Raw genomic sequence first — 115,343 nt, 5'->3', positions numbered from 1 at the left:
TGTGGATTGCGATGATTTTAGATGAGTGGTTGCGTGGCATCATCATGCTATATCGCTGGAAGTCCCGCATTTGGGTAACCAAATCCTTCGTCCACGAAAAAGCTTCATAGAATGTAATAGGGTATCGCCGCTGCTCCTTTACGCAAATGACTTCGCTTTCCGCGGGACGGTGTTTGAGCCTCCTCGGCTTCGCCTGAGGGGTCTCAATCTACCGTTACTCCCCCGCTGGAGTCTCCGCCATTTGCTCCAATCCACAGCTAGAATTTACGTTAAAGAAAGGTTATTTGTACTTCAGTAACGTCGGTTAAATAGCTTTTTGACTAAGGTAAATGAAGTCACCTAGTTGATTGAAGTGGAAGGCGCGCAGACGCCCGCGGGAGGAAGGGACAGGTGAGACCCCGGAAGGCGAAGCCTGAGGAGGCTCACGGACCGCCCGCAGGCAAGCGAAGCGCCTGGAACGGAAATCAACAAAGTTAAATACAATCTTATCTTCTTTGAAGTCCTCCAATTTGAGGGCTTTTTTTCGTTTAAGCAACCCCCTTTTTTCCTTATGTTAGATTTCCTTACAAACTAGTAAGCGCTTTCGACTGAATTTTTTGATAATTCCTATTGCGCAGCGCATAAATATAGAATATGATATAAAACATAACTAAAGATGTTAGGAAACATAACATTAACTTAAAGGAGAGATACCAATGAAAAAAGTGGAAGCTATTGTTAGACCCGAAACCTTCCGTGCTCTTCGCGAAAAGCTAGAAGAAGTCGGAATCAACGGTTTAACCGTCTCAGAAGTAGCAGGTTGCGGACAGCAAAAAGGTCAACAGGGTCTTTTTAGAGGAAACACTTTTGAAATTAAGCTTTTGCCTAAGGTCAAGGTGGAAATGGTTGTCGAATCTGAATACGTAGATGAAATTGTCCAAATCATTCAAGAAGTATGCTCGACCAACACAGTAGGCGACGGAAAGATTTTTATTTATCCTGTGGAAGATGCCATCCGGATCCGCACAGGAGAAAACGGAAAGCTTGCCATCATTTAATTTCAATAAGAAAGGATGATAATTATGAAAAAGAAAATAGGATCACTGGTTACAGGCGGATTATTGATCAGTTCTACAGCACATGCACAAGCACCTACGGTTGAAGGTTTAAGCGTCTCTCTTGATATGGTTTGGATTATGGTAGCAGCACTATTAGTATTTTTTATGCACGCAGGATTCGCAATGGTCGAATCAGGATTTACCCGTTCTAAAAATGCACTGAATATCCTAATGAAGAACTTCCTCACCATATCCATCGCCTCCATTCTATATTTAGCAATAGGTTATGCTCTAATGTTCGGCAGTTCAATCGGAGGATTCACCGGACTTGACGGCTTTTTTCTTACAGGACACGAAGATCAAATCGGTTTCTTCGTTTTCCAAGCAATGTTCGCGGCAACTTGCGCCACTATCATCTCCGGGGCTGTCGCAGAACGCATGAAGCTATCTAGTTATATTCTTTTAACCGTTGCCATGACAGCACTTATCTATCCGATTGTTGGTCACTGGGTTTGGGGTGGCGGATGGTTATCAGAGCTAGGATTTACTGATTTCGCAGGCTCTACAGTCGTTCATCTTACCGGTGCACTTGGTGCAATTGTTGCGGTTAAGTTTTTAGGAGCACGTCTTGGAAAATACTCAAACGGCAAAGTTAATGTTATCTCCGGACACAATATCCCACTTGGGGCACTTGGTGTATTCATCTTATGGTTTGGTTGGTTTGGATTTAATGGCGGTAGCACGTTAGCTGCAGATCCAGCCCTTATTCCACATGTCATAACAACCACTTTATTATCTGCATCTGCTGGTGTGCTGGCCTCTGCATTCTATACGCAATTCCGTTATCAGCGCATTGATGCTTCCTTAACCTTGAACGGTGCATTAGCTGGGTTAGTTGGTATCACAGCAGGAACAGGGGATGTATCTCCAATTGGAGCCATCATTATTGGTTTGGTTTCAGGGGTTCTTCTAGTAGAGGCAGTTACATTCATCGATCGTAAAGCAAAAATCGACGACCCGGTTGGTGCCATTGCGGTTCATGGCGTATGCGGTATTTGGGGAACACTTGCTGTAGGTTTATTCTCCACTTCAACGGGATTATTTTACGGAGGCGGAGTATCCCAGTTAGGCATTCAAGCAGTAGGTATCCTGGCAGTTACGGCATGGACAATCGGTTCTGTTGGCTTATTCTTATTCATTGTTACCCGCTTTACTAGCATTCGTGTTACGAAGGAAGAAGAGATTTCAGGGCTTGATTTTGCAGAACACGGTTCTTCTGCTTATGAGCTTAGAGAGTCGGTCTTCTCCGATAATAGTTCAGCACCAGAATTCGGAACTGGTTTAGTTCATCGTCTGAACAATTTAGGCGGAACTACACAAAAACGTAAAGCGAAGGAAGTTTAAACTTCTCCCTCTTCGCCTATCATGATTAATAGCTAGAAAAAGCGATTCATGGCTAAGCCCACTGAATCGCTTTTTCATGTATACAAAACCTATACAATCATTAAACTATAATGCTATAATTCCTCCTAGAGGTGATATTGTTGAAGATTAACATGTGGGAAAAATTGATTGTCCGTTTTTTTATCGTTTGGTACATATGCGGGGTCGTGTTATTGACGTTTGATCTTTTGCCTCCTTGGCTGGAATGGGCAAATGTCGTTTTTCTTGTCACCGCCGGAACCCTGGGAGCGATATATCTCATTAAAAATTACCGTGTTATCGGGATTTTCTTTACCATTCTCGTCTTTTTTGTCGCAATGGCTGCGGAACACTTTGGAGTGAAATATGGATTCCTTTTTGGAGACTATTATTATAATTCCTATTTTGGGCCGAAGTTATTTGATGTGCCGATTACAATTGGTTTTGCATGGGTATTGGTCATTTCCACGTCACATGTGCTGGCAAATAGAGTTATTCCACATGCATCTATTCTAACAAAGGCCATTCTTGCTTCTTTTGCTACTGTGGTATTGGATTTAATCATTGATCCTGTTGCGTTTATAGCAAAGGAGTATTGGATTTGGGAAGGTACAAGCTTTTATTACGACATTCCCATGTTTAACTTTTACAGTTGGTTTGGACTTTCTTTACTGTTTCATCTTGTCATTTTATTCTGTTCGAAAAATATTTCTTCAAAGGAAAATCACTACTGGGAGAGGAATATGTATGTATTGTACGGATTAATGATTGGAATGTTCTGTATGATTGCACTAACAGCAGAACTTTACCTGGCGTTGACTGTAACCATTATTCCTACCCTTTTATTATACTTGGCTACACTGAAATCAAAGGAGTTCCTACATGATTCCAGCAAAAAAAAGCAAACAGTTTGATTATTTTTTTCACCAGTTTAATAAACGTTTTCTTCGATTTCATTTTAAAGGTATCTATTATTCCATGGGTGAGCGTGCAAGCCTCCCCCCGTCTCCTGCCTTGTATATTGTCAATCATAGTACATGGTGGGACGCTTTGGTGGTCTTTCATTTAAATCAGGTTATCACCAAACAGGAGAGCTATGTTATGATGCACGAAAAAGGAATTCGCGAGTTCCCATTCTTTCGTAAAATTGGTGCATTTTCGGTGAACAGAGACAATCCCAAAGACATTGTCCGATCTATGAATTATGCAAAAGACCGATTAAAAGACGATAAAACCCTGTGGCTTTTTCCACAAGGAGACGAGCGACACCTTGAAATTCGTCCTCTTGGTTTCCTGCCAGGAGCCATCCACATCACTAAAAACACAGATATTCCAATAGTTCCTGTATGCCTATACTATACTTTCACTGGTGAACGCAAGCCCGAAGTTTATATCAAACTAGAAGAACCTATCTATTATTCTCAACTGGAGGGGGATTCATCAAAAGCGAAAAATCAATCCTTAGAGGATCACTATACCCTACTCTTAGATAGCGTAAAGCAAGATGTAATACAACAAACAACAAGCCATTATCAATCTATACTATAATGGTGGAAATCGAAGGAGGAAAACAGTATGGGATCATTTACTATCTTGCTTTCTGGCGGGCTATTATTGTCTTTCCTCTGGATTATTATCAATGGATTGTTTTACCCTGCCTATCCAAAACCCAAGAAATCCACCACACCACCGCTTGTTTCCATTCTGGTACCAATGCGCGATGAAGAACGAAACGTCCTCCAGATAATTGAAAATTTCAAGAAACTCACATACCCAAATTTAGAATTTATCTTATTGGATGATCATTCTTCTGACTGCACCTATTCTTTGGCAGTAAATTCCACTAAAAAGGATAGCCGGTTCTCTATTATGCAAGGAGCTCCTTTAAAAAAGGGCTGGGCAGGAAAAGTTCATGCCTGCTATCAACTTTCCCATGCAGCGAACGGAGATTATTTGTTATTTTTAGATGCGGATGCACGACTAAAAAAGAATACCATTGAAAGCATGCTTCCTTTTTTCCAGAATGAAAAAGTCGGGTTGGTAACTGGTTTTCCACGGTTTCCGGTTACAAGTTGGCTAAGTAAGCTAGTGGTACCTATGCAACATTTTGTGATCTGGCTTCACCTTCCCCTTGGATTAGCTAATTACACCTCCTACAAGCCAGCCAGTGCCGCTCACGGAGCGTTCATGTTTTTTGAAAGAAGCGCTTATGATTTTGTAGAAGGTCATTTTTCCGTAAAATCTAGCATCGTAGAAGATGTTCATCTCGCAAGGGTGATGAAAGAGCATGGATTTCAAGTAAAACTAATAAACGCCACTCCTTATGTTACCTGTCATATGTATGAAACTAATCAAGAGGTGTGGAATGGCTTTTTGAAAAATATTTATATTGGCATTGGAAAGTCTCCACTAATAGCAATGGGGTTAACCTTGTTTTACAGCTTGTTTTATATTGCTCCTCTTTTCTTGGCCCTTCTATCTCCTCTATATGGAGTTTGGTTTTTGGTGCCTCTACTATTAGTCTGGATGCAAAAGCTTTATATAGATCTTCGCACAGGACAGCTTGCATATTTATTTCTTTTCATGCCATTAAGCGCTTTGGCGTTCTTGGTCATTCTGCACGCTTCCATGTGGAAATCTTGGAGAAAACAACATTATATTTGGAAGGGTCGTGCCTATAAATGAAAAATGTCGTTGTCATAGGCGGAGGCCTTGGTGGTTTGTCTGCTGCAATCAGCCTCGCGAACAAGGGTTTTAAAGTTACATTATTAGAAAAGAACAACCACTTAGGTGGAAAGCTGATGCCCGTTCAATTAGGAGGGGCATCTTTTGATTTTGGACCAAATACGATTACAATGCCAGATGTATTCAGGGAAGTTATCTCTCAAACAGGGGAAAATCCTGATACGTACTTTGAATTTATTAAACTCTCCTCACATACTCGTAATTTTTCATCAGATGGAACTGTATTTGACTTCAGTTCTGATCAAGAGAAAATGATAGACCAGCTTGCAAAGCTTGACCCGGTTGGGGCTAAAAATTACCCTTCCTATTTGGAGGAAGTCACACGCTTGTATCAGATGGGAGAAAGTCAGTTTTTCCGGAGGACCTTTACTTCAACCACAGATTATCTCTCTCCAAGTTTAGGCTTTTCTTTCAGCAAGGTGCGGCCATTACAGTCCTTGCATCGTTTTCACAGGAAGTATTTTACTAACCCTTTTGTTATCCAAGCCCTTGACCGCTATGCCACCTATATCGGCTCTTCTCCCTTTGTCTCCCCTGCAACTTTTGGCTTGATCGCTTATTTGGAGCTTGTGGAAGGGGTCTACTATACAAAAGGCGGTAACACAAAAATTGCTGAAGGATTCGAGAAACTTGCAAAAAAGCTTGGAGTGTTAATCCATACTAATTGCAAGGTTACCAGTATTGAAGTAACAAACAAACAAGCTGTTTCCGTGTCAACAGAAACTGGAGAACAGTTCCCTGCCGATACGATTGTGATGAATGCAGATTTACTTGTGGCTTATCCTGAACTTGTCCGGGAAGTAGACAGGCCGCATTTTTCAGATAAAAAGGCGGCAACATTCGAGCCTTCCATCTCTGCCTATGTGGTCCTTGCAGAAATGAAGAAGAGGCATTCACAACTTTTACATCATACTGTCTATTTTTCGAGTAATTACGAACAAGAGTTCACGAGTCTATTTCAGGACAAGGCGTATGCAAGTGACCCTACCATCTATTTGAGTAATTCTTCTTTTACAGAAAAGGAGAAAAGTCCAAATGGAGACAACCTGTTCCTATTGGTGAATGCACCGGCGATATCTCCTCATAATGAGAATGCTAAGGACTATAAGGAAGTTATTTATGAAACATTAGCAAAAAGAGGGTTATCGCTGAAGGAGAATATGCTATCTGAAAAGGTGATTACGCCAAAAGATATACAAATGACCTTTGGCGCTCATAAAGGTGCTTTATACGGGATGGCCTCTAACCGAAAAACAGATGCGTTCTTCCGCCCAAGAAACAAATCCGCAGATATTGCCAATCTTTACTTTGTCGGCGGCTCCACCCACCCGGGTGGAGGTTCGCCGATGGTAACCTTATCAGGCCTTAATGTCGCAAATGCAATAAGTAAGGCGAATAAGAAAAACAGTAATTTGTTTAGTGTATAACATTAGTATATGTTTAACCGCCGCTGTTACTTTCCGCAAATGGCTTCGCTTTCCTCGAGACGGTGCTTGAGCCTCCTTTCTGCGCTGTGGGGTCTCAAGCTACCGTTACTCCCCCACTGGAGACTCCGCCATTTGCTCCAATCCACAGCTAGAGATTTTGTAAAAGTATTGTTATTGGTTTATCAGTAACTCATTCGGTTTCTTTTTTTGCCCTTGAGTTGAATGAAATCAACCGAACTATATATTTTTTAATCCATTAAATAAAACCACAGCCCATTGGACTGTGGTTTTTAAATTTGCGATATGATTTGCTGCTTTTCTTCACTTGTAACATAGTGCTTCGTCTTGAATACTGAATAGCCCTTTTTACGGATTGATCCTAATATCGCACGATACAAGTACGCCGCTCCCTTTACAGGAGTTCTCGAATGCATCGGATACAGATGAATCGTACTTAATGCCTGTTCATAAAGACTTTCTGCTTTGTTCGCCATCTCTTCCCACACCGATATGAACTTGTTATTCACGATATTCTGATGCAAATCATCCAATGAGTAGCCGACCTTTTCCAACTTTTCAATAGGAATGTAGATTCTATCACGTTCAAGGTCTTCTCCAATATCCCGAAGAATATTAGTTATCTGCATCGCCTGCCCAAGCGCAATAGCATCTTCACGCAATGCATCTTTTTTCTTTGGAGCAAGAATCGGAAGGAGCATCAATCCAACAGTACTTGCTACATGATAGGAATAGTGTAAAACTTCTTCTTCAGTAAAGTATAACTTCTTGTATAAGTCCATTTCTTGGCCAACGATCATGTCATGAAAGGATTGGACATCCATTTCGTATCTATTGAACACATCCTGAAGAGCTAACCACATTGGATCTTGGGACGGCAATTCGCCCTCTAGAAAATCAGCAAACATCCCTTTGAATGCAAACAGCTCTTCTTTTGGATTCACTCCTTCATCCACTATATCGTCCACTTGTCGGCAAAACGCATAAACAGCCCAGACTGCCTGCTTCTTCTCTTTCGGCAGGAGCATAAATGCTTTATAGAATGTTTTGGAATGTTCTTTAATTATGGATTCACAATGATGATATGCTTTCATTAAGTCGTTCATTGAGATTCACATCCTTTGCAGATGAATGATGGGCAAAATCATGAATAATCTGATTTGCTGCAAGCTTAGCGCTTTGCATAACAATTGGAATGCCACCGCCTGGGTGTATAGATGCACCCGTTGCATAAACATTGTCGAGAGTAGAAGACGGTTTAGCCTGAGGGCGGAATACACCAGACTGAAAAAGATTCGGGGCAATACCAAAGCTGCCACCTTGAAACAGTCCTTCGCGCTCGGCATCATTAGGTGTTCTTACTTCCATCCATTCCATTCTTTTTGTCAATTCGGGAAAAGCTCTATGTTCAATACTTTTGATCATTCTATTAACAAATGACTGTTCCTTACTCCAATCAATGTGACTGCCCGATGGAACTGGTATTAGGACATAAAGAACACTTTTTCCATCTGGTGCCAACGTGGAATCGATTACGCTTGGATTAAAGGTGTAAAATGAAGGATCTGTTGGGACTTTTTTGTGTTGAAACACTTCTTTCATATGCTGCTCGAAGTTTCCACCCATGAAAAATTGGTGAACATCCGAATCCTGAAACTTTCCGTCCAATCCGAAATATAGTAATACACAACCTGAGGAAGGTTCATAGTTTTTCTGAACGTCGAAGTGTTCAGCCGAGGCAGGAAAATCACCATTCCAAACAAGTCCATCCACTTTGATTGTCTCACCATTAACACTAATGGATGTAACGCGGCCATTTTTCTTTTGAATCTTTTCTACCTTATTGGATAAATGCAACGGAATTTCGTTGGCTTTCAACGTTTCCACTAGCACATCAACAAGAGAAGCATAGCCTCCCTTTACATAATGGATGCCATGTTCATGCTCACTGTAAGGAATTAAACTATACATCGCAGGTGCCGTTTGAGGATTTCCACCAATATATAATGTTTGGAGGGAATACGCTTCCCGGAGACGTTCGTCGTTGAAATAGGATCCTGCGAATTTTTTGGTTGAATGATAAGCTTTTAATCTCAGCAATGTTTTAAGATTTTTCCCCGTCCAGAAATCTCGTTTTCGCGTGAACGATTTCTCTAGAAAGGAAGCCTTCCCGACTTCAAAGCTCTTCTTCATATCTGTCATATATCGCTTGAAGCCTTCTTCTTCTCCGGGAAATTGCTTTGATAGCTCCAGCAGTTGTGTATTTTCATCTTTATACTTTGTGTATTTCTTTCCATCTTTGAAATGAATGCTATAAAGCGTGTCAAGGCCAAGTAGATCCCAAGCATCCTCAGACACCCCTGCTTCTGCTAAAATTTCTTTGAGCATATCGGGCAGCAGAACGATAGTTGGACCTTGATCGATCCGGTACCCTTCCCTTTCGACAAAAGCAAGCCTACCTCCTGCTTGTTTTTCTTTCTCATATAAACTAACTTGAAATCCTTGTTTCTTTAGTAGAAGGGCTGTAATCATTCCACCAATACCTGCGCCTGCTATCGCAATATGTTTATTCATTGAGCCTTCTCCAATCTTTGCGCTTGAAAGCTTTTTTGAGCATGTGTTTCACGCTTTTCACGCAATAGTCTGGTCGTAATTCTCGCTGATTCGAGGATGGTCGGTAATCCGCTGCCTGGATGTGTCCCCCCGCCGACAAGCCAACAGTTTTCAAGTTCTTCAAATTTATTATGTGGGCGCAAGACCATCATTTGTGTCAGTTGGTGACCAAGGTTGAATGTGGCACCTTTATAAACAAGTACTTCTTTTTCCCAATCAGAGGGAGTAATGATTTTTTCCACTTCTATGTGATTCTTCAACCCTTTAAATCCACTCTTCTTCTCAAGTGTCTCAAAGACTAATTCTCTGAACTTATCTTTATTCTCCTGCCAATCTATCTCACTAAAGTTGTTAGGAACAGGGGCAAGAATATAAAGAGCTGATTTTCCCTTTGGAGCCAATGTAGGGTCTGTTACGGAAGCATTTTGTACATAGATAGATGGGTCACTTGATAGTTTTTTTGTTTTGGTGATTTCTTCTACATTCTTTTTGTAGTCTTCTGCAAAAACAATGCTATGGTGTGGAAGATCATACTTTGTGTCCAGTCCAAGGTAGATCATGAAAGTGGAGCAAGAGTACTTTTTCTTTTCAAGCTTTCTTTTGCTGTATTTTTGTAATACATTGTCATCCACTAAATTGGTCATCACATGGGCAAAATCGCCGTTAACGACCACTTCATCTGCTTCCACTTTTGACCCATTTTCTAGAATGACACCTTTCACTTTGCGGCCTTCTAGCCAAAGTTTTTTAACACCCGTACCAAGGTTAATGGTCCCACCATATTCCTTGACCACTTTTGCCATGCTTTCGGAAAGCTGGTTGACCCCTCCAATAGGATGATAGATTCCATATGCATGCTCCATCCAGGACAGGATAGAAAAAGCACCAGGACATTCCCACGGGGACATTCCTAAATATTTGGATTGAAAAGTAAAGGCAAGCTTAAGTTGTTCTTCTCGAAAATATTTACTCAATTGATCATACAAACTGCTGCCAAGGCTGAGCTGCGGCAATGCCTTAATTACTTTCCACTGAAAATAATGATAGAACCGATCCATTTTCCCCTGAAGAATGGGAGTAAGGGCGTCCATGCGTTTCTCCGTCTCGAACATAAATCGTTCGTACCCTTCTCCATCCCCAGGAAAATACCGTTCAATAGTTTCTTTCATTTTTTCCTTATTACGAGTTACCATAAAAGATTTATCAGGGAATACCAGTTCATACATGTCTTTTAATTCTTTCATATCCATATAGTCATGCATATTTCGTCCAGATTCCTCAAAAATCTCCTCTGCAATCTGAGGCATACTTAAAAAGGTTGGCCCCATATCGAAGGTGAAATCCCCTAATTTGATGGCAGAGTTTCTCCCTCCAACATAAGGTTGTTTTTCCATTACGTTCACTTCATAGCCATTTGCCGAGAGCATCATGGCAGCCGCTAAGCCACCTGGTCCTGCACCAACCACTATTACTTTTTTACTCATTTTTAGTACGCCTCCTCCATCCAAACAAACCGCTCATTAATTAAACAAATATTATACAAACATTATACATAATCGCAATTACTCTTACAATAAATAATACTCTCTCTATGTAAAAACGGGCTGAACCGGCATTTGGATGAAGATTTTTTTCGTAAACTGTAACAGAAATATGAGGCTTGTACACACTAACATGGAAATAAAAACTCCTATTCAGGAGCTTTTATCTCTTTAATTCATTAAAGAACTTCTACACTTTAATCAAAACACATTTGATCATACTTAGCAATTTATTCCTTTATTGTTACACCATAATGAGTAAACCATACATGAATTTGTGCGAGGTGGGCTAACAATTGGGGTCCTGTCATCAACTGACCGAACCAAGGTACTTGAAAGGCTTTACCTTCTGAAGAAACGATGTCTTGCAGCTTCTTCTTATCCATAAATTCAAGTATCGGACTATGTGAATCTTCCAGAATTTCTTCCAGCCAGTTTCTTACCAATTTCGTATAAACTGGATGATGGGTCTTTGGATAAGGACTCTTTTTCCTGTAAAGCACTTCATCTGGAAGTATTCCTTCTAAAGCTTTTCTCAAGATTCCCTTTTCCCTGTTGCCGTGCATTTTCATTTCCCAAGGGATATTCCAGACATACTCCACCAGACGGTGATCAGCAAAGGGAACACGGACCTCCAAGCTTGCCCCCATACTCATCCTGTCCTTGCGATCTAATAATGTTGTCATAAACCAAATCATATTTAAATAGAACAATTCTCGTCTTCTGGCTTCAATTAAACTTTCCCCTTCTAATCTAGGTGTTTCCGCTACAGTTTCTTCAAACTTGGAAGTGATATATTCATCTAGTTTCAGTTTTCTTCTCCATTCAGGTCGAAGCAGTTCCATTCTGGCTTGTGTGGACCGCATCCAAGGAAAATTACTTGATGCAAGGTCTTCTGGTCGGTGGAACCACGGGTATCCCCCAAAAATTTCATCTGCACATTCCCCAGAGAGACTAACTACATAATTCTGTTTGATTTCTCTGCAAAACCATAATAAAGAGGAGTCTATATCCGCCATACCTGGTTGGTCCCTTACTAGCACCGCTTCTTTTAGGTAGGCTGCAAGATTAGTTTGTGAAATAATGGATCGATGATGAACGGTACCAAAGGTTTCCGTCATTTTTCTTATCCACTTTTCATCGGAGTTCGGTTGGAATTCATTTGCTTTAAAATACTTATCATTTTCTTCATAATCAATCGAATACGTATTTAGTGGCGGCTTTCCTTCACTTTTAAAAGCATTTGCAGCAATTGCCGTAATCGCACTAGAATCCAAACCTCCGGAAAGGAATGTGCATACCGGCACATCTGATACTAGTTGTCTTGTCACAGCATCCGTGAACAAATAGCGCACTTTCTCCACCGTTTCCTCGAAACTATCGGTATGCGGCCTGCTCTCCACATTCCAGTATCGCTTGATTTTCAGCCCTTCCCTTTTACTAACTATCATTAAATGGGCTGGCCGGAGCTCCTTGATATCATGGAAAAGTCCATGACCGGGTGAACGAGAAGGTCCAAGTCCAAAAATTTCTGCCAATCCATCATACCCGACTGCACTCGAGACTTCCGGATGGGCCAGCAGTGCCTTTAGTTCGGATCCAAAGAGCAACGTCCCTTTGCCTTGATGGTAAAATAATGGTTTAACACCAAGTCTGTCCCTTGCAATGAATACTTTTTCTTCCTCTTCATCCCAAATAGCAAAAGCAAAAATGCCATTTAAATGATGTACACACTCTTCTTTCCATTCCATATAGGCTGTCAGCAAAACTTCTGTGTCAGAATGCCCTCTAAAGCTATAGCCTCTCTTTATCAATTCTTTTCGAATATCTTCTGTATTATAAAGCTCACCATTATAGCAGATCGTATAAGTATTCTCTGCTTTATTCCTTGTCATTGGCTGCTTCCCGCCTTCAAGGTCAACCACAGCCAGACGTTTATGGCCAAATCCCACATGACGGTCCATCCAAATATTTGTGTCATCCGGTCCACGCAACGATAAAGTTTCCGCCATTTTTTTTACTGTATCTTTCTGATCTTTGATATCTTTCTTCCAATCTATCCATCCAGCAATACCGCACATATTGTCCATCCACTCCTTTTGCTTCAAGCAAACTACGGGTGTTCTATACTATGCCGGGAGTGCTTATACCATGAATTCAAGAAACACTTTCACTTTTTTTCCTTGTTCGTCCTCCTCCCAATAATCCTTTGAAAAGTGGGTAAAGTAATAAAAAAAGCATCTAGTTTAAAGGCAACCCAACTAGGGAAGAATGGCAGACACAAAGGTTTACCCCTACAAAACTTGTTGACTACTGGAGGAAACGACTGTGAATCTTCAAAAAAGGAAAAACATTATTTACGAACAGAAACGCTCCTATACATGCGGAACAATTGAAAATATAAACGAACAATGGATTTTCTTTGAAGCGGAGGACGATGAAGCATTTCTTTTGGAGGAGATTTCGGAAGAAGGTATTGAAATTCTCTTTTCAAACGAATGGGTACCTGGAGTGTTATTAGAAACAGGTCAGGTTGTGTTACATACCAAGCATTTATATGAATTAAACAATGGAGATGCCGTGCGAGTCCGGAAAAGGCTTCCACAACCTTATATGGAGTGGCTTGAAGAATTGTCGGAGGAAGCGTTCACCAAGTTCACCACTCTGTTGAACAACTCAAATATTTCTATCTATGATTGTATCTATTGCTATAACACGATGCAGTTCATGGATCATATTAAAGAGCCGTCCGGGGTAAATTTCCTCGTTTATGATAATGAAACCTTTATCTGTTCCGTTCAGCACCACTTTTCGAGAGGAAAATCAGTTACCGACCGTTTCGAATACACTCTACAAACCGGAAAAAGATACATGTTTACAAATATGGAACGCAGAAAAGCAGAATGAACGAATAATAACTATATTTGATGAGTTAGCCGCCGCTGTTCCTTTCCGCAAATGGCTTCGCTTTCCGCGGGACGGTGTGTGAGCCTCCTCGCAACGCTTCAGGGGTCTCAAGCTACCGTTACTCCACAGCTGGAGTCTCCGCCATTTGCTCCAATCCACAGCTGGAAATCAAGTAAACGATACGATAATGCTTATTCTGTTAAATTGGTTAGATGCCTTTCATATAACTTTGTGTATCATTTTCCTGCAATGAAGACAAAGTCAAAAGAAAATTTTACATCAGATTGTCTTCATCCTACATATGATAGCAATCTCAACACAAAATCCCCTATAAGATTGTCTTCATCACATCTATGAAGACAATCTTAACGAAAATTAGATTGCCAAATTGTCTTCATTAACCCCATCTTTGATATTTGAAAGTACCTTAGTTGATTGTAGTGGAAGCCGCGCAGAAGCCCAAGAGAGGAAGGGACAGTGGAGACTAATGAAGTAGGCCACTGAGAAAAATAATTTTTTATGCTAGTAAAGTTTTATAGCTGTGTATGGAAGCAAAAGGCGAAGACTCCTGAGGGAGATAGCGCTAGGTGGGGACCCCGCAGGCTTGCCGAGGAGGCTCCAGCAGCGCCCCTAGGAAAGCGAAGCCATTTGCGGAAATACACAGCGGTGTTAAATAATATGGAAAATTACATACTTCTTCAGTGGCCTACACCTAGTGAGGCGCACGGACCGCCCGCAGGCAAGCGAAGCGCCTGGAACGGAAATCAACGGGTATATAAGAAAAAAACGCGATTCATATTAAAATCGCATTTTTTCATGTGTCATACCAAACTAGGTTGACTATCACTCATATACTTCTCAAATTCTCTCTGTTCCTTGGGTTTAGAAAGATAATACCCTTGTGCAACATCACACGTTAACTGCCTAAGGATACTTAGTTGCTCCTCGGTCTCAATCCCCTCTGCAATAACATTCAAGTTAAGTCCTTTGCCCATAGTGATGATGGCATGAACAATGGCAAGGTCTTTTGACTCAGCACGCAAATTTTTGATAAACGATCGATCAATTTTCAAATTATTAATAGGAAGATCTCGCAAATAACTTAAAGAAGAATAACCTGTTCCAAAATCGTCCACGGAGATTTTCACCCCCAAGCCCTGCAACTCTTTCATCACCTCTATACTATAGCAGGCATTCTTTAGCATGGCACTTTCCGTCAATTCCAAATGCAGGTGACGTGCAGAAAGTCCAGAAGTTGTTAGCGCATGTTTCACCTCTGATACAAAGCTTGGTTGCTGAAACTGTTGTGCAGCAACGTTTACAGAAATATTCAGCTCTTGATAACCCTTAACCTGTTGCCAGTTTTTTGTATGTACACAAGCAGTTTCTAGCACCCAGCCCCCAATCTCTGTAATTAACCCTGTTTCTTCAGCAAGTGGTATGAAATCAGCAGGTGGTACAAGTCCAAGCTTCGGATGATTCCATCGTATTAGGGCTTCCGCTCCAATAACGGCTTTTGAATCTATATCAATAAACGGTTGATAACATAGGAAGAATTCATTTTTCTCAAGCGCTTTACGGAGATAGCTTTCCAATTCAATTCGGTATAATGCCTGACTATTCATTTCATCGGAATAAAACTTTATTTTATTTCCGCCAAGCTTTTTCGCTTGATTCATTGCTGCATCTGCATTTTTTAATAAACTCTCTGCAGCAATCCCGTCATTCGGGTACAAACTAACTCCAATACTTGCTGTCACATAAAATTCTTTTTCTAGATATTTAATAGGTTGTTTAATGGTGATCAAAATGGACTTTGCCATACTAATCACCTCGTCTATACTCTCAAAACCCGTATAGGACAATGAAAACTTATCTCCGCCAAATCGGGCAAAGTAACAATTCGCAGGTAACAAGGCAGAAATCCTTTCAATTTCCCACTTTAGCAATTCATCTCCCACACGATGACCCAGGCTGTCATTAATCAATTTAAAACGGTCAAAATCAATAAATAGTACTGCTAATTTTTCTTTACTTTTCTTCGACTCTTCCAACTTTACTTTTAAACTTTCATGGAAATTCTGTCTATTAGGCAAAGCTGTGGCAGGATCATAGTAAGCCAGATAAGCCACTTTTTCTTCCGCTTTTTTTTGCGCCGTGATATCTCTCCCTATTCCGAAAACTCCTGTTCGAACTCCATCTATGACGATGGGAATATGTTTAATGAGATAGGTTTTTTCTTCTCCATCCCTCTCAACCAATTCGATTTCATAGTTCTGTTCGACACCATTTAACGCTTGGAAAAAATGATTGGCCACTCTTTCAATGTCTTTTGCTTTTAAGAAGTTCAGGGCACTTTTTCGGATAATCTGACTTTCTGTAAATCCAAATGCCTCTTTAAATCTTGGGTTCACACTTATAATTCTACCGAATAAATCTACAGAAAAAACAATGTCACTATTGTGTTCAAAGAGTGATTGATATTGTTGGTAAGAACTTTTCATGATCCGGTTTAGTTTAACTATATCTCTAGCACTTGTTTTTTCGGGGTTATATGGTATGTTTCCTTCTGTTTTCATAAGTATATACTCCTATATATTCTTCATCTTTTTACAAAACAAGTGTATTTTTTACAATTTATTCACTTATTTTACTTTATCATAGAAAACCAGAGAATACATGACTATCACAAAAACATTTACAAAAACATAAAAAAGCTTGAATCCCTTGTTAGATAGAGATTCAAGCTTTTTAATTTATAGATTACATCCCCATTGGTAGACTGAAACCTAAGTGGAGAATGTAAGCCAATACCACAACGAAAAGAACCCAAACCACAACGGTGGACTTTCCTTTTCTTGTGCGGACTGCAATCATTTCCATTAAACCGATTACGACAATGCCAAGTACCATTTTCAATACATATTGTCCGTTGGTGATCCATGCCCATCCGAGCTGCAAGCCTGTGACAACAATCAAGATGTAGAACACTCTAAGAACCATTGCTGTTATTTTAGCACCTTTTTCTTTTCCTGCTTTTGTTAAAAAGAGTACTACGACAAACAGAATAAGTGCAATTGCCCATGTTGAAATATGCGCGTGTGTCATCTCTACTAACCTCCTTCAATTCACTCAAAACTACTAGTATCATACCATAGAGTCAGAAAAAAACTAAGTAAATTACCTTTATATAAGATTTTGAATATTAACAATGATATAATACCTTTGTAAACCATTACATTCAATAATGGAGGTACTTCATTTATGACTACTAAAACACACGATATCATCAGTATGACAGAAAAATTTGGCGCCAATAACTATCACCCGCTTCCAATTGTGATTTCCAAAGCACAAGGAGTATGGGTAGAAGATCCGGAAGGCAATAAATACATGGATATGTTAAGTGCCTATTCCGCAGTCAACCAAGGGCACCGTCACCCCAAAATCATCCAGGCGTTAAAAGATCAAGCAGATAAAATCACCTTGACGTCCCGCGCTTTCCACAATGACCAACTCGGTGCTTGGTATGAAAAAATGGCTAGATTAACGAAGAAAAATATGGTGTTACCGATGAATACAGGAGCAGAAGCGGTAGAAACTGCCGTTAAAGCTGTTCGTCGCTGGGCTTATGATGTAAAAGGTGTTCCAGTTAACCAGGCAGAAATCATTGTATGTGAAGATAATTTTCACGGACGTACTATGACGGCTGTATCCATGTCCTCCAGTGAAGAGTATCAACAAGGTTTCGGTCCGATGCTCCCTGGTATCAAGGTGATTCCTTATGGCAGCATCGAAGCACTTAAGGGTGCCATCACACCAAACACTGCGGCATTCATCTTTGAACCTATTCAAGGGGAAGCAGGCATCAATATACCAGCTGAAGGGTTCCTCTCAGAAGCTTATGAAATTTGTAAAGCAAACAACGTACTTTATGTGGCAGATGAAATCCAAGCTGGCTTAGGACGCTCTGGAAAACTATTTGCTTGTGATTGGGAAAATGTTGAGCCTGACATGTACATATTAGGTAAAGCACTTGGAGGAGGAGTATTCCCTATTTCCTGCGTGGCAGCAAACAAGGATATCCTAGGTGTATTCAACCCAGGATCCCACGGCTCCACGTTTGGAGGAAATCCGCTAGCATGTGCGGTTTCCATGGCATCATTGGAAGTATTGGAAGAAGAAAAATTAGTAGAGCGTTCTTATGACTTAGGGAACTATATGATGGAAGAATTACGCACCATCAAAAACCCTATCATCAAAGAAGTTCGCGGCCGTGGACTCTTTATCGGAGTAGAGTTGACGGAAGCTGCCCGCCCTTATTGTGAAAAGCTAAAAGAAGAAGGCTTGTTATGTAAAGAAACACATGAAACGGTCATCCGTTTTGCACCGCCACTCGTAATCTCCAAAGAAGATTTAGATTGGGCGATTGAAAAAGTGAAACAAGTACTATCATAAACAAAAAGCTTCCTGCTAGAATGCACTAAATCTAGCAGGAGGCTTTTTTTGCTTGACTAACAGTATTCTAATTGATTGTATTTCTCAGCGTACCGATTTTCTCTATGGACACTTCTACTACGTCTCCCTCCGTTAAAAAACGCGGTGGATCAAATCCTTTCCCTACACCAGCGGGAGTTCCGGTCGCAATAATATCTCCCGGCTCTAAAGTCATCCCCTTAGAAATAGTTGATATTATTTCCGGAATAGAAAAAATCATTAGTTCTGTCGTAGCAAATTGACGGACTTCCCCGTTCACCAATGTTTTAACCTTTAAGTTTTGTGGATCATCTATCGCTGATTTATGTACAATTACTGGTCCCATTGGACACGTTCCATCCAGACTTTTACCAAGAAAGAATTGTTTATGACGCTTTTGCAAATCTCTAGCCGTTACATCATTTACAATTGTGTAGCCAAAGATATAATCCATTGCATCATCTAAAGCTATACACTTTCCGACTTTACCTATTACAATTGCTAATTCTCCTTCATAGTCCAATTGATTTGTTACACCTTCGTGTATAGGAATGATTTCTTCGTGGCCAATTACAGTAGTGGGAGCTTTTGTAAATATCATTATATGCTCCGGGATATCTTCTGCACTGCCCATCTCAAGTACATGTTCCCGATAGTTTTTACCGACACAAAAAATGTTCTTTCGAGGCCTTTGAACTGGCGCAAGAAGCTTGACTTCTTTCATAGGGATAAAATAATCCTTGGAATTTCGTTGTGTGAATACCCAGTCTCGGAGGCGAGCAACAGTACGGACAAAATCCTCACCCTTTTCTATCCCTTCCAAAAGAGTAGAGGGCCAAATATCTATCTCTCCTTTAACTTCATGTGCTTTTAGAAGATCGATGACATATAGTTGTGCTTCGTCTGTTAGTCCAATTCTAACTTCCCCATTGAATTCCATAGATAATAAATGCACTGGCTCATTCATCCTTCCCTCAATAAGTATGTTGATTATGTAGTAATTTGTTATATTATGACTTGTTTTATCGAAGTGCTTTTTTTCTTGTAAAAGCCGTGCCATAATAAGGACAACCGCTTGCGTTACTTAATCTTATTATAATGGAGTAGAAGCAAATGTTAGCCTTAAAAATTGAATTAAAACGTCAGCAAATGATTCATTGCGCAAAAGAATACGGATTTACTGCATCTCAAACTGTGAAATGCAGCCAAGAACTTGATATTCTGTTAAACAAGCAGGCGCAACAACAAATTAGCTTATCGAATAGCCAAAATAAATATTCCTTTGCACAATGACAAAGATGTGAGCATTTGCTCACATCTTTTTAAATTTAGGCTTATTACCGTAAGTACCCGCTCTCCATAACCACTCCAACGGTCCATAATAGAAATTAGCCACCCAGACTCTGCTAATAATGATTTGGAAAATATAAATACCAAAAACGAGCCATAGACCATAAAATGGAGTGAATGACCCATATAACCCTAGTCCGTAGCTGTAGAAGATGAAAGAACAAACAACGGATTGAAACAAGTAATTGGATAAACTCATTTTTCCAACGTACTGAAATGGGGACAATAATTTTAAACCAACCCCTGTTCTGCTAGCTAACACAATAGATAAGAAGTAAACCACTGCACTTGCAGGGCCGCCTAAACTGTCCTGCAGGTATTCTGTCGTGTAATTCTGTGCCGTGTAATATGGAAGCAACTTAAATATCAATGCCATCACAAATGTTGCTATCCAAAGCTTTTTCATCCATGCGAGGTTTTCCTCCACATTTTCCAACCACTTGGATTTTGCTGCTGCCGCCCCAAACAGGAACATAGGCAAAACCGACAAAACAATAAAAAAGAAGTTCGCGATATTTACAAATGACCAGTCGGCAATCCTCTGTTTTGTTATCTCCATAAATGTTCCATTGGCATATACCTGTAATGATTGTGCAGCATTTGCCTCAAATGTGGAGTAGAGATCTGTATCCCCCATCGTTAACGTCACGACAAGCATTAACAATGACATTAGGGCTGTCGGAATGACAATAAGAAGAAGCCCCGTCCACACCATCGCTTTCGAGGACATTTTCCTCATAAATAATAATAGAAACCCACATAAAGCATATGTAATGAGTATGTCGCCATGCCAGATCAAAAATGCATGTATGAAGCCTATTACCAATAATACAACCAATCTTCTAGAAAAGTATTTTGGTACAGAGAGATTCTTCTCTGCAACTCTAGTTGTGAAAATAATAAAGCCATACCCGAATAAAAACGAGAAAAGGGTATAAAAGCTTGCTTGGGCAATGATATCCACCCCATTCATCACTAAAATATCCCGTGTTTCCGTCCAATAGGTTTTTATGTTCACATAAAGCATTGGAGAAAAAAATGATGGCATGTTCACTAGAAAAATGCCTAATATGGCAATGCCTCTTATTATATCTAAAGCTACAATTCTCTCTTTTTCTTGTATGGGTGCTGCTTGCATCCAGATTCCTCCCTTTCGTACTTTCCTAGTGAATATTATAGCTCTTTTTCCTTTATATTCCTATCGTCAAATCCTCTTTCGCTTTTAGTTTACACTCACCATACCGGGCTAATGTCATAAGATATATCATAAGCGCACAGTAAAGGAGTTAACGTTTATGCCAGCAATCGTCGGAGCTGTAAATGTTAACAGCATCGGTAACTCCGGAATTTTTCATATCGGAGACGTGTTTCAGATGTCGCCGGTCAGTTCTGCGAAAACATTCGCTGGAGCAGGAAGTTTTAATACCGGAGACAATATCTCTATAAGCAACAACAACAGTCAGACCAACACTTATGATCAAGATGTTAATGATCAACCTGTTGCTTTAAATATGTAAAGCGAAATCTAATAGGAGGGGGCACGTATGGCATCCAATTTTTTTATTAATCAAAGTATCGTCATCCACCATTTGAAAATAGGAGGTATATCGAACTCCTCCGTTTTTCAAATCGGCAGTGCAGGGGTAATTAAATCTTTATCTAACTTGTACAACACCGGAAACTTTACTGGTCCGGCACCTGTAAGCAGCGCCGAGATTGCACAAGAACAGCAAGAAGGAACACCTCCGAGTGCATCAGAAATATTTGTACCTTTAACAGGGTCAAGATAATTAACATTCTGGGCATTCACCCATTTTCAATGTTTGCATAAAGTATTAGAGATGATTCTTGACTCTTAATTAGCAACCAATGAAAGGGGTGGTCGGATGTACAATAACTATCAGTATTTTTATCAATCGCAGCAACAGATCCAGCAACTTCAACAAGTGGTAGAAAACCAGACAAAACAGATTTCCACCCTCGAGGAACTGGTGAAACTTATGCAGCAGGAAATCACCCAATTAAAAGAAAAACCAAGTATGAATATCGAACGAATTGAGTATAAATTTGATCAACTTAAGGTGGAAACGTTGGAAGGCACATTGAATATTGGGTTGACACCAGGGTCCGCAGGTGAGATTGAAGATTTCGTCGTAACCCAAAACAACCTAGAAGTACCCGTTCCTAAGCGAAACCAGAATTTAGCTCAAGGTATTGAAGCAGACCTGCGGGAATATCTCAAGAAAAACGGAAAAGCAAAAATTGACCAGATAGCGAAACAGCAAGGCCGGACGCTTGAGAAACACTATCATGATTTCATGATCCAAGATGTAAACAATCAGCTGGCTTCACGTGTGAATCACACTTTAAATACGATAACAGCAGAAGCTGTCCAAAAGGGCTACAATGATGAAAAAATTAAGGAGATAGCCATTCAACAGCTTCAAGGGGATATGGATAAGGCTTTCGCTGTCTTTATTCAAACTCTTCCTCAAAAAAAATAGATGCGTGGTGTTAAGAGATGAATTTTCAAGTGACAAACCATAACTTGCAAGTGAATAATGTGGATATACTAGGGGTTTCTTCTTCTTCTATTTTCCTAGTGGGGGACACTCAGAATATTTGTCTATCATCGTATTTTGATACTCCTCCGGAAGCATTGGTAATCGGACCATTTGTACCACTTACAACGGAATAGCGTATGAGAATTTCTAAAGTAAACGAGATTAATTTGCACTCTTTGTCCTTCAGCTCTTATTTTCATATTGGGGATTCGTATTATATTAATGCTAAATCAAGGGCTCTCGCTGTAAAAAGAGAGTTTCCCAGATTCTATGGTAATGAGGGGAACTTCTCTGAATACCCTATTTTTTCAATGCAGTCCCCGACTCCTGTTTTAACAGAGCGGGTAAATATGTCTGTAAATAATGTAAACCCAAACATTTGTGTGAATCATATTAAGATTAAAGGGGTCTCTTCTTCCTCGGTCTTGCAAATCGGTTCATCTCAGACAATTTGCGCGGAAGCAAAGGTTAAACATACAAGGCAACTACTCGGGCCAGAGGTTCATAAAGCAATGGGAATACCAGATATACCAGAAAAGAGCGAGGATGATTAGATTTTCAGTTCCTTCACCTTTTAAGTGAGGCTTCATATAGTATAAGTATCATAAAAACATGGGTGCGCTCACCCAAAAACAAAAAGGATGTTCTACATGCCAGCTATCGTAGGTCCGGTTGCCATCAACAGTGTAGGCGGAGGCATCATCAATTTCGGGGATTCCTTCTATATCTCCCCTAAATCGGCCTCCAAAACCTCAGCAGGATCCGGTGGATTTAACACCGGCAACTTCGTCATCACCAACAACGGTCTATCCGCCACCAACACCATCGACCCTGACGTCAATGACCAGGATATCGTGGCGAATAGTTAACAAAGAAAAAAAGGGGTCAAAAAAGGGGTCAGACCCCTCTAGGAGTTTCTCCTCCGACCTCGAAATACCACAAAACCCGTGCCAACGCAAGTGACACGGGTTTTGGTTTTTCTGTTAGGTTTAGCGTTTTTGCTTTCGTTCGTTTGACTTACGTGTGAGTGGTATTTTGGTAGATGGCTGCTTTTGGATCCATTTGATGAAGGAGGCAATCTTTGGGTCATCCTTCAGGAGAAGAACTGTATTCAGACGGATGGCCAGTTCTTCGTTTGTGTATAGGGCGTGTATTTGTTTATGACATGGAATACAAAGATTAGCCGTCGGCAGGAAGGTTCCTCCCATTTCCTTTGGAGTCAGGTGATGAACCGTTATTTCCACCTCTTCCCTTTCGCAAAGCTCACAGGTACCTATGTCCTGCTTTTTCTTCTTTCCCATCTCAAATACACCCCCACCATTCAAATATAATATCCATATACCCTTACACATTACTTACAATAAAAAATCATAAATTCTCCAACGTCACAACAGAACCTTTTCCGGAAGATTGAGCAGGTGTTACTACCAACCGTCTCGGCAAACGGGCCCTTAGCTCTTGTACGTGGGAAATGACCCCTACTGCCAGATGGTTGGACTGAAGCTTCTCCAGTGCCGTAACTACAGCATCAAGCAGCTCAGAATCAAGCGTTCCAAAGCCCTCATCAAGGAAGAAGAACTGCAATGGATATTCTCCTCTTAACTGAATTTGAGCAGAAAGGGACAATGCAAGTGCCAAGGAAGTAAGGAATGTTTCTCCTCCAGATAAAGTGGAGACAGGCCTTCTCACGCCACCATTGGCATCATCACGGATAATGAAGCCGCCATTTGAGTCCATTTCCAATGCGTATCGCTGACGGGTAAGCTGTCCCAATCTTTCTGAAGCATCTCTGCTTATTTGGTGCAACTGCTCTTCCGCCAAGTATTCAACAAAGCTGTTTCCTTTAAAGATACTCTGCAGCTTTTGATATGCTTGAGTCTCTTCCGAGAGCTTAGTCTTCTTTTCCTCGAGAACCCTAAACCGTTCATTACGATCTTTTAGAGAAAGAAGATTTTGTTGAAGCGCACTTTTTCTTTCAATTTCTTCACGCAGTTCCTTGCGGGCAAACAATAACTGTTCTTGAGTTTTTTCCCATTCCTCTTCTTCCAACATTTCTGTGCCAATCAAGGTACCCAAACGAGAGAGGTCCTTTTCAATGGCCTTTCTTTCTTCCCAGTACTGTTCTATTTGATCTTTCCATATCTCTTTTGAGTCTATATGAACAATTGCTGACTCTACAGCATCCGTCGATGTGAATACGGATTTTTCCAGCCCATGTTTCCATTTTTCCTGGAAGAGTGCAAGCCGTGTTTCCGTTTCCTTTACCATCTGTTCACTGTGTGAAGCAGCTTTTTCCCTTTCTTGAGCATGCTGCTGGGATTCAATCCACTTTTGGTAGTTTTCTCTTTCTTGCCTGTTTAGGTTTTCCACATCTAATTCAACACGCTTCAGTTCATCTTTGATATTATTCTCTCCAACGATGGACTTTATTTCTTCTTGCGTATCTTTTATCCGATTCTGGACCTGCTCTAGTTGCAATTCCTCTTGGTAAATAGTCTTTTCAATTTCTCTTTTCTTTTCTAGTGCTTCTTTTAATTCTCTCTCTTTTGATTCAATAAAATCCACACTCGTATTTATTCTTTCCTGCAGGTCCAAACGTTTCTTATCCAATTCTCTGGCAGCTTGGTAGGTGGTTTCGATTTCTTCAATTTTTTCTTGTTGGAAATCTTTCTCCCACTTGTTTTTCTTTTCTACCAAATCCTGTTTTGTATCTTCTAGACGCTTTACCCATTCTTCAAGTTGTTCCGTATAGCTTGATGCAAGTTTTGCTGTTTCTTTAAAGGTCCCTGACCACGTTTGAAGGTAGCTATCCACCTTCTCTTTCTTTTCTTGCAACTGAATGAGATCTTGAATGAAAGCTTTTTGTTCTGTTGCAATTCTATGGTGTTTTTCAGCAAGCAGCACCGCTGTATCCTTCGATTCGTTTAGTTCCTTGTCCCACAGATCCCATTTTTCCAATGATTCCTTCGGTGTAGGCAAGTCTTTTGCCCCTTCAAGATCACGATGAAGTTCTGTAGCTATTTGCTCTAATTTAAATTTAATTTTCAGGTTTTCCTGTTTTTGCAACGTAATGGCAGAAGGCAGTTTTCCTATTCCTGTTTCCTCTTTGGTGCTTGCTATTTCCCTATGAGCTTGATGAGAAGCAAGACCGGGATGCTCTGTGGAACCGCAAACTGGACATGCATCTCCGTCTTCAAGGGATTTGGCCAACTCCAATGCAAGTTGATGGATTTTAGCATCATCCACAAGCTTTTGTTCCGCTGCTAAAAACTGTTCAATCTGTCTTTCGAGCCAATCCAGCTGTTGTGCCATTTCGCAAGCATGATCGTAATGATTCTCTGTACGTTGAAAAATTTCTAAAAGGGTTTCTTTCCCCTTATTCAAATTTTCTTCCGCTTTTTGGTTCTCCCCTTGAAACGAAGCGATTTTGCTTTCCAGCGTTTGTACTTCTGCTCCATGTTCCTTCATTTTTTTCTCCATGAGCAGTATCTCTTGTTTCTTATCAAATGCTTTTTGAAGGAATTCTAGTCGGGCAGGTGTTAGCGCAAGGGAGGCAAGCTCTTCTTTTATGGTCTTTTGCTTGTTTACTGCCTTGGTATACAGATCCTTCGCTTTTTCTTCTTGGGTTTGTAGTGTTGAAAATAATTCTTTATTAGATAATAGAGAACGTTTTAGTTCTTCCATTTTTGGCTTATGGGCAGTCAATCCTTCTTCCAGGTTTCTCGCACGTTCTAATTTTTCTTTCTTTGCGAGCAGCACAGGTAATTCTGCTTCTTTCTTCCCCCTTGTTGCTTCATACATTTTCAAGGACTTGTCCAACGATTCTTTTGCAGATGCATCGGCTGTTTGGTTTACTTTATTTCTTTGCTTCCACTCTAATAATGCTTTTTCTACTTCTTTCAAGTCTTCCAATAAAGGTTTTAAGCTCTCAGCTTGTATCGCCAATTTATAGGAATTTTCAAGCTCCTTAATAGAAGCCTCTTGCAATAAGAAAGATTGAAGCTTTTTTTCTACCTCAGCCTTTTCTAGTTGCCTTTCCCATTGCTTCTTTTTTTGCTCAAATGCATGTTCCATTTCTTGAAGTGCTTTTTCTGACCTTTTCACTAGGGCTTCTACTTCTTTGAAGGCTTTTTCCGCTTCTTTTACCGCTTCATCTGAAGCCTCGCCTAACCCTAACTGCTCGGCATGTATTTCTCCCAAGAGTCTTGTCTTTTCTTGTAGCTCTTCCTTTATTTTTCGGGAAAGCTGGTCACCGTATTTTTCTAACTGGAAAAGGCGTTGCAGCATTTGTCTTCTGTCCGCGCCTTTAAGTGATAGAAATTCCGCAAATTTACCTTGTGGCAACACAACGGCTCTGGTGAAATCATCAATCGTTAACCCGAGTATTTCTTGAATGGCCTGGTTCACTTCACTTGCCTTATCTGCAATAACGATATGCTCGCTTTCCTTTACTTCTGTCAATCTCGATATTCCCGATTTCACGCGGATATCATCTGTCCGTTTAAAGGTCCGTTCCACTTTAAATCGTTGCTTTCCCTTTGCATTTTCCAGTTCAAATAAAAAGGAAACTTCCAACTGATTTTCTGCATGATTCATAATTCCTTGCGTATTATTGGAGGCACGCTCTACTTTACCGTACAATGCAAGCGTCATCCCATCCAATATGGAGGACTTCCCACTTCCAGTAGGTCCAAAGATCCCAAACACGCCACCTTCACAAAGCGATTCAAAGTCAATTACTTGTTTTTCCCGGAAGCTATGGAGCCCTCCGATCGTCAATGTGATTGGTTTCATACTTGTTCCTCCTTCAACGTGTCATCCTGCAATAAGGAGAGAAATAACCGGACTAATTCTTCCTCTGGTTTGGCGCCTCCTGATTGTTTTTCATAAAACCTTACAAACAGTTCTTCAATGGGAACACTGTCCATCTTCACCGCTTTTCGATCCTCGACCATTTCCGGAAAAATAGGACGGATATGGAGGATGCCATCGTGATGTTTTCGGATGCGGTGAATTTCTTCCATAGATAATGCATTGGTGACATGAATTTCAAGATCTACCCATGCATTACTGTCTTTCTTTTCTTCAAGCCAACTATACACTTGTTGGACTCCTTCTGTTGCCTTCCATTTCACAAGTGGCTTTCCGCTAGAAAGATAGATTTCTTTTGTTTCTACTTCTTCACCAGGCTTAGCGTCTATAATGGTTACACTTTTCGTATATCCAGCTTCTGAAAAGCTATAAGCAAGCGGTGAGCCTGAGTATCTGGCTGCCGTTTTGGCCCGCTTGATGGTTTGAGGACGGTGTAAATGGCCCAGGGCAACATATTGCGCTTGATGCGGCAAACTTTCTGCTGCCACCGTAAATGCTCCGCCTACTTCAATTGGGCGTTCAGAATCGGTGGAATTTCCACCCGCAACAAAAAGATGGCTCATGGCGATATTCACAGAGGACTCGGTAAACTGCTCACACATCTTATCAAAAAACTGGCGAATTCTTGCATCATAATGATCCCTTATCACTTTCTCTTCGAACTCTTCGGAAAGCACTTCGTTTAACCTGGACTCTGAAGGGTATGGCAAAGAAGCTAGCTTCAACGTTTCTTCTGTCGTGGGGACATAGATGCTCTGAACGTCCATGGTGGGGTATCCTAGCAGGGAGATATTCTGTGAGCTTGCAAGAGGTCTTGATGCTGAAAGACGGTCTGGATTATCATGGTTCCCCGCAATAACAGCAACCGGCCTTTTCCCATTGTTTGATAGCTGTTGTAGCGACTCATAAAAAAGCACTTCCGCCTGAGCAGGGGGATTCACGGTATCATAGACATCTCCTGCCATCAGAACCACATCTACTTTTTCTTCTTTTACAATGTGCAGAAGTTCTTCCAAAAATTGTGCCTGCTCTGGCAAACGGCTTCTTCCTTCTAATGTTTTGCCCAAGTGCCAGTCGGCAGTATGAAGTATGCGCATCTTCTTTCTTCCCTTCCATGAAAGTGGCTCAAGTAACAAAATTTTCATCTGACATTTGTTACCTGAGCCGCTCTTTATATTAATCCATCTTTACCAAGTGATTTCCATCAAAGAAATATAAATATTTCTCCTTTAGTTCTTTCTTCCAAATACCTTCAACAGCCCTTGCATATAGAGCCACTTGGTCCTTATAACGATTCCGAAGCACTGGTTCCGCCTCTTCAAATCCTTTAGAGAAGCGACCTGTGATGGTATCCGTTTTGTAATCAATTAATACTAGCCCTTCCTCATCTTCTAAAAGGCAATCAATAACACCCTGCACCAAAATGGTTTCTTCTTTTATATCCATCTGCTCAAAAAACTCATTTTCTTGCAAGGCAAAACTGAATGGGACCTCCCGGTGAACATGTTGCGCCTCTAGCATCCGCTTCCCGATAGGAGTGCTAAAGAAAGATACAATCGCATCAAAGTCGATGACGTTTGCCTGTTCAGCAGTAATCAGTTCTTTTTGAACCATCTCCATAACTTGCGCTTGTACATTTTCTCTATCGATGGTTCTTGCCGAAAGATCTAAATTCTGCATCACTGCGTGCATCGCTGTCCCGATTTCTGATGGAGACAGTTTTTTCTTCTGCAAGAACGCCGGACGATCAAGGAAATACTTTCTTTCTGTTTGAACAAGCGTGTTATCTGCATATGGATCCTGCTGTTCTCGCATTCTTTTTATCTCGGAAACAGATTGCTTAGAGCGATGATTACTCGCTTCCCTATATGGATAGCTCCAAGTAAGCTGTTCTATCACTCTCGCTTTATACGGACTTTCAATGTCGACCTGTTCGCCACGCTTCACCTTATTTAAAAGAAGGTTTTCTGTTTCTTTTTCAGTTTCTATTCCTTGCAATAACTGTTCCACATTGGTGACAGATATCTTCCATGCAGTAGGATGATTGGCGATGTCCTCTTGGTTAACCGCAGTCGAACTATCTCCTCTCAAAGCTTCAGCATCCTTATGCCGAACAAGTGAAGGACCAACCCAGTCCATATACGATTTCGCGCCTGCTCTTACATAATCGGGTAACAGCCAGTTTTCATGTGAGACGTGTTCACTCCATAGCAATCGAGATTTTTCAAAGTCCTTTAACGTTCCGACTAGATATAATTTCTCTTTGGCTCTCGTGAGAGCAACGTATAACACACGCATTTCCTCTGCTATCAGCTGTGCCTTTGCTTTTCGCTTCAAAGCCAGCTGCAAGATTGTGGGATAGGTAATTCGCAGTTTTGCATTTACATATTTAGAACCAAATCCAAGCTCTTTATCGAGCAAATAACTATTGTTAAGGTCCATCATATTGAACTGTCTGGACAATCCTGCAACAAAGACGATTGGAAACTCAAGTCCTTTACTGGAGTGAATAGTCATCAGCCTGACAACATCCTCTTGCTCCCCAAGCGCTCTTGCAGCACCCAGGTCTTCTCCTCGCTCTTGCATCCTTTCAATAAAACGCAAGAAGCGGAACAAGCCACGAAATGAAGTAGATTCATATTGTCTGGCGCGGTCATACAGTGCTCTTAAGTTCGCCTGCCGTTGCTTACCGCCCGGCATCCCTCCGACAAAATCAAAGAAATGGGTGTCCTGATAGATTTGCCAGATTAATTCGGACAACGCACCCTCACGTGCAGCTGTACGCCATGATTGAAGCATCTGATAAAACAACCGGATCTTTTTCGCCAATTCTTGTTCTTCCATAGTGTCTGGTGTCTTGTCTATAAATGTCATTAACGCTTCATAATAAGAACCTCTTTTTTGCTGAATGCGGATGATCGCCAAATCATTGGAATCAAGCCCGACAATCGGTGACCTCAATACAGAAGCAAGTGGAACATCTTGATATGGGTTATCGATGATCTTCAATAACGATAGAAGAATCGCGACTTCTGTTGCCTCGAAATATCCTGTGCTTAAGTTTGCATATAACGGAAGGCCTTCTTGCTTGAATTCCTCCATGAACTGAGGAGCCCATGGCATGGAACGCATCAGGATAACAAAATCCCTGTAGGTGACAGGACGCATCATTTTTCTGTCCTTATCATAGATTTCATACCCTGACTGAATAAGATGTTTTATTTTCTGAGCTATCATCTTCGCTTCGACTTGTGCTGTCTCCAGTTCCACTTTATCAAACCCTGTGGAATTTCCTGCAGTATCCTCAAGTTCCTGTGGTTCCTCATCTTCCGAGACTGATGTACTGCGATCTATCAACAACAATTCCGATTCACGGTCTTTTGCATCTGGATAATAGGCTGCACCAAACTTTAACTCCGCATCGTCGTCATAATCGATCTCCCCAACGGTTTCTCCCATGATTTGTTTAAAGATAAAGTTGGTGGCATCAAGCACTTCTGGACGCGACCGGAAATTTTTATTCAAATCAATACGAAGGCCAGACTCTTTGCCTTTCGTATCAAACCGTTTGTATTTGCTTAAAAATAGAAATGGTTCCGCTAATCGGAATCTGTAAATGGATTGCTTGACGTCCCCTACCATAAACATGTTTCCAGATTCTTCGCTTTCCTTCGTAACTAGCTTAAGGATCGCTTCCTGGACCATATTTGTATCCTGATATTCATCCACCATCACTTCTTTAAAAGTAGACTGATAGCGTAGGGCTGCTTCTGATCGTTCTACTTTTCCTTCGTTAAGGGTGGTAAGAACATTTAAACAAAGATGCTCTAAGTCGGAAAAGTCCACCAACCCTTTATCTTGCTTCATCAAGCTGAATTCCACACCATACCGTTTAACAAGGTCGACAAGGGTCCCCATCACAGGGGCAAGCTCCTTGAGATCTTTTAGGAATGACTCCGGACGTCTTGAGAACAATTCATCTTTGATCCCTTGTACCATTGCTTTTGCATCATTACGGACCTTGGTCCATCTTTCAATCAGCTCTTTATCGTATTCATCCCCGCGGCATGTTTTTGCTCTGGAAAAATCGAGTTCTTGCATGGCTGCATACAAGTCTTCCCACGAAGTATTGAGTGCCGCTTGGAGTCTGTGAAGTTGAGCCCAGTCTTGCTCGATATTTTCAGCACGAGGAGCTGGTCCGCCTGGCTCAAGCGTGAGCTTCATCGCCTTTTCCAACAAACTTTCCGCCCCGAGGAATTGCAGCTTCATTTCTCGCTTTAATGTCGAAATGAAAGGCAAGTCATCTATAGAAAATGTGCTTGTCGACTGATAGAACGTTACAATTTCATCCAGCCACTTGTCGGGGTTTGGGTTGGCTCTTGAAAACTCATGAAGATCAAGCACAAGGTTTTGCAAAGCTCCATCAGAACGATCATTGGTATACCGATCTACTAGTTCGAAAAATAAATCGTTGTCCTCTTTCCCGTACTCTTCTTCAAAGACGCCTTCAAGAACTTCCTCCTGCATTAACTGGATTTCCGTTGTATCGGCAATACGAAAACTAGGATCAATATCGATCAAATAATAGTATTTCCTTACCACTTCAAGGCAAAAGGAGTGAATCGTAGAGATGGATGCTCTGTTCAGTAAGCTCAGCTGTCGGCGCAAATGGAGCGATGCCGGCTTTTTCTCTAACTGTTTTTCCAATGCTTCGCCGATTCTGTGGCGCATTTCTGCAGCTGAGGCATTGGTAAAAGTTACGACAAGCAGTCTGTCCACATCTACATGCTCCTCGACAATCTTATGAATCATCCGCTCAACAAGAACGGCTGTTTTACCTGAACCGGCTGCTGCAGCAACAAGTATATCTCTCCCAGAGGCGACAATCGCTTTCCACTGATCATCTGTCCACTGGGCATCAGTTGGTTTTGGAAGAAGCTCCATGCTCATCATTCCCCTCTCCCTTCTATCTTCGTTTTCATCGAGGAAATGACCTCATTTTTAGGTATCGTCGGCAACACTCTATAGTCATTCTCATCAAGAGATGTATCGAACTGACAAAACGATTTATACGAACAAAACGTGCAAGGCGTTTGATTCTTCAGTTTGTAAGGAGAAATGCTTGTTTCCCCTTCTGATATCTTCATGCCAATTTCCTCAAATGTCTTTCTTACATACGTTCTGAGCTGCGTGAATTCTTCTTCACTTGCAATGGATGAGTTCGCTTGAAATCCGCCATTCTTCTTCAGTGCAGCAGATACTATTTTGGAATGTCCGGTCTCGAGCGTCTGATCCATCAGCTTCACAGATTCTTCATCACCTAAAAGAAGTCCTTTCATTTTGAAGCTTTTAAAGATTTCCTCTTCAATGATGTCCTCCGGTTTCATACCGTTTGTTTTTATCATCGGATTATGAACATGGAAATACAGGACACCGGCAGGAGTAGCTTCACTTCCTAGCCACCCTTTAGAATGGGAGATGACGATATCCAGATAGGTCAGCATCTGTAATGCCAAGCCATAATAAACTTCTGTCAGGTCAAGCGCTTTGTTGCTTGATTTATAATCAATGATCCGCAGCAATAACCCACTGCTTCCTTCTGCTTTATCCACCCGGTCTATACGCCCTACAAGTTCCATTGTCACATCATTTGACAAGTTGATCTGGATTGGTGGCAACTCTTCTTGCTTTCCAAATCCAAGTTCCAAACCAACTGGGGTGAATTTGCTCGCTTTAGAATGATCGCTTAAGATTTGCGAAGCTCTAGTGATAATGGTTTCCAACTTCCGTTTGATGTAGTGGAAACGGTTGGAGCTTAACAGAATTTCCCCTTGCAGCTTCGGTGCGAGAATATGCACGGCTTCTTTTGCTAGCACTTCACATTCCTGTTTCGTGAGGTTCTTCCAATCGTTGCCGCTTTTCCTTAACTTATCTGAAATATGCTTAAGAGCCGCGTGGAAGAGCTGACCAATGTCTGGTGCTTCCAAACGGTAAATTTTTCTTTCCTTCAGCTTTAACCCATGAGATGCAAAATGAGAAAAGGCACATGCACTGAATTTCTCCATCCTGGACACACTAGCTTCCATGAAATTACCATATAATTCACGACTGACCTTTTGCTTCAGTTTTTTTGCTTCATTTTTGTAAAATAAACTTCGTAAGACCTGTTCGGTTTTATCTAGCCACTCTTCATTTTCCAACAGTGTATTGTACACATCCCACCAGATCGGTTCGACCGGATACTTTTTCATCCACGCTTGAAGCTGCACTGCCAAGTTGGATAATGTGGTTGACGGTGTGTGAATATACCTTAACTGCTCTTCACTAGTAAGTTCTGCAGGTTCATTCAGCAGCAATTTCTCCTCAAGCCCCGGAAACATTTCCTTTATTCGCTTGATATAAGAAGAAGGCAACAAGGTTTTTCCCTCTTCGTCTGCCAGTGCATAGCTTATATACAAGTGATGGGAAGGGCTTAAGAATGACGTATAAACAAGAAAATGTTCATCAAGCAGCCGTTCTAAACTTGTCGGTGCAAGCTCCATTCCGTAGTTTGACAATAGCTCTCTTTCTTCTTCTGAGATAAACCCCTCGTCCTTAATCTTGGCAGGAATCACCCCATCATTTACACCAATCACAAAACTGTGCTTAATATCTGTCAAGCGTGAAAGATCGAAGTTCGCAACGATAACCTGGTCAATTGCTGGTGGCACCAGGCTAAATCGCAGACTTTCCAATCCGCTTTCCACCATTTTCATAAACATGGATAAAGAAATGGGATGGTCCCCTATCAGTTCGACCATCTGATCGAGCATTTGAATAATTGCCTTCCACACTTGCTCGTTTTCTTTCGCAGCGGACAGATTGCCTTCTTCCTCCGCCTTTTTCATTCTTGCTTCCAGTTTTTGCGGAATCTTCAAATCTTCCAGATATTCATAAAGCGCTTTGCAGTAACCATCGATTGACTTTGCTTTTTTCCAGCGCTTTTCAAGCATATGAAGCGGCTCCACAATCATCGTTCTGAGCTCATTGATCTCTTTTTCATATGCAATCTCTTCATCCGTTTGTACGTATGGACCTTCTGTATCCACACTAAAAAAGCGACGATACTTCCACGGCTCAGTCGCAGTCCATCTATTCCCTTGTATCCCATACGACAGGCAATAGTTTTCCAGCTTGTCCGTCTTTTCACGCATCTCAATGATATCTTGATCTAACTCGTAAAAGAAATCTGTCTTTACACAACGAAAAACAGATTCATAGCGCCAGTTTCTTGAAATTACTTCAAGGCTTGAACGAAGCAACTCCACTAAAGGATGATGTAGCATTGTCCGCTTTTGATCGACGAAAAAAGGGATGTCATAATCTTTGAAAACAGTATTAACCAAATCAATATAAGATTCTGCATTTCTCACAATAACAGCTATATCTTTATAGCGGTTATCCTTGTCCCTGACAAGCGAGACGATTTCCCGCGCAATGCCTTCCATTTCAGCCCTGCGATTGACTGCTTGTAAAATAGATACATCAGCCTTTTCCGGATAGACGACTGTTGGACGAACATCAAAATACTGTTCCATATGACGCAAGGAATCAGCATGTTGAAAACGGGGAGTGCCTTTTAAAAGCACCGGTTCTTCTAGTTCGCATCCTTCTTCGATGACTATATCCCTCAGTCTTTGATAGGTCGTTCCGGTCTCCCTGAACAGATGAAGATCATATGGTGCTTCTTCGTCATATGGCTTATCCGCAGTCAAGGCAACCGTGACCGAGTTTGCATGTTTCATTAATTCCTTCAAGACTTCCAATTCCTGAGGCGTGAAGCTGTGAAAACCATCAATGAAAATGTCTGCTTTTTGGATATAGCTCGAATTTGGTATTTTTTCCGCCAATAGTTGTAAGTAATCTTCGCCGTCCAAATATTTGCCTTCGAGTGTTTCTTCTAACTGACGATAGACAACTAGTATGTCCGTCAGCTTTTTAGCTAGCATTTTTTCGTGCTCAGAAATGGAGGCATCTTCTCCAATCCGTACGATTTCTTCATGTAAAAGTTCTGGTGTGACGCAATATCGTTTAAACTCTGTAATCATACTTTCCATTTGTTCAATAAATCCGAACTGCTCGGCAGACTTCCCAAACACATGGAACTTACTTTTGTGTTCCTCAATCACCTTCCGAAGCAGCATATGAATTCCGGTTTGATCGATATGAAAACGGCTGATACCGCCGACTTCCTGTAAAATTCTCCATGCTAGACGAGTAAAACTGAATACTTGTGCCCGTATCATACCCTTTACATCAGGTGACTGAACGATCCGGTATTCTGATTGAAAAGTCATCTGTTCCGGCACAAGGTAGACAATTGGCGGACCTTGTGGGTCTTCTCTAAGCATGCGAAGAATTTGCTCGTTGCACCAGGTTGTTTTCCCGCTGCCTGTTCTTCCTAATAAAAATCGTATAGACACTAGATATCCCCCATTTTCTCCATTCAAAAGATAATACGCACTTATGTTCTTCTTATTCTATTGTACTGAAAAACTACTATTATTGCCAACGGGTTACTTTCGAAGATGGAACCGATCAAACCCCCAATGCATAAGGTAAAATGGGCAGGTGAACCGAAATGGAACGAAGAAAAAACCATTATTTTTCAGCAACATTATTAATCGTTATGGGGTTTTTAGTCGTCTGTAACCTTTACTCCCTAATCCCGCTATATGATCCCATTAGCTTGGAATGGCATGTTTCCAAACAAAAAGTAATATTAGCCAGCAGTTTCTTTAGCGTCTTCTATGCAATTGGCCTCCTGATCTTTGGGCCATTATCCGATCGATTTGGCCGGAAGAATATCATTGGCTACGGGTTTCTGTTTTCTGCATTAGCCACCATACTTATTGCGCACTCTGCAACTATTTCTCACTTGTACGTTTCCCGCTCCATTCAAGGCTTCACCCTCGGTTGCTTTGCACCAGTTGCTTTTGCCTATTGCTTTGACCATTTCTCCCAATCCCTTCGAACGTTTACCATTTCTCTTATTAATGCAGGTTTTCTGTTATCTGGCATCTTTGGACCAATGATAAGCGAAGCTATAGTCACTTACTTTCAGTGGGAAAGTGTATTTATTTTCTTTTCACTGATTTACTTCCTATTGTTCTTATTGGCACTTCTTATTTTAAGTCCAGGTCATTCTTTGATCATTACTGGGGACAAACCTTGGAAACATTTTCTCACGCTTTTGACGGATCGTGATTTAAGGATTCTTTATCTTATTGTTTTCTCCTTGCTGCTCTCCTTTGTGACTTTTTACGATAGTCTGTTTCAGTTTTTATCTGAAGCGTTTCCTGATCAATCTTTTTTATTGGTCCGTTCTTTCGGGTTGGTGGGTACTGTTTCTTGTCTCTTTTCTGATATATTGATGCGGACCCTCGGTTCAAAGCGCCTACTTCTTATTTGTTCGTTGAGCATTTCCTTTTCGTTCTTCTTTATGATGATTTTTTATGAGAACCTATTTGTGATAGGTGCTTTTTCTGTGATCTATGTGGCTGCTATCTCCTTTTTCCTACCGGCAATCATCACATATATTGGGATATTAGGCAGTAAACACCGCGGAAGCGCCATTTCCTTTTATTCTTTTACTTTATTGATTGGCACTGCGGTCAGTCCTATCATAAGCCATAACTTCTCGTTTCTGTCTGTCCTTGGCTTTTTAGGCATATGGTTTATATTGAATGCTGTTTTCATATTGGGGATTAGGGAAGATGTGTAAGCGATTCTTACAAGCTTAGTTGGTTAGGTTATCGACGCTGTTCCTTTCCGCAAATGGTTTCGCTTTCCGCGGGACGGTGCTTGAGCCTCCTCGCTGTGCTGCGGGGTCTCAAGCTACCGTTACTCCCCCGCTGGAGTCTTCACCATTTGCTCCAATCCACAGCTAGGGTACATAGAGAACGAATTGTTGATGCTATTAGTTAACTCAGTTAGATTAACACTCACAAACCTTAAGTAAATGAAGTAACATTTGTTGATTGTAGTGGAAGGCGCGCAGACGCCCGCGGGAGGAAGGGACAGGTGAGCCCCCGCAACGAAGTGAGGAGGTTCACGGACCGCCCGCAGGCAAGCGAAGCGCCTGGAACGGAAATCAACCGGATTATAAAAAAACCTCCAACTTCCCTGTCAAAAAGGAGGTTAGAGGGTTTTTCATTAGGTTATGTGCTCGGAACGACTGTTGTTTCTTCCATCTGTTTCAACGTTTTCATTCGTTTTTTCAGATATAGCCCTTGTCCAATTCCGAATAAGTTTCCTATCACCCAATAAAGTGCCAGCGCAGATGGTAACGTCAATCCGGCGATCAATATAAACACTGGGATGATATTCATCACCATCTTCATCTGTGGCTGAACGTCATCTGTCATCGTGACTCTTGTCTGGATGAATGTTGTGATAGCTGCCACAACCGGGAGGATATATAATGGATCTGGCTGACCAAGACTTACCCAAAAGAAAGAATGCTCGGCTATTTCCGTCGTTCTGCCGATTGCATAATAGAAGGCCATGATTACAGGCATCTGAATCAACATTGGAAAACAACCCGCGGCAGGGTTCACTTTGTGCGTTTGGTATAATGCCATTAATTCTTTTTGCATTTCTTTTTGGTCATCTGGTTTTTTCTTGTCTTTATACTTCTTTTGCAACGCTTCCATTTCCGGCTTTAGTTTTTGCATGGCAAGCATGTTTTTCTGCTGCTTCAATGCAAGTGGCAAAATAAGTGTACGAATAGCGATTGTAACAATGATGATGGATATTCCGTAGCTTCCACCAGTCCAATCTGCGACCGTCGTCAATGCTAGGGACAAAGGATAGACAAAATAATGGTTCCATACCCCTGAACTATCTGCGGTAATGGGCTCACTCATGTTACAACCTGCTAATAAAGCCAATAAAAAAATGACTAAACTTACTGTCCAAAATTTCTTCATTTTAATTCCTCCTACTTTTTACAAGGTTATTTACTCAAGTATGCAAAGTAGATAGAGGAATCTTCTTCATCTAAGGTTGTTTCTTTTGTTGGCCTTTTTCTATATATGAATGTAATCAACCTTCTCCGCTTTCCGATAACAGACTGCATTTTATTCGTTTCAAGGTCCAAAGATGTCGTATAACCATTGTGCTGGTATACAACATATTTAGAATCCACGAAAAAGCAAAATGTCAAAACGCAAAGGACGGCGGCAGTTACATATGGTGCGTATAGCAGAATATCAAGATAGAATTCCATAATATATGCAATCACCTTTTAATTAATTTATAGTAGATACTACTTGTACGAACTAAAGAATAATAATGTTTCATTTAAAGTATATCCCTACAATAAAAAGATACACCTAGTGTGCAATAATTGCTAGGTGTATCTTTTTGTTAATTATTCCATTATACATGTTCTTCTTTATTTTCGTTGTAATCGAATAACCACTTAAAAGACTGCTGTAGATCTTTTTTATCCAGTTTACCAACTGCTGTCTTCGGTAATTCCGATACAAAGACTATTTTCTTAGGTATTTTATAGGCTCCGATTCTCGTCTTGCAGAAGGCCAGTAATTCCTTCTCAGAAGTTTGCTTCTTGCTAGAAACAATAGCAAGAACCGCCTCTCCCCAAACAGGATGTGGTACACCGATTACACATGCTTCCTTGACCGCTTCATGACGACAAAGTATCTGCTCTACTTCCAGTGGGTAAATATTTTCCCCACCAGAAATAATCATATCTTTCGTCCTGCCGACTATATAAAAATAACCATCTGCATCTCTGCGACCCAAATCACCTGTTCTCAGCCATCCATCTTGCTTGGCTTTCTTGGTTTCCTCTTCTTTCCCCCAATATTCCGAGAAGACATGGGAACCTCTTATATAGATTTCTCCAACTTCCTCCTCAACCGCTTCTAAGCTGTCATTTATCATTAATTTCACTTCATTGAATAACATTGCTTTGCCGACTGATCCCTTTTTTCCATATGCCTCATGAGGATCAATGTAAAAGTTGTTTGGACCTGCTTCTGTTAATCCATATCCTTCCTTAAACAATTTTCCCTTTTGGTAGAATGCTTCGTAGATTTCCAGTGGACAAGGCGCACCACCCGAAAGAAATGTTTTCATAGTCGAAAAGTCTGTACCCTGAAAATGTGGATGCTCTATCAGCATGCTATACATGGTTGGTACCATAAGGGCAATTGTACACTTATACAAGTCTAATAGTTGGATGGCTTTTTCCGCTTCAAAATTCCTCATTAAGACAACAGTCCCACCAGCCATGAGTAATGGAGTCGACAAGGCATTAAGGCCACCTGTATGAAACATAGGCAGACATGTGAGGGTGATATCTTCTCCATTTAATCCCCAGCTTACGATAGTATTGACAGCATTACTTGTGATGTTTTCGTAAGTTAATATTACTCCCTTTGGGTTTCCAGTTGTACCGCCTGTATAAATGATGGCCGCTGCGTCAGTGAAACTTGTGGTGTGTGTACGATGCATTTGCAGTTCTTTATCCGCCAATTCCTTTAGAGAGAAGACCTGACAATTCAATTGTTTAGATTCCTCCAAATAGTCCTCATGCACTACCACGCATTTAGCCTTGCAATCTTTTACTATAAAGTTCCATTCATTTTCCGCCAGTCTCCAATTTAGCGGTACAAAAATTGCTCCTATTTCTCCACATGCAAATAGCAAATCAAAGTACACTATATGATTTGGTGACAACAAAGCCACGCGATCTCCCTGTCCGATACCAGCAGATAACAGTCTTCCAGCCATATCTCTTGATCGTTCGTATAATTGCTTATAATTCCATCTTTCTCCCGTTTCGCCGTCTATCACTGCGATTTTATATGGAGAATGTTGTGAACGCTTCTGTAACCAAGAACCATTCATTTCCACTTCCATCTCTCCCCTACACTTTACAAGATATTAACACTATAGGAGACAGGAGTTACAGAGAGGTTACAAAAGAAAACGGGCATCCATTCTTAGATGGATACCCGTTAACATTTCTTAGACTTCTTTCACTTGTTTCTTTTTTATCACTATATAAAATGCTGGTACAAACAACAATGTAAAGAAGGTCGAGAAGAAAATCCCTGAAATAATGGAAATGGCAAGCGGGGTAAATAATACATCTCCGCTGAATGCTATCGGTAATAAAGCAGCGATAGACGTAAAGGCCGTCAGTACAACCGGTCGCAACCTTGCTTTACCTGAATCAATGACCGCTTCGCTCAACGTTGCACCTTCTTGCAAACGGGATTCCATGAATTCAATGAACACGGTAGCATTCCTAACCACTATTCCAGCAAGTGAAACGATACCCATCATCGCCATGAAACCTAGACCCGTTTGAGTGATGAACAAGCCTATCATCGCACCTGAAATCGCCAAGTACACAGAACTCATGATCAACAATGGCAGTCTCAATGAATTGAACTGAACAACCATTAAGATATAAATAAGGAAAATAACGATCAAGAAGAGTTTTCCTACTTCTATAAAGAAGTCACTTCTTGCAGATGATTCGCCTCCCACAGAAACGGAAATACTATCTGTTTCATAGGATGCTGCGATATCTTTCACTTCTGATTCCAATTTCTGCTTATCGTCTTCCCCAGGATACACACGTACCGTAATGGTTCTGTCTCCATCCTTGTGAGGAATCAATGGCAATACTTCTGTCTCTTCAACAGACACCAACTCGGATAGTGGGACAAGAACCGGTCCCCCAAACTCGGTCGTTTCTGTTTTACTTGGGAGCTCCAATGCTTCAAGATCTATAGTTTCACCATCTTCAACAAGGTCTTGGACGATAGTGAGCGTTTCTCTCTCAAGCCCTGCTTCATAAGATCCGACTGGGATTCCTTCTGTAACAAGCCTGATTTGATTACTTATTTCCTGAGAGGTGATGCCATGTTCCTCCATAGCATCCCTATTCGGAACATAATTGATGGTAGGCTGTGGAGAACCTACATCATCAATGACCGCTCCGCTACCTTCCAAGCCTTCAATCTCTTCTTTCATGCCATTGACAGATTTCATTAGTTCTTCTATGTCTTCCCCAACAACCGTCAAAGCGATAGGAGCTCCAACAGGTGGTCCAGCTTCAATAGTGGAAAGCATCACCACTGCATCTGGATTTTCATCGCGTAGTTTTGGCTGCCATTCGGCAATCGTATCTGCAGCAGATTGCTGTTCACGGTCTACCCTTAAGACAATCTGCCCAGTATTTTCGCCTGAATTGGATAAGGTGCTGCCGAAAATTCCAGGTTCACCGCTTCCTGCAAAGATGGTCGTTTCGTAAACCGCTTCATCTGTTTTAATAATCTGTTCCATGTCTTGTAGCCTTGATTCTGTTTCCTCTAGTGGTGTCCCTGCAGGGTAGGTAACGGACACAGTTACCTCTTCACGATCTGCGCTTGGGAAGAATACGACTGGAATAAATGGAACCAAAGCGTAACTCGCAGTACAGAATAGAAGAACGGCAAGCCCTGTGAGTAGAGGTTTTTTCACAACTTTTGTTAAAATTTTTGAACTATACCAGTTACTTACTTTGTCAAATTGTGATCCAAGCAGGCCGTCTTTTGCTTTATTGCGTTTCTTTTTCTTCTGGCGCCATGCCATGAAAATTGGCACTATGGTCAAAGCGACAATGGTGGAGCCAATAATTGTGGCAATCAGAACGGTCGGCAGTGCGGATATAAAGGCACCATTTGGACCACCAAGGAATGTAAGTGGCAAGAAGGTAAAGACAATGGCCAAAGTGGAGGTAATAATTGAAACCCTCACTTCTTTCGTTCCAGTTATCGCACCTTTTAAAGGGCCATCTCCAAGTTGGTAACGCCTTTGAATGTTATCATTGACTACAATGGCATCATCCACCAAAATTCCTAATGCAATGATAATTCCGATAATGGAAATCTGATTTAGATCCACATTTGCATAAGGCAATGGGATTAATCCCAGCGCAATAGAAATAGGGATGGAGATTGCCACCAAGATAGCAGACACGGTGTTTAATCCAAAAAATGTGATCAATACCACCGCTAAAATAGAGATGAGAAATGAAATCCCTAAGTCTTTAAAAATTTTCGACACAATCTCATTTTGAGTATAATAAAGGTCCATCTCCACTTCTTCAGGCAGATCTTTAGCGAGACGCTCCATTTCTTTATCCACCGTGGCATGCAACGTTGGAATGTCTACTCCTTTTTCTTGCATGATAGTCAAAGAAATGGCAGGCGAACCATTATACGTGATTAAATCTTCTTGTTCTGTCGGTAATTGCTTTAAACTTGCAACATCTCCGACATAAAGCGAATTTCCTTCTTCATCCTTTTTCAGAAATACATTCTCTACTTCTTCAATATTCTCGATATGTTCAAAAGTCAGTTGGGAAATCTGATTATTTGCTTGCTGACTGCCAAGCGGGGTGATTTGCAACTCGTTCTGGATGGCTGTAATAACATCCGGCAGGAGAACCCTTTCCTCTTGCATGCTTTCTGAATCAAGATTAAGTGTGTAGCTCGACTCTTCAAGCCCTTTAACTGTTACCTTTCGAACACCATCAATGTCTTCCAATTGAGGAATCCATCCTTCAATAGTGTCCTTTTGATCTAATAATAGTGCACGGTCTTCATGTAAAATATTATATGAAGCGATGGCACCCATTTGAATATCCGTGTTGATGGTCGGTTCAAAAGCGTCTTCTGGGAACTCACGGCTTACATCAGAAACTTTTTGCTGAACTTTGGAAAATACTTTATCCCTGTCAGCATCATCGGTTAGTTCCATCACTATATTAGAAACACCTAATCCAGAAACAGATGTGACGCTATCCATCCCGTCAATAACCAATAGTTCTTTTTCAAGCGGGGTGGTAATATCACGTTCCACTACATTTGGTGTAGCCCCCGGATACACTGTGGTGATGGTTCCTACATTTAGTGAGATTTCAGGAATCTCCCGTTTTGGTATCTGAAAATAGGTCAAGGAACCGATGACCACCAATAATAGTAAAAATATCAGTGTTACTTTTGGTTTTTTAATAAGTGCATTAAACACCTGGATGTCCTCCTATACTCAATTATTCAAATTTGACTATTTATCCTGAGTTCATCATACGGTGTGTTTGTTAGTCTTGGCAAGAATGAATATGCTTTGAAACCGTTTGTTACTTTTTTTATCAAAAATTAACGCATGTTAATTAGATTATTATTTGATTATTGCCGCTTTTTTCGCTTCTTTAAAAAAATTTCATTGCCATAAAAGATAGGTAGATATTTATATGGTATATTCAAAGAGTATTAATTACATAAATAGGAAAGTTACAAGGATCGGTAATCTTTAGGGGGTGTGAATTTGTCCGTCAACATTTATCAGATTCATATAAAAACAGACAAGATGAAGGAAGTTGAAGCATTTTTAGTCAACTGGCTTGAGGTTACTTATAGCAGTGAACCTATAACTCACTCAAATCAGAATTCCCATTTTTCTTTTTTTAATAGTGAAATACCGTCACATTTTGCATTGAGTAAAATGCATGATAATTGGATAACGATCTTACACGATTCATATACGCAATTAATGGATCTAACGTCTAAGCTTTCTTCCACTTTTAATACATTAGTCATTCATGCATTAGGTCAAAGTACGGTGGATACATATAATTTGATGGTTTTTCAATCTGGGAAATTAGTAAGAAAAATTGACTATGGTGAAGGTTATTTTGGAATAGAACAATACGGGGAACCACTGTCATTTGAAAAAGGGCCTATAGGTACGAAGGTTGTTTTAGAAGAACAGGAAGAATCCTATTATTTTGATTATATAGAGATGCGAGAATATTGCCTACATTTTAATATTGATATCCTAATTGACCCTTCTGAAAAAGATGGCATGTGGGAAGTCATACAAATTCAGCATCCACCTCCCCCTAGAAAAAACTCTTATTATTTGCCTTACCTAGAGAAATTCTTTCATCGTCGTAAAAATAATAGAAAGTAAATTAAGACGAAAAATAAAGCTTGGAGAATGATATTCGCCTCCAAGCTTTTCTATTTCCTTACTATTTCAATCTATTTTTCACATCATAATTCCGCCATCTACATGCAGTACCGTACCATTCACATAATCCGATTCATCTGAAGCAAGATACAGGTAAGCATTAGCTATATCACTTGGCTTGCCAAGACGTTGCAGGGGAATTACTTGCAACAAACCCTGAATTACTTTCTCTGGGACGGTTGCCACCATATTAGTGTCCACAAATCCAGGTGCCACAGCATTCACATTAATGTTTTTCCTGCCGAATTCCTTTGCCCATGATTTTGTCATACCGACTACTGCCGCTTTAGAAGCCGCGTAATTGGTCTGTCCGACATTCCCATAAACCCCGCTCACAGATGATGTATTGATGATCTTCCCTTTTCCGTTTTCGAGCATATGAGGCACTACTGCTTGCGTACAGTTAAATACCCCATTTACATTCACATCCATTACTTTTTGGAAGTCTTCTCCACTCATTTTTAGAAGCATGTTATCTTTTGTTATACCTGCATTGTTAATGAGAATATCAATCTTTCCGAACCTTTCTTTCACCATGGATACCATCTCTACTACCTTGGCCTGATTGGAAACATCCACTTGGTAGAATGCCGCTTCCCCTTCTGCTTGAAGCTCTGCAGTTCTTTGTTCCCCTAGTGTTGCATCATAATCCACCAGTGCAACCCTTGCACCTTCTTTTAAAAATACACGTGCAGCCTCCAAACCCAATCCATTGGCTGCACCGGTTATGATGGCAACTTTTCCTTCTAGTCTCATTTATATTGTTCCTCCTGTTTCGCTACGAAAGTTGAAATCGCTTGCAATAATTGTGATAAATCATCCACTTGTGCGGAATGGCCACATTCCTTGAGTGAAAGAAAAGTGGCTACCTCTCCAAGATCCTCAACTATTTCTTTGGACATTTGTTCGGAAATGACAAGATCATTTTCACCAGCCAATACTAGAACGGGTATGTTGATATGCTCCACTTCCCCGGTCCCTACTTTCAGTCCATTATGGTGGTGGCTGATATTAAACATGTTAAGGGCATGGAGAATTTCAGGATAATTACGTTGTGTCAACATATCCTCAAGATACTCCTCATACCGATTTGATTCAGGTTGATTGTCATTGTAGATGGCATAATTCCATATCATTCTCAATACCTCTTTATTTTTGCTTTCATATGCTTGGGATATGGTAATAGTCCTTGTCTTGTCCTGCAATACCTGTTCATAACTTGTTAGTCTCTTTGATAAATCTGGTTGACCGTTTTCATCTGTTGCATACATTGGATAACCTCTTGTTGATGCTGAGGAAAGTAGAATGAGCTTTTTTGCATAGTTAGGGTTGTCCGCTACAAACTGCATACCCACTGCTCCGCCTGTTGACCAACCAACTAACGTAAAGTTAGAGAGATTCAATTCGTCCGCAAATAGCTTTATGTCATCGGATAGGTCTTTAATAGAATAGATTTTTTCATGATAGGACGATACACCGAAGCCTCTCATATCAACAGCTACAAGATGAAAAGAAGCATCTATGTTCTCCATCAGCAAATCCCAATGCTTAGAAGAAGTCATATTACCATGTATGAGCAAGATGGTTTCACCAGAGCCAACTCGTTCTCTATATCCATAGGTCTCCCCGTTTGGCAGTTTTACTTGTTTTTGAACGATCATCTTACAACCTCCCTTTTTGATTTCCCCCATTGAATAGTCGTTGCACCCCAAGCATAGCCAATTCCCGCACTCACTAGCACTACATGGTCCCCCTCTTTGATTCGGCCTTGTTGTAAAGCCAGCTCTAATGTGAGTATTTGGTCAATTTGACCGATGTGACCGTAGTTTTCGAGATAAATAGATTGATGTTCAGACAAACCGAGTTCCTCTAATACGTAATTGTGGGCAGATTTTTTCATATGGAGAATTCCGAGGTAATCCAGCTCCTCTTCTGTAAGATCACTTTTCGATAAGGACATTCGAATCACTTCCAAGAAATTCTTCATGGATTTCTCTTCTAATCTGGCTTTCATTCCAACCGGATCCAGTACATCCAGTTTATTCAAACCTTTTTCCAATGCTTTTGGAGAAATGGGATGCCTCGTACCTCCGGCAACTACCACTACATCCTCTGAAAATGAACCATCTGTTATGAGGTGAGAGGCCAATAAAGAATTTTCACCATGATTCTTTTTTAGCAGAATGGCTCCTCCACCTGCTGCAAGGTTATTCATAAACCTGGTTCGTGGATTGGTGTAATCAATGAAATCTTCGTTGCGGTAGCCACCTGCAAGCAGCACTGTGTGAATAGATTCATCTGCAATCATCATGTCTTTCGCGACTTTCAATCCCATGATGGTGGTTCCACATCTCAATCCCATATCAAACCCAAACGCATTTACCGCCCCAAGCTGTTTCTGCATGTATAAGGCTGCCGTCCAAAGTGGATATTCTTTATGTTCTTCCCCAATGTAGAGGATCAGGTCTATTTCTTCTGGAGCAATATTCCCCTTTTCCAAGGCCACCCGTGCAGCTTTTATCCCCATTTCACACGTATGATCTTCAAATGCAGCTACAGGCTTAGATTTAATCCCCAGTTTTTCTTCCACCACCTCTATAGGTATTCCAGATTTTTCGGCAATATCCTTGCTGGTCATGAAATTTTCTGGAATAAATGTACCGACACTCACAATCCCGATCTGTGTCATAACTTCACCCACTTAGTTTTTCTTTCATAAATTCACTGACTTCTTCAAAAGAAGTAACCGTTATCTCCTCTTCCCCTTGCACGTGGCTGACTGTTATTCGCCATGTTGGTGACAGCTGCCCTGCATCCAAAAAACCGGCACACCTGACAACAAAAGAAGCAACTTGTGGCTGACTACTCATCCTTTCCCCTCCTATTATCTTGAAATATTTTTCTCTTTTCCTACTTTAAACTGTGCTCCGCTTCTTCTGGACCACCATAATCTGATGGTCCCTACGATACCTTGAGGGAAAAACATCACCACCACGATATAAAGAATTCCGAAGAAAATAATCCAGCGTTCAAAAATCCAATGTACTTTAGCAAGGTCCGATAACCAATGGTGAGCAAACTCTATCAACCCTGCTCCGATGATGGCCCCAATCAACGTACCAACACCTCCAATGATAGTCATCAATAGCGCATCTAAAGTGACATCCACAGCAAAGACAGACGTATTGACAAACCTCAATGTCAATACATATAAACTTCCGGCAAAACTTGCAAATACACCGGCAACTACACTCGCTATGATTTTATAATGCAACACATGGTAACCAAGCGATTCTGTACGCTCCTCATTCTCTCTTATTGCCTGGAGCACCTTTCCTAGTGGGGAATGTGTAAACCTCCTCAATAAAAGAAAGATAATAACCATTAAAATTAAAGACAACAGATATAAATTTAATCTGTCACGCAAAGGGTCAGGAATACTGAAGGTAAAGCCATCATTTCCATATGTGAGTGTTCGCCATTTTTCGGCTAATACCAGAAACAGTCCGGAGAAGGCGAGGGTTAACATAGCGTAGAAGTGGCTCTTCAATCGTAGCGAAAGTATCCCAACAACATAGCTTACAGCACCAGCTATAACAGCCCCTACTAGAACCGCCAGTAGAAGCATCGGAATTGTACTCTCATATTGCTTCAACATAATACCAGTAGAATAAGCTCCTATACCAAAAAACATGGCATGACCAAACGAAACAATTCCCGTATAACCGAGCAAGATATCATAACTCATGGCAAATATGGCAAAAAGAAAGATTTGAGTAAACATGATTAATAGAGTGCGAGAATCTGTGACAAATGGAAGAGCAAGAAGCATCAAAAAAATGATGATGTATACGGTATTTGGTACTGTCTTGTATCTGTTCATTCTCTCACCCCTTTACCCCGAATAATCCTTGTGGACGGAAAATCAAAACTATAGTCATCAGAAGCATATTCACTGCCAATGCTAAATCCGGCACGAAATAGGCCATAAAAGAACCACTCAACCCGACTAAAATGGCGGCAAGAACCGAACCTGTAATACTACCCATACCACCGATTACCACCACAATGAATGCCAAGATCCCAAATTCGAGACCCATCTCCGCATAAATAACCCCCGAATATGGTCCAAGCAGCATGCCACCAAGTGCCGCCATTGCTGCACCTGTCATAAAAACGAGCATAAACACTCTTTTTATGTTGATGCCCAATGCCTGCACCATTTCCTTGTTGATTACACCCGCTCTAACTATAAGCCCGATTTTCGTATTTCTTAATGTATAGAAGATAGCCGCAAAGACAAGCGATCCTAAAACAATGATAAATAAGCGGTATTTGATAATGATAATATCCCCAAACTCCCAACTGCCACTCAAGTATGACGGAGTTCTCGCGCTAAGCTGATTAGGACCGAACACCACTTTAATCATTTCACTTAATACAAGCATGACGCCCAATGTAATCAAAATCTGTTGAACATGATTTCCATAGACAGGCTGGATAATGAATCTCTCTAGCGCCAATCCAAGTATTAGCCCGGTTCCGATTGCAGCAAAAATCCCTATCATAAAGCTGCCTGTTGCCGAATATACCCACACTCCCGAAAAGGCACCCCAGGCAAACAGCCCTCCGTGAGCGAAGTTAAGGACATCCATTAAACCGAATATCAATGTCAGACCAGCAGCCAGCAAAAAAATCAACATTCCTGTTGCTAATCCGTTTACCGTCAGATTCACCAATACATCCACTATCTGCCCCTCCTTTATGCAATCCCAAGATACTGCCTTCTAAGCTCCTTATCTTCCTTCAGTTCATGCATGTGCCCATGATGCACGGTCCGACCGTCATCCAATATATAGAAACAATCCCCTATAGTACTTGCCATATAAAAATTTTGCTCAACGAGAATAATGGTCGTTTCTTTTTTCATCTGCTGGATGGAGTTCATCACCTTCTCTACCATTATCGGAGCTAGCCCCTTACTTGGTTCATCAATTAACAGAAGCTTGCTGTTATTAATATAAGCCCGAGAAATCGCCAGCATTTGCTTTTGACCGCCACTTAAGTTTCCGCCACGCTTTTTCCAATATGTTTTTAAATCGGGGAACAAGTCTAACACCCAATCTAATTTCGTGAGAGTTTCTTCATCTGTTTTTTTCATGGCAACCTTCATATTTTCTTCCACTGTTAATTCTCCAAACACCCCTTGATCTTCCGGAACATAGCCGATTCCTATATTTGCAATATCATACGTTGCCATTCCGGTGATATCCTGCCCATCAAACACTATAGATCCTTTTTGGGGCGGATTCAGTCCCATCACACTTCTGAGAGTGGTTGTTTTCCCTGCCCCGTTTCTTCCAAGAAGTACGGTCACTTCCCCTTGTCTTGCCTCAAAATTAACACCTTGTAAAATATGAAACTGTTCAATATATGTTTGAATCTTTTCCACTTTAAGAAGCGTTGTCATCATACAATCCTCCTAAATACGCAGACTGTACTGTCTCATTTTTCATGATTTCTTCCGGTGTGCCGTCCGCTAATAATTTCCCATTAAAAAGAACGGTAACAGAATCGGACAAGTCTAATATCATGTCCATTTTATGTTCGATTAGTATGATGGTCCTGTCCCCCTTAGCTTTTATTAGTTTAATAACCTCCAGTATTGCCGGTACTTCCTCGATTGACATACCTGCCGTTGGTTCATCCAATAGAAGCATTTCAGTTTCTAGTGCCAGAAGCATGGCAATCTCAAGCTTTCTCTTTTCACCATGTGCCAAGTTTTTGGCGAGGGCTTGGGCTTTATCATCCAGAAGGACCGTCTTTAAAAGTTCTAAAGACCGCTCTTCAAACTCAGTGAAATTCCTGAAATGGGAAAACAAGTTATACCTTACCCCGCGCTGGGACTGCACTGCCAGCCGAACATTTTCCAACACTGTCAGATTTGGAAACACATTTGTAATTTGAAAAGACCTACCGATTCCTTTACGAGTCCTTTTCATAGGAGAAAGCTTTGTGATGTCCTCCCCTTTCCAAATCACTTCTCCATTTGTAGGCTTTAACTGCCCGCTTAAGAGATTGAAAAACGTCGTCTTTCCAGCTCCATTTGGCCCTATGATGGACTTGAAGTGGTAAGGCTCTACAGAAAAATTCACTTGATTGACTGCCACATGTCCACCAAAAGCTATCGTTAAATCCTTAGTCTGCAAAATGGGATCCAAAGTCGTACCTCCTTTTATTAGATTTCAAATAACACGAAGGAACTTTAGAGCATCGCTCCAAAGTTCCACACTTACTTATTGATTGTTACGAATTGGAGGAGCCGTTTCCTCCGGGGACAACTCCCGCATCAATACAGGAACTGGGTAATCGAATCCATCCACTTTCTCCAGACGCACAGCATATAAAGTTTGCATCGCTTGATGATCCTCAGGTCGGAAAGTCATTTGACCCTTTGGTGTATCAAAGCTCATCCCTTCCATCGTCTCTATGATCAAATCGGTATCCGTATCTCCATCTGTTTTCTTCAGTGCTTCCACAATAGCGATGGCTGCCGTCATTCCGCCTGGAGTAAAAAGGTCGGGAACTTCTCCGTTGAACTTTTCCTTATGTTTTTCCACCAACCAATCATTGACTGGATTATCAGGCAGGGTATGGTAGTAAACAGAGAACCCTTCCATTCCGATTAACTGTTCCATCGTGTGCAGTGCCGCAATATCTGGAGCACCTGTAGAAATCTTGATCCCTCTTTCTTGTACTTTCATATCGGAAATCTGATTCCAAGGAGAATTTGCACCCGCCCATACAACAAAGAGATAGTCAGGATCCGCATCTAATATCTTTTGGATATTGGATGTAAAATCAGTTGCAGCAGGATCCGCAAACTCTTCTAGTACAATCTCAGCACCAAGCTCCAATGCTGCTTCTTTAAAAGCCGCCACTCCATCATGACCAAAAGAATAATCAGGTGCCAATGTCGCAATCTTCACTCCATCACCTGCAATTGCAGCTGCTCCAGCCACTGCATCTTGAGAGGAATTTCGTGCCGTACGGAAGATATATTTGTTCCAATCTGCTCCTGTAATACTATCTGCCACTGCTGGTTCTACCAGCATCACCTTTTCATATTCTTCTGCTAGAGGCAGTACTGCCAAAGTGTCTCCAGAGCTTGATGATCCTACAAGGAAATCTACTTCATCTTCTTCTAATAGTTTTGTAGCTTTTTGAATTGCTACTTCCGGTTTAGTTTCGGTGTCTTCCACTACAAACTCTATCTTGTGTCCATTTACTTCCATTGTTCCATCTGTTGCATACTCAAGTCCAAGTTCAAAACCCTGTACTGTCTGCTTCCCATACGTTTCAAGCGCACCAGTTAAAGAAGCTAGTACCCCGACCTTGATTACCTTTTGATCTCCCTCGCCACTTGAATCTGTTTCCGTTCCGGCATTGCTGTCACTGCAGCCAGCCAATACCAACATCAGCACACACACAAGCAGAAATCCTGTCTTCCACTTTCTCATTGACCTTCCCCCTTAACCCTTTAGTTTGTTTAAGTTGTAGTTTCAGCTTAAGACGAGGTGGTTACAAATGGGTTACAAACCGCATAACATCAACCATATATAAAATAAAACCCCGCCATCGAGGCGGGGTTAGTTAGCTTTTCCAAGCACCATATCGTACATCTTTTTCGTCGAAAACATCGGCTCTACGCCAAGCTCACTTTCCAAATATTGTTTGCACTTTGCAAACCATTTCATGGCTTGTGATCGATTGTTTTTGTGATAATAACAAAACATCAGCAAACGATAGGCTTCTTCCCATGTTGGGTCTTTTTCAATAACCTTTTCGCACAACTGTATAGCGGTATCATATTCTGTACGTGCCACTAAAAGTTGTGCAAGCTTTTCACTACAACGCAGGTAGTAAACCAGAAGTCTCTCCCTTTCATTCAGACACCAATCAGCATATTTCTGGTCAGGAAGGAAATCTCCTTTATATAAAGCCAACGCTTTTTCTAAATAAGTTATTGCCTTTGCAGGCTCCTGTTCTTCCAGTCCAGCTGAAGCATACGATTCAAACTCACTACAATCCAGCACATAGCCGCAGTTGGGATTCAATCCATAAGAATTCCCCTCTCTTTGGATGAAGAAAGGCTCGGTCCTTGCTTTTCTTACCGGCTCCAATGCATTATTCAGTGCGTTAAGTGCTACTTTAAAATCTCTTGTCACTGTTTTATCAGGTACAGTTGGCCAAAGGGCTGAAAAAATTTCATCCTTTACTAATTGCTTGTTTCTTTTTGTGACAAAGAACTCTAGCAACTCTTTTGCTTTAGCACGTTGCCAATCTTTTGCCCCTACTTCCTTCTGACCAAGCCAGACTTTGAAATTTCCTAATGTTTGGATTTTTAACGTATACCCTGGATGGTTCTGAATTTGAGAAAAACCAAGTTCATTTAGTAAAGACGTAACATATGCTTGCTGAATCTCCCTATTCTGCGCTTCCATTAGTATTGGAGTGAATTTTTGCAGATCATATGGCCCAAAGGTGGTTCTGTTAGATAAAATAAATTCATAGTTTCCAGTTTGTAAGAAATTCAAAAATGAATTCATGGATTCTGTAAACCCTTCCCACTCCTGCCTTTCAAAATAGTAGATGGATGTCCAGAAAGACAGTAACATCTCTGCATACTGGTCGCCACAATTACGCAATAGCCTGCTCGCACGGAGACCATAAAAGTTTGCCATGTCCCACTTCCTATTATGAATAGAAGCTATTTTCATTGCGAGATAGATGAGACCAGAAAGCCAATTATCTTTTACTTCTTCCGTTTCTTTCAACGCCTCTTCTCCACATAGAATGGCTTTCTCATAGGCACCTTGATAAGTGTGCAAAATACATAGCCCCATGTTCGCTTCTGCTTTTCCTCTTGACACATTTAATTCTTCCATAATTTCCAGCGCAGTTTGATAGCATTCCTTGGCAAGTACACTATCATATATGTCCATTAATTGAACAGCATGACCTAAACGAATCCAGCCACAAGCCTCCACAAAAGGAGCTTGAAGTTTAATCCCTTGTTTTATTCCCGAATCAGCCAGTTTTTTTGCTTGGTCTGCATTTCCAATGAATGCTTCCACCAGCGATAATAGGAGATCTGTCTCGCGGTGTGACTGCGGCAGTGCCCCTTCTGTATGATTTTTTTTCTTGTATAGAAGGAGCTTTTTGGCTCTATGCAGCTTTCCAGAACGCAACAGGATTCTTGCTTCAAGGTTTCCTCCCTCCTCTAGTTTATAAACAGAGTCAAGCTTCTCGAACCATTCGAGCGCTTTCGGAGCATGTCCTGCATTCAAGGAATTCTCTGCCATGATGGCATACAGTTGATTTTCCTCCTTTTTTTCAATCGGGCATGCTTCCATCAGCATAATTGCCTCTGACAATACTCTTTCCGCTTTAATTGGTTGGATGGTATCCAGATATATTTTGGCAATCCCTTTCAAGGACCTTATGATTACAAGTGTATCCCCGGACTTTCTGGCAGCATCCAGTCCCTTTCTATATGCCGTTTCTGACTCCTCATAATGACATCGATAACGGAGAATCTCCCCTTGTATAAACCAGAGCATATAGTATCTTTCTTTTATTTCAGTATTTATTTTGAGCAATTTTTCTAAAACGTAAGAGAGCTGACCTTGCTCCATTAACTGAATCCCGTTTTCATGGATTAGAACTCCGATAGAAGAATAATCACCAATCTTTTCAAGATGCGAAATTGCTGGGAGAATATCTCTCTGTTTCATATACCACCTGGCACAGCGTTTATGCAACAGCATGAATTGCTCGTCCTGCTCTATTAATCTTCTTTCCAGAAATTCTTTAAAAAGGGCATGATAACGATATTGGTTTATTCCTGTTAAGGTAATAAACATATGACGTTCTGTCAGGGACTTTAGGATGTAGTTGGACCCATTTATGCCCAGAACCTCATCGCACATTTCCCCGTTAAGTACATCCATTATCGAAGTCTGTTCCAAGAACTGTTGAATCATCGGAGTCTGTTTCATAAACACTTCGGTTGCCAAGTACTTGAATAGATCTTCTAATTTCCCTTGCGTTGTGACCAAAGCAGCTGTGGAGGTTTCTTCTGCCAGCCTTTGACTTAATAGGCCTAACGCCATGACCCATCCTTCTGATAAGGAGTAGATCTGTTCAATGTCATCATTATCTACTTCTAACATATAAATATCTTCCAGAAGCACCTCCACTTCTTCTCTGGAAAACTTGAGATCTTCCTCAGTTATTTCTAAGAGTTCACTCTTCACCTTCATTGCCGTAATAACTTCCCAGTTTGGCCTTTCCCTTGTTATCAAAATCACATGAAGATTATTCGGGATATGCTGTAGCAACCAGTGGAACCATGTAACGATCTCAGGATTCTTTTGCACAAAATGAAAATCATCGATAATCAAAACGAGCGGCTCATCTATCTGAACTACTTCATTGATGAAGAGTGAGCATAGATCTTGAATTTCCTCTTCACGGATATAACGGTCCATTTTATTCACGTAACTTAATAAACCTTCTCCAAATTGACTCTTCCTGTTTCTGATTGAGTGGACAATATATCGTAAAAAGGGGATTAATTCATCATCAAATTCCGTTGCGGTATACCAACAGGAGATGGCATCAAAAGTGGGTGCGAAGGAGGCAACAATTGTGCTCTTTCCATATCCAGGACCGGAGTGAACAATCGTGACACCGAAGTTAGTAACCGCTTTCATTTTTCTTGCTATTTTAACCCTTCTAAGAACATGTTCCTTTACTGTAGGTGTCGTTATTTTGGTTTGCAATACCGTTTCTTGAGACTGCATCTACCAGCCCTCCTTTTTCTGAATTTTAAATCTATTATTATTTATTATAATGACTTATGCTTCTAAAAACACTAAAAAGAACAGCTAATTATAACAATAGCTGTTCTTTACTTGAAGGTCGTATTAAATTCATCAAATGGCCAGTAGCGGACATGTACTTTTCCGACGATGTCTTCTATTTTTACAAAACCAAAATGCCTGCTGTCTAAGCTGTTGAGCCTGTTATCTCCTATTACAAATACATGGCCTTTCGGTACTGTTTCTTCGCCTGTCAACTCTTCTAAAGAAAAATCTCCTGTAAAGTTGCCACCAAAGATTTTTAAACGCTCAGGTGTTATGAATGGCTCCGTTACCTGCTCTCCATTTACATAAAGCATATCTTGTTTGTATTCAATTTGATCACCTGGCAACCCAATTACTCTTTTTACGTAATGGACATCTTCATCTTCTTGTTGAAATACAACTACATCAAATCGTTCCGGCTTCGTAAAGGAGTAAACCATTTTATTGACCATGAGGAAATTCCCTTGCTCCAATGTTGGATTCATGGAATGCCCTTCTACAATATAATTGGAAAAGAAAAGCGCACGAATCATAAGCACCAAAAGGAATGTGACAACCAACCATTTCATTGCTGATTTACGTTTTGTGATCTTTTCTTTCAATTCATAACCCCCGAATATCTATCTAGGTCTTTTGTACTTTTAATATTATCATAATATACTGAATTTTTACAAACAATTGTTTATTTATCACCTGAGAGCTGTAATCGAAGTTCTACTTTTTTACCGATAAACCATAATACCAACATAATGGTAATGGCGATTGCTGTTTTAATCGGCGCACGAATAAAGGAAATGATGTCATAGCCAATATAACTGATGGTGAAAATCATGACCATTTTGCCAGCTACCAGAGCTAGAAAAAATTGATAAAACTTTATTTTGGATAATCCCGCAACCACATTGATCAAAAATGACGGAGTAAAAGGAAAACATAGTAATAAAAATATAGGACCGAAGCCATGCCTCTCGATCCAAGACATCATTTTCCTAATCTTATTTTTTCTAAGTAAAGCTTGGATTCTCCGGCTTCTTTGTAATTTATGTACAAAATAATAAACAATTACAGCTGCTACTACAGACCCTGACCATGAAATTATAAACCCAAGCCACAGACCAAAAGCAGCAGCATTTGCCATGACAATTACGATCAATGGGAGAAAAGGAAGAAAAGCTTCAAGCACCACCAACAGGAAACCCGGCAGCGGACCAAATGATTGATATTCCTCCAAAACCTCCAGTAGATTCTCCATTGTCAGTAATTCTTTCAAGTATTCAATAAATTCCATTACTTTATCTCCACTTCTCTGCTAGTCATCTTTCTCTATTGTACTAATTATTCCTTTATTGTCCCATTAAATAACCTCATTTAAAAGTTTTGCTTTGTTAAACAGCCAAATTTTTCATTATGTAGTTTCTCAAAAGCAAATATGCTTTTATAAAATGGTTCACTATATTCTTCTCCGTCTTCCAACGACCAGCAAATAGAAAGTATAGAGTGTGCAAATCCCCATGCAAGGATTCTTCGTTCATTCAGTTTCAATTTATCCACCAGAACAGAAATTCTTTTCGATAAGATTGGTTCTATCTGATCATCTGGAAGATTGTTTAGAAGAAATTGAATCGTATCGTATTCGCGCTCTCCCACCAATCCTTTAGGGTCGATGGCTACCCATGTGGATTCCGACTTTAAGATATTGTAATGATGGAGGTCTCCATGCAAAATGTATCTTTTCCTTTTTTCTTGAAGTAATCTTCGGAAAGTATGGATGGCTTTCTGAAGAAGGTCTTGTGTAATAGGGGCTTTACCTGTTGGATGTGCTTTTAAAAATTTTATGAGACTTTGCTCTCGTTCTTCAATCTGTGGCAGTCGCGAATCCAGTGTTTCCTGTACCCACAACGATTTCATAATACCGGCAGCAATCTCGGTTGCTTCTATGTCATTCTCCAGTGTTGCCAGGGTATCCCCTGGAATTAGATGATTTAGAATCAATATCCCTTTTTCGATTTCAACATCTAGGATCCGTAACATTCCGTCCCCTGCAAAAAAATTTAACGCTTCTACTTCGGACTGGAACTCCTTTGTCGGGACAGAGAGCTTCAGGACAACTTTGTGACCATCTTTTTTCTCGGCTGGGGCAACAAAATTATAGGAAAGTTCAAATGGAGCGAGAACCTTTAGACTCCATTTTTCCTCACAATATTCAATTAGCGAGTCAAAATTCCGCAGCCATGTCTCTCCTTCTTCTTTATGTATGCTCTTGATTGTTTGAATATATTTCTGCGGGAGATTAACCATAGTCCTATTCTCCACGTTGTGTAAATGCCCAGCGGTGGCCATCTGGATCATCTAACTCAAACTGGATGTCCCCCCATGGGCGGGTTACCGGCGCGGCTAGTGTTTTATTACCATTTTGATGGTCTATTGGTGTAAGTCCATTTTCTGTGACCAGCTGGAATAACTTATTAACATCCTCAACAGCTGCATGCACCTCTGTGATACCAGCATTGGTTTCTTCTGCTGGATGAAGCATTACTAGACCGCTTCCTAAGTGGAACCAGTGCATACCCTCATAACCGTGAGAGTATTCAAATCCTGCTATTGTGTACCATTCCTTTGATTTTTCCGTATCTTTGCAAAATAAAACAACGTGATCGAGACCTTTTATCATGTGAGTTCATCTCCCTAATAGTAATTTCCCATAGCTTTCTGGCAAGTTCGTGCCGAAAGCAGGCTAGTTGATGCCAAAACACCTTGTGTTCGTGCCGAAATGGACCAAGTTCGTGCCAAAAGCACCCGAGTTGATGCCAAAACCTTATTTTTCTGCTACTACGTCCTCTCGACTCCTTGCTTCAAAAACAGCCTCTCAGTAAAACAAAGCTCTCCCAAATGGAAGAGCTTCGTCTACTTACTACTTTTTACTTAGCACCTTCTAAATACTCCACAAACCAATTCTTAATATGATCTAGTCTGTGAATTCGAAGAGCTGGGTCTCCGCTTCTGGAAAGTTCGTGATTTGCACCTGGGAAACGAACAAGCTTAGTCGTCTTGCCCTGTTGTTTTAATGCAATGAAAAGTTGCTCTGCTTGCTCCACTGGACAACGGTAATCTCTTTCACCGTGCAAGATTAATAATGGCGTATTGACATTGCTAACGTATTTGATTGGAGAATGGTCCCAAAGCTTATCGACTTTCTCTCCCATATCCCCTTTTACTTCCCATTCAGAGAAGTAGTACCCAATGTCACTGACTCCATAAAAGCTCAGCCAGTTGGAAATGGAGCGTTGTGTGACAGCTGCTTTAAAACGATCCGTGTGACTGACCACCCAGTTTGTCATAAAGCCACCATAGCTTCCTCCGGTAATTCCTAGATTCTTTTCATCGATAAAGTCGAATGTTTCGAGGGCATAATCCATTGCTGTCATAACATCAAGATAATCCTTGCCACCGTAATCACCACGCACTGCATCTACAAATTCTTGTCCATAACCGTGACTACCACGTGGATTAGTGAATAACACAACGAATCCTTGTGCCGTCAATGTTTGGAACTCATGGAAATACGTATTGGCATACATGGCATGGGGGCCGCCATGAACCTCCAAGATTGTCGGATATTTTTTTCCTGCTTCAAATCCTGCAGGTTTCATGATCCAACCATGCAAATCCCAACCATCCGGTGCTTTATAGCGGATAGGTTCTGCCACACTCAACTCCACTTCATTCTTCCAAGCTTCATTGACTTTAGTCAATTGTGTTCGTGTTTGGGAACGGAAATCAAGGTAGTAAAGTTCCCCTGGATCTGTTGAGTTGCTTACCCCTACAATCGCTTCATGGGTATCTGTGAGCATGCTTACTGCATATACATGCTCATCTGGGAGATGAATTGGATACATGGAACCGTCCAAGGAACCGAAGTAGATTCCTGTTGCACCTTGGTCACTCATTAAGAAATAGAAACCTTCACTCTCTTCAGTCCACATAAGTCCAGGATTCACATTACCGGAATGGAAATCGCCAATGGCAACGTCCCCTACCTCCACATCAAGGTTCTCTGTGAGGCAATGAGTTTCACCTGTCGCAATCTGTGTCACCCATACACGAGTCAATGTTGCACTTTGAAACTCTTGTTCATGTCCCAGAAAGCCCAGGTACTGACCGTCTGGCGAGAAGGAGATGGTGGAAAAGAAACCGTTGCTATGGGTAATTTTCTTCTTTTCTTTTGACTGAACATCCATCACATAAACATCAGAAACTAGAGAAACATCTGGATTCTCTTCAAGATTTGCTACAAAAGCAATTTTCATTCCATCAGGCGACCATGCTGCGCTTCCATAATCCCTGTCTCCTTCTGTCAGGAGACTTACTTCCTTTGTATTCAAATCCAATAGTGCAAGGTGGTCGTTTTTGTTGTCTAAAAACCCTTTAGCATCAGACTTGTAACGCATTTTCTCCACTACAAGAGGCTCAGGCTTTTTCTTTTCCTCACTTTTAGAGCTTGTAGAATGCAAATCCTCCGCACTCTCTACAGAAGTACTAAACAATATTTTCGTTCCGCATGGCGACCATACTGGTCCCCTTGCTCCATTTTTGCAGAAGGTAACCTGCTCTGCTTCTCCTCCGTTTACCGGCATAACATATAGTTGGCTTTTCTCGTTTCGGTTGGAGACAAAAGCAAGCTTGCTTCCATCAGGAGACCACCTTGGGCTTGTTGCTCTTCCTTTTCCAGATGTAAATGGTACCGCGTTCCCTTCTAAGTCCCCTACGTAAATGGTAGAGCGATATTCATTGTCTTCCTCGTGAACTGTCGTCTGCACAAACGCATACTTGCGGGAATGTTTATCCCATTGCGGATCGGTGATAGACGTTAAACGAAACAGATCTGTTGACTCTATCTTTCTTTTTGTCATGGAAATCTCTCCCTTATGTAAAATTCTCTATTCTACTTATTTCGACAAATGAAATAATTCCCCTTTAAGAAACTTGAAAAAACTTTATTTTTTAAGCCAGACTGTCGACAGACTATAAACTAGTTAGGTTATCTGTTGGAAGAGTTGATCTCCGTTTCAGGAGCTTCGCTTTCCGCGGGCAGTCCGGAAGCCTCCTCGGGCTACGCCCTGCGGGGTCTTCCATGTCCTTTCCTCCCGCAGGAGTCTTCGCTCCTTCCACTGCGATCAACTAGAGACTTTCATTATTTTAAGCTTTGTCTACACACTGACTTGACAAAACTTTATTTTTCAAGCTTTAAAAAAGTTACTTGCATATTTTTAAGACTTTGGTATAAAATAAATACGAACAAACGTTCTAAATGTTTAGGAGGAAGATGAAATGACAAGATTATCAAAAGAACAAATTAACCTGTTTGAACAGGCGATATATCTTCCTTTGTTACTGATTGTTCTAGAAAGAGATACAAGCATTATTAAAGACAGTGGAATTAAACTAAAGGAACCATATCTTACACTTATTGATCAAGTTATGCGCAAAATTCAGCTGCAACTTAAGCAAATAAAAACTGACATGAAACAGCAACAGATGAAGCTCCACAAGTTAAAACAGGATGAATCCTTCACCATGTATGCTTTTCTTTTTAATGGATATGAAGAGCACCATAATTATTTCAACCCAAGAATCAGGAATAAGGTGAATGAACTTTTAATGCAGTATATTTTGAGAATGGAAGAGGCTTCGACTAATGAAAAATAGGTATAGTCGGGCTTAGTTTAGAATTACGCAAAGAAACATGGAGCTTGTTTTCTTCATTGATGGCAGCATAGAAAACTTCTTGAATATGAATGATATCCTTTTTCAATAATTCTTCTTTTAACCAAGCTTCGTCCAGTCCCAGCAGGCTCAGAGTTTTTTGCTGTATTCTCCCATCCATAATCACACTGTATTCTATAGAGGTCTTAGGTCGTACTGTGGCTACATCTTCCACTTTAACCGCTTCTTTTGCAGGTTTTAATTTCACCGAAAGCTCACCATTCGCTTCAATTAGTGCAAAGTGGACATCTTCAATGCGAAAGACATTCTTTTCCCTTAACATTTGTAGAACATTATCAATGGAATAATGGATTTTATACATATTTTCAATATGGAATTGACCTTCATAAATGACAAGGGTCGGTTCGAAGGACAACAGCCTCCCAATATGATGATTTTTTATTTTCCACCAGGCAATAAGCCTTTGCAGAAGCGCTATGGCAATGATAGCTCCTACTGTCGGCAAGTGATGAACGCTTGGATCCGCTATATCAGCCCCAACCACTGACCCTAGTGTTAGGATAACTAGAAAATCAAAGACGGGAAGTTCTCCAATCGAACGTTTTCCCATGAAGAGCGTAACAAATAGCATTAATGGCAGAATGGTTATAATCCGGAAAAGCACTTTTACTACGTCAATGAAAAGCTCCATCTTAGACATTCCTCCTCGGTCCTTTTCTTTAGCGTTATTCAAAAAGGGTGGGATATGCAATTTTTTTCCTAAAAAAATACACCTCTCATGTTGAAAGGTGTATTCCTGTCATTTAACTCTGCAAATCCTTACTGTTTCTCAATCTGTACATAATACCTGGTGTAGCAACAAGGCTTCGGTTGGAATTACTCCTTTTCCTATTGACTCGTTGCTGAAGCTTAGCCCTAAAAAGGGACGTACGATGGATTTGTGCCTCATATGAATTTTTCGAGATGGGAAATTCCACGATGGTGTTGTTCGGGAACATCACTTTTGTGTTAGCGGTAGGAGTCTTGTTATATTCATATGCATAATGTAGTGAAATCCAGATGCAGTTATCATTTGTAGGCGATGCAGTGGGGAAAAAGAAAATGTCATTCATCGGATCGATGACAATTGGGGGTTTGTGAGTATAGCCGGAGATGCCCTTGGTACCTTGTTTTCTTCCTTCAAAACTCGATCCGTAAAAGTTACAGCTATCTTCAATGATTTTTATTGGAGGTAATGAAACATAAACCTCTCCTTCTTCTTCAAGTACTTTTGAATAGAGATTGCCCTCCATTTCAACAGGAATGATTGCCATAGTAAAGCCATTAATCTCATAATCACTCGACAATTCGACATTATTCTTCAATATGTTCACCCTTTCTCTACGTGTTCCATGTCACCTTGTGACAATAGAACCACTAATTTGACTATTTATGTATATTTTCCCAGAAAACCCAAGCGGTGTAAAGGTTTTAAAAATATTTTAAATATTTTAAATATTTGTTGATTTTTATCGCGTTCCTCAATATACTATTAAAAAGGCTCGAGGTGAGGAACTCATGAAGAATGAGAAGTCTTATACGGAATTGATGAAAGCGAAAAAGATGAACAAGAAAGTGTCCGTTGAAGCCTATATGATGAATGTGTATGTTCAGATGATCATTGATGAGTCTTTATTCCACTACCACAAAAACCTTCTGCAAGAGAAAATTGACAGTGCCTTGGATGCCAATGACCCCTCCCTGTTTCACTTACTTTCCGCCAGATATAAAAAGTTCCTGAACGATTGGGGCGTTTCAGCTTAACGAGTAAAAACGCCAAATACCTAATAAAGAGAAGAGCACTGTTGGCTCTTCTCTTTTTTTTGTTTACATTGAAGTTATTTTTTCTCTTGATAAAATTGTGCTTCTTCTGTTGAGCCGCTCAGTGCAGTTGTGGAAGATGTTCCACCGGAAACGAGCTTTGCCACTTCATCAAAGTATCCTGTACCAACTTCACGCTGATGACGGGTTGCTGTATAGCCATATTGCTCACTTTCGAACTCCGCTTGTTGCAACTCTGAATATGCTCCCATCCCACGGTCACGATATCCTCTTGCAAGCTCGAACATGCCATGATTCAAGGCATGGAATCCAGCTAAGGTTACGAATTGGAACTTATAGCCAAACTGGGCAATCTGCTGCTGGAATGTTTCAATCGTTGCATCATCCAATTTTGCTTTCCAGTTGAATGATGGCGAACAGTTATATGCCAACAGTTTACCAGGGAACTTTTCGTGAATGGCTTCCGCAAAAGCTCTTGCCTGTTCTAGGTTCGGTTCAGACGTTTCACACCAGATCAAATCCGCATATGGTGCATAAGCAAGACCACGAGCTATCGCTTGATCAATGCCGGCCTTTGTGCGATAGAATCCTTCAGCTGTTCTTTCACCAGTCAAGAAAGCATGGTCGTTCTCATCAATATCACTTGTAATAAGATCTGCTGCGTCCGCATCGGTTCTTGCAATCAAGACCGTCGGAACACCCATTACATCAGCTGCAAGACGAGCGGAGATTAGGTTTTTCACAGCCGTTTGAGTTGGCAATAATACTTTCCCACCAAGATGCCCGCACTTTTTCTCTGAAGACAATTGATCTTCAAAGTGAACACCAGAAGCACCAGATTCAATCATTCCTTTCATTAACTCAAATACATTCAGCTGACCGCCGAAACCTGCTTCTGCGTCCGCCACGATTGGGGCAAAATAGTCCACCTCTTCGCTGCCTTCTAAGTATTGAATTTGATCTGCACGTTGCAATGCTTGATTGATTCTTTTAACAACATGCGGCACACTGTTTGCAGGATAAAGACTTTGATCGGGGTACATATGGCCGGATAGATTGGCATCTGCCGCTACTTGCCAGCCGCTTAAATAGATAGCTTTTAATCCCGCTTTTACTTGCTGAATAGCCTGATTTCCTGTTAAAGCTCCAAGTGCATGCACATAGTCCTCTGTATGAAGAAGATCCCAAAGTTTTTGTGAACCTCTTTTGGCCAATGTATGTTCAATATCAATGGAACCTCTAAGACGCATCACTTCTTCTGCAGAATACGGTCTTTCAACCCCATTCCATCTTTGTTCTAATTCCCAGCTTTCTTCTAACTGTGCAATTCTTTCTTCTCTTCTCATTATTAATTCCTCCCTTAGTTTAGGTATCTATTAATCTTCCAATAAATTGTAAGCTGGAAGTGTTAAAAACTCAGCAAAGTTATCATCCTTGATTAGGTTTTCAAAAAGAGCGGCCGCCTGATCGAGCTTACCTTCCGAAAAGCGATTAGTGCCTACTTTTTCAATGATGGCCTGTTTTTCTTCCTGAACCAGTTGTTTAACCAACTCAAGTGTAATTTGTGTTCCATCCTCTAATTCGGCTTTGGGATGTCTAACCCATTGCCATACTTGGGACCTGGATATTTCCGCTGTAGCCGCATCTTCCATTAGATGAAAGATTGGTACCGCGCCACTTCCATCCAACCATGCGGCAATATACTCCATCCCGACATGAATGTTTTTCCGCAAACCATCTTCAGTTATGGTACCTTCAGGAATCTGAACAAGCTCTTTAGGGTTTGCTGTGACATCTTCTCTTTTTATGTGCAACTGATTCTGGCCTTCCATATTTCCATTGAACACTTCCAATGCCACTGGAACTAATGCTGGATGCGCCACCCACGTTCCATCATGTCCATCTTTCACTTCTCGAAGTTTATCTTCCCTTACTTTTGCAAATGCCTGAGAATTAGCTTCCTCATCATTTTTCACAGGAATCTGCGCTGCCATGCCGCCGATTGCAAAGGCACCGCGTTTATGGCAAGTCTGTATGACCAATTGAGTGTAAGCTCTCATAAATGGCACTGCCATAGTTACTTGGCTTCTGTCCGGTAAAAGGAAGGATGGATCATTTCTGAACTTCTTTATAAAGCTGAAAATATAATCCCATCGACCACAATTGAGTCCTGCTGCATGCTCTTTCAGCTCGTAAAGGATCTCATCCATTTCAAAAGCTGCCGTGATTGTTTCAATCAATACCGTTGCCTTAATTGTTCCTTGTGCAATCCCGAGTTCCTTCTGGGCAAATACAAACACATCATTCCATAACCTTGCCTCTTGATGACTTTCAAGCTTCGGAAGATAAAAATATGGAGCGCTTCCATTTCCTTGCAAGACCTTTGCATTATGGAAGAAATACAACCCAAAGTCGAAAAGGCTTCCAGAAACTGATTCATTGTTAATTTGCATATGCTTTTCTTCCAAGTGCCATCCTCTTGGCCTGACAAGAAGGGTGGCGATTTCTTTGTTCAGTTTGTACTCTTTTCCGTTTGAAGCTGTGAAGTCAATTTTGCGCTGATTTGCATCACGCAAATTGATTTGTCCTTCTATCATGTTGCTCCAAGTCGGGGAGGATGCATCCTCAAAGTCCGCCATAAACACCTTCGCTCCAGAGTTAAGTGCATGAATAATCATCTTGCGGTCAACCGGACCCGTTATTTCCACTCTTCTGTCTAGAAGGTCATGTGGAATTTCGTTCACTTTCCAGTCACTGGTTCGAATAGCTTTTGTACTATCAAGGAAATTTAGTTGTTCTCCCCGATCGATTCTTTCTTGCCTAACTTTTCTTTCGGCTAATAATTCTTTTCTGCGCTCATTAAAAGTGTGATGAAGTTTCTCGATGAATGATAATGCTTCCTGTGTTAGTACAGTTTCATAGCCATTTTTCATTTGACCTGTAACGCTTATTCCTGTTGTACCAGTATTCACGATATACTTGCTCCTCTCTTGTTATGAAACAGTTAGTATATTTGTATTGTATTATATAACAGTATGTTCATGATAAAAAGACTTTTTTGAAAATTTATTTACAAATATTTTTCGACATGGGAAAAAAGAGCAAAAAACCGGGCATAAACTGTCCGGTTTAAATGAAGTCTATGAACGTCGCTGTTCCTTTCCGCATATGGCTTCGCTTTCCGCGAGACGGTGCTTGAGCCTCCTCGCTGCGCTGTGGGGTCTCAAGCTACCGTTACTTCCCCGCTGGAGTCTCCGCCATTTGCTCCAATACACAGCTGAAATTCTAATAATCGATACGTTAATGCTTATTCAGTTGACAGGGTTAGGTGCTTTTCTTAAACCCTTCATTGAATGAAGACACCTTGTTGATTGCAGTGGAAGGCGCGCAGACGCCCGCGGGAGGAAGGGACAGGTGAGACCCCGCAACGAAGTGAGGAGGCTCACGGACCGCCCGCAGGCAAGCGAAGCGCCTGGAACGGAAATCAACTGTATTATCCAGCTTTCAATGTAATATAAGAAAGCACATCACTCACTCTTCCTCTACATACCGCTCCAAATAGGAGATTCTGTCCACCATGGAAGGATGAGTATATCGAAAAAACTTCACTAAGGCCGGTGGGTTCACTTCACTTAAACTAGATCTTGTAATTTCCTGAAAAGCTTCTATAGCAGGTTCTGTATCACCGGTCAGTTCAATCGCATACACGTCAGCCCTGTGTTCCTGATACCGTGATACTGCATTTGTTACCGGACTAGCAAGGAAAAGCAACAAAGACACCAGTAACAACAATAGCGGTAGTGAGGCAAGTTGGTTTAAGCTATTGATTTTCCACCCCTGACCGAACCTGTTTAGAAGTTTTCCTGCTGTTAAATAGATCAAGTAAAAGGCAAAGAAAGAAAACACGATGTATCCTGAAATGCCAATTACGATATGATTCATGTCATAATGACCCATTTCATGTGCCATGATAAAAAGAATCTCCTCTTCCTGAAGTTGAGTCAAGAGTGTATCCCATAGCACGATACGTGAGTTTCCGCCAACTCCAGTAACATACGCATTGATGCTATTTGTTTTTTCGGCCATGTTTACTTCATAGACTCTGTCGGCAGGAATATCCGCTTCAGCAGCCAATTCCAGGATTTTTGCTTCTAATTCTTTATCTTGTAGCTCGGTGAAATCATTGTATAAAGGATCTATGACAACCGGTTGGATATACATCATTAAAAATACAAATGGTATGAAACATCCCCAGGCAATTGCCCACCACCACTTGGAAAATTTACGGATAAGCATATAAAGAAGAAGGACCACTATCCACATAATGAGGATTCCTTCCCAAAATCCTACAACCTGGTCACGCATCCAACCGGAATAAGACTGAACGGTAATGCCATAGTCTTTTGAAAGAGAATAGCGCAAATAGCTTAATGGGTAATGAATAACTGTGCTAAATAAGGTCAGCCAAAAAAGATAAATTCCTGTTTGAAGGGTTTTATATTTTGTGACGTTCTCTGCCCATCCTTGAATGGCCCTTGCCCCACCTAAAACAAGAAGAAGGAAATAAAAAATCCATTCCACTGGAAGCGTTAGAAAGTAGAAGGTATTTCGTATCTTCGAATACTCTTCTGTAATCATCAGTTCCTGGTTACTTAAAAAAGTGGTTGGATCCGCTTTTGTCCCTGCAAGTTCAGCCGGAAGGGACGTATCTGCACCAATCCATATGTAAAAAGTCACTGCTAAAGCATAGAGAATGTAGCCAACCAACGTTAGAGAAACCGTCTTTTTCACATTTCCGCACCTCCTTGTCCTAAATACCCTGTTATATTCTATGCCACCATATAAAAAATAAGCAGGCTATCAAAAAGAAAAGCCTACTTACTTCATTCATTATTGACCAACCAGCCAGGAATACACACTCAAAGCTGCGATCGAGCTAACTACAACAAGAATGACGTTTGCTCCGAAATAAGCTACAATAAACGCTACTGTCGCGCCAATCACGCCATACATAATATCTTCATTGATCAGGAAGATGCCAGGAACAATTAAGGCCCCTAGTGTTGCATAAGGGACATTCTTCAATACCGCCTGTACGAATGGCGGTAGCTCCTTGCCCTGGAACATGACAAACGGTATCAGCCTTGGAAGATAGGTGACGACAGCCATTCCGACAATCATCATGAGGATGTTACTATTCATCTGACTTCTCCTCCTTTGACCATTTCGCGAATAGAAGCTCGATTCCAACAGCACTCGTAATGGTCGCAAGTACAATGGACCAACCAGCTGCAATACCAATCACCAAAGAAAATACAGAATTAAGGATAGCTGCAGTCCCAGCAAGCACTACCACTTTTCGGTGTCTTTTTAAAGAAGGCATTAACAAGCCTACAAACATGGCATAAAGGGCAACCGCCATGCTTTCCTGAAGAGATGAGGGTAAACTGCTGCCGATGACATACCCGATTCCTGAGCTTACTACCCAACTGGAATAGGCGATTAAGATAACTCCAAACATATACCCTGTCTGTATGGTTCCCTCTTTGGTCGCAGTGACAGAAAAGGTTTCATCTGTAATCCCAAATGAGAAGAGTGACTTTTTCCAGAGGCTATTCTCTTCCACCTTTTCATTTAGGGAAGCGCTCATTAGAAAGTGACGAATGTTTAAAATAAATGTGGTCATGACAATCTCAAAAACTCCTGACCCTAACACAATCATATTCAAAGACATATATTGTGCCGCTCCTGCAAATACGAGCAAACTCATCAGGACCGTTTCTGTAACCGTTAGACCAGCGGATTTGGACAAAAGTCCGAACGTAATGGCGATTGGTATATACCCGATTGCAATGCTGACTCCAGCTTGCAACCCGTTGCGAAAAGAAGAGGTTTTTCTAGCTGCGATGGTCGTTGCCACTGTGCATTTCTCCTATACTAGTAAATTGAATTATTTATAAATATACTAGTAGTTTACTGGAAATGTAAAGAGTATTTCGAAAGACGAGATAAAATAGAAAAACCGGTTAAAGCCACCCGGTCTTCCTCATGATAAAAAACTTTAATTGTATGGTTAACCGCCGCTGTTACTTTCCGCAAATGGCTTCGCTTTCCGCGGGACGGTGCTTGAGCCTCCTCGCTGCGCTGTGGGGTCTCAAGCTACCGTTACTCCCCCGCTGGAGTCTCCGCCATTTGCTCCAATCCACAGCTGAAAATAGCGTAAAGTTAAGTTAATCCTTTTACAGCTAACTCGGTTAGAGGACTTTTCACTAGCCCTTAAATGAATGAAGCCATCTTGTTGATTGGAGTGGAAGGCGCGCAGACGCCCGCGGGAGGAAGGGACAGGTGAGACCCCACAGGCGCAGCCGAGGAGGCTCACGGACCGCCCGCAGGCAAGCTAAGCGCCTGGAACGGAAATCAACCGTATTATAGATTTTCTTACTCTTTCAAAAAAACTCCCTCTTCATAAAGAAGAGAGAGTCCCATAAAAATTTATTTCCCTTTAAATTCTGGAGCGCGTTTTTCCCCAAACGCAACAAGCGCCTCCACGCGGTCCTCAGTCGGTATGATCACTTCATATGCTTTCCGTTCGATCTGCAAGCCTGTCTGCATATCCACTCCCATACCTTGGCGGATGGCAAACTTCGCCTGCTGTACAGCTACAGGGCCATTCTTTAACATTTCCTGTGCAAGCTCCATGGCTCCATCAAGCGCATGGGAGGCTTCATCTACTAATCTGGTAATCAATCCAAAACTGTAAGCCTCTTCCCCAGAAAAACGGCGAGCAGTCAGAATTAGCTCCATCGCTTTTGCTTCCCCGATAATACGCGGAAGACGCTGCGTTCCACCAGCACCTGGAATGATGGCTAAGCTTGTTTCTGTTAGTCCCATTTTCACCTCTTTGCCCGTCACACGGAAATCACATGCAAGAAGAAGCTCCATCCCGCCTCCAAATGCATATCCATTTATAGCTGCGATTGTCGGCTGCGGCAAGTCGGCAATGCGGTTGAACACATCCCCGATTTTGTAAACATTACGTCTTACTTGCTGTTCGGTAAGGCCTCTTCTTTCCTTGAGGTCCGCTCCAACACTAAATGCTTTCTCCCCTGTCGCTGTAATCACTACCACACGGACGTCAGCATTAGTACGAAGCTCCTCCGCTACATTTCCCAATTCTACTAACATATCATAATTAAACGCATTCATCGCATCTGGGCGGTTTAGCGTTACGGTTGCTACATGATCTTTTACCTCTACTGCAATATAACTCATATCTGTCCTACTCCCTCCAAGATTGTTAGCGGTTACATATTTCGCTATTTTATACATTCTCTACAGAGAGCAAAATTCCTTTATACACCCAGTTTTTCTTTTAAAGCTCTTCTTAGAATCTTCCCAGTTGTGTTCTTCGGAAGCTCTTCTAAAAATTCAATAGATGTTGGAACTTTATATTTTGCTAGACGCTCCGCACAATAAGCGAGTAGATCTGATTCACTGATTGAAGCATTTGTTACGACAAAACACTTTATCGCTTCACCGAACTTAGGGTCAGGCACCCCGACAACTGCCACTTCCACCACATTTTCATGACTGTAAAGAACCTCTTCCACTTCACGAGGATAAACATTGTAGCCTCCTACAATGATCATGTCTTTTTTACGGTCCACGATATAGAAGTACCCATCTTCGTCCATTTTTGCTAGGTCGCCTGTATAAAGCCAACCATCACGTATGGCAACGGATGTCTCTTCTGGCATTTTATAATACCCTGACATGACATTCGGTCCTCTGACAACAAGTTCCCCAACTTCTCCCGGTGCCACTTCTTCTCCAAGTTCATTCACGACTTTATTTTCGACATTTACGATTGTCGTCCCGATAGAACCAGCTTTTCGAGGCTTATCTAACGGATTGAAACATGTAACAGGAGATGCCTCTGATAACCCGTACCCTTCTGAGATGATAACGTTGTATTTCTTTTCGAAATTTTTCAATAGTGCAACAGGCATCGAAGCTCCACCAGAAATGCAAAGTCTTAATGATTTCAAATCTTCTACATCCCCTGTTGATTGTAAAAGGAAATTGTACATAGTCGGAACTCCAGCAAACACAGTTGCCTCATATTCTTTTACCACATCGAATATAACCTGTGGGCTGAACCTTGGAACAATAATCACTGTCGCGCCGTTCATCAATGGTGCATTCAATGCTACTGTCAAACAGAATACATGGAACATTGGCAGAGTCGCTACTACTTTATCCGTATCGTTCATCTTCAAAAAGTCCGCGGAATCCTTAGCATTGCGATACAAGTTCTTATGTGTCAGCATTGCCCCTTTCGGCTTGCCTGTAGTCCCGGATGTATAAAGAATTACAGCCACATCGTCATCCTTCAGTTCCGGACCTTCATATGTAAAGCTTCCAGAAGCCATTATGGATGTAAACGATTTCAATTTAGGATAAACTGATAGTTGTTCAAGTGGAAAATCTTTCGCTTTCTCTTTTCCGTCAGGTGTTTCGCAAATAATGTAATGCTCCGTTAAAGGCAGGTGACCATGAAGCTTTTCAAAAAGTGGAACAAGAAGGTCTAAGGTGATGATGGCTTTAACATCGCCATCTCTAAGGATGTAAGAAAGTTCGTCTGGAGTATAGATTGGGTTGATAGGAATAACAGTGGCACCAATTCGTGCCGCACCATATAGTCCAAGGACAAAGTATGGCGAGTTTCCAACAACAAGCCCGATATGATCCCCCTGGGTAATTCCCATCTTCTCAAGCCCTGTAGCAAATGCGTTTATTGCAGCGTTCAACTCTGCGTAAGTTTTTGAATCCCCTTCAAAAATATACGCTTCTTTCATTGGATTTGTTTTCGCTGTTAGTGCCAATTGTGATGAAATATTCAAATGTTTCATCTCCCCTTCGAGTAAATTGAATGAATGACCATTCATAAATCTCCCATTATCCATTATAGTAGATTGCTAGATATCTGTCATTATATTATGTCGATAAAATTAAAATTTTCAGATAAAATATTTTACTATAAAAAAAGAGCAGGGAATCCCTGCCCCATGCTCTTGAAATTAATATATTAGATCAATCAATTCATCTCTGGTAATATTTCCAAAATAATGTTTTACATCTATTCCTTTTAGAGCATGTGATATTTCTGTTTTCTCATATTTCACGCCTGATAAAAGGTTTTCGACTTCTGACACATCTCCAACACCGAAGAAATCTCCATAAATCTTGCAGTTTTCAATTTTTCCTTTTGTTACATCCAAGCGCACATCAATCTGCCCAACTGGAAAGCGATGGGAATGCTGAAGGTTAAATTTCGGTGACTTACCATAATTCCAATCCCAGTTTTGGTAACGTTCTTTGGAAAGTTCGTAAATGTTCTTCCAATCTTCCTCTGTTAGTTCGTACTTAGGGATATCTTTGGATTTAAAGATTGCCTCCAATAAAAGCTGACGGAACTGTTCAATTGTAATATCTTCGTTTAAGAATTCTTTAATATTTGCCACACGGCTGCGAATCGATTTAATCCCTTTAGACTCAATTTTATCCTTCTTCACATTCAATGCAGAAACGACATGCTCAATTTCTGAATCAAACAACAACGTACCGTGACTGAACATGCGTCCTTTTGTAGAGAATTGCGCGTTCCCAGAAATTTTGCGTCCTTCCGCAAGAATGTCATTGCGCCCGCTCATTTCCGCCTCTACTCCAAGGCTCTTTAGTGCCTCGACAACAGGTGCCGTGAACTTTTTAAAGTTATGAAAACTCTCTCCGTCATCTTTTGTGATAAAACTGAAGTTCAGGTTTCCATGATCATGATAGACCGCTCCACCACCAGATAATCTGCGTACCACATGAATGCCATTGTCATCAACATACTTTGTATTGATTTCTTCTACACTATTCTGATTCTTTCCGATGATGATGGAAGGCTCATTGATGTAAAAAAGCAGATAGGTATCTTCAATATCGAGATTTTTAAGGGCATATTCTTCTATCGCCAAATTGATTCTTGGATCTGTAATTCCGTTATTATCTATAAAAAGCATCATTTCTTTCCACTCTCCCAACTAAATCCTTTATGTGCTAAATCGATTTTTCCTTTATAAATGCTTGCAGCCTCTTCTACCAACTGTTCTACCTCTCCAAAATGAGGAAGGTGCGTGAGCAATAGTTGAGGAACATTTGCATCTTGTGCAACCTTTGCCGCGTCATGGCTGTTCATATGTCCCGCGGCCTTGCCATCTTGGTGAGCATACAGATTACACTCACATATCAGTAAGTCTGTCCCTTTTGCAAAAGGGATGAATGATTCCTGATAACTTGTATCTGCCGTATACACAAATGAATCTTCGTCAGTAGATACCTTCATGGCATAACACGGTACAGGATGTGTTGTTTTCAGGAATTCTATTTTGAATGGTCCAACCTCGAGCGGCAGAGAAGGATCATATGCAATTCCTTTTGTATATTCTTTATGATCAAGTGTGGAAAATCCTTGCATGTCCTCCTGATGCCCGTAGATAGGAAGTTGCGTCACTGATTTGCCCATATAAAATGAAATCAGCCTCGCAAATTGCAATGGACCTATGTCCGCCACATGATCGTGATGGTAATGTGATAAAATCACTGCATCAAGCTCTGTTACCTCTATGTAATTCTGAAGCTGTGCTAATACACCACTTCCACAATCAATCAATAATTTAAAATTTTCATGCTCGACCAAATACCCAGAAGTTGCACTATTAACAGCTGGATATCCTCCCCAAAACCCTACCACAGTAAGCTTCATGGCTATACATCACCCTTCTAATGGTTTCCAAAATCAAGTCTACCATATCCCTGCCCATTTTCCTATTTCGATGAGTTGTTTTAAAACAGTTGTTGACAGGACAAGCTCTGTTATAATACAATAAAAACAAATAAGAAAACGGAGGGTGATAACATGTTGATTAAAAGTACAGAATTTTTCAAAACCTTACCACCTAAAAAATGCGTTGAATGCAAAAAAACAATGGATGAGCAGCACGAGTGCTACGGCAACCATTGCGATGAGTGTATGTCCAGTCAGTTAAAATAAATGGTATTTAACAGCCAGGGAATTTGCTAGATTCATAGCGGATTCCCTGGTTTTTTGATGTACGCCGCTGTTGATTTCCGCAAACGGCTTCGCTTTCCGCGGGGCGACCTTGAGCCTCCTCACAACGCTTCAGGGGTCTCAACATTGCCGCTACTCCCCCGCAGGAGTCTTCGCCTTTTGCTCCAATCATCAGCTAGCAAATCTCACACTCTATTAGAAATAACAAAAAGAGCACTCATCCCCATAAGTGCTCTTCTTTCTATTATTCTATACGTAAACCCCTTGTTTGACCGTTGATTCTCGAACGATAAGCTCAAGATCATATTCATAAATTTCCTTATGACGATAGCGTTTGGAACGCACCTTTTCCATCATGACCTGGAAGGCTTTACGCGCCATTTCATCAATCGGCTGATAGACGGTTGTGATCGTAGGTTCCACTAGCTCCGTAATAGCCTGATTGTCAAAGCCCACTACTGCAAGATCTTCTGGGATCTTCCAGCCTGTGCGCTTTGCCTCTGAAATAATACCGGCTGCCACTTCATCCCCGCCTGTAAAAATGGCACTTGGTTTTTCCTTCAACTCCAAAATCTCCTGAAACACCCTTCTCCCATCCTCGATGGTAAAGGCATCACGGAAGGAAAACTCTTCACGAAATTCCACATTGAATTCCGCCAGCGCTTTTTTAAAGCCTGCCTCCCTGCTTTTGGCGACATTGCTTTTATAGCCGCCAGTACAATAGGCTATCTTGCGGTGACCAAGTTCCAATAGGTGCTTGGTGGATATGTAACCGCCATATGTCTGGTCAAGCCTTACAGACGGTACATCTGCTTCTTCTTCAAACTCATTGCACAAAACGATCGGTCCATATTCTAAAAACGGTTCTATTATATTCCAGTCATTTTGTATAGAGGAAAGGATAATCCCGTCCACTTGTTTCGTTTTTAACAAGTTCAGATAATCAAGTTCCTTTTTCTTTGAATACTTAGTCTGACAGATGATGAGCTGGTAACCGTTTTCGGCTGCAGCCATTTCCATCCGTTCAATCAGTTCACTGAAAAATGGATTCATCACACGTGGTATGAGTAATGCTACCATTTCGGTCTTCTGGCTTCTCAGACTTCTTGCAGATGAATTTGGAACATAACCAAGTTCACTCATTGCATTTGATACAAGCACACGCTTCTTTTCCGATACATACGGGTGGTTATTTATGACACGGGAAACAGTGGTCCTTGATAACCCTGCCAATCTTGCTACATCTTCTATTGTTGCCACGAGTCTCGCCACCTTAGCTGAAATTAATAGGTTAGTAGAATGGTTGAAATCGTTTTCATAACTACTAGTATAAAAGGAAATGTAAGTGTTTTCAATAAAAATTTTACAATTAGTTAAATTAAAATAGAAGAGACCGCAAATTAATGCGGCCTCCTAAGTAATAACCTCTATTAACTTAATGGTGCGTGTTCAACAGAAGTCTTGTCTTGCTTTTTGAACTTGTACACAAAATATGCCCATGTACCTGCAAGTAAAACAACCATGAATCCACCTAAAATCATCGCGTTTTCCCACATGTATCCGATGTCACCACTTGATATAACCGCTTTGAATCCTGATACAGAATAGGTCATTGGCAATAAAAGATTGAACGGTTGAAGTGCATTTGGAATTAGTTCTAACGGAAATGTTCCCGCACTTGTTGTTAATTGCAAAATCAGAATTATTATGGCAACAAAGCGGCCTGGGTCCCCAAGTGACGTTACCAAAAACTGAACTAGGGCAATAAATGTAAAGGAAGTTATAATACTAAACAAAATAAATAATGTCATGCTCTTTACTTCTACACCCAATCCTAAAATCAATACTGCATCTGCAAGCAACGCCTGAAGAACTCCTACTACAGCAAGAACTGCTACTTTCCCCGTAAACCATGCTGTTCCTGAGCGAGGAATCCCTGCAGGCTCACGCATTGGAAATACGATAGATAGTAAGAGTGCACCTACAAAAAGACCAAGAGACAAGAAGTAAGGTGCAAAACCTGTTCCATAGTTAGGAACCCCGTTCTCCACTTCTGATTTTACTTTTACTGGTTCTGAAATCATATCAAAGGTTTTGTCAGTCCCCTTAACTTCCCCGGACTTTTCAGAAGCATCTTTCAATTTACCTTCAAGTTCATCTGTTCCTTCACCGACTTCAAACAAACCGGAGGAGATTTTATTTGAACCTTCTGCAAGTTCTTGTGTCCCTTGTTGAAATTGTTTGGATCCCCCGTCAAGCTGTTCCATACCGGCTAAAAGCTGACCAGAACCTTCTGCTAACTTTTTGCCACCCTCATTGGCTTCACCTAATTTTTCACCAAACTGTGTTAGTCCTTGGTTAAATTCTGTTTGACCCTTAAGAAGTTTTGATGAACCTTCTGATAGTTGTGCAGATCCATTTGCTAGTTCTGACAAACCAGCTTGAAAGTTTAAATGGCCGTCTGCAAACTTTCTGCTATTTTCCGCTAAGGAAGAAGAGCCTGTATTTAATTCTAAAGCTCCCTGTTCAAGAGCCATCAGCCCTTGGGAAAATTCACCACTGCCATTAATCAAGCGGTCAAAAGAAGCATTGATTTCTGCCTGTTGTTCTTCGCTTGCCTGCTCTATCATTGGTTCAAGAGCTTGTTTCAATTGAATCATTCCTTGATTCAATTTTTCTGCTTTTTCTTGTGCTTGTGAAGCCCCCTCTTCAAGCTTGGAGGTCCCCGCATTTAATTCTGCAGCACCATCTGCCAAGCTTCCTGCTCCATTTGTGAGTTCTTCTTGAGCAGCTCGCAACTGTGACATACCTTCATTGCTTTTTGCTAGACCATCGTTAAGAGTTGCTGCTCCCGTTTGGAGTTGCTCAGATGCTGTAGACAATTTACCTTGACCTTCAAGCAATTGGCCCAAACCTATTGATAGGTCCTGATTTCCCTTATGGATATCTTTAACGGCACCATAGGCCTTTCCAACTCCATCTTGGAATACAATCGATTTTTCTGCCGCCTGTTCCAATCCTTTTTTCAAAGCAACCGAGCCATCATGTAACTCATGGACACCATTGTTTAGTTTACTAGTACCGTCTGCTGCATCTTTGTATCCGTCTGCCATCTTTTCTAAATTAGCAAACATCGCTTCAGCATAGGTACTTGTCAACTCTTTGGACACTTCTTCTTTGATTTTCTCTACAGCTGTCGACCCAATTTGAGCAGAAAGAAAATTGTAGCTCTCATTGGGAACGAACTTCATTTCCAATGAAGATGGATTCTCATCTAAAAGCGTGGTGGCATTATCTGAAAAATCATCAGGAATTTCAATGACCATATAGTACTGCTGTTTGTCCAACCCTTCGTATGCCACTTCCTTCGAAACAAACTCCCATTTAAAACCATCATTTTTCTTCAAATTTTCTTGTAGATCTTTCCCTATCGTTAATGGCTCCCCTTCGTATTCAGCACCTTCATCTAAATTGACCACTGCCACTGGAAGTTCATCCAGTTTCTCATATGGATCCCAAAAAGCCCACAAAAACATGCCACTGTATAACAAAGGAATTAATAATACCGCTATTACAGGAATCAGGATTTTTTTATTTGTAAGTAATTCCTTCCACTCAAATATTACACTTTTCATCTTTTATTACCTCCATATTACATTGTGACCGTTTTTGTCATTTAGTCATTTTTACTCAAAATAGTAAGGATCATCAAGTTGATAATCCTTTGATAAAATACAATTCAAATAGATTGGCAATTTCCTCTTTGGATAATGGGGTATGGTGCTCCTCCCAGTCCACAACAAGCGCAACATAAAGCTTAAGCATTAAAAAGGCGGTTACTTCCGGGTCACACTTTCTGATTTCCCCTTTTTCTATGGCCTTTTCAATTCTTTCTTTAATAAAATTAATAATCATTTGCTCTAGGCGGTTAAGTTCTTGGTTGACTATCTTTGTCCCAAGTTCTTTTTCTTCTTGAATCAGTTTGACGGTTAATTGATGTTCATTTCGAAAATCAAGCAAGCTGATAAGGGCCCTATGAGCATTTTCAAAAAAGGATTGCTCGGGATTAATGGATTGGTCAGCTACTTCCTGCATCTCTCTTAGTATTCCAGCTACAATTTCACTAAAGAGCTCTTCTTTATTAGAATAAAAGGTATAAATCGTTCCTTTTCCAACGTTTGCAAGCTTGGCAACCTGATCCATCGTGGTAGCTTTGTATCCAAACAGTGAGAAGGATTTTAAAGCGGCTTCCAGGATACTTTGTTTGCGATCCATTTGATGGCTCCTTTCATCAATATGACTAAATGTCGATATCGGTCAATGAGTTTTATTATAGATGCTCTTTTTCAAAAAAGCAAATTCTATGTTAAGGTTTTGCATTATCCCGCTGTTCCTTTCCGCAAATGGCTTCGCTTTCCGCGGGACGGTGCTTGAGCCTCCTCGCTGCGCTGTGGGGTCTCAAGCTACCGTTACTCCCCCGCTGGAGTCTCCGCCATTTGCTCCAATCCACAGCTGAAAATAGCGTAAAGTTACGTTAATCCTTTTACAGCTAACTCGGTTAGAGGACTTTTCAATAACCCTTAAATGAACGAAGTCACCTTGTTGATTGGAGTGGAAGGCGCGCAGACGCCCGCGGGAGGAAGGGACAGGTGAGACCCCGGAAGGCGAAGCCTGAGGAGGCTCACGGACCGCCCGCAGGCAAGCGAAGCGCCTGGAACGGAAATCAACTGTATTACATACTTTCAAAAAAAAGTTCAGTCGCAATTATGCTACGACTGAACCTTTTGTTTATACCTGAACAACAGGTTTATTTTTTAAGCTATTTAACACCGCTTCTACTGCTGCTTCACCAGAATCGATGCAATCAGGCAATCCAACCCCTTCAAAAGAGCTTCCAGCAAGATATACTCCCGGCATCTCTTCTGATAGGCGGTCATTCATTTCCTTTAGCATCTTTTTATGTCCAACAGCATATTGTGGCATTGCTTCTCTCCAGCGAGTGACAATCGTAAATTCAGGGTCTGCACCGACTTCCATGATTTTGTTAAGGTCATCCAGTACGACTTTCTTTATTTCCTCATCACTCTGATCAACAATTGCTTCCTCTCCTACTCTACCAACATAACAACGAAGGATCACTTTTCCTTTTGGTGTTGTATGCGGCCACTTTTTGTGGGTCCAGGTACAAGCTGTAATCGTATAATCGTTGTTTCTTGACACGACAAATCCAGTACCGTCAATGTCTTGTTTCAGTGCTGATTCATCAAATGCCATTGCAATGGTCGCAACAGATGTAGAGGACATCTGTTGAAGTGGAGCAAGGTAATCCGCACCAGGAATCAGGCCAGCTGTAGCATGATGAGGAGTTGAGATGATGACATTATCACATTGGATGGTTTTCCCATTACTTAAAGATAGAGAATATTGGTCCTCCGTTTTTTTTATGGAATCAACTTTCACCGCTTTTAAAATGGTCACTTGATCTAGCTTTTCTTCCAGCGCATCCACAAGCGTTTGTAGTCCCCCGCGCAACGTCTGGAACATGCCTTTTTTCTTCTGGGCAGGTGCAGGCTTTTGTTTAGGAGTTGTTTGTTTCATCCCAAGTATTAAGCTGCGGTATTTTTCTTCCACCTGTTGAAATTGCGGGAAGGTAGCTTGAAGACTTAGTTTATCGATGTCACCGGCATAAATGCCAGATAGCAACGGTTCAATTAAGTTTTCTACCACTTCATCCCCAAGTCTTCTGCGGAAGAAAGAACCAAGAGACTGGTCTTCCCCTCCATTATTTGAAGCAGGCAGAATCAGATCCGCTGCTGCACGCATTTTTCCAATCGGGGAAAATAAACCCGTAGTTACAAATGGAGACAGTTTTGTAGGAATTCCCATTACAGCCCCTTCTGGCATCGGATGCAGTTGTCCTTTAAGCAGGATGTAAGCCTGACCAGTTGAATTATGAACTAGTTGATCTTCAAGACCTACTTCTTTTACTAATCTTCCAGCACTTAACTTTCTAGCAAGAAAGCTATCTGGTCCACGTTCAATGGTAAACCCATCACGTTTGACTGTTTGGATCTTTCCTCCAAGTCGGTTGCTTGCTTCAATCAGGGTAATCTCTATATCAAGGTTTTTCTCTTTTTTTTCCTTTTGAAGATAATAGGCGGCAGCTAGGCCAGTAATGCCTCCACCGATGATGACAACCCTTTTTTTCTCCTCGTTCATGGTTTCATCGCCTTCTTTTCTAGATTTACTGAGTTACTTTCTTTAATTCATCCAATACGACCGTAGCCATCGCATCAATAAACTCTGGTTGTGTATTAGGCATTTCTGGACGATAGTACTTTGCTCCGATTTCATCTGTTACAATTTTACACTCGTAGTCATTGTCATATAAAACTTCCAAGTGATCAGATACAAAACCTACCGGAGTGTACACGAAGGAAGAATATCCTTTGTCTTTATGAAGGTCACGGGTGATGTCTTGAACATCCGGCCCCAACCATGGATCTGGTGTATTTCCTTCACTTTGCCATGCAATTTCGTAGTTCTTGACTCCTGCACCTTTTGCAATAAGGTCTGCCGTTTCTTGCAGTTGCTTTGGATATGGGTCTCCCATTTGGATGATTTTCTCCGGAAGGCTGTGTGCTGAAACGATCAAGACTGCTTTTTCTCGCTCTGCTTCATCCATAGATCCAAACGTTTCTTTCACTCTATCTACCCAGTACTGGATAAATTTCGGCTCATCATACCAGCTTTCAACAGAAACGATAGATGGGCCGCCGATTTTTTCTGCTTCTTCTTGTGCACGTCCATTGTATGATTTAACGCTGAAAGTGGAGAAGTGAGGAGCAAGTACGATGCTTACCGCTTCTTTTATTCCATCTGCTTTCATTTGCTGAACGGCATCTTCTACGAATGGTTCGATATGTTTTAAGCCAAGGTACACTTTAAATTCGATGTCGTCTTGGATGTTGTTTAGGTGTTCACCTAGTGCATTTGCTTGTTGTTCTGTGATGCGAGCTAGTGGCGAAATCCCGCCAATTGCGTCATATCTGTCGCGCAGGTCTTGCAGCATTTCGTCTGATGGTTTTCTGCCGCGACGGATGTGTGTGTAGTATCTTTCTAGGTCTTCTTCTTTATATGGTGTACCGTATGCCATTACCAACAAGCCCATTGTTTTTTTGGACATATAGTTTACCTCTTTTCTTTTCTGGTCTATTAGAATATTTCATGTGCTCCTGTAGATTTCCGCTCCGGTTGATCGCTTTCCGCGGGCGGTGCTTGAGCCACCTCGCTTCGCTGTGGGGTCTCAAGTCTATCGCTACCTCTCGCCGGAGTCGACCACCCCGCACTACAATCTACAGGTGAATCAGAACTTACTTATTAGAAGAATAGTCATGTACGAATGTTGCTAAACGTTTTAGTGTGTCTGGGTTTACTTGTGGGAATACGCCGTGTCCGAGGTTGAAGATGTAGCCCGGTTGTTGCATTCCTTGGTCAAGTATTGCTTTTGCTTTTTCTTCAATCACTTCCCATGGTGCTAAAAGAATAGCAGGGTCCAAGTTACCTTGAACAGGTTTTGTGATTCCACGCTCTCTTGCTTCTGAAATCGGTAAGCGCCAGTCAAGACCTACTACGTCAAGCGGAAGATCGTGCCATTCGTTTGCTAAGTGGCTTGCACCCACACCAAACATGATTAAAGGTACATTTTCTTCTTTCAAAGACGAGAAGATGCGATTCATTACTGGTTTAATGAAGTAGCGGTAGTCTTCTACATTCAATGCTCCAACCCAGCTATCAAAAATTTGGATTGCTTTTGCGCCCGCATGGATTTGGGAGCGAACATAGGTAATTGTCATATCAGCAAGTTTATCCATTAATGCAAACCAAGCTTTCGGTTCTGCATACATGAATGCTTTCGTTTTATTATAGTTTTTAGATGGGCCGCCTTCGATCATGTAGGAAGCAAGTGTAAAAGGTGCCCCTGCAAAGCCGATTAACGGAACATTCAATTGTTCCTTAGTTAAAAGTTTGATTGTATCTAATACATATGGAACGTCCTGTTCAGGATGAATTTCCCCAAGCTTTTCAACATCTTGTATCGAACGGATTGGGTTATCAATAACAGGTCCAATTCCGGATTTTATCTCCACATCTACACCAATTGCAGGAAGGGGACTCATGATGTCCTTATAAAGAATAGCTGCATCCACGTTATACTGATCAACAGGAAGCTTTGTCACATAAGCACAGAGCTCAGGTTGATGAGTAATTTCAAATAGAGAATACTTTTCTTTAATCTTTCTATATTCCGGTTGAGAACGTCCAGCTTGTCTCATATACCATAATGGGACATGTTCTGTCTTCTCTCCTCTACATGCTCGTAAAAATGTATCGTTAAATGTTGTTTGACTCAAAATGATGACCCCTTCCAAATGACTTTTTTCTACTTTTATTTCGTTACACTTCTGTCATGTTACACTATACCTATAAATGTAAGGAAAGTATAGAATGAGGGCTTATTGTTCATAAAATAGACGATTATTCCCCCACCTTCAAATGTGGCAGCAAGATCTCCACTGTCGATCCTATCTTTTCCTCACTGTGAATAGTTAACTGGCCACCGTGGTTTTCGATAATCTTCATCGAAACCATGAGGCCGAGGCCTGTGCCCTTTTCTTTCGTTGTAAAGAAAGGTTGTCCCACCTTATTGATGACCTCTTCTGCAATTCCCTCTCCTTCGTCCTTTATCACAAGGTTCACAAACCCATCCACCACTTGAGTATGAATGGTAATTTTCCCGCCACCCGGCATTGCTTCCATACCATTCTTTATTACATTGATTAGTACTTGTTTAATTTGATTGGGCTCACATTCCAACCATATGCAATCTTCAAAGTGAACGACCTCCATCACAACTTGGTGGATAAACGCTTCACTTTCAAGAAAGACGCAGACCTCCTGTATGAGCTCTTTTAGATTTTGCTTTTTAATTTTAATAGCCTGCGGTTTTGCAAGCGCCATAAATTCGTTGGTAATCTGGTTGATTCGTTCTAATTCTTTATCCATGATGGTGTAAAATTCTTTCTCTCTACTCTCCTTTGACAGCAGATGCACGAACCCTTTCAAGACCGTGACAGGATTTCTGATTTCATGGGCTACCCCCGCTGCGAGCTCTCCAATCACAGAAAGCTTTTCCGACTGCATAAGTGCTTCTTCCGTTCTCTTTTTGTCGGTAATATCTTTCATAAGAAAAACAAGTGCGATGATCTCTCCTTCGCTATTCTTTACGGGAGTGACCGTGATATTGAGGTCTACATGCTTTCCTTCCTTCGTTGCAGTTAGTAATTCAAACGATAGTTGCTTTTGCGTTTTTAACTTGCTGAGAAAAACACGTAATGAATTGGCAGATGTAAAGGAAAGAAAGCTTGTTTCGAGTCCAAGGATATCTTTTTCATCTACTTTAAACATTTTTTCAAATGATGCATTTACCTTTAAAATCGTACCTTTAAGGTCATATACCCCGATTGAGTCAGTTGTATTATTAAAGTACGCTTCTAGATACTCTTTCGTAGACAGAAGTTCTAAAGAGGTTTGTTTCTCTTTTTCCTCTGCCCTTTCTAAAAGGCTTCCTGTCAGCCTGCTCGAAAAGAGGAGGAATATCGTAACGAAAATGGAGAACAGGATAAAATACAATACATCCACTTTTAAATGATTAGAAAACACAATTTTGCTATAATCGATATAAAAAAATGATAGGGTAATACATGTCAAGAAACTAGCAATTAATATGGGTAAAATACGATTATATAAAGAAGACATAATTAAAGGCATGGTTAAAAAATAAAAATTAATCACGTCTTTATCTAGATAAGCAACCACCCAAAACGGAATAAAGGATGTACATACAATGACATACATCCCTCCCCTTGCTAGCTTAGGTCGTAGAACGAAGAAGGCTACCAGGGCACACCCAAAGCCTGCAGTGAGCAAGATGGTTGGAAGTATCTCCGGGAAAATAAAAAGGTTTGTTAACAGGTCTAAAATCAACAGCGTAACAAAGACAACCAGCATCAGCTTGTTTTTCTGATGGATGATATGTGCCTGTTCTAGGTTCAACCTTTTTTCATTAATCCAGGCTTCTTTTATATTTGATGCATATCGTGCAAACGTCGCTTGTACATTCATCTCCCGCTTCTCCTCAAACAGTACATTTCAAATTTTCTATATTGTGGGGTATGTAAAACACCGCTGTTGATTTCCGCAAATGGCTTCGCTTTCCTAGGGGCTGACGAGAGCCTCCTAGGCAAGCCTGCGGGGTCTCCACCTAGCGCTATCTCCATCAGGAGTCTCCGCCTTTTACTACAATCAACAGCTACAAATACTTTTTATCTAAAGGTCGGTTTTAATGTTTTGGATGGATTTCCTTCTTTTTTGGTTTGGGTGTTGTACGGAATGACGTAATATTCCGGAACATTAAATATGTTGATATTCTTAACAGAGTATTGATGATCTCCAGAAACTTCCCCAATCAAGCTCTCTTTGTCACCCGACACGGAATAGATTCTATAGACGATTCGATCATCTTCTGCTTCGCTCCACGTTAAGTCGACAGTAAATAAGCTAAAAGGATGAAACGTCATTGATCCCTTCAATTCGATGCTTTCCGGCATAGTGATGGGATTTTCCAAATCCGTTACTCCAACAGGAACGGAAAATGCTCCATTATCAAGCCCGGCATCTCGCAATATATCCTTCAACAGTCTTGTAGGATAAGCCCCACCTGCTGTTAGATGCTGCTCTGGAGTAGTCGTGTCATATCCCATCCACACGGTCCCGATTACATCTTGAGTATATCCGACAAACCAAGTATCCTTGATGGCATTATCTACCCCGGGGTAGTTTGTAGTACCCGTCTTTCCGGCAAGCTCCCCTTGCAGCTCACCCGCTTGTGCCGAACCGTCTTGAACGACTCCTTCAAGCATACGTGTCATGTTCCACGCTGTTTGAGGGCTGAATACTTTCTTTTCGGTTTTCTTGGCCTTGGCGATAACTTCCCCTTTTCTTGTTCTGATTTCCTGAATAAAATAAGGCTCCACAATCTTCCCATTATTGCCAAAGGATCGATAGGCTTTGGTTAGTTCTAAAGGAGTAACCCCTTCTTTCAACCCCCCGAGTGCAATAGCTAGTCCGTTATCTGGTATGGCAAGGTCTAACTTTTCAAGATAGCTTTTGCTTTTTTTGATTCCCAATTCATTTAATGCCCAAACTGCTGGTGCATTTAAAGAATCTTTAATCGCTTCATACATGGTCACTTCGGTTTTATATTGATGATGATAGTTTCTTGGTTTATAAACTTCTTCCCCATCTTTATAAGAAAGCAACTCATCTTTCAAAAGGCTGTAAGGCTCATATTGTCCTTCTTCCAATGCTGGAGCATAGACAGCCAAAGGTTTAAAGGTAGAACCAGGTTGTCTTTTGATATTGACGCGGTTAATCCCCTTGGTTACATAATTTCGGCCTCCAATAACAGCCAAAACGCCGCCATTGTGCTGATCCATCATGACGAACGCACCCTCTACCTGATCATTGGTGCCGGGGAAATATTGATTGTCTTGAAAGCGTTGAAAGGCAGCATCCTGAGCCGCAACATTCATCGGCACCAAGATCTTATATCCGCCTCTATGCAATTCCTCTGGAGTAAAACCGTATTTCTCTTCTGCTTCTTCCATCACCATATCAATGTAGGTTAGATAAGCCTGCTTTTCTTTTGATTCTACAACATCAAGGCCCAATGTTTTCCCCGTTAGTCCGACGGCTTCTTCCGCCTCAAGGTAACCTTGGTCTTCCATAAGGTGCAAGACAAGATCTCGTCTTTTTTTCGCTACCTCTGGATGATTAATGGGAGAGTACCCATTAGGTGCCTTTGGGAGAGCTGCCAACAAAGCCCCTTGCTCTACCGTCAAGTCTTCTACATTTTTATTAAAATAAAGCTGTGATGCCGTTTGGACGCCATAGGCACCATGCCCAAAATATATCTGATTTAAATACATTTCCAAGATCTCATTCTTTGTGTATCTTCGTTCAAGATTTATTGCTATCACAGCTTCTTTCGTTTTTCTGAGCCAAGATTTTTCATTGGTCAAGAAAATGTTTTTAGCCAGCTGCTGAGTGAGAGTGCTTCCCCCCTCTACTTTGCTTCTTGCCAAAATATCACGATAGACCGCTCTTCCAATTGCTCGAACATCAATCCCTCTATGTTCATAAAAGCGGTTATCTTCCACCGCCACAAATGCCTCTCTAACATGTGTAGGGATTTTATTTATCTCTACAATTTCCCTATTTTCAAAAAAAAGCGAGGCTATTTCATTTCCGTTTTCATCCACCATGGTTGTAGTAGAATCCATAATCAATTTCTTTTCATCAATGACATAGTCTCCTAAAAAAATGATAAAGATATAACCTATTAGTCCTATAAAAGCAATACATGCTAAGATAAATGGAAAAAGGAAGTACTTTTTTGACAAGATTGCTTTGATGTTTGGTAGCTTTATTTTGGATAATTTATTTCTCTTAAATCTTTCCAAAGTGGTTTACCTCCTCCTATGTACCGGGAATAATCATCTAGTAAGGTTAAATTGAAAGGTTATCCACCCTATATACTACCTTATTCTACATATTTTTTCTCGGGTTTCCCTTATTTTGTAATTATAATGTCGATATTAAACATAAAGGAGAGATAGAAGATGAATTTTTATATGACATTCGGAACCACGGATTATTTAAACGATGTAAAAAATAGTTTGGAAAGCGGGGAAAGCCTGCTAATGTTCGGGGAGGACAATGCGGTTCTTATGCACGAAACGGTTGAGCAGTCCAGCTTCAAATCAGGAAAGAATTTTGAAGTGCTTGATTCGAATGGCGATCTGTCAAAAGGGAAGTTTGCCGTATTGAATAATATTCCAGTAACAGATGAAGGCCGTCCTGTCTTTGAATATCGTTTCAGTCAAAGAGCAGGGTTGATTGAAAACGAACCTGGATTTGCAGCAATCCGTGTACTTCGTCCAGTAGGATCTGATACTTATGTTATTTTAACGCTATGGGAAGATGTTAAATATTTCAAGCAATGGCAAGAATCCAAAGCTTACGATAAAGCTCATGAAAAACGCGGAACTTCAGAAGGCGTTGATCAAAAACAACAGATTTTCCCCCGTCCTTCTTATGTAACAACCTATTATGCAGAGAAGACGGAACAAGACTGAATCTATTGCACAGCAAAAACCCGCCCTTCACCAAAGGCGGGTTTTTGCTTGCTTCACTTTTTCTCACGGAGGACTCCATGTCTATTCGCATATATCGCTGCTTGTGTTCTATCAGCAACCTGCAACTTACTTAAAATATTGCTCACATGCGTTTTTACGGTCTTGATCCCAATAAAAAGTTCTTCACTGATTTCTTGATTCGTCAAGCCGTCCCCTAGACACATGAGAACTTCAAGTTCCCTTTCTGTTAAATCATCATGAGGCAATTTGGATGGCGAACGAAATCTATTCATCATTTTACTTGCTACCTTTGGTTCAATGACAGGTTCATTTTGAACAGCTTTTTCAATCGCTTTAATAATATCTTCTGCCCTTGCCGTCTTCAACAAGTAGCTATACGCTCCGGCCTCAATCGCAGGAAAGACCTGTTCATCATCAAAGTAGCTAGTGATGATGATGATTTTACAAGTAGGGTGAAATTTGACAATTTCCCTGGTAGCTTCAATTCCTGTACCATTTTCCATCAGTAAGTCCATCAAGATGACATCAGGTTTTTCTTTCTTTGCAAGTTCAATGGCTGCCTGTCCGCTAGAACCCTCCCCGACAATTTCTATTCCGGGTTCCGTAATTAAATAAGCCAATAAACCTTTTCGCACCATATCATGATCATCAACAACCGCCACTCTAATCCTATCCATTTAGTTTTCCCCCTCTCGTATCGGGATATTGATTTCAATATGAGTTCCTTCCCCTTTTTTGGAACGGATGTGGAACTGTCCCCCTATTTCTTCACAGCGTTCACGCATCGTATGAAGACCAAAGGAAGCTTGTTTTTGTTGATTTATTTCAAACCCTTTACCGTTGTCACTAATAAATATGTATACATACTGATTTCCCTTTTGATGCATGTCCAACTTAACGATTGTGGCATCAGCATGTCTCAAAATATTGGATATCGCCTCTTGGATAATTCGAAAAAGATGATCTTCTGTGGCGCTTGATAACACCGTAATATCTTGAATGTCTTTTTGAAAGGTGATGGGAGTTCGATCCTCCAGCTCTTCCAATAATTTGTTTATTCCAACGCATAGCGTATCATTGGTCAATGAGACCGGTCGCAAATGAAGTAACAACGCTCTCATTTCTCCTTGTGCTTGAGCTGCAATAGTCGCGATATCCGTCAGTTGTTTTTTAGCCTCTTGCGGATAGGAGTCAAACATACGAATGGAAGCCGAAGACATGATGCTTAGCGCGAACAGCTGCTGACTTACCGAGTCATGAAGCTCCCTTGCAAGACGTTGCCTCTCTTCAATAGTTGCAGCATTATGGGCTTTGATTGCCAATTCATTTTTTTCTTCCGCCAGCTTTTGAAGGGATCTCACTTGGTTTTGTATTTTAATAGCAAGCTGATTGATGTCTTCCGCTAATCTACCCAACTCATCTTTTTGCCCAACTGCTATTCTTTCAGAAAATTTCCCTCTACCTAACGTTGCAATGTATGTGGAGATATCTTCCACTCTCTTTTTCATATATCCACTTTGCTTATAACCGAAATATAGGCTTGTGATGGCTAAAATCATAAAGGCCACAACCGTCAACAACATACTCCATTGAACATTGACGACTAAACCATCCGGATAGAAAAGTAGGACAACCTGGAGAAACAGGAAAAAAAGGAACGCGGATACAACCGATACAACCATAAAAGAACGGATATACCAAAATCGTAAACTCTCAATTTTTCTCCCCTTATTAGACACGATCAATTCGAACATCCCCTATTTTCATATCCAGCACAATGTTAAGCTTTCTAGTCGCCTCATTGTAGTTTTCAGATTCATAGTAAAGTTTGTTTCCTTTCCCTTCAGACGAATTACCCAATATATTCAAGTGCCCGATTTTCACTTTAGCTGTCACTTTAATTGGCAGGTCTTCTGGAACAAGCATTTTTAAATCCGCGACAACCCCCTTAATTTGGATACACGTTTCTTTGTCGGGTATATAGGCCTTACTAAAGTCAAAATAATAATCGCCCACCACATTCCATACCGACAATGGCTCCACAGCCCAATTTTGCTTATTCATTTTCATATCGCCGATTGTTATCACACGCTTTGAACTATTTCCATTCCAACTTACCTCTTCATCGGACTTATCATAGGTATCGAATACATCCTTGAACTCATCATTTTCCTTAGTAAATCTAATTGTGACTGGACGCTTGTTCACAAACAATTTCATTCCAATATAAACAATCAAGAGCGGCCACAGTTTCCAAAACATATGGACTTGAAAATCAATATAGCCTATACGGTCAACTAACAACAATCCTCCAAAAGCTAGTAGAAATAAGCTGATAAAAAGCGAACGCTTATGGAAAAATAAAGTATCTATTAATAATTTCAATCCAAATAGTACGATTAAAACCGGATAATAGGTGACAAAATACTCTTTTATTTCCAAGGAAATGACACCGATGTTGACAAGCAACAACATACTTCCTATAAAAACAAAGACAATTGCCATGATTTTTTGATTAAATGTTTTCATCTGATTTCCTAAAGCCCCCCTTCTTGTATATTTGACACAGTTTAGAGTAAACCCTCTAATATATTTCTATTTTACGTTTTCACTTATGGAAAATCCCCTATCCACAGCCAGTTTCTTTGTCCGTCTTAAGACTGAATTGAAGTTAAAAAAGCAATGAGCCGGAGCTACATTGCTTTCCTCTTTTGACGTAACATGTGAATCCATTCATAAAACAATACACCTAGGATTAAACATATGTATCCTGCTGCATATCCAGCAAACACGTCTGATGGGTAATGATAATTCAAGAATACTCTGCTTGTACCGAGAAGCGCGATAAAGATTACACCTATTACCGCAATTAACATGCGCATCCCACTTTGTTTTGTATATTTCAAAGCAAAGTATAATAATAACCCATAGAAAAATAACCCGACCATCGCATGACCACTTGGAAAGCTGAGACTTTCCGCTCCTGGTCCTGTCATCGGCCTTTCACGCCCTGTGAAGTCTTTCAGCCATTTGTTCAGTTCATTGACGAGGATGACGCCTCCAACGATTACTCCCATCGCTGCGTAATCCCTTTGTCTCCACCAGATCAGGATTATGGATAGTAACATGATAATAATGACTCCCGTTTTATCTCCTAACATGGTAAACAAGTGAAAGAAGCTAATAAGTAACTCTGCTTCCAATCCATTTACCATGCTGCGGATGGATTCATCAAAGCCAATTGTATGTTCATTCATAATTTGTTGAAAGGACCAAATAAAAAAGGCACCACATAATATAAATAGGATCAATCTTCTCCATTTCCTGCTTTGTTTTTCTATGACAAGTTTCTTGCCTAATTCTGCTTCCATGTTTCACGTCTCCTCTTATCCCAATATCCATTTACTATTTTACTAAATTTATGAAAGTTATGACTATTATTTTTTCGAATAGTCATATAGAATACTATATTAAATAAAAGCTTTGATAATTAATTTGAGAAATGGGGAGAGCCACTTGTTAGATAAGCTGAATCAGCTTTTAGAAAGTCGTTATGATGAGATGGTTGAGATTAGACGCTATTTGCACCAATTCCCTGAGTTATCTTTTAAAGAATTCCACACTGCCGCTTACATAGCCAAATTTTATGAAGATCTAGGAATCGCTCACCAAACAAATGTGGGAGGCAATGGTATAGTTGCCAAAATTGCCGGAGCGTTACCAGGAAAAACCGTTGCCCTTCGTGCTGATTTTGACGCACTTCCCATACAGGATGAAAAAGAAGTGGCATACAAATCAAAAGTTCCAGGTGTCATGCATGCTTGTGGACATGACGGCCACACCGCAACATTACTAGTGCTTGCAAAGTGTTTAAATGAACTTAAAGAGGACCTCGAAGGAAATGTTGTTTTGATTCATCAACATGCCGAAGAATATGCACCGGGCGGGGCTGTTGCAATGATTAATGACGGTTGCTTAGAAGGAGTCGATGTTATATTTGGCACGCACTTATGGGCTGGTACGGATGTTGGCAAAATTCAATACCGAGTAGGACCTGTGATGGCTGCTGCCGATCGCTTCTCAATTAAAGTTCAAGGCTCCGGCGGCCACGGTGCACAACCGCACAAAACAAAAGATGCAGTTGTCACAGCTTCTCAAATAGTCCTTAATCTTCAACAAATCGTAAGCAGACGCGTGAATCCTGTTGACCCTGCAGTAATTTCTGTTGGAACGTTTGTTGCAGAAAATGCCTTTAATATCATTGCAGATTCCGCTTACTTAGAAGGCACTGTACGAACATTCAATGATGATGTACGAGATATGATTGAAGCGGAAATAGATGTTGTGGCATCTTCTACATGTGCGCTTAACGGATCTACTTATGAATACAACTTCCACAGAGGGTACCCTGCTGTTGTCAACCATAAAGACGAGACAGACTACCTGGTTAGCGTCGCTTCTGGGGTAAAAGGGGTGGAAACGTTGGAAGAAACACCACCACATATGGGCGGAGAAGACTACTCTTACTATTTAAGACATGTGAAGGGGACTTTCTTCTTTACCGGAGCAAAACCGGAAGGCGTGGAAGTGGCTTACCCTCACCATCATCCGAAATTTGATATTAATGAAAAGTCACTGCTGATTGCCGCTAAAACACTTGGAGCAGCAACGGTCCTGTATCATCAACATGAAAAAGGAAAGCTTATTCCTACTCATCAATAATAGGATTGAAAAACGCCAGGCTTATGTTAAAAAGCCTGGCGTTTTTTTAGATGGTAATTCCCTTATCCTTGAACATCCTTAATCGATAACAGTGTTTCGCTGTCGTCCCCAACTGATCGAGAAAATTGTAGTTTGCATATGCCCCAACTACCGCTCCAAACCCTGGAATCATCTGCAACATCTTGATCAAATCAATGTGATCTCTGTATTCCTGTTGAAATGCCTTCCAGTCAAGTTCCTTTGCTTCCTCTTTGTGCTCTTCCCAATTTTCAATATATCTTAACACTTCTTTTCGCCTAGAATCACTAGAGAAGGCCAACTGAAAAATGTATAGGATGAATACTCTCTCTTCATACTCTTTCGTATTAAAACCGTAAATGGCAGCGACTTCGAATAGAAATTTCATTTTAATCGACAAGAGCAAAGGAAAATCCGCAAGACCAAGGAGGATTCCCCCCGCTCCTGTTCCAGCCCCCTCCATTGCAGCGGCCTTTTTATATACATTTAATTTCTCTTGTATCCACTTTTCCTTCTCTTCTAAGGTCATGACAACATGCCCGTCGTTCATCTTAGTTGTTATATTGCTCCCCACAAGTGTCCCTTGGACCATCTTTTTAATGCTTTCTGTCATGATGGTGTGGACTTTTTCTGGTATTATTGCATTCACCTTATTTTGCGCACCCTTGGAGAATCGTTGAAACATTGTGGACTTTTTGGCCACCTGCATTTTCCACCTTCGTGTTTCATCCATTACCTTTTCTTCAAACAATGAAAACACTCCTCACCTTTATCTATCCTTACTTCATATACGAGGTTTAGGTTAAATATGTTTCAAAAAAACAACGGGAAAACGATTTTAGTTACTGGATTGACGCCGCTGTTGATATCCGCAAACGGCTTCGCTTTCCGCGGGACGGTGCTTGAGCCTCCTCTCAACGCTTCAGGGGTCTCAAGCTACCGTTACTCCCCCGCTGGAGTCTCCACCATTTGCTCCAGTCCACAGCTAGAAATTACGTAGAGATTTGTTAATGCTTTTTCAAATAACTCGACTAGATGGTTTTTAAAAACCTAAGTTAAATGAAGCCATCTTGTTAATTGAAGTGGAAGGCGCGCAGACGCCCGCGGGAGGAAGGGACAGGTGAGACCCCGCAGGCGCAGCCGAGGAGGCTCACGGACCGCCCGCAGGCAAGCGAAGCGCCTGGAACGGAAATCAACAGGATTTTATATACTTTCTTAGCTAAAAAAAAAACACCCAAGCAAAAGTGAGTGTTTTCTAGAAGTTATAGCGAAGCGATCTTGCGTTTTACCACCCCTTGTACATATAAGAAGGAAAAAATAACCCCGCCAACCAACACAACCAATACTTCCATCCATGTCGCTACAAAAACTAATAACGCAGCAAGGATAATGGTTTGTGAAATTAAGATAACCATAATCATTTTAGTAAACGCAAGAATACGGTGCTTTTCTTGAACAGGATAAATCGACAACCAGAGTTTATTGTAATGATGGCGCCACATCGGAATAAGCTGAAAGCCCGTCAAATATAGCACCAGGACAGCCACTAGATATGTCGCGTACCCAACAGGAAGTGTCAAAAGCAAAATAGCTCCAATAATCAATAACCTCAAATAAAGTCCAAAATAATCTCCTGAACGCAAAAATGTGCGCAAGTATAGATAATCAAATGCTTTGTCTTTCCCATAAGGAGTCCAAGAAAGGACAACATCTAACCATTTTCTTCTTGATACTTTTTCTTTAAGGCCTGGTACATCAACGAAAAGATTGGCTACCCGATAAAATAGCTGCATACGTTTGGTTTCATTTTCAATTAATAAGTCCCATTTCCAATTCATTTTCTTGGTCGCGTTTTGAAAATAGGCAATCAAAAGTAGCATAATTACCATAACCACACCGATAAATAGCAGATTCGCTTCGGAAAATATAAGATATAGCAGTCCGAAATTCAAAGCAAGTCTGATCCACCAATCCACAAGCCTTACCTTTTTATCTGTATAGAAATTGATGAGCCATGTCATCCATAGGTTCCATGATTTCATCCCCAGCAATAAGAGAAGCACGAAAATCAACGTTTGAAACGTTGCATCTGTTAGTTTGAAATAAAGCGGAACAGATACACCAAACACAAGTAAAAGAAAATAACTCTCCAATACAATGGAGTAAATGAATGATTTTTTGATATATGGCTTTAACTTCTCTTCAAGTGGAAGCAAAAAGACAAGGTCAGGGTCCTTAAGAAATGTATGGATGCTTCCTCTTGTCATTAGCAGGGCTAAAATTGCCCCCATAAGCAAGGCATATGGAAAATCAGGCGGTACTACTTCTAACCAGTTTTGATAAGCTAGGGCAAGGCCGCTTAGCAGAAAGATCATGACGATCACAAGATGGTCATTGAACATATAGCGTAAATATTTTCTGGTATCCTTTATATATTGGCTGAATCTGGCTTGCCAGAGCTGATCGACATTAAACATTGCTCTCTTCCTTTGTCAGTTGAATATAGAGGTCATCAAGCGAAGCCGTCGGCATGTTGAACTGAACCCTCAGCTCTTCCAACGTCCCTTTTGCCCGCACTTCTCCTTCATGCAAGATTACAAATGAATCGCAATATCTTTCTGCTGTCGCGAGAATATGTGTGGACATCAGGATGCCTGCTCCACTCTTTTTCACTTTATCCATCATTTCTAATAAAGAATGGATAGCAAGGGGATCTAACCCGACAAATGGTTCATCGACGATATAGAGCTTCGGTTCGATTAGAAAAGCTGCTAAGATCATGACCTTCTGCTTCATTCCTTTTGAAAAATGGGCAGGAAACCATTTAAGACGTTTTTCCATACGGAACTCTTTTAATAACGGATGCAACCGCTCTTCAAATGTTTCTTTTGATAACCCATACGCCATCGCAGTTAGCTCCAGGTGTTCATACAACGTCAATTCATCATATAGAATCGGTGTTTCAGGAATAAATGTGAAAGTAGAACGATACTTAGTTGTATCCTCCTGAATGGAAATCCCATTAATCTTAATCGATCCTTTCTTCGGCTCCATCGTTCCGATCACATGCTTGATCGTCGTACTTTTACCCGCACCATTAAGGCCAATTAAACCCACCAACTCACCAGCCTTCACACCAAACGAAACATCCCTCAACACAGCCTGATTCGTATAACCACCAGTCAACCCACTAATCTCCAATAAACTCACATCAACCTACCCTTTCTGCCAACGATATTATGTATTGAATATAGCTACTACATGGAGGGCGAAATTCCTTTGAGGGTCTGACCCCTTTACGAAATTTAATCCCCCTGTAACATAAATGCAAAAAAAATTTTCTAATTTAAATTTTACCATAACATAATTTTAAGGAAAGTGCGCATCATATGTAAGGAAGGGGACAGAGGGGCACTTAGACAAGCCTTTGGTTTACTTCTTTGTAGATGAGGTGACTGTCAAAGACAGTGTTGCTTTGTTCTCGATAGGTTAAACTTTTTCTCTCGTCGTTGTGGGACTTAACCGACTGCAACCACACGATCATCTGTAACGTAACTCCGATTGATGAAGAAATGAGGTGCTTACGGGCGACACTTTACTCTTAAGTCGTATCCTGTGATTGATTCATTCTGAAAATGAGGTGTTCGTTAAAGAGACTTTACGTCGATAGCCGCGTTACTAAAGTTGTAAAACTCAGTAACAAGGGGATGGTTGTTTTGAACAGGAAAGCAGACAATTAGACACATTTTATAAATCAAATGAGGTGTTTATCAAGCACAGTTATTTGAACGCTAAAATGATGTTTGTAGGCTTCTCCTTATTCAGATAGAGAAGCTTGTTGCCTCTCGTCCCTTTCTTCACAAGCAGGAGCTAATGCTCTTGCTTGTTTATTTTTGACCGCTCAACATATTAGGATACTTGTCCAAAACATGGTAAAATAGATAAAACTAAAGTCCAGAGGTGAATCAAATGAGTGATTGTATTTTCTGTAAAATTATTGATGGGGATATCCCTGCTGCCAAGGTTTATGAGGACGAACATGTTCTGGCTTTTCTTGACATTAGCCAGGTAACAAAGGGCCATACATTAGTTATTCCGAAAGTACATAAAGAAAACATTTACGAGCTTACACCAGAGATAGCGGAGAATCTCTTTAAAGTGGTGCCTAAGATCGCTAACTCGATTAAAGAACAGTTTGAACCAATTGGTCTTAACCTTTTAAATAATAATGGAGAAGCTGCCGGTCAATCGGTCTTCCATTATCACCTTCACATTCTCCCTCGTTACGGCAAAGGAGACGGGTTTGGAGCAGTCTGGAAATCAAACCAGAGCGATTACACAACACAAGATTTGCAAGAGATAGCAACTAAAATTAATCAAGGTATTAAGTAAAACAAAAATGACGTGACTCCCACTACTGGCCACGTCATTTTTTGTATTCAAAACCTTCTTCCCATCTCGCGGATGGACAGGATATTTTCCGCCGCTTTCCAGTCAGGATGATCAAAAGCAAAGGTGCATTCTTCCTCTAGAAAGCCCTCTACAAAATCACGATAGCTCCTATCCCATCTTAATAAATGTATAAATTCTTCACGGGTTCCTTTATGGTCTACTGCCAGCTTTAACTCGTTAAGCATCTCGCTTTGCCAGACGGACTGAAGCGGACTTTGACCGGAAATGTCCTTGAATCTGCGCATCTCCCCTTTCCATAACAGGGCACGCGGGTCATAGTAAGCATAAACATTCTCAAAGACTTCTCCTGTATCTAAACGTACTTTCTTCCCCTCATGAACTCTAAGTTCATATCCTTTTTCAGTGGAATTGATCAATTCCAACTGTTTTTTATCAATAAATGTCAACCATACCTGACATACAGCACCCTTTACGGGTGCAATGACTGCGGGCAGAGAACCATACGGTGCCAAAAATGGTGCGTAAACGATATCAGAATCCGTTACTGTACCTTTCAAGCAAAGCATAAAATCATCTTCTTCCGGGCGCAAACGGAATTTGTATTGCAGCTGTGCTAAGCAAACATTCGACCCATAAGCGACAACGGGTACCATTGAATCAAACCGCTCCTCCTTGAAAAACTCCTCTACCTTTTTTACATGCGTACTTTGAAATGCCAAGCTTCCAAGCACATGATCGACATTGGTAAAGTGAATAGGCTGTTGCTCAACCGGCACCCCTTTTTCCGCCTCAATACGATGAGCCTTTCCTTTCCAAAATAAAAAAGAAGACGCAGGTCTTGGACCGGGATAAATATCCGGATGATCATATGGACTAACATCAAAAGGCTTATGTTCTTGATACATATTAAATTACTCCTAACTTTTTTCAAAATCTTTTATGTATTCTAACACAATCCATGATAGGATATATATTATTATTTTCAGATTACTTTAGGAGGGTAATAGGATGAAGCGCATATACAATTTCAATGCAGGACCCGCAGCTCTTCCAAAGCAAGTACTGCAGCGTGCTCAAGAGGAATTATTGGATTTCAAAGAAACGGGTATGTCTGTTATGGAGTTAAGTCATCGAAGTAAAGAATATGAAAAGGTCCATCAAAAAGCAGCAACACTTTTACAAGAGCTTTTGAAAATACCAGACGATTATGAAATTCTCTTCATGCAAGGTGGTGCGAGCCTGCAATTCTCCGCCATCCCAATGAATTTTCTTCCATCAGGTAAGACAGCTAATTATAGCTTGTCCGGTTCATGGTCTGAAAAAGCATTAAAGGAAGCACAAAAAGTTGGATTGACTCATATTGCTTCCACCGCAAAGGAATCTGGGTACTCTACTATTCCTTCTCAATTGGATCTCTCAACCGATGCAGCTTATTTGCATATTACGAGCAACAACACCATTTTCGGAACACAATGGCAGGAATTCCCACACACTCCTTCGTACATACCATTAATTGGAGATATGTCGAGTGATATCCTAAGCAGAACAATAAATATAAAAGACTTCTCTCTTATCTATGCGGGTGCCCAAAAAAACCTTGGCCCTTCTGGTGTAACCGTGGTAATCATAAAAAAGGAATTGCTGGAGCAATGTCCTAGTAATATCCCTACAATGCTGAACTACCAAACACATGCCAAAAATAAATCCCTATACAATACCCCTCCTACCTTTTCGATTTATATGCTTTCTCTTGTTTTGGAATGGGTGAAAAAGCAAGGTGGCGTTGAAGCTATGGAAAGGATTAACCAGGAGAAGGCAGGACTCCTTTATGAAACCATTGATCAGAGTGAAGGATTTTATATTGGCCATGCAGTTAAAGGCGCCAGATCTCATATGAATGTCACGTTCAACCTTCCTTCTGAAGAGCTAACATCTATTTTTCTAACTCAGGCGAAAGAGGAAGGCTTTATTGGCCTTGGAGGTCACAGAATGGTTGGGGGCTGCAGAGCTTCTATTTACAATGCTGTACCTTTGGAATCCTGTCAGGCATTAGCAGAATTCATGAAAAGCTTCCAAGCCAAATATAGGTAAAAACGAGCTTACCTCTTTTCAAAAAGGGGAAACTTTTATATAATAGTATCTATTAATTCGCATTAGACAACGAGTGTACTAATGGAGTTAAAAAGATTAGATTAGTTGAGGAGAGATGAGAAATGAACACAAAGACTTTAGTGTCACTAGCTTTATTAGTAGGAATTGGTGCTGTTCTGCACACTGTGGTACCGGGGGTCATTCTCGGTATGAAGCCAGACTTAGCTTTAACGATGATGTTTTTAGGTATCATGTTGTTCCCGGAAAAGAAAAATGTATTATTATTAGGTGTCGTCACAGGATTAATTTCCGCCATGACAACTACTTTTCCAGCCGGTCAGATCCCGAACATCATTGATAAGCCAATTACAGCATTCTTGTTCTTCTTCATGCTTCTTGCAATGAAGAAACTGGACAAGCCACTTGTTAAGGCAGGAATCTTAACCGTTATTGGTACCCTTATTTCAGGAGCAATTTTCCTTACAAGTGCCCTGACACTTGTAGGATTGCCAGGCGGAGAATCCTTTGCATTCTTCTTTGCTACAGCCGTACTTCCAGCTGTCGTATTGAATGCAATAGTCATGATCATTATCTATCCAATTGTAACGAGCATTGCGAAACGCTCAAATCTAATACCTGCAACATAACCCAGAGGGCAAATTCCAAGTTAGGAATTTGCCCTCTTTTTATTTTAAATAGCCCATGTCACTAATATCGCTAGTAAAAACATCACACCACCGGCACCTCCAATAGCTACAGCCCTCTGCTGCAAAACCCTCCTTGGGGGATATACCCCTGCCCGTTGCGCGGCCAAAAAGTAATTTCCCCCACCAAACAACATCACGATACTTATGATGAATAACACAGATGTTATACCTGCCACTAAGCCCGCCCCCTTTGTACCATAATTATGCCGCTCTCTCTTTTCTTATGAAACAAGTATACCTTCCGAAAAGTTCGATTTAATATAAACTAGTTATTTGGAAACAATAAAGATGAGGAAATCCAAATTACTTTACATTCTCAACGGCTAGACTAGAAAAGTATTCAGCAAAAAAAGGATTTTTTTAATAAATGTTGAATTATATAATAATCTTAGGGTATTGAACTATATTTACATAACTTTATAGAGGAGTGATTACTATGAATGGGAAATCATTCATTTACGGAGTTTTAATAGGTGGCACAATTGCCGGTGTCTCCGCTCTGCTTACAACTGCAGAATCTGGAGCATCAAGAAGAGCAAAAATAAAGTCAACGGCTCATTCTATTCAGCTGACAATTGAAGAGTTGAAACAAGAGGCTATTCATATTAAGGATCAAGTATCACAAGCTATGGAAGAGGGAAAAGCAACTGTCGGAAATATTGCAGAAGAGATTAAGGTCTCCGTGGATCTTTGGCAAAATTCGATTAAACCTCACCAGGAATCCATTCAAGAAAACATTGCAAACCTACAAGAAGAATTAGAAAATCTAGAAAAAAAGCTAGCAAAAAACACTGCTGAATAAAAAATTTTAATTTTTTGTAAATTTAGACCTTTATTAATTTTTATTTTATTGTCATAATAGATAGTAATATATTAGAAAAAAGTAGGTGAGTTTGTGAATACACAGAATGGACAGTATTCATTAAAAGAAGCTATGCTCTTCAGCCAACGTGTTGCCCAGCTGAGTAAAGCACTTTGGAAGACCATCGAGAAAGATTGGCAACAATGGATAAAACCATATGACCTAAATATTAACGAACACCATATTTTATGGATTGCTTATCATTTAAAAGGTGCCAGTATTTCCGAGATTGCCAAGTTTGGAGTTATGCACGTATCCACTGCTTTTAACTTTTCTAAGAAATTAGAAGAAAGAGAACTTCTTCGATTTTCTAAAAAAGAAAACGATAAGCGAAACACGTATATTGAATTAACGCAAAAAGGAGAACAAATTCTTTTAGAATTGATGGAAACCTATGATCCTAGTAAAAACTCCGTATTCAGCGGGGCTTTGCCGATGCATGACTTATATGGAAAATTCCCCGAGCTGTTGGATATCATGTGCGTGATCCGTAATGTTTACGGCGAAGATTTCATGCAGATATTTGAACGTTCCTTTAATAATATTGAAGAGGATTTTATAGAGGTAGATGGGAAGCTTTCAAAAAAAGAAGAAGTGCTTGAAGAAAAAAATGAAAGCGTTACTTCTTCTTGATAAGTTTTTGAAATGCATCCATCAGTGGAACATAATGACCTTGTGTCCTTAAGGCCGCAATGGTCTCCTCCAAAGGCAGACTTGGAGGTAGTGCTTCCCTGAATTGTATAAGAAGCGGAGAGAATGTAACAAATCCTTCCGCTTTTTGTTTATCCATTTCTTTGCTCAATTCTTCACATAGTTGATATAGTGCCTGCACATCCCTCTTGCTCAATTTACTGCTCATAATCAAATAATCCCAAGGGTACTTGGAACGATCTATTTGTTTTAAAAGTAGTTCCACATAGAACTCCAAGGTTGCAAGTCTTTCTTCCACTTTACTCAGTCCTCACTGTTGCAAATTCTTATAGCAATTCTTAAAGGTTTTCCTCACTTTTCTACTTATTTTACAACAATTCCTTACACTTACCAATATTTAGATGGATGCAAAGAAAAATAAATTACATTCACCTATTGATTTTTCCAATAAAAAAGCTTACATTAATTTAGTAATTTTGATTACGACTAGCAATTACGGTAGGTGACGCAACTATGAACTGTTGGAAATCCATTGATATTACGAGACAATATGGACTCCATCGCATAACACTTATTTCGTTTATCATCACTTTACTTTCGTTTATTGTATTCTTTCTGTCTTTTAGCCTTATGTACCATGACACAACGGTCTCATCTGCCAATTTCGGATGGTTCATCCTTGGCCTTATGGGAATGTTCACTATGCACAAGCTTTGTCATGTTCTTCCGCTGATTGTTACAAAAAACCAAGTAAAACTTAAATGGAAACTTAAGTGCTATATGCCATATATGAAAATAAAAACTAAAAAACCTTTTACTAAAATTCAATCCTATGCTGTTTTACTGGCTCCTTTTGCCATTATTACAACAGCATGCATCTTACTTGCCCATATATTCCCGGGCTATTATCATTATTTCTCTATGCTTGCAGCGGTAAATATCGGTCTATGTATTCCAGATTTCCTATATATTAACCTTATCCAACGTGCACCAAGCAAATGTCAGATTGAAGAATTAGAAAACGGTTATGATATTTTAATAGTTAATGAGAAAGAAATAGCGTCCTAGAAAATCTTAATGATTTCAGGGTGCTTTTTCATTTTTTTGTAAAAGATTCGGACTATCACAGTATCTTTTTCTCATAAACTTTGGTAAGGTAGAAGGCATAAGTATATATTCCGTAGTTAGTTTAAAGCACCCCACAAAGGAGGGATCTTATGGCTATCGCATTTATATTTGTTTGGGTGGCTGTATTTATACTCTTCTACATAAACAAATTAACGAATGCTTTATGCGTTCAAAAGGAAATACCGGAGGATCGTCAGCCGAAAGTTTTCCGAACCATAAATGTACTTATTACCATTCTATTAATTTCTTCTTATGTAGATATTCTGCTAAGCTCCAAATAATAAATCAGTACAAAAAACACCTTCCATGTTTACATGGAAGGTGTTTTTGTGGAGTAAAGGCATTGCCTAAACTCCAAGGGCTAGCTTAGTATAACCAAGCTGCACCTACGATTACTAACAGGATAAATAATACTACGATTAACGCAAATCCGCCGGAATGTCCACCTGACATTTTAGTTCCTCCTTTTTAATTAAAAATGTATTTAGTACAACCATGCTGCACCTACGATTACCAACAAGATAAACAATACTACGATTAACGCGAAGCCACCTGCATACGCATTACCCATCTTAGTAACACCTCCTTTATGAGTTGTTACGATATCTTATGCAACAATTTCTTAGGAGGCATAGGCGTTTATCCTGCCTCTAAGGTTTTTTACATCAAATCCTGGGACAACAAAGTGTGTTGATGTTTTCATGATTCCATTTATCATATGTAAAAGTTAAAAAATTGGAATGGACGATTACCCATTTTTTTTAAAAAGCTACCTTAAGATAAACCAATCCCGTCATTTTTAGGTGCTTGGTTAAGCACCGCTGTTCCTTTCCGCAAATGGCTTCGCTTTCCGCGGGACGGTGCTTGAGCCTCCTCGGCTTTGCCTGCGGGGTCTCAATCTACTGTTACTCCCCCGCTGGAGTCTTCACCATTTGCTCCAATCCACAGCTAGAAATCACGTTAAGAAACGTTCATGCATTATAAAATAACTCGATTAGATGATTTTTCAATAGCTTTAGTTGAATGAAGTCATAGTTGACTGGAGTGGAAGGCGCGCAGACACCCGCGCGAGAAAGGGACAGGTAAGACCCTTGAAGCCGTTGTGAGGAGGCTTACGGACCGCCCGCAGGCAAGCGAAGCGCCTGGAACGGAAATCAACTGCATTTTAAACTTTCATATTTTTTTAAAAAATGCTATCACCTCAAAATGTCAGCTATAAAGTATTGTCAAATAATTTCATTAAATTTGGAGAATATGCTATAGTATTGATTGGAACGTTTTACTACATATGGGAGTGACTTAAATGAAAAAATGGATGATTGCTTTAGGTGCAACCGCTTCAATTCTTGCACTGTCTGCTTGTAACAATGACAAAGCCGATAATGCGGAGGTGATTGCTGAAACCTCTGCCGGTAACATTACACAGGACGAGCTATATGAAGCTATGAAGGATCGTTTTGGTGAAGAGGTTCTTCGTGAATTGGTATATGAGAAAGTCTTAAGTGAAAAATACGAAGTTACAGATGAAGAAGTACAAGAACGATTAGACGAGTTGAAGCAACAAATGGGACCCCAATTTGATTCAGCAATGGCTCAAAGCGGCTTCAAAAATGAAGAGCAGCTAAGCCAAACTTTGCGCATCTCCATGCTACAGGAAAAAGCAGCTATGGAAAATGCGGAAGTTACAGATGAGGAAATTCAAAAATATTATGATGAGATGAAACCTGAGATACGTGCAAGCCATATTCTTGTAGCAGACGAAGAAACAGCGATTGAAGTGAAGAAGAAGCTTGATGAGGGAGCTGATTTCGCGGAACTTGCAACAGAGTATTCTACAGACCCAGGTTCTGCTCAAAATGGCGGAGACCTTGACTGGTTCGGTGCTGGTGCTATGCTTCCTGAATTCGAAGAAGCAGCTTATAGCCTGGAAGTAAACGAGATCAGTGAGCCTGTAGAAAGCATGTACGGCTTCCATATTATCAAAGTAACAGATAAAAAAGAAAAACAACCTTTTGAAGACATGAAAGCGGATTTAAAAGAGGAAGTTCTGTTATCCAAGGTGCAACAAGAAGCCGTTGACACTGCTGTTCAAAAAGAACTGGATAATGCCAATATTAAAGTGAAGGACTCCAACCTCAAAAATACATTTAAAAAAGAAACTGAAGAACAAAGCTAAAAAAAGGAAGCGGCTCTCCGCTTCCTTTTCTATACGTTGACTACTTGCTTTTTCTCTCTTTCCTCTTGAATCCTGTCCATATACACTTGTCCTTCTTTTTCAATGATCGCTTCTTCCACCTCTTTTTCTTCCTTTGCAGATCTTAATGTCATATATGCACTGAATACAATTCCAATAACGATTAAGAGCATCCACCATGGCATAAAAAAGCCCCCCTTCTCTTTCATATGTGCTACTAATTTATACATATGATAGAGAAGGGGAGGCTATTACTTAATTATGAAAAGTAGGTTTATAGAAGTTTCTGTTGTCCATTGCAAAAATTCTTTCCGTGTACTCTCCAGGTTTAACACGGTCTAGTGCCCGGTCTAGCATATTCATTTTCGCATCGATATTATCGATATAATGGAGAATTTCCGCTTCCTTTATAAGTGGCAGTTTCGGGCTGCCCCACTCCAATTTACCATGATGACTTAGAACCAAGTGTTGAAGAACCATGATTTCTTCCCCTTCAATACCAAGCTCCTCTGCCGCTTTACCGATTTCATTAACCATAATAGAAATGTGGCCGATTAGGTTGCCTTCAATCGTATAACTGGTAGATACAGGTCCGGACAGTTCTGTTACCTTACCTAAGTCATGAAGGATGACTCCTGCATAGAGAAGGTCCTTATCCAGTGAAGGATATAAGCTAGCAATGGCTTTAGCAAGGTCTAACATGGAGACCACATGATAGGCCAAACCTGATACAAATTCGTGATGATTCTTTGTCGCTGCTGGATATTGCAAAAATTCGTTTTGGTGCTTCTTCAATAGGTGTCTCGTAATTCTTTGTATATTGGGATTCTTCATTTCAAAAATAGCCTGTGTTATTTTATCCATCATCTGTTCTTGGCTTAATGGCGCTGTTTCAATTAAGTCAGAGACATTTACATTCTCATGGTCTTCCTTTGGCTTGATTTTGCGGATTTTTAATTGATTACGGCCACGATAGTGATGGATGTCCCCTAGCACTCTTACAATGCTTTGCGGTGTGTAGAGCTCTTCATCATCTGCAGAAGCGTCCCACAGTTTTGCTTCTATTTCACCGCTTTTGTCTTGAAATATTAAAGTCAAGAAAGGTTTGCCGTTGCTGGCTATGCCTTTTGTTGCTGTTTTGATTAATAAGTGAACATCTACTTGTTCTCCCACTTCAAAGTGGAGGATACCTTTTTTCATCTATTCCTTCCCCCTGTCGTTTGTTCTTTTTAAGACGCAGTTGATTTCCGCAAATGGCTTCGCTATCCTAGGGGCTGACGAGAACCTACTCGGCAAGCCTGCGGGGTCTCCACCCAGCGCTATCTCACTCAGGAGGTCTTCGCCTTTTGCTTCAATCAACTGCTATGAACCACAATCTTCCTTATGAAGATACTTCTATTTTATGGGCTCTTTTTGAGATCCATAGTTTGGTGACGATTAGTCCAAATAGCATGATGCATGCTCCAAATAGATAGGGTATATGTATGTTTATCTCAAAGAAGATACCTGCTAATATTGGACCTGCCACATTTCCTAAGCTTAAGAATGAATTATTGAGCCCCATGACAAGGCCTTGTCTATTACCTGCAAGTTTAGATATGAAGGAATTCAATGATGGTCTTAACAGAGAATTTCCTAAGAAAAATATGCAGGTAGTTAATAAAACGGTTGTAAAGCTAGTAGCCAGTGTCATGAGAACAAACCCAAACGAGCTGATTAATAGAGCGCTGGTAACCACTCTTTCTTCCCCAAACCTCTTTGTCATTCTACCAACTAAAACGCCTTGGACCACAGTACCCACCAAGCCGACAATCAAGATAATTAATCCCACTTCACTTGGGTTGTAGTTGTATCGTTCCATCGTATAGTAGCCAAAAATGGATTGAAAATTAGCCAATCCAAAACTCATGATGAAGACAAGAATCAGTAAAAAACCTACTGGGCTTTTAAGAGCCTTATACATCGTTACAAATTGATTGTCCCGTTTTTCTCCTGCTGAGGCTTCAGCGTCCAATTCTCTTTTATGTTTTGGGTATGATTCCGGCAGTATAATTACGGAAAGTATTCCCGCTATGGTTGCAGCCACACCTGCCACTAAGAATGGTAGAGAAAGGTCGTATTCAGCAAGCCAGCCACCAAGACCAGGACCTACTACAATACCAAGACCCATAGCAGCACCCATTATTCCCATTCCTTGCCCTCTTTTTTCAGAAGACGTGACATCAGAAACATATGCCATCGCAGTCGGCATCAATGCTGAACCAAATGTACCAGCCAATATACGCGATAGAAAGAGCATCCATAGGCCGCTTGCGTATGCAAAAATAAACTCTGCGATAGCAAATCCAAAAAGCCCTATCGTAATTAGAGGCTTTCTTCCAATTTTATCCGACAGCCTTCCCCATACAGGGGCGAATAGGAATTGCATGAAAGCAAATACGGCAACAAGCAAGCCTAATGTCCTTGCGTCCGCTCCAAACTTATCGATATAAAACGGGAGAATGGGAATGACCAACCCAATTCCTACCATGACGATAAATAGGTTAAAGCTCAATAGTATTAATGGTGCTTTGTTATTTTTTATCACACTTTCACTCATTTTCGTTATCCTTTCAACTTGCTTCTCTATACCTCTCTAAGCATAGCACTTGTCTATTCCTTTCGGCAATAATTGAACCAAATTCATCGCTTGCTGCTTACTTCTGCGACCTTCAATGTGTCAAAGGAGAAAGTGCGATTGTTTGGTTCTCCTGCCAATTTTTTTTTAATATGTTGATGACAAGTGAAGAAAAGGACTTGATAACCTTGAAGTGCCAGCCTGTTTATCAACTTAATAGCTAAAATTGTTCTATGGTGATCGAAATTGACAAAACTGTCATCCATCAAGAATGGAAGTTTTTGTTGATCACTCCAAACTTGTGCAACAGCGACACGAATGGATATATACAACTGCTCAACTGTTGCCTGACTTAACTCCTTAGGTTCAAATTTAGTACCGTCTGCATGCTGTACCATAAGCGTTCTTTCATTGTGTACATCTAGTAACCTAATATAATTATCATTTGTGAGGAAGCGGAAGTTTTCAGAAGCATTTTGCAGTACTTTTGGTAGTTTCACTGTTCTGTAATAGTCCATCGTTTTGCTTAGTAGATGGGATGCAGTAGCATGGATTGCCCATTTTCTTGCATGGTCTTGTAACTTCGTTTTAGATAATTCGAATTGCTGGACAGCTTCAGAGAATGTTCCAGCTTCCTCCAAGAGACGAATAGATTCTTTGGTTGCTGTTCTTTTTTCAACAAGTTGACCCTGTTTTTCATTAATGGACTTTAGGGTTTCTTCCAGCTCAACCTTCTCCGAGCTCCACGTATCCATCGGCTTACTTTCCGTTAGGCTCAGCTGATAGGAATTCTCCATTTGTGCCAACTGACTATTTAAGATGGAAATCTCCTTTACAAGATGGGTTTTTTCTATATTCTGTTGGTTTTTTAGACGAAAAGATTCCTCATCCTCAACTTCTGCTTGCTCATACAAATGCTGAATCTGCTTTTTGGCTTCATGTTCATGGTGGGACAAGCCTGCAATTTCTTCTCTTAATTCGTCTATTTGTTCCTGAAGATGTTGTTGTTTTTTCCGTTTTTCCAAATTTTCATCCACAGCAACACGTAATTGTGTGAACGCTTCTTCCAAGGATAGACTCGTGTCGAATCCCATGTTTTCTTCGATCAATATATTTAGCTGAAGCTTGAACGTTTCTACTACATTTTGATAGTGTATTTGCTTTTCTACTAGCTCTTTTTTATCTGCTATGGCAACTTTCAATTGAACCATCTTGTCATAGGCTTCTTCCATAAAGGAAGGAGCGATTTGTTGAAGTGAAAGAGATGACGTCCATTTCTGCCAATGATTTTGAAAAGAAAAACTCTTGCCTTCCCACTCTTCAAATTGCTGAATGATTCTATTGTATGTCCGGTCGCATTGGGAAAGGAGAAGTCTTTCCTTCTGCAATAGCTGCATTACTTGTTCGTTCTTCGCTAGAGCTCTTTGATACTCTTCCAGTTTTTCGAACTTATCTGTGGAATAAAGCTTCCCTTGTAATGTTTCCAGCTTCTTTTTCATCTTTTCTTTTTCAGTCCATAGCTCATTGTGACTATTATCTTGTTTCGTCTTCCTATAGAACACAAAGGAAAGGATGGAGAAAAAAATTAAGCATAGTAGCGAAGGGAAAAACTGGTCTTGCATATAAAAATACGTGGCACCGGCAATTCCCATAAAAAGACTTGCACCAGCGATTTGCTTACTTTTTTTCACTTCATTTTGGTTATTCTTTGTCTGAACTTCAAGCTGCCTTTCCAACTGATTAAGAAGCTGCTCTGTGAGGTGGACTTCTTTATGCACCGTGTCCTTACTTTCTGCTTCAATCAGTTCCTTCATCTTTATAACTTCATGATTTGGAAGTTTTTCTTGTTCAAGGTCTTTCACTCGTTCTTCTTGAGTCTCAAGTTCCTCTTTTGACAGCTGAAACTGTTCGTCCAATCGCTGTTTCTGGATGTGAAGTTCATGATGATCTTTTAATAGTTCTCGCAAAGCCCCTTTTGATGCTAAGCTAGTATGTATGGTTTCTAGCTCAAAGTCGGTTTTATCATGCCACAACAGATCTTTCTTCCAACCTTCTATGCGTTTTTCCAACTGCGCTATTTCAGTAGCTACCAGGGACAATTGCTCTTTTGCCTGTTGATAGGTCGGTAGTGATTTTACTAGACTCTTTATTGATTCCTCTTTGGAGAGCATTTCTTCATTTATAGTTAATTGACCTATTTCTTGCTCTTTTTCCTGTATATCTTTTGCTATTTTTTCAAGTTTTGATTGATAGAATACTGCTTTTGTCTGCCATTTTTCTAATCTTGACAAACCATCATGCGGAAACGATTCAATGTTCCCGAAAGCTTCTAATTGCACTTGAAGAATCTCTATTCTGTTTACTAATGGCTGAATGTTGAGCATTGCTTCTGTTTCTTTTAAACTTTTTTCTAACTCACCTTTAGTAAATTGTGTTTCCTCTAATGCCTTATCATATTGGTCTAAATCCTTCTGCAAGCGGTTATATTGCCCCATCTTTTCTTTCCATTGCAGGACATTTCGTTCTTCTTCTCTTAAGGAATTTAACAACTGATTGATGACTGGCTTTCTCCCACTTGGCTTAAATCGCTCTTCCTGTTCTTTTGTTAACTCACGAGATAATTTATGTAGCTGTTCACTTCCCATTAGTCCTGAAGAAAACAAATAACTGCCAAGTTGCTCAGAGTCTATTAGTTGTAGATTTTGGATGTCCATAATATTAAAGGAGAAAATTCCTTTATACATCGTTTTATCAAGGCCGCCTAGCACCTCGTTCAAATCACAGGAATTGCCATGCTCATCATGAACAATGACATCACCAGAGGATCTACCTGCGACTCGTTCAATGGTTATTTTTCTTTCGTCATCCGTTTCAATAATCAACTTCCCGCCATATTTAAAGCCTTTTTTAGGAACATAGCGCAGGTCTTGTTGATTTTTTGCAGGAAACCCAAAAAGAATGGCGTGAATGAAGGCCATAACAGTAGATTTCCCTGCTTCATTTTCGCCGTAGATCACTTGGATGTTTGGTGATAGATTTTCCATTACTACGTTCTCTAGTTTTCCGAATCCATATATATGCAAGCTCGTAATTTTCAACCTATTCACCTCTTTTCACTTTCCAAGAATTTGCTGATAAGCCATTGCTCTGCTTCTTCCACTATCGCTTTTAGTTCTTCCTCATCCCAAGTGTCCAGATAGCGCCTTGCTTCAGAATGGCGTAATAAAGGGGCCAATGCTTCTTTCACTTCGATTTGCTCAACCATCGAATAAAAATCCTTGTAAAAGGTTTTATCCTGCAGGTCTTCTTTTAAATAGGATAGAGCGGTTCGCACACGTAACGAATATAGATAGACAAAAGAAAGCTTATTTTCTTCTCCCTCATTTAAAAGGAGTTGAAGCTCTTCCTGATGACTTTCATCTTGAAGATAACCATGAAGTTCTCCATTACCTGTAAAAGTAAGGCGAAGTAATTTCCCCTTCCCTTCCAACCTTATGGAGTCCATTGCTTGTATTGTTTCCTCCATAAGCTGGTCCACCGTTTGGATTCCGTTAATGGGAATCTCGAGTTCCTCCCAATGTATGACGGATGTTTCTATATATGTAAGCTCTGAGATACCACCTTCCAATAGTTCCACCAGATAACAGCCTTTATCGCCTTGTTCCTTTTTGTGTCGTCCTTGGATATTTCCCGGATAGACGATGGGTGGTTGGTAATGAAGAATTTCACGTTTGTGTATATGGCCAAGTGCCCAGTAATGGAACTCCTTGCTAAGAAGATCAGGTATGGAAAATGGTGCGTACGGGTCATGTTCTTCCCTTCCAGAGAGATTGCCATGAAGCATCCCGATGTGAAAAGGTATCTTAGCGTTTTCTTTTTGATAATAACCTGTCATGTTTTCCGTCATATGCCTCTGCTTATAACTAAAGCCATATATGCAGGCTAACTCTTCTTCATTTTTAAAAAATGTTTTACATTCCACAGCTTCCGTAAAAACATGTACATTATCCGGGTATTTAAAAAGCGAGTGATTAGCTGTAAGGTAATCATGATTTCCGTGGATAATATACACGTGAATTCCTGCTTCATTTAATCGCATAAATTCTTTTCTTAGTGTTGCTTGGGCGATGAGGCTTCTTTGCTCTAAGTCAAAGAGATCTCCAGCCAATAAAATAAAATCTACTTGATATTGGATAGCAGCGTTTATTAGTGTGGTTAGAGATTGGAATGTACTTTTTCTAATCCTATTAAATATTTGTTGGGGAAGATGGCTAAGTCCTTTAAATGGACTGTCTAAATGTAGATCTGCAGCATGCAGGAAGCGAATTTTTCTCAATCTGGATTCAACCTCTTCTCTAAACGTCTTTTCCTTATTTTATCACGAATGAAATACGAATGCACGTTCGGTGTTGATTATAGCAGTAGGCATTGGTTAGTGGATAACCACCGCTGTTCCTTTCCGCAAATGGCTTCTCTTTCCGCGGGACGGTGCTTGAGCCTCCTCGCTACGCTGTGGGGTCTCAATCTACCGTTACTCCCCCGCTGGAGTCTTCGCCATTTGCTCCAATCCTCAGCTGGAAATTAGTTTGACGATATGTAAACGCTTATTCAGTTAACTCGGTTTAGTGCTGTTTCATAACCCTCTGATGAATGAAGCCACTTTGTTGATTGGAGTGGAAGGCGCGCAGAAACCCGCGGGAGGAAGGGACAGGTGAGACCCCGGAGGTACAAGCCGAGGAGGCTCACGGACCGCCCGCAGGCAAGCGAAGCGCTTGGAACGGAAATCAACAGGATTTTATACTTTCTCTAAAAAAACATGCGAGACTTTTGTAAAAGTCCCGCATGCTAGATTACTTGTCTTTAGTTAATTGCAAAGCTTTCTTAATATCTTTTAAAGATGATGATTTACCGTACATCAAGACTCCCCCACGGTACACTTTTGCTCCGAACATGGCCAGTAACACGATGGTTGCCACTAAAAGGCCAATGGAGAGACTGATTTCCCAAACCGGTACGTTTAACATTCCCACACGTAAAAACATGATCATTGGTGCAAAGAACGGAATGAAGGATGTTACTTGAATAAAAGAGTTATCTGGATTTCCTAGTCCGAACATGGAAATCATAAACCCTGCCACAATCAATAATGTCATTGGCATAATCATTTGCTGGATTTCCTCAATCCTACTAACAAGCGACCCTAAGAAAGCGGCAAACGTTGCATAAAGGAAGTAGCCTAGCAAGAAGAAGACGATAGCGTACACAAACGTTGCTACAGGCAGATCGCCGACACCAAAAAATTCAAATACTCCACCGGCTTCAGTCATGCCTTCAAGATTTCTACTTAATGATGAATAGCCGACAAGAATCCAAAATGCCAGTTGCGTTAAACTTAATAGCGCTATGCCAAGAATTTTCCCGAACATATGCATGATTGGTGAAGCAGATGAAATCAATATTTCCATGACGCGAGAAGACTTCTCTACTGCCACTTCCGTCGCGATCATACTAGCATAAAGAATAACGGAGAAATAGATAACAAACAGTAATACGTATACCAATCCACGTGCTTGGTTCAACTCTTCTGCAGATTTTGCAGATTCTTCTAATGCCACAACATCAAAGTTAATAGGCGTATAAAGTTGCGCGATTTCTTCTTGAGATAATCCAAGTTGACTTGTTGCCAACTCATTTTTCACCTGCTGAAGCATCACTTCCACTTGTGTCATCGTTTCCGAGTCTGTGATGGAAGCTGCTTTATATACACCAGATGGCAAACCGTTCTGATCTGTTGAGAGCACAAGGAGCCCGTCATACTCCCCCTCTGTTACTTTACTTTCAGCTTCTGACTCATTTGATACTATTTCAAGATTCAAATTGCTATTGGGGTTTGTTGCTAGTTGTTGCTCTAGCAATGGTGCTATAGTGCCTTCTTCATCTATTAATGCGACAACTTTGTCTTCCTGTTCATCAAAAATATCAATGATGGACTGAATGTTTGTAACACCAACAATGAGTAGCGTTGTTACCAAAGTGGAAATAATAAAAGATTTTGATTTCAGCTTACTCATGTAGGTGTGCATTAAAATAATCCAGAATTTATTCATGGTATGAAGCACCCACCTTTTCTATGAAAATATCATTCAAGGACGGCTCTTCCAAGATAAACTTACGGATATAGCCTTTACCTGTAATTTGTTGCAGCAAGGTCTGAGATACATCTTCATCTTCCACTTGTAGAATCATACCTTCAGCTGTCTGCTTTGTTTTGGTAACTCCCTCCACATTGGATAAATAGCCTAAATCAAAATCAGCATGGATGATGACATTCTTTTTCCCAAATGAACGCTTAATGTCCTTAAGTGCCCCATGCACAACAGGTTGACCGTGATGCATGATGCATAAATGCTCACACAGCTCTTCTACATGCTCCATCCGGTGACTGGAAAATACAATGGATGTCCCTTGCTTTTTCAAATCCACTACTGCTTCTTTCAAAAGTTCTACATTTAGCGGATCCAAGCCGCTGAAAGGTTCATCCAAGATGAGCAATTTCGGGTTGTGAATGGTGGACGCGATAAACTGGATTTTTTGTTGATTTCCTTTTGAAAGCTCTTCTACTTTTTTGTTCAGGTATTGAGGCACCTTGAAGCGCTCCAACCAATAATCCAGCTGCTTTAAAATTTCCGCTTTCTCCATTCCTCTTAATCTGCCCAAATAAATCATTTGATCCTTAACGGTTAATTTCGGATAAAGCCCTCTTTCTTCGGGCAAATACCCTACAAGGTGACTTTCTCTATAAGTAATGGGTTTTCCCGCCCAAGAAACCTTACCTTCAGTAGGCTCCAATAATCCAAGCACCATTCGAAAAGTGGTTGTTTTCCCTGCTCCATTGGCACCTAAGAATCCGAACATTTCACTTTCCGGTATTTCTAGGGTCAAATTATTGACTGCCACATGCTTGCCAAACCTTTTAGTTACACCATCTATCTGTAATGCCATGACGTTATCCCTCCTATGTTCTACAGTAACCTATACGAATCAGAAACTAAATAGTTTCATAGTACTTTTACATTTCAAGAAACTTTTAGTAAAATAGAAACAATGAATGGATATTCATTTTACAGACACGGAGGGGACACGCATGGGGAAATATACGTTAACAGTCTTTAGCAAAAACGGAGAAACATTACTGGATGAAAGTTTTGAAGCCGCAACTGAAAAAGAAGCAAAAACTTTAGGAGAAAAGAGATTAGAAGAATTAAATTACCTCGACACTACACACCGTTGCACAAATGCAAGCGGGAAACTAGTATTATTTCACAGATAACAAATAAGCGCATGGAGATAAAGGATTACATCTCCATGCGTTTTCTGTTCCAATATTTATTGAAAGCAAACGAGGTTAAGAAAACAATCCCCATGATCACAGAGCAAGATAATAGCAAGTGTGTAGAAGTTAAGTCCAGTAACTTTGCCAAGGAAACCGAATACGCGAGTACAAATGTAGTCACAAACTTTGACAAGGATGCTATTATAAGAAACTTTTTAAACGAGACAGCTCCAATGCCGGCTCCGACACAAATTATCTCATCAGGTAGAACAGGAATAATAAATAAGAGTGCAAGAATAATCGTTTCATTTTTCCTAACATAATCTTGATATTTTTTTAGATGTCTTTCTTTTACCAGTTTAGAAGCTACTTTTATACCGCCATATCTTGCAATAAAAAACATAACAATGATGCCTGTCAATGTTCCGGAAAAACCAAGATAGAACGAAGTACTTGCCCCAAAAGCCAAGCTACCTGCTGGAATGGTAACCGCCTCCGGAAGGGGTAAAATAATCGGTTGAGCCAAACACAGCAAGAAAAAGAGAAATTTAGCCATAGACCCATATTCTAATAGTAAATTCTCCAATTCCTTATATTCTGCCATTACCATGAATTTACTTATATAATAAACCAGCAAAACAATTAGTATGAGTCCAATTCCCATTATCGGCTTTTTCCCAGTTTCCATTATATCCACACAAACCACTCCGTCTTTTCTCTGATGATATCTAGTATAAGTGGAGTTGTTCTTATTGGTAATGTACCAGAGAATTAAGTGAATGTAAGACTGTAGACTTAGGAAAACAGCTGTGAAATACAAAAGCTGCCCCTTTTTAAGGAGCAGCTTTATCATCTTTATTTCATTTTCCGCTAAATTGTGGTCTTCTCTTTTCAACAAAAGCACGAATACCTTCTCTATGATCTTGGGACACCCTCATTCTACGCTGAGCATTCTTTTCTAACTCTAGAATCTGTTCCAAGCGTGGCAAGGATTGCTTTGTGTAGATCAACTTCGTTTCCAACATCGCTTGCAAAGGAGATTGAAGAAGCGCTCCAACCCTCTTGGTGATTTCCTCTTCCATTTGATCTCCAGCCAAGCTATCAACCAAACCCAATCCATGAGCTTCTTCAGCAGAAATCGTTTTGCCTTCCCAAATCATCTGTTTAGCTTTCGCTTCACCAAGACGTTTTTCCATAAAGAAGTGACCGCCACCATCTGGTATTAGACCGATCTTGATGAAATTCATCGCCAGTTTTGTAGAAGTGTGGGCAACAACAAAGTCGCTGGCCAGGGCAAAACTTAAGCCTAGCCCTGCCGCTGCACCGTGAAGGGCACTGATAGTCACTTTTGGCATGGTGTAAAATTTAGTGACGATGGAACCAATCGTATCCATCACCTGGTCGAAGTCTCCACCAACATTTTCTTGAAGCATCATCTTGATATCTCCACCAGCACTAAACGCATTCCCACTTCCTCTAACAATGACCACTCTGACATCTTCATTTTGCGATACTTCATCCAGAACACGCTCTAATTCTTCTAACATCTCCACATTCATCGCATTTAACGCCTCAGGTCTATTAAGCTCCAAAACCACAACCGGCCCCTGATTCAACACATTAACCGTACTCATATCAGCACACCCTTTCACAACTTTTATTGGTT

Annotated in this window: 105 protein-coding genes (1 of these 105 cut by a window edge); 32 read left to right on the top strand and 73 right to left on the bottom strand. The window is 40.7% G+C overall.

Annotation, left to right across the window (positions count from 1 at the left end):
* Nucleotides 1-110 carry the end of an MATE family efflux transporter gene (locus tag LC091_RS14085; RefSeq protein WP_226682655.1) on the top strand. 1,243 nt of this gene lie to the left of the window's left edge, so 110 of the gene's 1,353 nt are visible here — the last part of the coding sequence; the start codon falls outside the window, past its left edge; the stop codon is at nt 108-110.
* Nucleotides 111-304: 194 nt separating this feature from the next.
* On the opposite strand, the gene LC091_RS14080 is transcribed toward LC091_RS14085, so the two are convergent.
* Nucleotides 305-535 carry a hypothetical protein gene (locus LC091_RS14080; protein WP_226682654.1) on the bottom strand — a complete coding sequence of 77 codons (231 nt, stop codon included), beginning with the start codon at nt 533-535 and terminating at the stop codon, nt 305-307.
* A 160-nt stretch (nt 536-695) separates the two neighbouring features.
* On the opposite strand from LC091_RS14080, the gene LC091_RS14075 reads away from it, so the two are divergent.
* The 6 genes from LC091_RS14075 to LC091_RS14050 all read left to right on the top strand — a co-directional run bounded on the left by LC091_RS14075 (nt 696) and on the right by LC091_RS14050 (nt 6,631).
* Nucleotides 696-1,037: a P-II family nitrogen regulator gene (locus LC091_RS14075; RefSeq protein ID WP_010192088.1), complete on the top strand. Its 342-nt coding sequence runs from the start codon at nt 696-698 to the stop codon at nt 1,035-1,037.
* 24 nt (nt 1,038-1,061) lie between these two features.
* Nucleotides 1,062-2,441 carry an ammonium transporter gene (locus LC091_RS14070; protein WP_226682653.1) on the top strand — a complete coding sequence of 460 codons (1,380 nt, stop codon included), beginning with the start codon at nt 1,062-1,064 and terminating at the stop codon, nt 2,439-2,441.
* 140 nt (nt 2,442-2,581) lie between these two features.
* Nucleotides 2,582-3,373 carry a carotenoid biosynthesis protein gene (locus LC091_RS14065; protein ID WP_226682652.1) on the top strand — a complete coding sequence of 264 codons (792 nt, stop codon included), beginning with the start codon at nt 2,582-2,584 and terminating at the stop codon, nt 3,371-3,373.
* Nucleotides 3,342-4,007, top strand: a complete 666-nt coding sequence (locus tag LC091_RS14060; protein WP_226682651.1) for a lysophospholipid acyltransferase family protein — start codon at nt 3,342-3,344, stop codon at nt 4,005-4,007. Before LC091_RS14065 ends, LC091_RS14060 begins: the two co-directional genes overlap by 32 nt.
* A 27-nt stretch (nt 4,008-4,034) precedes the next feature.
* Nucleotides 4,035-5,144 (top strand): glycosyltransferase, encoded by a 1,110-nt coding sequence (locus LC091_RS14055; protein WP_226682650.1) that lies wholly within the window; start codon nt 4,035-4,037, stop codon nt 5,142-5,144.
* Nucleotides 5,141-6,631: a phytoene desaturase family protein gene (locus tag LC091_RS14050; RefSeq protein WP_226682649.1), complete on the top strand. Its 1,491-nt coding sequence runs from the start codon at nt 5,141-5,143 to the stop codon at nt 6,629-6,631. Before LC091_RS14055 ends, LC091_RS14050 begins: the two co-directional genes overlap by 4 nt.
* 290 nt (nt 6,632-6,921) lie before the next feature.
* On the opposite strand, the gene LC091_RS14045 is transcribed toward LC091_RS14050, so the two are convergent.
* The 4 genes from LC091_RS14045 to asnB form a co-directional block, all read right to left on the bottom strand.
* Complete coding sequence (locus LC091_RS14045; RefSeq protein ID WP_226682648.1) at nt 6,922-7,755, bottom strand: phytoene/squalene synthase family protein; 834 nt, start codon at nt 7,753-7,755, stop codon at nt 6,922-6,924.
* Nucleotides 7,721-9,223, bottom strand: a complete 1,503-nt coding sequence (locus LC091_RS14040; RefSeq protein WP_226682647.1) for a phytoene desaturase family protein — start codon at nt 9,221-9,223, stop codon at nt 7,721-7,723. Before LC091_RS14040 ends, LC091_RS14045 begins: the two co-directional genes overlap by 35 nt.
* The gene (locus tag LC091_RS14035; RefSeq protein ID WP_226682646.1) at nt 9,220-10,746 is read right to left on the bottom strand and encodes a phytoene desaturase family protein; all 1,527 of its coding nucleotides are present in this window, start codon (nt 10,744-10,746) and stop codon (nt 9,220-9,222) included. The genes LC091_RS14040 and LC091_RS14035 overlap by 4 nt, the downstream gene beginning before the upstream one ends.
* A gap of 287 nt (nt 10,747-11,033) precedes the next feature.
* Complete coding sequence (gene asnB, locus LC091_RS14030) at nt 11,034-12,884, bottom strand: asparagine synthase (glutamine-hydrolyzing) (protein WP_226682756.1); 1,851 nt, start codon at nt 12,882-12,884, stop codon at nt 11,034-11,036.
* A 247-nt stretch (nt 12,885-13,131) separates the two neighbouring features.
* Here asnB and LC091_RS14025 point away from each other — a divergent pair, with 247 nt between their 5' ends.
* Entirely contained in the window at nt 13,132-13,710 is a 579-nt protein-coding gene (locus LC091_RS14025; protein ID WP_226682645.1) for a DUF2777 family protein, read from the top strand.
* 821 nt (nt 13,711-14,531) lie between these two features.
* Here LC091_RS14025 and LC091_RS14020 read toward each other — a convergent pair.
* Nucleotides 14,532-16,289 carry a sensor domain-containing protein gene (locus LC091_RS14020; protein WP_226682644.1) on the bottom strand — a complete coding sequence of 586 codons (1,758 nt, stop codon included), beginning with the start codon at nt 16,287-16,289 and terminating at the stop codon, nt 14,532-14,534.
* A 184-nt stretch (nt 16,290-16,473) separates the two neighbouring features.
* Nucleotides 16,474-16,818, bottom strand: a complete 345-nt coding sequence (locus LC091_RS14015; RefSeq protein ID WP_226682643.1) for a DUF1516 family protein — start codon at nt 16,816-16,818, stop codon at nt 16,474-16,476.
* Between the two features lie 156 nt (nt 16,819-16,974).
* On the opposite strand from LC091_RS14015, the gene LC091_RS14010 reads away from it, so the two are divergent.
* Nucleotides 16,975-18,168 carry an ornithine--oxo-acid transaminase gene (locus LC091_RS14010; RefSeq protein WP_226682642.1) on the top strand — a complete coding sequence of 398 codons (1,194 nt, stop codon included), beginning with the start codon at nt 16,975-16,977 and terminating at the stop codon, nt 18,166-18,168.
* A gap of 67 nt (nt 18,169-18,235) precedes the next feature.
* Here the strand turns inward: LC091_RS14010 and LC091_RS14005 are convergent, their stop codons facing one another.
* The gene (locus LC091_RS14005; protein ID WP_226682641.1) at nt 18,236-19,126 is read right to left on the bottom strand and encodes a fumarylacetoacetate hydrolase family protein; all 891 of its coding nucleotides are present in this window, start codon (nt 19,124-19,126) and stop codon (nt 18,236-18,238) included.
* A gap of 173 nt (nt 19,127-19,299) precedes the next feature.
* On the opposite strand from LC091_RS14005, the gene LC091_RS14000 reads away from it, so the two are divergent.
* Nucleotides 19,300-19,479, top strand: coding sequence for an aspartyl-phosphate phosphatase Spo0E family protein (locus tag LC091_RS14000; RefSeq protein ID WP_226682640.1), 180 nt, complete (start codon nt 19,300-19,302; stop codon nt 19,477-19,479).
* A gap of 19 nt (nt 19,480-19,498) precedes the next feature.
* Here the strand turns inward: LC091_RS14000 and LC091_RS13995 are convergent, their stop codons facing one another.
* On the bottom strand, nt 19,499-20,674 hold the full coding sequence (locus LC091_RS13995; RefSeq protein WP_226682639.1) for a DUF418 domain-containing protein: 1,176 nt from the start codon (nt 20,672-20,674) through the stop codon (nt 19,499-19,501).
* Between the two features lie 157 nt (nt 20,675-20,831).
* Here LC091_RS13995 and LC091_RS13990 point away from each other — a divergent pair, with 157 nt between their 5' ends.
* The 6 genes from LC091_RS13990 (at nt 20,832) to LC091_RS13965 (ending at nt 22,969) form a co-directional block, all read left to right on the top strand.
* Entirely contained in the window at nt 20,832-21,053 is a 222-nt protein-coding gene (locus tag LC091_RS13990) for a spore germination protein (protein WP_226682638.1), read from the top strand.
* A 27-nt stretch (nt 21,054-21,080) separates the two neighbouring features.
* On the top strand, nt 21,081-21,326 hold the full coding sequence (locus LC091_RS13985) for a spore germination protein GerPB (protein WP_226682637.1): 246 nt from the start codon (nt 21,081-21,083) through the stop codon (nt 21,324-21,326).
* 96 nt (nt 21,327-21,422) lie between these two features.
* Nucleotides 21,423-22,040 carry a spore germination protein GerPC gene (gene gerPC, locus LC091_RS13980; protein ID WP_226682636.1) on the top strand — a complete coding sequence of 206 codons (618 nt, stop codon included), beginning with the start codon at nt 21,423-21,425 and terminating at the stop codon, nt 22,038-22,040.
* Between the two features lie 17 nt (nt 22,041-22,057).
* Nucleotides 22,058-22,234, top strand: coding sequence for a spore gernimation protein GerPD (locus tag LC091_RS13975; RefSeq protein ID WP_226682635.1), 177 nt, complete (start codon nt 22,058-22,060; stop codon nt 22,232-22,234).
* 3 nt (nt 22,235-22,237) lie between these two features.
* Entirely contained in the window at nt 22,238-22,654 is a 417-nt protein-coding gene (locus tag LC091_RS13970; protein ID WP_226682634.1) for a spore germination protein GerPE, read from the top strand.
* Nucleotides 22,655-22,750: 96 nt separating this feature from the next.
* Entirely contained in the window at nt 22,751-22,969 is a 219-nt protein-coding gene (locus LC091_RS13965) for a spore germination protein (RefSeq protein WP_226682633.1), read from the top strand.
* Between the two features lie 120 nt (nt 22,970-23,089).
* Here the strand turns inward: LC091_RS13965 and LC091_RS13960 are convergent, their stop codons facing one another.
* From LC091_RS13960 to addB, 5 genes are all read right to left on the bottom strand, one after another.
* The gene (locus LC091_RS13960; protein ID WP_226682632.1) at nt 23,090-23,401 is read right to left on the bottom strand and encodes an HNH endonuclease; all 312 of its coding nucleotides are present in this window, start codon (nt 23,399-23,401) and stop codon (nt 23,090-23,092) included.
* A gap of 67 nt (nt 23,402-23,468) precedes the next feature.
* Complete coding sequence (locus tag LC091_RS13955) at nt 23,469-26,894, bottom strand: SbcC/MukB-like Walker B domain-containing protein (protein WP_226682631.1); 3,426 nt, start codon at nt 26,892-26,894, stop codon at nt 23,469-23,471.
* A complete protein-coding gene (gene sbcD / locus LC091_RS13950; protein WP_226682630.1) occupies nt 26,891-28,069 on the bottom strand; it encodes an exonuclease subunit SbcD in 1,179 nt (392 codons plus the stop codon). The genes LC091_RS13955 and sbcD overlap by 4 nt, the downstream gene beginning before the upstream one ends.
* 79 nt (nt 28,070-28,148) lie before the next feature.
* Nucleotides 28,149-31,922, bottom strand: coding sequence for a helicase-exonuclease AddAB subunit AddA (gene addA, locus LC091_RS13945; RefSeq protein ID WP_226682755.1), 3,774 nt, complete (start codon nt 31,920-31,922; stop codon nt 28,149-28,151).
* Nucleotides 31,922-35,434, bottom strand: coding sequence for a helicase-exonuclease AddAB subunit AddB (gene addB / locus LC091_RS13940; RefSeq protein ID WP_226682629.1), 3,513 nt, complete (start codon nt 35,432-35,434; stop codon nt 31,922-31,924). Before addB ends, addA begins: the two co-directional genes overlap by 1 nt.
* Before the next feature lie 158 nt (nt 35,435-35,592).
* On the opposite strand from addB, the gene LC091_RS13935 reads away from it, so the two are divergent.
* Nucleotides 35,593-36,735 carry an MFS transporter gene (locus LC091_RS13935; RefSeq protein ID WP_226682628.1) on the top strand — a complete coding sequence of 381 codons (1,143 nt, stop codon included), beginning with the start codon at nt 35,593-35,595 and terminating at the stop codon, nt 36,733-36,735.
* A gap of 436 nt (nt 36,736-37,171) precedes the next feature.
* On the opposite strand, the gene yidC is transcribed toward LC091_RS13935, so the two are convergent.
* The 4 genes from yidC to LC091_RS13915 form a co-directional block, all read right to left on the bottom strand.
* Nucleotides 37,172-37,942, bottom strand: coding sequence for a membrane protein insertase YidC (yidC, locus tag LC091_RS13930; protein WP_226682627.1), 771 nt, complete (start codon nt 37,940-37,942; stop codon nt 37,172-37,174).
* A 26-nt stretch (nt 37,943-37,968) separates the two neighbouring features.
* The gene (locus LC091_RS13925; RefSeq protein ID WP_226682626.1) at nt 37,969-38,241 is read right to left on the bottom strand and encodes a hypothetical protein; all 273 of its coding nucleotides are present in this window, start codon (nt 38,239-38,241) and stop codon (nt 37,969-37,971) included.
* A gap of 152 nt (nt 38,242-38,393) precedes the next feature.
* Complete coding sequence (locus LC091_RS13920) at nt 38,394-39,890, bottom strand: class I adenylate-forming enzyme family protein (protein WP_319003671.1); 1,497 nt, start codon at nt 39,888-39,890, stop codon at nt 38,394-38,396.
* A 120-nt stretch (nt 39,891-40,010) separates the two neighbouring features.
* On the bottom strand, nt 40,011-43,067 hold the full coding sequence (locus tag LC091_RS13915; protein WP_226682624.1) for an efflux RND transporter permease subunit: 3,057 nt from the start codon (nt 43,065-43,067) through the stop codon (nt 40,011-40,013).
* A 297-nt stretch (nt 43,068-43,364) separates the two neighbouring features.
* On the opposite strand from LC091_RS13915, the gene LC091_RS13910 reads away from it, so the two are divergent.
* Nucleotides 43,365-44,009: a hypothetical protein gene (locus tag LC091_RS13910; RefSeq protein WP_226682623.1), complete on the top strand. Its 645-nt coding sequence runs from the start codon at nt 43,365-43,367 to the stop codon at nt 44,007-44,009.
* 78 nt (nt 44,010-44,087) lie between these two features.
* On the opposite strand, the gene fabG is transcribed toward LC091_RS13910, so the two are convergent.
* The 15 genes from fabG to LC091_RS13835 form a co-directional block, all read right to left on the bottom strand.
* Complete coding sequence (fabG, locus tag LC091_RS13905) at nt 44,088-44,825, bottom strand: 3-oxoacyl-ACP reductase FabG (RefSeq protein WP_226682622.1); 738 nt, start codon at nt 44,823-44,825, stop codon at nt 44,088-44,090.
* Entirely contained in the window at nt 44,822-45,730 is a 909-nt protein-coding gene (gene phaZ, locus LC091_RS13900) for an intracellular short-chain-length polyhydroxyalkanoate depolymerase (RefSeq protein WP_226682621.1), read from the bottom strand. Before phaZ ends, fabG begins: the two co-directional genes overlap by 4 nt.
* Nucleotides 45,727-46,758, bottom strand: coding sequence for a 3-oxoacyl-ACP synthase (locus LC091_RS13895; RefSeq protein WP_226682620.1), 1,032 nt, complete (start codon nt 46,756-46,758; stop codon nt 45,727-45,729). Before LC091_RS13895 ends, phaZ begins: the two co-directional genes overlap by 4 nt.
* 4 nt (nt 46,759-46,762) lie before the next feature.
* Nucleotides 46,763-46,939 (bottom strand): hypothetical protein, encoded by a 177-nt coding sequence (locus LC091_RS13890; protein WP_226682619.1) that lies wholly within the window; start codon nt 46,937-46,939, stop codon nt 46,763-46,765.
* Between the two features lie 14 nt (nt 46,940-46,953).
* Nucleotides 46,954-47,952: a branched-chain amino acid ABC transporter permease gene (locus LC091_RS13885; protein ID WP_226682618.1), complete on the bottom strand. Its 999-nt coding sequence runs from the start codon at nt 47,950-47,952 to the stop codon at nt 46,954-46,956.
* Between the two features lie 4 nt (nt 47,953-47,956).
* The gene (locus LC091_RS13880; RefSeq protein WP_226682617.1) at nt 47,957-48,817 is read right to left on the bottom strand and encodes a branched-chain amino acid ABC transporter permease; all 861 of its coding nucleotides are present in this window, start codon (nt 48,815-48,817) and stop codon (nt 47,957-47,959) included.
* Between the two features lie 14 nt (nt 48,818-48,831).
* Entirely contained in the window at nt 48,832-49,539 is a 708-nt protein-coding gene (locus tag LC091_RS13875; protein ID WP_226682754.1) for an ABC transporter ATP-binding protein, read from the bottom strand.
* Nucleotides 49,523-50,290: an ABC transporter ATP-binding protein gene (locus LC091_RS13870; protein WP_226682616.1), complete on the bottom strand. Its 768-nt coding sequence runs from the start codon at nt 50,288-50,290 to the stop codon at nt 49,523-49,525. Before LC091_RS13870 ends, LC091_RS13875 begins: the two co-directional genes overlap by 17 nt.
* A 75-nt stretch (nt 50,291-50,365) precedes the next feature.
* Entirely contained in the window at nt 50,366-51,589 is a 1,224-nt protein-coding gene (locus LC091_RS13865) for a substrate-binding domain-containing protein (protein ID WP_226682615.1), read from the bottom strand.
* Between the two features lie 129 nt (nt 51,590-51,718).
* A complete protein-coding gene (locus LC091_RS13860; RefSeq protein WP_226682614.1) occupies nt 51,719-54,937 on the bottom strand; it encodes a BTAD domain-containing putative transcriptional regulator in 3,219 nt (1,072 codons plus the stop codon).
* 107 nt (nt 54,938-55,044) lie between these two features.
* Nucleotides 55,045-55,602: a signal peptidase I gene (gene lepB / locus LC091_RS13855; protein ID WP_226682613.1), complete on the bottom strand. Its 558-nt coding sequence runs from the start codon at nt 55,600-55,602 to the stop codon at nt 55,045-55,047.
* 80 nt (nt 55,603-55,682) lie between these two features.
* The gene (locus tag LC091_RS13850) at nt 55,683-56,288 is read right to left on the bottom strand and encodes a TVP38/TMEM64 family protein (protein ID WP_226682612.1); all 606 of its coding nucleotides are present in this window, start codon (nt 56,286-56,288) and stop codon (nt 55,683-55,685) included.
* A gap of 80 nt (nt 56,289-56,368) precedes the next feature.
* The gene (locus tag LC091_RS13845; RefSeq protein ID WP_226682611.1) at nt 56,369-57,298 is read right to left on the bottom strand and encodes an aminoglycoside phosphotransferase family protein; all 930 of its coding nucleotides are present in this window, start codon (nt 57,296-57,298) and stop codon (nt 56,369-56,371) included.
* 4 nt (nt 57,299-57,302) lie between these two features.
* The gene (locus LC091_RS13840; RefSeq protein WP_226682610.1) at nt 57,303-57,671 is read right to left on the bottom strand and encodes a VOC family protein; all 369 of its coding nucleotides are present in this window, start codon (nt 57,669-57,671) and stop codon (nt 57,303-57,305) included.
* Nucleotides 57,672-57,918: 247 nt separating this feature from the next.
* Nucleotides 57,919-59,910 (bottom strand): S9 family peptidase, encoded by a 1,992-nt coding sequence (locus LC091_RS13835; protein ID WP_226682609.1) that lies wholly within the window; start codon nt 59,908-59,910, stop codon nt 57,919-57,921.
* Between the two features lie 418 nt (nt 59,911-60,328).
* Here LC091_RS13835 and LC091_RS13830 point away from each other — a divergent pair, with 418 nt between their 5' ends.
* Entirely contained in the window at nt 60,329-60,706 is a 378-nt protein-coding gene (locus LC091_RS13830; protein ID WP_226682608.1) for a hypothetical protein, read from the top strand.
* Here the strand turns inward: LC091_RS13830 and LC091_RS13825 are convergent.
* The gene (locus LC091_RS13825) at nt 60,693-61,415 is read right to left on the bottom strand and encodes a DUF421 domain-containing protein (RefSeq protein WP_226682753.1); all 723 of its coding nucleotides are present in this window, start codon (nt 61,413-61,415) and stop codon (nt 60,693-60,695) included. The two genes, LC091_RS13830 and LC091_RS13825, sit on opposite strands and share 14 nt — an antisense overlap.
* Nucleotides 61,416-61,527: 112 nt before the next feature.
* Nucleotides 61,528-62,088: a competence protein ComK gene (locus LC091_RS13820; RefSeq protein WP_226682607.1), complete on the bottom strand. Its 561-nt coding sequence runs from the start codon at nt 62,086-62,088 to the stop codon at nt 61,528-61,530.
* Between the two features lie 193 nt (nt 62,089-62,281).
* On the opposite strand from LC091_RS13820, the gene LC091_RS13815 reads away from it, so the two are divergent.
* Nucleotides 62,282-62,527 carry an IDEAL domain-containing protein gene (locus LC091_RS13815; protein ID WP_088017583.1) on the top strand — a complete coding sequence of 82 codons (246 nt, stop codon included), beginning with the start codon at nt 62,282-62,284 and terminating at the stop codon, nt 62,525-62,527.
* Between the two features lie 74 nt (nt 62,528-62,601).
* Here LC091_RS13815 and aceA read toward each other — a convergent pair whose 3' ends face one another.
* The 9 genes from aceA to LC091_RS13770 all read right to left on the bottom strand — a co-directional run bounded on the left by aceA (nt 62,602) and on the right by LC091_RS13770 (nt 73,355).
* Nucleotides 62,602-63,891, bottom strand: a complete 1,290-nt coding sequence (gene aceA / locus LC091_RS13810; RefSeq protein WP_226682606.1) for an isocitrate lyase — start codon at nt 63,889-63,891, stop codon at nt 62,602-62,604.
* 30 nt (nt 63,892-63,921) lie between these two features.
* Complete coding sequence (aceB, locus tag LC091_RS13805; protein ID WP_404819688.1) at nt 63,922-65,517, bottom strand: malate synthase A; 1,596 nt, start codon at nt 65,515-65,517, stop codon at nt 63,922-63,924.
* Nucleotides 65,518-66,076: 559 nt separating this feature from the next.
* Complete coding sequence (locus LC091_RS13800; protein ID WP_226682605.1) at nt 66,077-67,336, bottom strand: M48 family metallopeptidase; 1,260 nt, start codon at nt 67,334-67,336, stop codon at nt 66,077-66,079.
* 99 nt (nt 67,337-67,435) lie between these two features.
* Nucleotides 67,436-67,747, bottom strand: a complete 312-nt coding sequence (locus LC091_RS13795) for an AzlD domain-containing protein (protein ID WP_226682604.1) — start codon at nt 67,745-67,747, stop codon at nt 67,436-67,438.
* On the bottom strand, nt 67,740-68,465 hold the full coding sequence (locus tag LC091_RS13790; RefSeq protein WP_226682603.1) for an AzlC family ABC transporter permease: 726 nt from the start codon (nt 68,463-68,465) through the stop codon (nt 67,740-67,742). The genes LC091_RS13795 and LC091_RS13790 overlap by 8 nt, the downstream gene beginning before the upstream one ends.
* A 572-nt stretch (nt 68,466-69,037) precedes the next feature.
* A complete protein-coding gene (locus LC091_RS13785) occupies nt 69,038-69,817 on the bottom strand; it encodes an enoyl-CoA hydratase-related protein (protein WP_226682602.1) in 780 nt (259 codons plus the stop codon).
* A gap of 80 nt (nt 69,818-69,897) precedes the next feature.
* Nucleotides 69,898-71,448 (bottom strand): fatty acid--CoA ligase family protein, encoded by a 1,551-nt coding sequence (locus LC091_RS13780; protein ID WP_226682601.1) that lies wholly within the window; start codon nt 71,446-71,448, stop codon nt 69,898-69,900.
* A 177-nt stretch (nt 71,449-71,625) separates the two neighbouring features.
* On the bottom strand, nt 71,626-72,612 hold the full coding sequence (locus LC091_RS13775) for a lipoate--protein ligase (protein ID WP_226682751.1): 987 nt from the start codon (nt 72,610-72,612) through the stop codon (nt 71,626-71,628).
* A complete protein-coding gene (locus tag LC091_RS13770) occupies nt 72,612-73,355 on the bottom strand; it encodes an MBL fold metallo-hydrolase (protein ID WP_226682600.1) in 744 nt (247 codons plus the stop codon). The genes LC091_RS13775 and LC091_RS13770 overlap by 1 nt, the downstream gene beginning before the upstream one ends.
* 153 nt (nt 73,356-73,508) lie before the next feature.
* Between LC091_RS13770 and yhfH the strand changes: the two genes are divergently transcribed.
* The gene (yhfH, locus tag LC091_RS13765; protein WP_082380846.1) at nt 73,509-73,643 is read left to right on the top strand and encodes a protein YhfH; all 135 of its coding nucleotides are present in this window, start codon (nt 73,509-73,511) and stop codon (nt 73,641-73,643) included.
* Between the two features lie 267 nt (nt 73,644-73,910).
* Here yhfH and LC091_RS13760 read toward each other — a convergent pair whose 3' ends face one another.
* The 8 genes from LC091_RS13760 to LC091_RS13725 all read right to left on the bottom strand — a co-directional run bounded on the left by LC091_RS13760 (nt 73,911) and on the right by LC091_RS13725 (nt 86,197).
* Entirely contained in the window at nt 73,911-74,921 is a 1,011-nt protein-coding gene (locus tag LC091_RS13760; protein ID WP_226682599.1) for a LacI family DNA-binding transcriptional regulator, read from the bottom strand.
* Nucleotides 74,922-75,091: 170 nt separating this feature from the next.
* The gene (locus LC091_RS13755) at nt 75,092-77,296 is read right to left on the bottom strand and encodes a YhgE/Pip domain-containing protein (RefSeq protein ID WP_226682598.1); all 2,205 of its coding nucleotides are present in this window, start codon (nt 77,294-77,296) and stop codon (nt 75,092-75,094) included.
* Between the two features lie 73 nt (nt 77,297-77,369).
* Nucleotides 77,370-77,936 (bottom strand): TetR/AcrR family transcriptional regulator, encoded by a 567-nt coding sequence (locus LC091_RS13750; RefSeq protein WP_226682597.1) that lies wholly within the window; start codon nt 77,934-77,936, stop codon nt 77,370-77,372.
* A gap of 513 nt (nt 77,937-78,449) precedes the next feature.
* Nucleotides 78,450-79,880 (bottom strand): protoporphyrinogen oxidase, encoded by a 1,431-nt coding sequence (gene hemY / locus LC091_RS13745; protein WP_226682596.1) that lies wholly within the window; start codon nt 79,878-79,880, stop codon nt 78,450-78,452.
* 25 nt (nt 79,881-79,905) lie between these two features.
* Nucleotides 79,906-80,847 carry a ferrochelatase gene (gene hemH, locus LC091_RS13740; protein WP_226682595.1) on the bottom strand — a complete coding sequence of 314 codons (942 nt, stop codon included), beginning with the start codon at nt 80,845-80,847 and terminating at the stop codon, nt 79,906-79,908.
* A gap of 187 nt (nt 80,848-81,034) precedes the next feature.
* Entirely contained in the window at nt 81,035-82,075 is a 1,041-nt protein-coding gene (gene hemE, locus LC091_RS13735) for a uroporphyrinogen decarboxylase (RefSeq protein ID WP_226682594.1), read from the bottom strand.
* A 124-nt stretch (nt 82,076-82,199) separates the two neighbouring features.
* Complete coding sequence (locus LC091_RS13730) at nt 82,200-83,846, bottom strand: ATP-binding protein (RefSeq protein WP_226682593.1); 1,647 nt, start codon at nt 83,844-83,846, stop codon at nt 82,200-82,202.
* Nucleotides 83,847-84,046: 200 nt separating this feature from the next.
* Nucleotides 84,047-86,197 carry a transglycosylase domain-containing protein gene (locus tag LC091_RS13725; protein ID WP_404819691.1) on the bottom strand — a complete coding sequence of 717 codons (2,151 nt, stop codon included), beginning with the start codon at nt 86,195-86,197 and terminating at the stop codon, nt 84,047-84,049.
* A gap of 207 nt (nt 86,198-86,404) precedes the next feature.
* On the opposite strand from LC091_RS13725, the gene LC091_RS13720 reads away from it, so the two are divergent.
* The gene (locus LC091_RS13720) at nt 86,405-86,920 is read left to right on the top strand and encodes an antibiotic biosynthesis monooxygenase family protein (RefSeq protein ID WP_226682592.1); all 516 of its coding nucleotides are present in this window, start codon (nt 86,405-86,407) and stop codon (nt 86,918-86,920) included.
* A 53-nt stretch (nt 86,921-86,973) separates the two neighbouring features.
* Here the strand turns inward: LC091_RS13720 and LC091_RS13715 are convergent, their stop codons facing one another.
* From LC091_RS13715 to LC091_RS13700, 4 genes are all read right to left on the bottom strand, one after another.
* The gene (locus tag LC091_RS13715; RefSeq protein ID WP_226682591.1) at nt 86,974-87,618 is read right to left on the bottom strand and encodes a response regulator transcription factor; all 645 of its coding nucleotides are present in this window, start codon (nt 87,616-87,618) and stop codon (nt 86,974-86,976) included.
* Entirely contained in the window at nt 87,619-88,695 is a 1,077-nt protein-coding gene (locus tag LC091_RS13710; protein ID WP_226682590.1) for a sensor histidine kinase, read from the bottom strand.
* A complete protein-coding gene (gene liaF / locus LC091_RS13705) occupies nt 88,673-89,470 on the bottom strand; it encodes a cell wall-active antibiotics response protein LiaF (protein WP_226682589.1) in 798 nt (265 codons plus the stop codon). The genes LC091_RS13710 and liaF overlap by 23 nt, the downstream gene beginning before the upstream one ends.
* A 164-nt stretch (nt 89,471-89,634) precedes the next feature.
* Nucleotides 89,635-90,312 (bottom strand): phosphatase PAP2 family protein, encoded by a 678-nt coding sequence (locus LC091_RS13700; protein WP_226682588.1) that lies wholly within the window; start codon nt 90,310-90,312, stop codon nt 89,635-89,637.
* Nucleotides 90,313-90,457: 145 nt separating this feature from the next.
* Here LC091_RS13700 and LC091_RS13695 point away from each other — a divergent pair, with 145 nt between their 5' ends.
* Nucleotides 90,458-91,663 (top strand): amidohydrolase, encoded by a 1,206-nt coding sequence (locus tag LC091_RS13695; protein ID WP_319003666.1) that lies wholly within the window; start codon nt 90,458-90,460, stop codon nt 91,661-91,663.
* A gap of 46 nt (nt 91,664-91,709) precedes the next feature.
* Here the strand turns inward: LC091_RS13695 and LC091_RS13690 are convergent, their stop codons facing one another.
* The 3 genes from LC091_RS13690 to LC091_RS13680 form a co-directional block, all read right to left on the bottom strand.
* Nucleotides 91,710-92,432 (bottom strand): EcsC family protein, encoded by a 723-nt coding sequence (locus LC091_RS13690; protein WP_319003665.1) that lies wholly within the window; start codon nt 92,430-92,432, stop codon nt 91,710-91,712.
* Between the two features lie 511 nt (nt 92,433-92,943).
* On the bottom strand, nt 92,944-94,158 hold the full coding sequence (locus tag LC091_RS13685) for an ABC transporter permease (RefSeq protein WP_226682587.1): 1,215 nt from the start codon (nt 94,156-94,158) through the stop codon (nt 92,944-92,946).
* Nucleotides 94,151-94,891, bottom strand: coding sequence for an ABC transporter ATP-binding protein (locus LC091_RS13680; protein WP_226682586.1), 741 nt, complete (start codon nt 94,889-94,891; stop codon nt 94,151-94,153). Before LC091_RS13680 ends, LC091_RS13685 begins: the two co-directional genes overlap by 8 nt.
* A 759-nt stretch (nt 94,892-95,650) precedes the next feature.
* Here LC091_RS13680 and LC091_RS13675 point away from each other — a divergent pair.
* The gene (locus LC091_RS13675; protein ID WP_010192262.1) at nt 95,651-96,073 is read left to right on the top strand and encodes an HIT family protein; all 423 of its coding nucleotides are present in this window, start codon (nt 95,651-95,653) and stop codon (nt 96,071-96,073) included.
* Between the two features lie 47 nt (nt 96,074-96,120).
* Here LC091_RS13675 and LC091_RS13670 read toward each other — a convergent pair whose 3' ends face one another.
* A complete protein-coding gene (locus tag LC091_RS13670; protein ID WP_226682585.1) occupies nt 96,121-96,999 on the bottom strand; it encodes a hypothetical protein in 879 nt (292 codons plus the stop codon).
* A gap of 103 nt (nt 97,000-97,102) precedes the next feature.
* Here LC091_RS13670 and serC point away from each other — a divergent pair, with 103 nt between their 5' ends.
* Both serC and LC091_RS13660 read left to right on the top strand, forming a co-directional pair.
* Complete coding sequence (gene serC, locus LC091_RS13665) at nt 97,103-98,185, top strand: 3-phosphoserine/phosphohydroxythreonine transaminase (protein WP_226682584.1); 1,083 nt, start codon at nt 97,103-97,105, stop codon at nt 98,183-98,185.
* Between the two features lie 122 nt (nt 98,186-98,307).
* On the top strand, nt 98,308-98,832 hold the full coding sequence (locus tag LC091_RS13660) for a tryptophan transporter (RefSeq protein WP_226682583.1): 525 nt from the start codon (nt 98,308-98,310) through the stop codon (nt 98,830-98,832).
* A 44-nt stretch (nt 98,833-98,876) separates the two neighbouring features.
* Here the strand turns inward: LC091_RS13660 and LC091_RS13655 are convergent, their stop codons facing one another.
* A complete protein-coding gene (locus tag LC091_RS13655) occupies nt 98,877-99,068 on the bottom strand; it encodes a hypothetical protein (protein WP_226682582.1) in 192 nt (63 codons plus the stop codon).
* A gap of 260 nt (nt 99,069-99,328) precedes the next feature.
* On the opposite strand from LC091_RS13655, the gene LC091_RS13650 reads away from it, so the two are divergent.
* Together LC091_RS13650 and LC091_RS13645 are read left to right on the top strand one after the other, a co-directional pair.
* Nucleotides 99,329-99,694: a YtxH domain-containing protein gene (locus tag LC091_RS13650; RefSeq protein WP_226682581.1), complete on the top strand. Its 366-nt coding sequence runs from the start codon at nt 99,329-99,331 to the stop codon at nt 99,692-99,694.
* 93 nt (nt 99,695-99,787) lie between these two features.
* Nucleotides 99,788-100,387 carry an HTH-type transcriptional regulator Hpr gene (locus tag LC091_RS13645; RefSeq protein ID WP_226682580.1) on the top strand — a complete coding sequence of 200 codons (600 nt, stop codon included), beginning with the start codon at nt 99,788-99,790 and terminating at the stop codon, nt 100,385-100,387.
* Here LC091_RS13645 and LC091_RS13640 read toward each other — a convergent pair.
* Nucleotides 100,374-100,703: a DUF1878 family protein gene (locus LC091_RS13640; protein ID WP_226682579.1), complete on the bottom strand. Its 330-nt coding sequence runs from the start codon at nt 100,701-100,703 to the stop codon at nt 100,374-100,376. The genes LC091_RS13645 and LC091_RS13640 overlap by 14 nt on opposite strands.
* Nucleotides 100,704-100,918: 215 nt before the next feature.
* On the opposite strand from LC091_RS13640, the gene LC091_RS13635 reads away from it, so the two are divergent.
* Nucleotides 100,919-101,473, top strand: a complete 555-nt coding sequence (locus LC091_RS13635) for a DUF3267 domain-containing protein (RefSeq protein ID WP_226682578.1) — start codon at nt 100,919-100,921, stop codon at nt 101,471-101,473.
* Between the two features lie 149 nt (nt 101,474-101,622).
* Nucleotides 101,623-101,814: a hypothetical protein gene (locus tag LC091_RS13630; protein WP_264179324.1), complete on the top strand. Its 192-nt coding sequence runs from the start codon at nt 101,623-101,625 to the stop codon at nt 101,812-101,814.
* 85 nt (nt 101,815-101,899) lie between these two features.
* Here LC091_RS13630 and LC091_RS13625 read toward each other — a convergent pair whose 3' ends face one another.
* Nucleotides 101,900-101,986, bottom strand: a complete 87-nt coding sequence (locus LC091_RS13625) for a YjcZ family sporulation protein (RefSeq protein ID WP_082153634.1) — start codon at nt 101,984-101,986, stop codon at nt 101,900-101,902.
* Nucleotides 101,987-102,017: 31 nt separating this feature from the next.
* Nucleotides 102,018-102,104 (bottom strand): YjcZ family sporulation protein, encoded by an 87-nt coding sequence (locus LC091_RS13620; protein WP_063561705.1) that lies wholly within the window; start codon nt 102,102-102,104, stop codon nt 102,018-102,020.
* A gap of 732 nt (nt 102,105-102,836) precedes the next feature.
* Between LC091_RS13620 and LC091_RS13615 the strand changes: the two genes are divergently transcribed.
* Complete coding sequence (locus LC091_RS13615; protein ID WP_226682577.1) at nt 102,837-103,709, top strand: peptidylprolyl isomerase; 873 nt, start codon at nt 102,837-102,839, stop codon at nt 103,707-103,709.
* A gap of 29 nt (nt 103,710-103,738) precedes the next feature.
* Here LC091_RS13615 and LC091_RS13610 read toward each other — a convergent pair whose 3' ends face one another.
* From LC091_RS13610 to LC091_RS13580, 7 genes are all read right to left on the bottom strand, one after another.
* Nucleotides 103,739-103,912 (bottom strand): sporulation YhaL family protein, encoded by a 174-nt coding sequence (locus LC091_RS13610; protein ID WP_010198295.1) that lies wholly within the window; start codon nt 103,910-103,912, stop codon nt 103,739-103,741.
* 70 nt (nt 103,913-103,982) lie between these two features.
* Complete coding sequence (gene yhaM / locus LC091_RS13605) at nt 103,983-104,927, bottom strand: 3'-5' exoribonuclease YhaM (RefSeq protein WP_226682576.1); 945 nt, start codon at nt 104,925-104,927, stop codon at nt 103,983-103,985.
* A 181-nt stretch (nt 104,928-105,108) separates the two neighbouring features.
* Entirely contained in the window at nt 105,109-106,326 is a 1,218-nt protein-coding gene (locus tag LC091_RS13600; protein WP_226682575.1) for an MFS transporter, read from the bottom strand.
* Nucleotides 106,327-106,409: 83 nt separating this feature from the next.
* A complete protein-coding gene (locus LC091_RS13595) occupies nt 106,410-109,442 on the bottom strand; it encodes an ATP-binding protein (RefSeq protein ID WP_226682574.1) in 3,033 nt (1,010 codons plus the stop codon).
* Between the two features lie 5 nt (nt 109,443-109,447).
* Nucleotides 109,448-110,680, bottom strand: a complete 1,233-nt coding sequence (locus tag LC091_RS13590; protein WP_226682573.1) for a metallophosphoesterase family protein — start codon at nt 110,678-110,680, stop codon at nt 109,448-109,450.
* Between the two features lie 514 nt (nt 110,681-111,194).
* On the bottom strand, nt 111,195-112,451 hold the full coding sequence (locus LC091_RS13585) for an ABC transporter permease (RefSeq protein ID WP_226682572.1): 1,257 nt from the start codon (nt 112,449-112,451) through the stop codon (nt 111,195-111,197).
* On the bottom strand, nt 112,444-113,346 hold the full coding sequence (locus tag LC091_RS13580; protein WP_226682571.1) for an ABC transporter ATP-binding protein: 903 nt from the start codon (nt 113,344-113,346) through the stop codon (nt 112,444-112,446). Before LC091_RS13580 ends, LC091_RS13585 begins: the two co-directional genes overlap by 8 nt.
* Before the next feature lie 142 nt (nt 113,347-113,488).
* On the opposite strand from LC091_RS13580, the gene LC091_RS13575 reads away from it, so the two are divergent.
* A complete protein-coding gene (locus tag LC091_RS13575) occupies nt 113,489-113,674 on the top strand; it encodes a YhzD family protein (RefSeq protein WP_226682570.1) in 186 nt (61 codons plus the stop codon).
* Between the two features lie 25 nt (nt 113,675-113,699).
* On the opposite strand, the gene LC091_RS13570 is transcribed toward LC091_RS13575, so the two are convergent.
* Together LC091_RS13570 and LC091_RS13565 are read right to left on the bottom strand one after the other, a co-directional pair.
* Nucleotides 113,700-114,530 (bottom strand): TVP38/TMEM64 family protein, encoded by an 831-nt coding sequence (locus LC091_RS13570; protein ID WP_226682569.1) that lies wholly within the window; start codon nt 114,528-114,530, stop codon nt 113,700-113,702.
* A gap of 7 nt (nt 114,531-114,537) precedes the next feature.
* Nucleotides 114,538-115,311, bottom strand: a complete 774-nt coding sequence (locus LC091_RS13565; protein WP_226682568.1) for an enoyl-CoA hydratase — start codon at nt 115,309-115,311, stop codon at nt 114,538-114,540.
* Nucleotides 115,312-115,343 lie beyond the last annotated feature (32 nt).

This window comes from Sutcliffiella horikoshii, from assembly GCF_020524325.1.
Taxonomy (GTDB): Bacteria; Bacillota; Bacilli; order Bacillales; family Bacillaceae_I; genus Sutcliffiella_A; species Sutcliffiella_A horikoshii_D.
Note: the sequence above shows the minus strand (reverse complement) of the source record. Positions and strands in the feature narration are given on the sequence as shown.

What these genes read in the sequence shown, in the direction of transcription:
- LC091_RS14075 (WP_010192088.1), top strand. Translation starts at nt 696, where the DNA reads ATGAAAAAAGTGGAAGCTATTGTTAGACCCGAAACCTTCCGTGCTCTT.
- LC091_RS14070 (WP_226682653.1), top strand. Translation starts at nt 1,062, where the DNA reads ATGAAAAAGAAAATAGGATCACTGGTTACAGGCGGATTATTGATCAGT.
- LC091_RS14060 (WP_226682651.1), top strand. Translation starts at nt 3,342, where the DNA reads ATGATTCCAGCAAAAAAAAGCAAACAGTTTGATTATTTTTTTCACCAG.
- LC091_RS14055 (WP_226682650.1), top strand. Translation starts at nt 4,035, where the DNA reads ATGGGATCATTTACTATCTTGCTTTCTGGCGGGCTATTATTGTCTTTC.
- LC091_RS14050 (WP_226682649.1), top strand. Translation starts at nt 5,141, where the DNA reads ATGAAAAATGTCGTTGTCATAGGCGGAGGCCTTGGTGGTTTGTCTGCT.
- LC091_RS14045 (WP_226682648.1), bottom strand. Translation starts at nt 7,755, where the DNA reads ATGAACGACTTAATGAAAGCATATCATCATTGTGAATCCATAATTAAA.
- LC091_RS14040 (WP_226682647.1), bottom strand. Translation starts at nt 9,223, where the DNA reads ATGAATAAACATATTGCGATAGCAGGCGCAGGTATTGGTGGAATGATT.
- LC091_RS14035 (WP_226682646.1), bottom strand. Translation starts at nt 10,746, where the DNA reads ATGAGTAAAAAAGTAATAGTGGTTGGTGCAGGACCAGGTGGCTTAGCG.
- asnB (WP_226682756.1), bottom strand. Translation starts at nt 12,884, where the DNA reads ATGTGCGGTATTGCTGGATGGATAGATTGGAAGAAAGATATCAAAGAT.
- LC091_RS14020 (WP_226682644.1), bottom strand. Translation starts at nt 16,289, where the DNA reads ATGAAAACAGAAGGAAACATACCATATAACCCCGAAAAAACAAGTGCT.
- LC091_RS14015 (WP_226682643.1), bottom strand. Translation starts at nt 16,818, where the DNA reads ATGACACACGCGCATATTTCAACATGGGCAATTGCACTTATTCTGTTT.
- LC091_RS14010 (WP_226682642.1), top strand. Translation starts at nt 16,975, where the DNA reads ATGACTACTAAAACACACGATATCATCAGTATGACAGAAAAATTTGGC.
- LC091_RS14005 (WP_226682641.1), bottom strand. Translation starts at nt 19,126, where the DNA reads ATGGAATTCAATGGGGAAGTTAGAATTGGACTAACAGACGAAGCACAA.
- LC091_RS14000 (WP_226682640.1), top strand. Translation starts at nt 19,300, where the DNA reads ATGTTAGCCTTAAAAATTGAATTAAAACGTCAGCAAATGATTCATTGC.
- LC091_RS13995 (WP_226682639.1), bottom strand. Translation starts at nt 20,674, where the DNA reads ATGCAAGCAGCACCCATACAAGAAAAAGAGAGAATTGTAGCTTTAGAT.
- LC091_RS13990 (WP_226682638.1), top strand. Translation starts at nt 20,832, where the DNA reads ATGCCAGCAATCGTCGGAGCTGTAAATGTTAACAGCATCGGTAACTCC.
- LC091_RS13985 (WP_226682637.1), top strand. Translation starts at nt 21,081, where the DNA reads ATGGCATCCAATTTTTTTATTAATCAAAGTATCGTCATCCACCATTTG.
- gerPC (WP_226682636.1), top strand. Translation starts at nt 21,423, where the DNA reads ATGTACAATAACTATCAGTATTTTTATCAATCGCAGCAACAGATCCAG.
- LC091_RS13975 (WP_226682635.1), top strand. Translation starts at nt 22,058, where the DNA reads ATGAATTTTCAAGTGACAAACCATAACTTGCAAGTGAATAATGTGGAT.
- LC091_RS13970 (WP_226682634.1), top strand. Translation starts at nt 22,238, where the DNA reads ATGAGAATTTCTAAAGTAAACGAGATTAATTTGCACTCTTTGTCCTTC.
- LC091_RS13965 (WP_226682633.1), top strand. Translation starts at nt 22,751, where the DNA reads ATGCCAGCTATCGTAGGTCCGGTTGCCATCAACAGTGTAGGCGGAGGC.
- LC091_RS13960 (WP_226682632.1), bottom strand. Translation starts at nt 23,401, where the DNA reads ATGGGAAAGAAGAAAAAGCAGGACATAGGTACCTGTGAGCTTTGCGAA.
- LC091_RS13955 (WP_226682631.1), bottom strand. Translation starts at nt 26,894, where the DNA reads ATGAAACCAATCACATTGACGATCGGAGGGCTCCATAGCTTCCGGGAA.
- sbcD (WP_226682630.1), bottom strand. Translation starts at nt 28,069, where the DNA reads ATGCGCATACTTCATACTGCCGACTGGCACTTGGGCAAAACATTAGAA.
- addA (WP_226682755.1), bottom strand. Translation starts at nt 31,922, where the DNA reads ATGAGCATGGAGCTTCTTCCAAAACCAACTGATGCCCAGTGGACAGAT.
- LC091_RS13935 (WP_226682628.1), top strand. Translation starts at nt 35,593, where the DNA reads ATGGAACGAAGAAAAAACCATTATTTTTCAGCAACATTATTAATCGTT.
- yidC (WP_226682627.1), bottom strand. Translation starts at nt 37,942, where the DNA reads ATGAAGAAATTTTGGACAGTAAGTTTAGTCATTTTTTTATTGGCTTTA.
- LC091_RS13925 (WP_226682626.1), bottom strand. Translation starts at nt 38,241, where the DNA reads ATGGAATTCTATCTTGATATTCTGCTATACGCACCATATGTAACTGCC.
- LC091_RS13920 (WP_319003671.1), bottom strand. Translation starts at nt 39,890, where the DNA reads ATGAATGGTTCTTGGTTACAGAAGCGTTCACAACATTCTCCATATAAA.
- fabG (WP_226682622.1), bottom strand. Translation starts at nt 44,825, where the DNA reads ATGAGACTAGAAGGAAAAGTTGCCATCATAACCGGTGCAGCCAATGGA.
- phaZ (WP_226682621.1), bottom strand. Translation starts at nt 45,730, where the DNA reads ATGATCGTTCAAAAACAAGTAAAACTGCCAAACGGGGAGACCTATGGA.
- LC091_RS13895 (WP_226682620.1), bottom strand. Translation starts at nt 46,758, where the DNA reads ATGACACAGATCGGGATTGTGAGTGTCGGTACATTTATTCCAGAAAAT.
- LC091_RS13890 (WP_226682619.1), bottom strand. Translation starts at nt 46,939, where the DNA reads ATGAGTAGTCAGCCACAAGTTGCTTCTTTTGTTGTCAGGTGTGCCGGT.
- LC091_RS13885 (WP_226682618.1), bottom strand. Translation starts at nt 47,952, where the DNA reads ATGAACAGATACAAGACAGTACCAAATACCGTATACATCATCATTTTT.
- LC091_RS13875 (WP_226682754.1), bottom strand. Translation starts at nt 49,539, where the DNA reads ATGACAACGCTTCTTAAAGTGGAAAAGATTCAAACATATATTGAACAG.
- LC091_RS13865 (WP_226682615.1), bottom strand. Translation starts at nt 51,589, where the DNA reads ATGAGAAAGTGGAAGACAGGATTTCTGCTTGTGTGTGTGCTGATGTTG.
- LC091_RS13860 (WP_226682614.1), bottom strand. Translation starts at nt 54,937, where the DNA reads ATGCAGTCTCAAGAAACGGTATTGCAAACCAAAATAACGACACCTACA.
- LC091_RS13850 (WP_226682612.1), bottom strand. Translation starts at nt 56,288, where the DNA reads ATGGAATTTATTGAATACTTGAAAGAATTACTGACAATGGAGAATCTA.
- LC091_RS13845 (WP_226682611.1), bottom strand. Translation starts at nt 57,298, where the DNA reads ATGGTTAATCTCCCGCAGAAATATATTCAAACAATCAAGAGCATACAT.
- LC091_RS13840 (WP_226682610.1), bottom strand. Translation starts at nt 57,671, where the DNA reads ATGATAAAAGGTCTCGATCACGTTGTTTTATTTTGCAAAGATACGGAA.
- LC091_RS13835 (WP_226682609.1), bottom strand. Translation starts at nt 59,910, where the DNA reads ATGACAAAAAGAAAGATAGAGTCAACAGATCTGTTTCGTTTAACGTCT.
- LC091_RS13830 (WP_226682608.1), top strand. Translation starts at nt 60,329, where the DNA reads ATGACAAGATTATCAAAAGAACAAATTAACCTGTTTGAACAGGCGATA.
- LC091_RS13825 (WP_226682753.1), bottom strand. Translation starts at nt 61,415, where the DNA reads ATGGAGCTTTTCATTGACGTAGTAAAAGTGCTTTTCCGGATTATAACC.
- LC091_RS13815 (WP_088017583.1), top strand. Translation starts at nt 62,282, where the DNA reads ATGAAGAATGAGAAGTCTTATACGGAATTGATGAAAGCGAAAAAGATG.
- aceA (WP_226682606.1), bottom strand. Translation starts at nt 63,891, where the DNA reads ATGAGAAGAGAAGAAAGAATTGCACAGTTAGAAGAAAGCTGGGAATTA.
- LC091_RS13795 (WP_226682604.1), bottom strand. Translation starts at nt 67,747, where the DNA reads ATGAATAGTAACATCCTCATGATGATTGTCGGAATGGCTGTCGTCACC.
- LC091_RS13785 (WP_226682602.1), bottom strand. Translation starts at nt 69,817, where the DNA reads ATGAGTTATATTGCAGTAGAGGTAAAAGATCATGTAGCAACCGTAACG.
- LC091_RS13775 (WP_226682751.1), bottom strand. Translation starts at nt 72,612, where the DNA reads ATGCTTTTTATAGATAATAACGGAATTACAGATCCAAGAATCAATTTG.
- LC091_RS13770 (WP_226682600.1), bottom strand. Translation starts at nt 73,355, where the DNA reads ATGAAGCTTACTGTGGTAGGGTTTTGGGGAGGATATCCAGCTGTTAAT.
- yhfH (WP_082380846.1), top strand. Translation starts at nt 73,509, where the DNA reads ATGTTGATTAAAAGTACAGAATTTTTCAAAACCTTACCACCTAAAAAA.
- LC091_RS13755 (WP_226682598.1), bottom strand. Translation starts at nt 77,296, where the DNA reads ATGAAAAGTGTAATATTTGAGTGGAAGGAATTACTTACAAATAAAAAA.
- LC091_RS13750 (WP_226682597.1), bottom strand. Translation starts at nt 77,936, where the DNA reads ATGGATCGCAAACAAAGTATCCTGGAAGCCGCTTTAAAATCCTTCTCA.
- hemY (WP_226682596.1), bottom strand. Translation starts at nt 79,880, where the DNA reads ATGAACGAGGAGAAAAAAAGGGTTGTCATCATCGGTGGAGGCATTACT.
- hemH (WP_226682595.1), bottom strand. Translation starts at nt 80,847, where the DNA reads ATGTCCAAAAAAACAATGGGCTTGTTGGTAATGGCATACGGTACACCA.
- LC091_RS13730 (WP_226682593.1), bottom strand. Translation starts at nt 83,846, where the DNA reads ATGAATGTACAAGCGACGTTTGCACGATATGCATCAAATATAAAAGAA.
- LC091_RS13720 (WP_226682592.1), top strand. Translation starts at nt 86,405, where the DNA reads ATGAATTTTTATATGACATTCGGAACCACGGATTATTTAAACGATGTA.
- LC091_RS13715 (WP_226682591.1), bottom strand. Translation starts at nt 87,618, where the DNA reads ATGGATAGGATTAGAGTGGCGGTTGTTGATGATCATGATATGGTGCGA.
- LC091_RS13710 (WP_226682590.1), bottom strand. Translation starts at nt 88,695, where the DNA reads ATGTTCGAATTGATCGTGTCTAATAAGGGGAGAAAAATTGAGAGTTTA.
- liaF (WP_226682589.1), bottom strand. Translation starts at nt 89,470, where the DNA reads ATGAAAACATTTAATCAAAAAATCATGGCAATTGTCTTTGTTTTTATA.
- LC091_RS13700 (WP_226682588.1), bottom strand. Translation starts at nt 90,312, where the DNA reads ATGGAAGCAGAATTAGGCAAGAAACTTGTCATAGAAAAACAAAGCAGG.
- LC091_RS13685 (WP_226682587.1), bottom strand. Translation starts at nt 94,158, where the DNA reads ATGTTTAATGTCGATCAGCTCTGGCAAGCCAGATTCAGCCAATATATA.
- LC091_RS13675 (WP_010192262.1), top strand. Translation starts at nt 95,651, where the DNA reads ATGAGTGATTGTATTTTCTGTAAAATTATTGATGGGGATATCCCTGCT.
- LC091_RS13670 (WP_226682585.1), bottom strand. Translation starts at nt 96,999, where the DNA reads ATGTATCAAGAACATAAGCCTTTTGATGTTAGTCCATATGATCATCCG.
- serC (WP_226682584.1), top strand. Translation starts at nt 97,103, where the DNA reads ATGAAGCGCATATACAATTTCAATGCAGGACCCGCAGCTCTTCCAAAG.
- LC091_RS13660 (WP_226682583.1), top strand. Translation starts at nt 98,308, where the DNA reads ATGAACACAAAGACTTTAGTGTCACTAGCTTTATTAGTAGGAATTGGT.
- LC091_RS13650 (WP_226682581.1), top strand. Translation starts at nt 99,329, where the DNA reads ATGAATGGGAAATCATTCATTTACGGAGTTTTAATAGGTGGCACAATT.
- LC091_RS13635 (WP_226682578.1), top strand. Translation starts at nt 100,919, where the DNA reads ATGAACTGTTGGAAATCCATTGATATTACGAGACAATATGGACTCCAT.
- LC091_RS13630 (WP_264179324.1), top strand. Translation starts at nt 101,623, where the DNA reads ATGGCTATCGCATTTATATTTGTTTGGGTGGCTGTATTTATACTCTTC.
- LC091_RS13625 (WP_082153634.1), bottom strand. Translation starts at nt 101,986, where the DNA reads ATGTCAGGTGGACATTCCGGCGGATTTGCGTTAATCGTAGTATTATTT.
- LC091_RS13620 (WP_063561705.1), bottom strand. Translation starts at nt 102,104, where the DNA reads ATGGGTAATGCGTATGCAGGTGGCTTCGCGTTAATCGTAGTATTGTTT.
- LC091_RS13615 (WP_226682577.1), top strand. Translation starts at nt 102,837, where the DNA reads ATGAAAAAATGGATGATTGCTTTAGGTGCAACCGCTTCAATTCTTGCA.
- LC091_RS13610 (WP_010198295.1), bottom strand. Translation starts at nt 103,912, where the DNA reads ATGCCATGGTGGATGCTCTTAATCGTTATTGGAATTGTATTCAGTGCA.
- yhaM (WP_226682576.1), bottom strand. Translation starts at nt 104,927, where the DNA reads ATGAAAAAAGGTATCCTCCACTTTGAAGTGGGAGAACAAGTAGATGTT.
- LC091_RS13600 (WP_226682575.1), bottom strand. Translation starts at nt 106,326, where the DNA reads ATGAGTGAAAGTGTGATAAAAAATAACAAAGCACCATTAATACTATTG.
- LC091_RS13585 (WP_226682572.1), bottom strand. Translation starts at nt 112,451, where the DNA reads ATGAATAAATTCTGGATTATTTTAATGCACACCTACATGAGTAAGCTG.
- LC091_RS13580 (WP_226682571.1), bottom strand. Translation starts at nt 113,346, where the DNA reads ATGGCATTACAGATAGATGGTGTAACTAAAAGGTTTGGCAAGCATGTG.
- LC091_RS13575 (WP_226682570.1), top strand. Translation starts at nt 113,489, where the DNA reads ATGGGGAAATATACGTTAACAGTCTTTAGCAAAAACGGAGAAACATTA.
- LC091_RS13570 (WP_226682569.1), bottom strand. Translation starts at nt 114,530, where the DNA reads ATGATAAAGCTGCTCCTTAAAAAGGGGCAGCTTTTGTATTTCACAGCT.
- LC091_RS13565 (WP_226682568.1), bottom strand. Translation starts at nt 115,311, where the DNA reads ATGAGTACGGTTAATGTGTTGAATCAGGGGCCGGTTGTGGTTTTGGAG.